Source organism: Profundibacterium mesophilum KAUST100406-0324 (assembly GCF_009835145.1).
Lineage (GTDB): Bacteria > Pseudomonadota > Alphaproteobacteria > Rhodobacterales > Rhodobacteraceae > Profundibacterium > Profundibacterium mesophilum.
Window position 1 is genome coordinate 55,381 of the sequence record NZ_APKE01000022.1, and the last position, 111,994, is coordinate 167,374.

Here is a 111,994-nt window from a genome sequence, read left to right on the forward strand (position 1 = left end):
AGATCAAAGGTCGCGTTGGTCGCGATGAAGTTGCCCATCCGTCCGCCATGCGAATTGTCATGGGGGGCACCCCAGTCGCCGGCCAGTTGCGCGTCGTCCTGAAGACGCCAGTCATCGAGGATCAGCACATGCTCGGCATCGATATCGAGCGGTTCGGGCTCGGTGACGATGAGCGCACCGTAGAGCCCGCGCCCCACCTGCTCCACCGATTGCGCATGGGCGTGATACCAGTAGGTTCCGGCATCCGGCAGGGCGAAGTCGTAATCGAAGCTCGCGCCGGGCGCGACGGCCTCCTGCGTCAGTCCCGGCACGCCGTCCATCGCGTTGTCGATGCGGATGCCGTGCCAATGGATGCTGGTCGGCTGATCGAGCCCGTTGCGCAGGCGGCGCGTGAGCCGCTCCCCTTGCGCGATGCGCATCTCCGGGCCGGGCGCCATCCCGTCATATCCCCAGATCCGCGTGGCGGGATAATCGGACGGCGCGAGCTGATGTTCGGCCGCCCGTGGCTCGATCACCTGCATCCCGCCGGCGCCGGCGGCCGCCTCAGCGAGGCGCGGCAACCACAGGCTCGCGGCGCTGCCGGCCAGCATTTGTCGTCGGTTCAGCTTCATCGAGATGTCTCCATGTCAAGAAGATAGGTCGCCATCGCCGCGCGGTCAGCATCGCTCAGGAACGCAGTTCCGTAATTCACCACTTCGCCCATGCTTGCGCCGAACACGTCACCGTCGGGCATGATACCCGTTTTCAGCGCATAGGCGAGGCTTCCGGCATCATACCCCTTCTCGCGCAGGGCGTCCGAGGTGATGGCCGGCGACGTACCGCCGCCCGGCAGGTTCCGGGCTCCCTCGTAGTTGAGCGCGGGAACGCGGGCGCCGGCAAAGTTGCGCCCGGTGTGACAGGCCGCGCAATGGGCCACCCCCTCGACCAGCCAGCGTCCCCGGTTCCAGACCGCGCTCCGGCCCTCGACGGGGGTCGTGGGCGGCGGGGCGAGGTAGGCGGCGCGCCAAATCTTCAGGCCCCAGCGCTGATCGAAGGGGAAGGCGAGCTCATGGGCCGGCGCGGCACCGGATGCGGCCGGCACCGTCTGGAAAGCGGCCCACAGGTCGGCGATGTCCTGATCGCTCAGCCGCGCGTAGAAGGGATAGGGAAAGGACGGGTAATAGGGCTGCCCGTTCGGCGAGATCCCCTGGCGCAGCGCGCGGGCGAAATCCTCGACGCTCCAGGCGCCGATCCCGGCCTGCGGATCGGTGGTGAGGTTGGGGGGATGGAAGATGCCGAAATCGGTCTTGAGCGGGGCACCCCCCGCGAGCGGCGCGCCGCCCCCTTCGACATCGGTATGGCAGGCGATGCATCCCCCCGCCCGCGCAAGGTAGGCACCCCGATCGGCGTCCCCCACGAGGGTGATGGGGGCCACGTCCCGACCGATCGGCCAGACAATGACGGCGGCAAGCCCCGCGGCGCCCAGCGCGGCGAGGCTCGACAAAACGACAGCGATCTTGCGCATGTGTCAGTCGCTCTTGGAACGGAAGCTGCTGTGGCAGGCCGCGCAGGTCTTGGCGATCTGTGCGAAGATCTCCCCCGCCGGCAGGTCCGCGAGCGCCGCCGCGTCGACGGGTGCCGCCCCGCCGCCCATCATGCCGGCCGCACCGCCGGACATGCCGCCGCCCATCATGCCGCCGGCGCCCATCATGTCCGATGCCGAACCGCCGCCGGAAGCGGATGCCGACCCGGTGCCGCGCGGCGCGGCCTGCTCGAGCGCGCCGGCAAGACGCGCGAGCTGTTCGGACAGGCGCTCGAACTCCTCCCAGTTCGTCCAGACGGCGTCGGTGGCGAGGGATTTCTCGCGGCTGCCATCCTCGGGGAAGAGGTCGGTCAACGCGGTGCCGGCGTGATTGCCGATGACCTGCGCGGCCGAGGCGACCGCCGCCGCGTCGTAATCCTGCTCTCCGCGCATCATCGGCGCGATGCGTGCCACGGCCTTTTTCATGGCGCTCATGCCCTGCATGCGCTCGAGGACGATGCCGGTCGCGCCGTTATGCGCGGTCGCGGCGACGGCGATTGTGCCCGCGAGGGCGGCGATGATGCCGATCTTGATGTTCATGTTGTATCCTTCGGAAAATCATTGGTCAGAGGGTGATCTTCGCGAAGGATCGTGGGGGCGGCGGATCGAAGCCGGTCTGCCGGGACAGCCGGCTGCAAGCCGAATGCGAAACCCGCTGGCCCACGGACCGTTGGGCGGCCGGCAGGACAGCGTGCTCCGGTGCGGGGAACGGGGCGCTGCATCCGTTGCCCACGGGCGAGCAGTCGTCGGGGGCGGCGCTGGGACCGGCATGATCATGCTCGCGCGCGGCCGAGGGCGCATGCGGCGCGGTGCCATGCGCCGTGGCCACGTCATGCGCGGCAAGGGCCGCCGCATCCGCCGAGCGCAGCCCGCCGGAGACCACGAGCGCGAGCACGGCGAGCATCAGCACGGGCGCGAGACACGCGCGGTATCGGCGCAGGAGCCGCATCACTCGATGCCGTTCTCTTCCTGCAGACGCCGCACGTAGGCGACGATATTGCCCACATCGCCATTGGTCAGCCCCTCGACCGGAGGCATGTTGCCGAATGTCCAGTGATGGGCCCGGACGCCGTTCTTCACGGCAAGCTGGAATGCCATGTCGCCGTGATGGCTCGGCTCGTAGATCTTGTGCACGAGCGGGGGGGCGACGCCGTTCTGTCCGGCCGCGTTCTGGCCATGGCAGGCCGCGCAGGCCGCGTTGAACGCGGTCTCTCCCAGGGCGGCGCGACCTTCGAAGGCGGCTGGGACCACGACCTCGACGATGGGTGCGCCGGCCTCCAGCGCATCGGTGTCGGGGGGCGTCATCGAATGGCCGGCCATTTCGCCGGGCGCGGGACCCTCCGGGCCGGATGCCCAGAGGGCAAGGCCGACCACCGCCGCGAGGGCAAAGGCAATCAGGATCACGTTTCTGGGCATCGGCATCCTTGTCGAGCTCGCGTGCATCTTGCGGTCGCCGGGATCATCCATCCCCGGCAAGGGTGGCCGAACGGGCCCGCACGGCGCCGGGACGCCCTAGCCCGATTGGCCCTTGGCCCCGGCGGGGATTGCTGCCTCGACCTGCCCGATGCACGTTCGGTTTCTTGGTTGGCGCCCCTTTGGCCATATTCCAGCGCGGGAGGGTCAAGCCGGTTCTCATCACGAGCGAGTGATAGCGGACGGCGGGGCGCCAAGATCAGATCATCGAGGGAACGACCATGTCGGGCGGGCGGTGCCCGTCGGCGAATGTCTTGATGTTGATGATCACCTTCTCGCCCATCTCGATCCGTCCCTCGACCGTGGCCGAGCCCATATGCGGCAGCAGCACCACGTTCGGCAGCTCGCGCAGCTGCGGATTGATCGCGGCGCCGTGCTCGAACACGTCGAGCCCCGCACCTGCCAGCTCGCCGGCCCGCAGGCCGCGCGTCAGGGCGTTCTCGTCAATCACCTCGCCGCGCGATGTGTTCACGATCACCGCCGTCGGTTTCATCAGCTTGAGCCGGCGCGCATTCACCAGATGGAAGGTCGAGGGCGTGTGGGGGCAGTTCACCGAAAGGATATCGACCCGCGCCATCATCTGGTCGAGGCTCTCCCAATAGGTCGCGCCCGCCTGCTCCTCGATCTCGGGGCGCAGACGCGTGCGGTTGTGATAATGCACCTGCATCCCGAAGACGGCCGCCCGGCGCGCCACTGCCTGCCCGATCCGCCCCATGCCGAGGATGCCGAGACGCCGCCCGGCAAGGCGCCCGCCCATGAAGGCCGTGGGCGCCCAGCCGGCCCAGCCCTCCGATTGCATCGCGGCAAGCCCCTCGGGGATGCGGCGGGTGACCGCGAGCAGCAGCGCGAGGGTCATGTCGGCGGTGTCGTCGGTGGACACGCCCGGCGTGTTCGACACGAGGATGCCGCGCTGGCGGGCGGTGTGAACGTCGATATTGTCCACGCCTGCGCCGTAGTTGGCGATCAGCTTGAGCCGGTCTCCGGCTCGGGCGAGGAGCGGCGCGTCGATCCGGTCGGTCACGGCGGGAACCAGGATGTCGGCGCTCTGCATGGCGCTGGCGAGTTCCTCGCGGCTCATCGGGCGATCATCCTCGCCATGGCGCAGCGACACGTCGAACAGCTCGCCCAGCCTCTTTTCCACCACTTCGGGCAGCCGTCGCGTGACGACAACACTCAACCGATCCGCAGCCATGCCCGCAGCCTCCAACTTTTCTTTGCACTTTTCGTGCCGCAAGGTGACAAGGAACGCGGCCCGCCGCAAGATGCGGCGCGTCCCCTCAACCATAAGTCCCGGCCCGCCCGAGGCCGGCACCGGGAGCCGGCAGGCAGAATGACACGATCGACCTCTCCGACCGCTGCCCTGATCGCGACCGCCACGATCTGCGCGATGCTGTCCGTCCTGCCCGCGGCGGCCCAGCAAGCTGCCGGGGGCGCGGCGCCGGCCGGAACGCCCCCCCCGGAGGACACGGATCGAACCGGGGACGCCGCGGATGGCGGGACGGCCGCCGCGCCGGCACCGCCCGAACGCGCATCCCGAGCGCCGCGCCTCGGGCCCGTGACGAACCTGCCGATGCCGCGCTTCGTCTCGCTCAAGGCACGCGAGGGCAACGTGCGGCGCGGTCCCTCGCTCAGTCACAGGATCGACTGGGTCTTCACCCGCAAGGACATGCCGTTGCAGATCACCGCGGAATACGGCCACTGGCGCCGCGTGCAGGATCGCGACGGTGTCGGCGGCTGGGTGCATTACTCTCTCCTCTCGGGCGTGCGCACCGTGCTGATCGAGGCCGATCAGGCGCCCATGCTCGACCGCCCGGAACCCGATGCCGCGATCACCGCGATCGCCGAACGCGGCGTGGTGGCGCGGTTGGAGGAATGCCTGCCCGACTGGTGCCGGCTCGAGGCGGGAGGCTATGACGGCTGGGTCCGGCGCGACGCCTTCTGGGGGATCGGAGCGAACGAGCTGCCGGAATGAGCGGCAGGCAAAACGACGCGCGGCCGCCCGCCGGGGGGGACATGCGCCCCGAAGACGCGCGCCGCGACAACCGCCGGGCGATCCTTGCCTCGGTCGCCGTCGCCCTCGTGCTGGTGGGGGCGAAACTCTGGGCCTTCGCGGCGACGGGCGCGCTTTCGGTCGCGGCCTCGCTTGCCGATTCGGCGCTCGACCTCATCGTTTCGCTGGGCGGGCTGACCGCGGTCATCTATGCCGCGCGGCCACCCGACGAGGATCATGCCTTCGGCCACGGATCGGTCGAGGATCTCGCGGCATTGGGCCAAAGCCTCTTCATCGCCGTTTCGGCGATCGTCATCGCCGCCAGCGGAATCGCGCACCTGGTCTCGGGCCGCGCGTCGCCCCTTTCGGCCGAGGGGCCGGGCATCGCGGTCATGAGCCTGTCGATCGTCCTGACGCTCGGCCTCGTGAGCTATCAGGGGCGGATCGCGAGGCGGACGCAGAACCGCGTCGTCTCGGCGGACCGGCTGCATTACATCGGGGATCTTCTGCCCAATATCGGCGCCGTGGCCGCGCTCGGGGCCTCAGCGGCATTCGGCATCGTGGCGATAGACGCGATCGTCGCGATCGCGGCGGCGCTCGTGCTGTTGACCGGGGCTTGGCGAATCGGGATCGGCGCATGGGACGCCCTGATGGACAAGGCGGCCGATCCGGAGACCGTCGCCGGAATCGAGCGGATCGCGTCCGAGGCACCCGGCGTGCACGGCTTTCATGACCTCAAGACCCGCCGCGCCGGCAGCCGGGTCTTCGTGAACCTTCATATCGAGCTGGACGGGGCACAGAGCCTGAGCGATGCCCACGAGGTCGGGGCCGAGCTGCACCGCGCGATCCTGCGGCATTATCCGCAATGCGAGGTAATCATCCACAAGGACCCTCTGCGTCCCGGGCGCCGGGCCGCAAGGCGGCAAGACCCTTCGGGCGGACGCGGGGAGGCGGGCGGACGGGAGCGCCCGTCCGCCCCGGGACCGATCAGTGAACGCTGACCGGTGCCATGTCGTTCTGCCGCGCCACGACGAAGGCGAGATTGCGGTCCGCGACGAGGGCGAGACGGTCGCCGACGGCGTTATGCACCGCGTAGAGCCGCTCGAGCCCTTCCGCCTGCTCCTGCATCTCTTGCGGGAGCTCGTCGACCGCGACGGGCCGCACATAGACGATGTTGTCGGCCGTTTCGGGGAGAATGTCGGTTTTCATATCCATGACGTGCTCTTTCTCTACTCGTTCGATATCCGGATCGTGCGTATCTGCCGATCAGGCTGTGTGCGCTCCAGATCGAGGTGAAGCAGACCGTTACGCAACTCGGCCCCTCCCACCTCAACACCGTCGGCAAGCACAAAGGTCCGCTGGAACTGACGGGCGGCGATGCCGCGGTGAAGAAACAGGCGCGTGTCCTCGGGCTCGGTCTGGCGGCCGCGCACGATAAGCTGCCGGTCCTCGACCGTGATCGACAGGTCGTCATCGGAGAAGCCGGCCACGGCGAGGGTGATGCGATAGGCCGTCTCGCTCGTCTGCTCTATGTTGTAGGGAGGGTATCCGCCCGTATCGGTCTTGGCCGTCCGTTCGACAAGGCGTTCGAGTTGCTCGAAGCCAAGCAGAAAGGGATGCGAGCCCAAAGCCATCTTCGTCATGGACACGTCCTTCATCAAGCGACTGTGTGTTCCGGCGGTCCCGTTGCGGCGACCGCCCCTGTCATCAATATGGGAAGCATGATGGACCCGCGCAAGAGCACGGGCTTGCCCGGCGCGGCGCTTTGCGGCATCTTCGGCGCAAATGAACGATCAATCGCCCCAGAAGCCCGGCTCCGCGAAGATGGACCATGACGACGTCCTGCGCGTCGAACTGGCCGTGCTCAAGTGTGAGCATCGCGATCTCGACGAAGCGGTCGCGGCACTGCATGGTGGACTGTCCGACGCGCTGACGCTGCAGCGACTCAAGCGGCGCAAGCTGCTCCTCAAGGACAAGATCGCCGCGATCGAGGACAGGCTCTTTCCCGACATCATCGCCTGAGCCGCATCGGGCGCACCGCTCCCTCAAGGGGTTGCCCGGCACGCGGGCGAAGCCGCGCGGATCCCCCGGCCCACGGGCCCCTCGGCGCGCCGATATCCCCGAAGGCCAAGCTCCGGCGGGCACGGTTGCGCCCCGCGATGCCGCCGCTATGATCGCCGGCGGCCGCCAAGGCCGGTCTTGTCACGGTTGCGGAGAAAGCGATGGGCGCGCGGGTCGGAATCATCATGGGTAGCCAGTCCGACTGGCCAACGATGCGCGAGGCCGCCGAGATCCTCGGCACGCTCGGCGTGACGCATGAGCGCCGGATCGTCTCCGCGCATCGCACGCCCGACAGGCTGTGGGATTACGGCCGCGGGGCCGTCGATGCCGGCCTGCAGGTGATCATCGCCGGCGCCGGCGGGGCCGCGCATCTGCCGGGAATGGTCGCCTCCAAGACACGCGTGCCGGTGATCGGCGTGCCGGTCCAGACACGGGCCCTCGGCGGGCTCGACAGCCTTTATTCCATCGTGCAGATGCCGCGCGGCTTTCCCGTCGGCACAATGGCGATCGGTGCGGCGGGCGCTTTCAACGCCGGTCTCATGGCGGCCGGCATCCTCGCGCTCAACGATCCCGAGCTCGCCGCCAGGCTCGAGGCGTGGCGCTCCGAGCTGTCGGCCTCGATCCCGCAGGAGCCGGTCGATGAGTGATCTTGAACGCCTGCGCCCCGGCGCGGTCATCGGCATCCTGGGCGGAGGGCAGCTGGGACGGATGCTCGCCATGGCGGCCGCGCGGCTCGGGCTCGAGGTGCATGTCTTCGAGCCGGGCGCGAACCCGCCAGCCGCCGCCATGGCCGCCACGACCGTGACGGCGCCCTACGAGGATGAGGAGGCCCTGCGCCGCTTTGCCGAAGGGGTCGATGTCGTCACCTATGAATTCGAGAACGTCCCCACATCGGCGCTCGATCTGATCGAGACGCTGCGTCCGATCCGGCCCGGGCGCGAGGCGCTCAGGATCAGCCAGGACCGCCTCACCGAGAAGGACTACCTCACCGGGCTCGGCCTGAACTGCGCGCCCTATGCCGCCGTCGACGACGCGGCCTCCCTGGACGCGGCCCTGGGGCGGATCGGTACGCCCGCCATCCTCAAGACGCGGCGCATGGGCTATGACGGCAAGGGACAGGCGCGGCTGGCGCATCGCGATGACGCGCCCGCCGCGCTCGAGGCCATGCAGGGCCAGGCGGCCGTGCTTGAAGGCTTCGTCGATTTCTCGGCCGAGATCTCGGTGATCGGTGCCCGCGGCGCCGACGGGCGCGTCGCCTGTTTCGATCCCGGGGAGAACGTCCATCGCGGCGGCATTCTGCACAGCACCACCCTGCCCGCCCGCATTCCACGGGCGGTCACCGCAGATGCGGTCCTGATCGCCGGGCGCATCCTCAACGCGCTCGATTACGTGGGCGTGCTCGGCGTCGAGCTTTTCGTCACGCCGGGGGGGCTCGTGGTCAACGAGATCGCGCCGCGGGTGCACAATTCGGGCCACTGGACGCAGGATGGCTGCGTCATCGACCAGTTCGAGCAGCATATCCGCGCGGTGGCCGGCTGGCCGCTCGGCGACGGCACCCGCCACAGCGATGTCGAGATGCTCAACCTGATCGGCGATGACGTCGAGGACGTGGCGCGGATCGTCGAGAACAGCCATTGCGCGCTGCATCTCTATGGCAAGGCCGAGAGCCGTCCGGGCCGCAAGATGGGGCATGTGAACCGCATTCTCGGCCCCGCCGGCGGCGCCCCGCGCGAGCCCGGCCGCTAATCCCGCGCGAACCGTCCTTCTCGCAGGAAGGCGACCACCTGTTCGATGACCAGCGGGCTCATCATCATGAATGTATGCGTCACCGGCAGCACGATGTGATCGTCCATGCCGGCCAGACGCGTCGAGGCCACCGAAACCTTCCCATCGTCCGGTCCGTCGATCACTGTCGAGTAAAGCGGATTGAAGGACTGGTTCCCGGCAATCACCCCGAGCTCGAATTGCGGCGCGCCGAGCTGTTCGGGCAGGCTGCCCGGCCCGGTGCCGAGCTGCTGTCCGGCCGGCCCGTTCAGCCAGCGGAACGGCTCCAGATCGCGGAACGTGTCGACCAGCTCGCTGCCATGGTTCGGCGGCCCCATCATCACGACCCGGCCCAGCCTCTCGACCGTGTTCCGCTCGAGCCAGACCCGCACCAGGATACCGCCGAGCGAATGGGTAACGAAATTGACGCGGGCATCGCCGCAGGCCGCGACCGCCTTGGGCAGGATGCGCTCGGCCAGCGCGCCGATCGGCGCCTCCGTCGAGCTGTAGTTGGCATTGACGGTGCCATAGCCCGCATCCTGCAGGGCTTCTGCCATGATCTCCATCGAGGTGGCGCTGCGGGCAAGGCCATGCAGGAGCACGACGCATTCCGCCGCCTCGACCGTCTTGGCAGGCTGCGCCGTGGCCGCAGCCCCGGAAGCCGCGAGGAGCAATCCGGCGGCGGCAAGAACGCGTATGAAGGGGCGCTGTCTCATGCGCGGAAACCTAGCGCGGCGCGGGGGATTTGGAAGGGCCGGGCCAGGTGCGGGAGCGGCTTTGCAAGGGCCCCCGCTCCCCTCAGCGGCGCGCGGGCTTGGCGGCGGCGGCATGCGGTGCGGACCGCGCTCCGACAAGGCCGATCGCGATTCCCCCGATGATCAGCGCGGCCGCCACCCAAAGACGCGCCGTCGGCGGCTCGCCCAGCAGGAGGGCGCCGCCCGCCACCGCGATCAGCGGCACGCTGAGCTGCGCGAGGGCCGCGCTCGATGCCGTGATCTGCGGCAGGAGCCTGTACCACAGCGCGTAGCCGAGGCCGGAGGTGACGATGCCCGAAAGCAGGGCGAGGACAATGCCGGTCGGCGTGGGGGTCAGCGCCCCGTCCTGCGGCGGCGCGAGCAGCAGCGCGCCGAGGGCGATCGGCGCGGCGAGGAGGAAGTTGCCGGCGGTCGCGCCGAGCGCGTCCCGGCTGCCCCGCCCACGCAGCGAGTAAAGCCCCCAGCCCAGCGCCGCGAGGGCCATCAATCCGCCATGCAGCAGTGAAGGCACCGCCACCCCCGTCGGCCAGAGCAGCCAGGCCAGCCCCGCAAGGGCCAGAAACGCCCCCGCCACGCGCGCCGGGGGGACACGCTCGCCGCCGATCACGGCACCCGCGAACATGGTGACCTGCACACCGCCGAAGAGGATGAGCGCTCCGATACCGGCATCGAGCGCAAGATAGGCGATCGAGAAACCCAGGACGTAGAGCGCGAGCGCCGCCGCGCCGATCGGACCGCCATGGGCGAGCGCGCCGGGATTGCGATCACGCAGCAGCACCAGGAGAGCGAGGATGGCCGCTCCCGAAACGAGGCGGATCGCGGCGAATTCGAACGCGCCGATCGCGCTTCCGGCAAGCGCCATGCGGTTCAGCACCGAATTGGCGGCGAAGGCGACCATGACGAGGGCCGTGAGAAGGGCGAGACGCAGCATCGGGCCTTCCTGCCAACAAACCGCGCCTGCCGCAATGGCCCGCTGCGGATCGGTGCATGGCCCCTGCCCGCCCGGCGCACGCGGCTTCGGGCCATGCCGGCGCAGGGGCACGGCTGGCCCCGGGGATGCGCAGCGCGGACCCCGGAATGCGAAAAGGGGGCGCCCCGAAGGACGCCCCCTGTCATGCGTGCAGCCGGCATTTGGCCGGTGCGGCCGATGATTACATCATGCCGCCCATGCCGCCCATGCCGCCCATGTCGGGCATGCCGCCGCCGGCGCCAGCGCCTTCCTTCTGCGGCTTGTCGGCGACCATCGCCTCGGTGGTGATCAGCAGGCCGGCGATCGAAGCCGCATCCTGCAGAGCCGTCCGGACGACCTTGGCCGGGTCGATCACGCCGAACTTGAACATGTCGCCATATTCTTCGGTCTGCGCGTTGAAGCCGAACTTGAGATCGTCGGATTCGCGGATTTTGCCCGCAACGACCGAGCCGTCGACGCCGGAGTTCTCGGCGATCTGGCGCAGCGGAGCCTCAAGGGCCTTGCGCACGATCGAGATGCCGACATTCTGGTCGCTGTTCGCGCCTTCCAGGCCGTCGAGCGCCTTGGCGCCCTGCACCAGGGCGACACCGCCGCCCACGACGATACCTTCCTGAACGGCCGCACGGGTCGCGTTCAGCGCGTCATCGACACGGTCCTTGCGCTCCTTCACTTCCACTTCGGTCATGCCGCCGACGCGGATGACGGCAACGCCGCCGGCCAGCTTGGCAACACGCTCCTGCAGCTTCTCGCGGTCGTAATCGGAGGTCGTCTCTTCGATCTGGTTGCGGATCTGGGCAACGCGCGCCTCGATCTCGCCCTTCTCGCCCGCGCCGTCGACGATGGTGGTCTCGTCCTTGGTGAGGGTGACCTTCTTGGCCGTGCCGAGCATATCCATGGTGACGTTCTCGAGCTTCATGCCGAGATCTTCGGAGATCACCTGGCCGCCGGTCAGGATCGCGATGTCCTGCAGCATGGCCTTGCGGCGATCACCGAAGCCCGGTGCCTTGACGGCCGCGATCTTCAGACCGCCGCGCAGCTTGTTCACGACGAGCGTGGCAAGGGCTTCGCCCTCGACATCCTCGGCGATGATCAGCAGCGGCTTCTGGCTCTGGATGACCGATTCCAGCAGCGGGACCATCGGCTGCAGCGAGGAGAGCTTCTTCTCGTGCAGCAGGATCATGCAGTCTTCCAGCTCGGCGACCATCTTGTCGGGGTTGGTCACGAAGTAGGGCGACAGGTAGCCGCGATCGAACTGCATGCCTTCGACGACATCGGTTTCGGTCTCGAGGCCCTTGTTCTCCTCGACGGTGATGACACCCTCGTTGCCGACCTTCTGCATCGCGTCGGCGATCTGGCGGCCGATCTCGGCCTCGCCATTGGCGGAGATGGTGCCGACCTGGGCAACTTCGTCGCTGTCGGAGACGGGACGGGCAGCGGCCTTGATGGCCTCGACGACTTTCGTGGTGGCCAGGTCGATGCCGCGCTTGAGGTCCATCGGGTTCATGCCGGCGGCAACCGACTTGAGGCCTTCCTTGATGATCGCCTGGGCGAGCACGGTGGCGGTGGTTGTGCCGTCGCCGGCCTCGTCATTGGTCCGGGAAGCGACTTCCTTGACCATCTGGGCGCCCATGTTCTCGAACTTGTCTTCCAGTTCGATTTCCTTGGCGACGGAGACACCGTCCTTCGTGATGCGCGGGGCACCGAAGGATTTGTCGATGACCACGTTGCGGCCCTTGGGGCCGAGAGTGACCTTCACCGCGTTCGCGAGGGTGTTGACACCCTTCAGCATCCGGTTGCGGGCATCGGTATCGAATTTGACGTCCTTGGCAGCCATGATGGCTCCTCCTTGAATGTCTGTAAATTTCTAGTCGAAGGATCGGACGATCAGGCGATGATGCCCAGGATGTCCGACTCTTTCATGATCAGCAGCTCTTCGCCGTCGAGGGTGATCTCGGTGCCCGACCACTTGCCGAACAGGACCTTGTCGCCCGTCTTGACGCCCATCTCGATCAGCTCGCCCGAATCCTTGCGCGCGCCCTCGCCAACGGCGACGATCTCGCCTTCGGCGGGCTTTTCCTTCGCGCTGTCGGGGATGATCAGACCGCCCTTGGTCTTCTCGTCGGATTCGACACGGCGGACCAGCACGCGGTCATGCAGCGGTTTGAAAGCCATCTGTGAACGCTCCTTCATAGAGTTGTTTGCATCTGTTGGCACTCTCCTGAGGTGAGTGCTAGCAGCCTTGATCTAGGAAAGAGCCTTCTGGCTGTCAAGCAGATCGCGCGGCGAAATTTCGGCGCTGTCGGTGTTGTGTAGGAACCCTATCGGGCCTTCGATCCGTTTCCCCGGGAGGCAAGAGGGGTGAGGTGATGACACAAGCCGAAGAGGAGCTTATGTGGCAGCTCGAGCATGACTACTGGTTATGCAGCATGGGCGGCAGACGGCAAAGCACCGATGCCAGCTCGATCGCGGTCTTCGGCGGCGCCGCGCATGCCGTGACGGGCGACGCGCTCGAGAGGGCCCATGCCCATGGCCCTGAATACGAACATGTCGAACTGACGCAACGCGCCTATGCCAGGCCGTCCGTCGGGGTCGCGGTCCTGGGCTATACGGTGGTTGCGCGCGACAGGGAAAACCGCCGGAAGAAAATGGTCTGCACCTCCGTCTGGCTGAGACGGAACGGCATCTGGACCCATATCCAGCATCAGCAATCCCTCCAGGACACCGCCTGAGCCCCTGCCCTTCGGCGCCATCCCTTCGGCCGCCCCGCTCCTCTTACTCGGGATCCGCGCCGGCGCCCATGCGGACGCTCCCTCCTCCCGCCCCGGCGGGGGGCGCGGCAGGGGTGGATGTTGAGGCAGCAACCAGGGTTGCGGCGGCGTCCTGCCCCGCTTCGGTGAGCGCGTAGACCCCCGTGGAGACACGCTCGAACCAACCGTAATGGTTGTCGGCCATCATCCGCGTGGCGCGCGCCACGCCCGTTCCGCGTGCCACGTCAGCGCCCCGGCACGGCCCATGCGCCGCCAGGTGGGCCGCGCAGAGGCCGGCATCCTGCCTGTAGGCGGTGACGAGCTTGCGCCCGCCGGTGCCGCCCGGGTTGGGATCGCCCCGCCTGGCACGGAACTCCGCCAGCAGGCGGGCCCGGCGCGCCGGCGCGCGGCGCGGGCGATAGGGCTCGGGATCGCACAGGATGGCGACCCCCCCCGCCGCGCTCACCGTCATCAGGCCAAGGCCCAGCCTCGAGCACAGCCCCGCATCGGCCGCATGCGCCTTCGTCCCGGCACGGCCCTGCCGGCGCGGCACGCACAGATAGACCAGATCGCTCAGCGCCTGGCGCGCGATGCCCTGCCGCAGCAGCGCGAGGGTGAAGCCGAGCTTCAGCTCGACGATCACCATCTGCGTGCCCGCCGCGTCGCATGCCACCACGTCCGCCGCGCCCACCTCCCCCTTCACCTCGTAGGAGAGGCCCTCGAAGTAGCGTTTGACGAAAGGATAGAGATCGGTTTCCCGGGCAAAGCTCATGCCCGAAGGCTACCTCGCCCGCATGCCGGCGGGAAAGCCAATTCGTCGCGGGTGACAAGCCGCCGCCCCATCCGTATAAGCGGCAAAAATCCGATTTAGCTGCGAGGAAGTTTGCAGATGACGACCTTTGTCTTCGGCCACAAGGCACCCGATACAGATTCCACCGGATCGCCCATCATCTGGGCCTGGTACATGACCGAGATCCAGGGCAAGTCCGCCGAGGCGCGGCTGCTTGGCACGCCCAATACCGAAGCCGCCTGGATGCTGGAGCGCTGGGGCCTCGAGCAGCCCGCGATCCTCGAGGATGTCGAGGATGGACAGCGCGTGGTCATCGTGGACACCAACAATCCCGCGGAGCTTCCCGCCAATATCAACAAGGCCGACATCCGGGCGATCATCGACCATCACCGCCTGGTAGGCGGGCTCGAGACGCGCGGCCCCGTCGGGATCACCATGCAGCCGCTCGCCTGCACCGCGACGATCATGCACAAGCTGATGGGCGATGACGCCTCCAAGATGCCCGAGGCGATCAAGGGCGCGATGCTGTGCTGCATCCTGAGCGACACGCTCGAGTTCCGCTCGCCGACGACGACCGACGAGGACCGCGACCTCGCGATCGCGCTGGCCAAGGATCTGGGCATCGAGATCCCGGCTCTGGCATCGGAGATGTTCGCCGCGAAGTCCGACGTGTCGCGCTTCTCCGAAGCCGAGCTCCTGCGGATGGACAGCAAGGAATTCGAGACCGGTGGGACCAGCTTCCGCGTCTCCGTGCTCGAGACGACCTCCCCGGAGACGGTGCTCAAGCGCAAGGACGCCCTGATCGAGGCGATGCCGCATGTCGCCTCCGAGGACGGCGTCGCGCAGGTCCTGCTCTTCATCGTCGACATCCTCAAGGAAGAGGCGACGCTTCTCGTGCCCAACGATACCGTGCGCAGCGTGGCCGAGAAGTCCTTCGCGACGGTCTGCAGCGGCGATACGGTCGTGCTGCCCGGCGTTGTCAGCCGCAAGAAGCAGATCATCCCGAACCTCACGGTCTGATCGCCCGCCCTTCCGCTCGCGAAGGGGTGAACGCTTTCTGGCGCGCGGTCCCGCCCGCGCGCCATTTTCATGTCGCCGCCCCGTCCCGGGCCGGCCATTCCCATCGCAGGAGCCGTTCGCAATGAACCGCATCATCGAGAGCCTGGGCGAGATCAGCCAAAATTACGACGCGCTCTTCTGCGATCTCTGGGGCTGCCTGCATGACGGGCGGCGCGCCTTTCCCGAGGCGGTCGAGGCCTTGCGCGCCTTTCGCGCGGATGGCGGGACGGTGGTGCTGCTGACCAATGCGCCCCGCCCCCGCGCCAGCGTCGAGACGCAGATCGCCCGTTTCGGCATCCCCGAGGATTGCTGGGACACCATCGCGACCTCCGGCGACAGCGCCCGCGCCGCGATGTTCCGCGGCGCCGTCGGGGCGCGCGTGTGGTTCATGGGACAGTCCTTCGACGAGCCGTTCTTCTCGCCGATGAAGATGATCGCCGATCCGGTCCCGGTCGAACGGGTCGCTCTGGAGGAGGCCGAGGGCATCGTCTGCACCGGACCCTTCGATCCGTTGCAGCCTCCCGAAGCGCTCTTGCCGCAGCTGCGCGCGGCGCAGGCGCGCGGCCTGCCGCTGCTCAACGCCAATCCCGACCTGATGGTCGATCGCGGCGAGGTGCGCGAGTGGTGCGGCGGTGCCGTGGCGGCGCTCTATGCGCAGATCGGCGGCACCGTCCTCTCCTTCGGCAAGCCGCATCCGCCCGTCTATGCCCTCGCCCGCGAGCGGCTCGGCGAGATCGGACGCGACATGGCGCAGGACCGGATCCTCGCCGTCGGCGACGGCATCGTGACCGACATTGCCGGCGCAGCGCAGGACGGGATCGATTCGCTCTTCGTGACCGGCGGCCTCGCCGCGGCCGAGACGCGGACGGGTCGGCAGCCCGACCCCGAGGCCCTGCGCGGCTTCCTCGATGAGCAGGGTGCGGCTCCCGAATATTCCATCGGAAAGCTGCGCTGAAAATTCCGACTGGATTTTTCGCGCTTGCAGCGTAATATGATTTCAAGCGCCGCGATGCGCTTGGATTTTTATTGCGTGAGGACTCCCGTGTTGGACAATATGCCCCGCGGCACAATCTGTATCGAGGATATCGAGATCGGGATGTCCCGCCACCTGTGGAAAGATGTCACCGATCGCGACATCGAGCTGTTCTCCGAGGTTTCGACCGATCGCAACCCGGTGCATCTCGACGAGACCTACGCGCAGGAAACGATCTTCGGGGGCCGGATCGCGCATGGGATGCTGACCGCCGGGCTGATCTCGGCGGTGATCGGCGAGCAGCTTCCCGGCCATGGCACCATCTACATGGGGCAGACACTGAAATTCCTCGGCCCCGTGCGCCCCGGCGACCGGGTCCGCGCCGAGGTCACGGTGACCGCGATCGACCTGCCCCGGCGCCGCGTGGAACTGGCCACCAAATGCGTCGTGGACGGCAAGGTCGTCCTGCAGGGCGAGGCGACGGTGCTGGCGCCATCCGCCAAGCTCGACTGAGCGGGCGCTCCGGGCACTTGCGCAAACCGCGCCCGGGGGCTATCCGCCCCGATATGCGTATAGTGAGGCATTATCGCGGGACGGCCCCAGAAGATCGCGGTGCAAGTGCCGCGATCGGCAATTTCGACGGCGTGCACCTGGGCCACCAGCATATCATCGACATCGCCCGGCGCGGCGCGCAGGAGCGGTCGGCGCCGCTGGGTGTTCTGACCTTCGAGCCGCATCCGCGCCAGTATTTCGCGCCCGTCGCCCCGCCCTTCCGCCTGATGAGCGCGCAGTCCCGCGCCAACAGGCTGGCGCGCCTCGGCGTCGAACGCCTCTATGAGCTTCCCTTCGACGCGGCGCTCGCGGCCCTGCCGCCCGAAGCTTTCGCGCGGGAGGTGATCCACGAGGGGCTGGGCCTGTCGCATATCGTCATCGGCGCCGATTTCCGCTTCGGCGCCGAGCGCGCGGGCGATGCCGCCGATCTGCGCCGGTTCGGCGAGCGGATGGGGTTCGATGTCAGCCTGGCCGATCTCGTCGGGGCGGCGGGAGGGGAGATTTCCTCCACCCGGATCAGGGAAGCGCTCAGCGCCGGCGATCCGGTCTCGGCGCGCCGGATGCTGGGCCATCACCACCGGATCGAGGGAGCGGTGATCGGCGGGGAGCGGCGCGGACGCGAGCTGGGCTATCCCACCGCGAACATGTCGCTCGAGGGGCTGCATCTGCCGGCCTTCGGGGTCTATGCCGTGCGGGTCCAGGTCCTGGACGGAGCGCATGCGGGGTCCCATGACGGCGTCGCCTCGCTGGGGGTGCGCCCGATGTTCGGCGAGAACACCGCCAATCTCGAGACCCACCTGTTCGATTTCTCCGGCGATCTCTACGGCGCGCAGCTTTCCGTCGCGCTCGTCGCCTATCTGCGGCCCGAGGAGCGGTTTGAGAGCCTTGATGCACTCATCGCGCAGATGGATGCCGACAGCCGCGAGGCGCGCCGCGCCCTTCAGAGCCAGCCATGAGCCGGCCGCGCAAGCCCGGCGGGCCGACCCGCGCGCTCGGCCACCCCAATGCCGCCCGGCGGGCCGCGGCCCCCGCCCTGCGGCCGCGGTTCTGGGAGACGGTGCCGCTTGCGCAGATGCGCCCGGCCGAATGGGAGGCGCTTTGCGACGGCTGTGGCAAATGCTGCCTCAACAAGCTCGAGGATGCCGATACCGGGCAGGTCGAGTTGACCCGCGTCGCCTGCCGCCTGCTCGACGATGCCACATGCCGCTGTGCCCATTACGAGACGCGCAAGCAGTTCGTGCCAGAATGCGTGGTCCTCACCCCCGGCAATATCGGCGACATCGCCTACTGGATGCCGCGCACCTGTGCCTACCGCCTGCTGCATGAAGGCGCGCCGCTGCCCGAATGGCACCCGCTGCGCACCGGCGATCCGCAGAGCGTCCACGCGGCCGGCGTCTCGGTCAGGGGCTGGACGGTGCCCGAGTTCGAGGTCGCGGAGGACGAATTCGAAGATTACATCATCGAGGAGCCGACCTGAGATGTATTACGCCTCCGACAATGCCGGGCCCGCCCACCCGAAGGTGATGCAGGCCCTGATGCGTGCCAACGAGGGGTATGCCCTGCCCTATGGCAAGGACGACGCGGCGGCGCGTGTCGCAGGCAGGCTGCGCGAGATTTTCGAGGCCCCGGACGCGGCAGTGCACCTCGTCGCCACCGGGACGGCGGCCAATTCACTCGCCCTCGCCTGCATGTGCCGCCCGTGGGAGACGGTCTTCTGCGCCGATCTCGCCCATGCCGAGGAGGACGAATGCGGGGCACCGGAATTCTTCACCGGCGGCGCCAAGCTGACGCTCGTCGAGACCGCTGAGGGGAAGATCACGCCCGAGAGCCTTGAGGTGGCGCTGGCCCGCCGGCCGCGCGGCAGCGTGCATGGCGTGCAGCCCGGCCCTCTCACCCTGACCAACCTGACCGAACGGGGCACGCTCTACACCCCCGGCGAGGTCGCCGCGCTGGCCGCCATGGCCCATGCCGGCGGCAGCGCCGTGCATCTCGACGGCGCGCGGATCGCCAATGCGCTGGTGGCTGCCGGCTGCAGTCCGGCGGAGATGACGTGGAAGGCGGGTGTCGACGCGGTGAGTTTCGGCGGCACCAAGAACGGTCTTCTGGGCGTCGAGGCGGTGATCCTTTTTGACCCCGATCTCTCCTGGGAGTTCGAGCTGCGGCGAAAGCGCGGCGCGCATCTCTTCTCCAAGCACCGCTTCCTTTCGGCGCAGATGGAGGCCTATCTTCACGAGGGGCTCTGGCTCGAGATGGCCGCCGCGGCCAATGCCGCCGCCGCCGAGCTCGCGCATGCGCTGCGCCGGGTTCCCGGTGTCGCGCTGCTGCACGAGCCCGCGGGCAACATGATCCATGCGCAGTGGCCGCGTGCCGCGCATCGGCGCCTGACCGAAGCCGGGGCGCGCTACTATCCCGCCGGCCCCCTCGAGGGCGACGGCGCGGCGCCCCTTGCCGCGCGGCTGGTCTGCGACTGGTCCTCGCGGGCCGCGGACCGCGAGGCGTTCATCGCCCTGCTCGCCGGCTGATCCGCCGGGCTCAGCGCTTCGAGGAAAGATACCAGTCGAGATCGGGCAAGCGGTCCTGGCCCCAGAAGCGCTGCCCGTCATCGGTGACGTAGAAGGGCGCGCCGAAGACGCCGGCCTTCACCGCCTCGTCGAGATTGCGCTCGTAGGTCTCGGCCCCGGCGAGCAGCCCGCTGCTTGCGAGATCGGGATCGAAGCCGGCGGCGGCGAGGCAGTCGCGGATCACCGATTCCTCGGCGATGTCCTGCTCCCCGGCCCAGCAGGCCCGCGTCAGCCCATGCACGAGCGCGCCCAGATCACCCCCGCCCGCCTGCTGCGCGGCGATGATCGCGTAGGAGGAGGGCGCCATGTTCGTCGGCCAATGCGCCGGACGCAGGTTCAGCGTCATGCCCAGCCGGGCGGCGCGCCGCTCCATGTCCTGAAGCCGGTAGTCCTGCCGGTTGGGATGCCGGTCCTTGGGCGGCGTGCCGCCGGTGCGCGCGAAAAGCTGCATGATGTCGAGCGGCTTGTAGGTGATCGTCGCGTCATGCGCCGCCGCGATCCGCTCGAGCTCGGTGCCTGCGAGGTACGTATACGGCGACAGTGTCGCAAAGTAGTAGTCGATCTGTGCCATATCCGTGTCTAGCCTTTCCATGAGGTTTGCGCGACGGTAGCGTCATGCTAAGCGAAGTCAACGTGTCCTTCCCAGGACATCTTGCAGCCCAAGGACCCCCGACAATGCCCTCCATGACCGAGCCGAAGCTGATCTCCGGCAATGCCAACCCGACACTTGCACGCAGCATCGCGCGCCGGATGACCATGCATCGGGGGATCAACACGAACCTCGTCGATGCCCGCGTGGAGCGGTTCAACGACCAGGAGATCTTCGTCGAGGTCTACGAGAACGTGCGCGGCGAGGACATGTTCGTCATCCAGCCGACCTCGAACCCGGCCAATGACAACCTGATGGAGCTGCTGATCATGGCCGATGCGTTGCGCCGCTCCTCGGCCGCGCGCGTGACGGCCGTGATCCCCTATTTCGGCTATGCGCGGCAGGACCGCCGCACCAAGGCCCGCACGCCGATCACCGCCAAGCTGGTGGCCAACATGATGGTCGAGGCCGGGATCGAGCGGGTGCTGACGCTCGATCTGCATGCCGCGCAGATCCAGGGCTTCTTCGATATCCCGGTCGACAATCTCTATGCCTCGCCGGTCTTCGCGCTCGACATCCGCCATGCCTTCGCCGGCCGGCTCGACGAGGTGATGGTGGTCTCGCCCGATGTCGGCGGCGTGGCGCGGGCCCGCGATCTGGCGCAGCGCATCGGGGTGCCGCTCTCGATCGTCGACAAGCGCCGCGAGAAGCCCGGCGAGATCGCGGAGATGACGGTCATCGGCGACGTGACGGACAAGGTCTGCATCATCGTGGACGATATCTGCGACACGGCCGGGACCTTGTGCAAGGCGGCGGAGACGCTGATGAATGCCGGTGCCAAGGAGGTTCACTCCTACATCACCCATGGCGTGCTCAGCGGCCCTGCCGTGGGCCGGATCACCAATTCGGTGATGAAGAGCCTCGTGATCAGCGACAGCATCGAGCCCACCGCGGCGGTCAGGGACGCGCCGAACATCCGCATCGTGCCCACCGCGCCGATGTTCGCGCAGGCGATCCTCAACATCTGGAACGGCACCTCCGTGTCGTCCCTCTTCGATGCCGAAACGCTCGGCCCGATCTATGAAGGCATGTATTCGAGCCAGTAGGGCCAGCGCCGCGGCTCGGGGTGGGTGAGCCTCCGGGCCGCCCTGCCCCGTCCTTTACGGCGTCCTTCACGGCGTCCTTCTCGGGCCGACTGGTTCGGATCGACCTGCACCGACCAACCCGCCCTGAGTGCCGGTGGCTGGATCAGCACTGGCGCGGCGGCAGGCCACCGACGAGGACCGCCCTGAAATCGTTGACATTGGTGCCCGTGGGACCCGTCACGAACAGATCGCCCGCGGCATCGAACGCGCTCCACGCCTCGTTGCGCGACAGGTCCTCGGCCGGATCGCGGTCCGCCGCGCGCATCCTCAGGACACTGCTGCCATCGGCGAAGGCGCCGGCATTGTCCTGCGATCCGTCGATGCCGTCGGTATCGGCGGCGAGCGCGGTGATCTGCGTCGATCCCGCGATCCCGTGCGCGAGCGCCAGGAGGAATTCGGTGTTGCGCCCCCCGCGCCCCCCTGACCCGCGCAGCGTTACCGTGGTCTCGCCCCCCGACAGCAGCAGGCAGGGCGCGGCGAAGGGCCGGCCGCGTGCGGCAATCTCGCGCGCGATGGCAGCATGGACATGGCCGACATCGCGCGCCTCGCCCTCGATACTGTCCGACAGGATATGCGCCGGCACCCCGTGCGCCTGCGCCAATGCCGCCGCCGCTTCGAGCGAATGGCGGGCCGACGCGATGACGCGGACCTCGTTGCGACTGAATTCGGGGGCGTCGGGCAAGGGCGATTCGGGGGGCGCCGCATCCAGATAGGCCTTGATGCGCGGCGGCAGGGTGATGCCATGGGCGGCGGCGGCAGCGAGCGCGGCGGCCCTGCGCCCAGGATCGGGCACCGTGGGACCCGAGGCGACCTGCGCCGGATCGTCTCCGGGAATGTCCGATACCACGAGGCTGACAACCCGTGCAGGGGCCGCCATGGCGGCAAGCCGTCCGCCCTTGATCCGGCTGACCTGCTTGCGCAGGGCGTTCATCACGCCGATCGGCGCACCGGAGGCCAGAAGGGTCTCGTTGAGGGCGATCTCGTCGGCAAGCGTCAATCCCTCGGCCGGGGCGGGCAGAAGCGCCGATCCCCCACCGCAGATCAGCGCCACCACGAGATCGTCCGGGCCCAAGCCCTGCACGGCCCGCTCCAGCGCGGCGCTCGCATCGAGCCCCGCCTGGTCCGGCACGGGATGCGCAGCCTCCATCACCGTTATCCGCTCGCAGGGCGCGGCGTAGCCATATCGGGTCACGACCACGCCGGTCAGCGGACCGGGCCAGAGGGATTCGAAGGCGGCGGCAAGCTGCGCGGCGCCTTTCCCGGCGCCGATCACCACGGTGCGGCCACGCGGCATCTGGGGCAGGGATTCCTGCAGGATGACCCGGGGATCGGCGGCCGCGACGGCCGCCGAGAAGAGATCCGCGAGAAACGCGCGCTCAGGCAGTTGGGTCATCGGCGCGCTCCGTGCGGCCCGCCGGATCCGGTGCGCATCGATACGGGGGGCATGCGCGCCGGGCTCCGATCAGAAGTCGAGAACGATCCGGCGGGTGATGCCGACGCGGATCCCGTATTGGTCACGCTCGCCCTGCTGGACGATGGGGCTGTTCTCGGCATCACCGGTGAAGCGGTCCCAGGTCACCGCGCCCTCGATGCCCCAGTTGTCGTCGAGCCGGTAGCTCGCGCCGACCTCGATCCCCGCGCTGACGACGCCGCCCTCGGGGTCGTAGGCACCGAAATTGCCGCCCGCCAGCATGTTGGCGGTCGATTCGGCCGGGCTCACACCGAAATACGTATCGACGTAATCATCCGAGCCGAGCAGGACGCGCGGTCCGACCGAGAGGGTCAGGTTGCTCGTGGGATGCATCTTGACGTCGGCGCCAAGCTCTCCGACGACGCTCTCATGCCCGATCACGCCGTAGCGCATGTCGGCGAAGGCATCGAAATTGTAGGAGCTGTAGCTCAGGCCGACACCCAGCTCGGCGGTGGCATCGACGGTGTCGAGGCCGGCCAGTTCGGGGCTCTCCTCGGCGGAGCGCTCGTCGATATAGCGGAACGAGCCGCGCAGACCGAAGCCATCACGGGCCATGTTGGGATCGATGGAGCCGAAGCTGCGGCCACCGGGCAGGCGCAGATAGCCGAAACCGAACGAGAAATCCGGACCGACCGTGTAATCGCCGGAACCGAAATATTCGGGCGCCGAGGCGACGCCGCCGCGCAGCGTGAAGATGAAGTCGGGTTCGGATGCCGGGGTCACGGTGACCTGCGGCGCGGCCTCGGCATAGATCGGGGCGCGATCCCCCGCGAGAGCGGCGCCGGGAAGGACCAGCAAGGACAGCGCGCCGGCAACGGTGGCGCGGACTTTTACGGATTTCGAGAGGGGCATGGCAGCTCCGGGGCACACATGTGTCAGGTTGCAATCTAAGTAACAGAACACGGGGTTGTTCCTACCCCTCGGCAAGAAAACGCCGGTTCTGTGGCAGAAAAGACGACTTTGCGCTTTTCGTGTGTTCGCCCTATATGAGCGGGCATGATTGCCGAATTCATCAAGCGCCTGACCGCGCCGGATCCCGCCCCTTTCGCCGATGCCGATGCACGCCTGGCGCTCGCCGCACTTCTGGTGCGCATCGCGCGCGCCGATGGCGTTTACGCCCCCGAGGAGCGGGGCCGCATCGACCGCGTCCTCGCGGCGCGCTATGGCCTTGCCTCCGGCGACGCGGCCGAGCTGCGCGCCCAGGCGGAAGGCGTCGAGGCAGAAGCGCCCGACACCGTGCGTTTCACACGCGCGATCAAGGATGCCGTCTCCTACGAGGAGCGCCTGCAGGTCATCGAGGCGCTGTGGGAGATCGTCCTCGCCGACGGCACCCGCGACGACGAGGAGGATGCGCTCCTGCGAATGCTCGCCCCGATGCTGGGCGTCAGCGACCGAGACAGCAATCTCGCCCGCCAGTCGGTGGAGAAGCGCCGCCAATGATCGCGGCACTGCCGATGTATGACCGCGAGCAAACCGCCGCGGCGCATGATGCGTTCTGGGAAGCGCTGCGCGAGGAGTTGCGGGCGGGCGGCGTCGCCGCGCCCGAGCGATTGTCGCGCGGCGGCGATCTGTGGTCCGCATGGCAAAGCCCCGACCTGCTTCTCGGACAGGTCTGCTCGCTACCCTACAGGATGCGCCTGCATGGTCACGTGATGCTTCTGGGAACGGCCGATTACGGGCTGCCGGATGCCCCGGCCGGCCATTACTACAGTTATTTCGTGGTGCGCGCCGGCGAGGATCGCGCGCTTGCGGCCCATGCCGGCCGGCGTTTCGCCTGCAATGAATGGATCTCGCATTCGGGCTGGGTCGCGGCGCAGATGGGCGCCGAACTGGCCGGATGCGCCTTCACCGCGGCCTACGAGACCGGCTCGCACTGGCAAAGCGCGCATGACGTGGCCGAGGGCGCGGCCGACATCGCGGCGATCGACGCGATCAGCTGGCGCATCATCGAGGAGCATGCGCCGCAGGTCAGCGCGCGGCTGCAGATCCTGGGGCGCACGCCCGCCTCGCCCGGCCAGGCCTTCATCTGCGCGCCGCGCATGGATGCGGCCGGCATGCGCGCGGCCCTCGGACGGGTCATCGCCTCGGGCGCCGGGGCGCCCCTCGGGATCGGGGGGCTGGTCGACATCGCGGCCCCCGCCTATTGCGAGCTGCCGATCCCGCAGGGGTTGGCCCGTGGCGCGCCGCGAAGGGCCGGCATGGGGGCGCAGACGCCTGAGGACGCCGGGTTGCGTCCCGCCGGGGCCGATTGACCGTTGCAATCGGGGTGAAACTTGCCCTTATTTGCAAAACCCCGATGAAGAGCGAGCCGAACTTGACCGATCAGCCCCCTCCCGTTCTGCGCATGCGTGATCTGCACAAGAGCTACGGCAGTCTCGAAGTCCTCAAGGGCGTCGATTTGATGGCGCGGCGCGGCACTGTCATCTCGCTGATCGGCTCTTCGGGCTCGGGCAAATCGACCTTGCTGCGCTGCGCCAACTTGCTGGAGAACAGCCAGCAGGGCGAGATCGCCTTCGAGGGCGAGCCCGTGCGCTGGCGCGGCGCGGGCCTGTCGCGGCGGCCTGCCGATGCCCGCCAGATCATCCGCATCCGCACCAACCTGTCGATGGTGTTCCAGCAGTTCAACCTCTGGGCGCACATGACCGTCCTTCAGAACGTGATGGAGGCGCCCGTCACCGTGCAGAAGCGCGACCGCGCCGAAGTCGAGCATAAGGCGCGCGCCTATCTCGACAAGGTGGGGATCGGCGACAAGGCCGATGCCTGGCCGGCGCAGCTTTCGGGCGGTCAGCAGCAGCGCGCCGCGATCGCGCGGGCACTGGCCATGGAGCCGCGCGCCCTCCTCTTCGACGAGCCGACCTCGGCGCTCGATCCGGAACTCGAGCAGGAGGTCGTCAAGGTCATCAAGGCCCTCGCCGAGGAAGGGCGCACGATGCTCATCGTCACCCACGACATGCGCATGGCCGCCGATACGAGCGATCATGTCATCTTCCTCCATCAGGGACGGATCGAGGAGGAGGGACCGCCGGACGCGCTGTTCGGCGACCCGAGGAGCACCCGCCTGCGGGGCTTCCTGAGTTCCACCATGGCGCATTGACCCCGCCCTGCCCCAGGCAAGGCCGGCGGGAGCCACGCGCCCCATCAAGAAATCAGCACGGGAGACAACAGATGAAGATTTACGCAATCGCCGCGGCCGCGATCGGCCTGAGCGCGGGAATGGCCCTTGCCGAGGCCCACACGCAGACCCTGCGCCTTGGAACCGAAGGCGCCTACCCTCCCTACAACTTCATCAACGACGCGGGCGAGGTCGACGGCTTCGAGCGCGAGCTTGGCGATGCACTTTGCGCGCAGGCCGAGCTGACCTGCGAATGGGTGACCAACGAGTGGGATTCGATCATCCCCAACCTCGTCTCCGGCAATTACGACACGATCCTTGCCGGCATGAGCATCACCGACGAGCGCGACGAGGTGATCGACTTCACGCAACCCTACTTCCCGCCCGACCCTTCGGTTTTCGTCGCCATGTCCGATGACCTCGACCTCTCCTCGGCGGTGATCGCGGCGCAGACCGGCACGATCCAGGCCAGCCATGTTGCCGAGATGGAGGGCGCGACCCTCGTCGAATTCGCGACGCCCGACGAGACCGTCGCCGCCGTGCGCAACGGCGAGGCCGACGCGGCCCTGGCCGACAAGGCGTTCCTGGCGCCGATCGCCGAGCAGGACGCGACGCTGATGATGATCGGCGAGGATGTCATGCTGGGCGACGGGATCGGGGTCGGCCTGCGCGAGAGCGACACCGAGCTGAAGGACAAGCTCGACGCCGCGATCGACGCGCTGAAGGCCGATGGCAGCCTCAACGAGATGATCAAGAAGTGGTTCGGCGAGGACGCCGCGACCTTCGAGATGTAAGCCCTTCGCGGGCGGGCCGGACGCGTTCGGCCCGCCCGCCCCTGCCAAGGACGCGCCATGTTCGCCGCCTGCACCGACCCTGACGCGCTCGACGGCCTTGCCTGGCTCGGCTGCTACCTGACCACGGGCAAGCACATGGCGTTCTACGCCTCCTTCGGAACGGTCCTGCTGCTGCTGGCCGTGACGGCGCCGGCGGCGCTTCTCTTCGGCTATGGCGGCGCGCTGGCGGCCCGATCGCCCGTGGCACCGCTGCGTTGGCTGGGCAAGACCTACACCGCCGTGGTGCGCGGCGTGCCCGACATCATCTTCTTCCTCTTCTTCGTGATCGCGCTCGACCAGGCCTTCGAATGGCTGCGTCACAAGGCGCTCTGCCCGGGTTGGGACCAGCCCATTCGGCAGGGCAACGATTTCCTCGTCTGCCCCGAGGCCAAGCTGCCGCTCTCCTCGGCGCCGCAATGGGTACACGAGAGCTACGGCTTCGCCCTCGCGGTGCTGACCTTCGCCATCGTCTTCGGCGCCTTCGCCGCAAACGTGATCGAGGGCGCGATGCGCGCCGTGCCGCGCGCCCAGCTCGAAACGGCGGAGGCCTACGGGATGACGCGCGCGCAGGTGACGCGCCGTGTCCTGGTGCCGCAGATGTGGACCTACGCCCTGCCCGGCCTCGGCAACCTGTGGATGATCCTCATCAAGGCGACGCCGCTCCTTTTCCTGCTCGGGGTCGAGGATATCGTCTACTGGGCGCGCGAGCTTGGCGGCTCCAAGACCGACATCTACGCCTATCCCCACCCCGATTGGCGGCTTTGGTATTTCCTCGGTCTCCTGGTCTTCTACCTCGCGCTTACCCGCCTCTCCGAGATCTTCCTCGCGCGGCTCTCGATCCGTGTCGGACGCGGCTTGGACGGTCAGGGCACGCGGGACCTGGAGGTGCAGGGATGAGCTGCGTCCAGACCATCCAGGATTATGCCCTGCGCTCGATGGGGATCGGGGAGCGCCTCCTGCCGCGTTCCGATTTCACCCTGTGCGAGCAGATCGTCCTGATCGGCTCGGGCCTGCTGTGGAACATCTATTTCGGCGTCCTGGCCCTGCTGATCGGCTTCGTCCTCGCTACCGCGTTGGCGCTCGCGAAGGCGTCCCCGCGCCGCTTGCTGCGCAAGCCCGCCGAATGGTTCGTCTTCGTCTTCCGCGGCTCGCCCCTCTTCATCCAGTTCTTCCTGGCCTACCAGGCTTTCGTGCTCCTGCCGCGCAGCGGGATCGAGATCGAGCTCGGGATCACCACGATCACCGCGCAGACCGGCTGGCTCACCAAGGCATGGGCCGGGGCGCTGATCGTCCTGATCCTCAACACGTCGGCCTATTCCGCCGAGATCTTCCACGGCGCCCTGCGCAGCGTGCCGCGCCGCGACATGGAGGCCGCCGACGCCTACGGGCTCACCGGATGGAGCCGGTTCCGCAAGATCACCTGGCCGACGATGCTGCGCCTGGCCTGGCCGTCCTACACCAACGAGGCGATCTTCCTCTTCCACGCGACGACGCTGGTCTTCTTTTCGAGTTTTCCCGCCTGGCAGCAGCGCGGAGACGCGCTCTACTATGCCAACTACTTCGCCGACAAGACCTTCAACCCTTTCGTCCCCTACCCGATCGTCGCGGTCTATTTCATCGCGCTGAGCCTTTGCGTGATCGGCCTCTTCGGCGCGGTGAACCGGCGTCTTAACAGGCATCTGCCGGGGCAGGACAGGCCGCGCCTGCGCCTGCGCCTCAACCTGATCCGCTGAGGCCCGGCCGCCTCGGCCGCGTCTCAGCCACGTCTCAGGACGGCGCCGGGATTCATGATCCCGCGCGGATCGAGCGCGGTCTTGATCGCCCGCATCGCCGCGAGCGCGGCCGGGTCGCCATGCCGCTCGAGCACCTCGACCTTGGCCCGCCCGATCCCGTGTTCGGCACTGAACGAGCCGCCGAGGGAGACCACCAGCGCATCTATGGATTTGCGCAGCATCGGGGCGGCCGGCATGTAGGCGTCCCGCGTCTCGCCTTCCGGGGGGAAAATGTTGTAATGCAGGTTCCCGTCCCCAAGATGCCCGAAGGCGTTGATCCGGAACGGACCCTCCTTGGCGACCATCACGCCGGCCTCCCCGAGGAAGGCGCCGATGCAGGACAGGGGGAGCGAGATGTCATTCGACAGGATCGCGCCGATGCGCCGGTTGGCCTCCGGGATGCTCTCGCGCAGCTTCCACAGCTCCGCCCGCTGGCCGGTGTTCTGCGCGATCACGCCATCATCGGTCAGGCCGGCGCCGCTGCCTGCCAGGAAGAGGTTCTCCAGCAAGGCCTGCGGATCGCCCGCCTCGTTCTCAAGGGCGATGTCGATCAGCACGCACCAGTCGGGAATCTCGCCGAAGGGTTGCCGCACCGGCAGGCCGGCCTGCCCGAGGAACCTCATCCCCTCCCCCGAGATCAGTTCAAAGGCCGAGACGCCGCCGCGGTTCTGCGCCATGGCCAGAAGCTCCAGCGCCGCTTCCGGCCCGGGCACGACCATCAAGGCGGCGCCGTGGCGCGCGGGACGCGGAAAGAGCCGCAGCGCCGCCGCCGTGATGATCCCGAGCGTGCCCTCCGCGCCGATGAGCAGGTTGCGCAGATCGTATCCGGTGTTGTTCTTTCGCAGCCGGTGCAGCCCGTTATAGATCGATCCGTCCGGCAGCACCGCCTCGATCCCCAGGCACAGATCGCGCGCGTTGCCGTAACGCAGGACATTGACCCCGCCGGCATTCGTCGACAGCAGCCCGCCGATCCGGGCGGAGCCCTCCGAGGCGAGCGAAAGCGGAAAGAGACGGTCATGCTCGGCCGCGGCGGCATGGACATCCGCCAGGATCACCCCGCCCTCGGCGATCAGCACATTCTCCGAGCGGTGCACGGCGCGGAGCCGGTTCATGCGCTCCAGGCTCAGAAGGATGGGCCGCGGCGCGCAATTGGTCAGCTGTCCGCCCACAAGGCCGGTCCCGCCGCCATAAGGCTGCACCGCGAGGCCGTGGGCGGAGGCGAAGCGGATCGCGCGCGCCACCTCGTCGACATTGCTCGGACGCACCAAGGCGGCAGCACGCCCCTTCCACAGACCGCGCGGCTCGCGCAGGTAGCCCTCCTCCACCTTGAGCGTGACGGCGCCGGGCAATCTCTGGCCGAGCGTCTCGGCCAGTTCGGGTGTCAGGTCGTTGGGCATCTGTCCCTTCCTGGCGCGAGGGGTGGGAATGAGCGGGCGATCCCCTGCCCGTGGCGGGGCATGGGCGCCGGTGAGCCGCCCGCGTCGAGGAGTGCGCGTGGCGGGGGCGGCCCTCGTCTGGAAAGCAGGGTCATGTCCGGAACTCCGCAGTCTCGTGGCGGTCAGGCGCCCGGGGCCCTGCCGCGTCTGTCCATGCGAAGGTTGGCATAAAGGACATGATTGCGCCAGCGCCCGTCGATCTGCAGGTAGCTTTGCGCGACGCCCTCGTACTTGAATCCCGAATGCTCCAGAACCGCGCGCGAGGCGTTGTTCTCGGCAAGGCAGGCCGCCTCGAGACGCGATAGCCCCATGAGCTTGAAGGCGTGATGCACGAGCGCGGTGATCGCCTCGCCCATGTAGCCCTGGCGCGCGAAAGGCGCGCCGACCCAGTAACCCAGCGTCCCCGCCTGCGCCGGGCCGCGGCGCAGGTTGTCGAGGGTGATCGCCCCGATCAGCATCTCGTCCTCGCGCCGGATCAGGAAGAGCGGCAGCGCGGTGTCGTTCGCGATCGAGCGCTGCGCCCAGTAGACCCGGTTCGTGAAGCTCTTGCGCGTCAGGTGATCGTCCGACCAGGTCGGCTCCCAGGGCGCGAGGAAATCGCGGCTGTCGCGGCGCAGCTCCGACCAGGCCCGGAAATCCCCGTGGCGCGGTGGCCTCAGGGTCATTCTTTCCGTTTCGATCCGCACCTTAGACCGGGCGAGAATCATCAGGCGGCGAGCCTGTCCGTGAGCTCCTGCAGGCCCGGAGCGCCATCGGCGGGACCGTAGATCGCAAGCGCCGCCTTTCCGGCACCGGCCATCCGCTCCGCCATCTCCCGCACATCGCCCGTCGTCACGCCATCGATCTTGGCGATGGTCTCGTCGAGATCGGGGATCCGGCCCCAGATCGACAGAAGCCGCGCCAGGCGCTCGGCCCGGTTCGACGGGCTCTCGAGCCCCATCAGGAGCCCGGCCTTCATCTGGGCGCGGGCCCGCGCGACCTCGGCGGGAGAGATGTCGCCCGCCGCGCGGCGCATCTCGTCGATGGTCAGATGCGCAAGCTCGCCGATCTGCGGGCCCGAAGTCCCGGCATAGATCGTCATCATCCCGCTATCGGCATAGGCGCCCGCCTGGGCAAAGATCGAATAGCACAGGCCCCGCTTTTCGCGGGCCTCCTGAAAGAGGCGCGAGGACATGCCGCCGCCGAGGGCCGAGGCGTAGATCTGTGCGGCATAGAAATCGGGCGCGCAATAGTCGGGGCTTTCGATGGCGAGCGCGAAATGGACCTGTTCGAGGTCGCGCCGCTCGTGCCGTTCGCCGCCAAGGAAACGCGCCGGATCGTAGGAATGCGCCGGGCGGCCCGGACGGTCGCCGAAATGCTTCTCGGCCATGCGCACGATGGCATCGTGATCGACGGCGCCGGCGGCGGAGAGGATCATCTCGGACGGCCCGTAGCGCTCCGCGACGAAGGCCGACAGGTCGGCGCGTCCGAACGCACTGACACGTTCCGAGGGGCCGAGGATCGACCGGCCGAGGGGCTGGTCGGGATAGGCGACCTCCTGCAGCCAGTCGAAGACGATGTCGTCCGGCGTGTCGAGAACCTGTCCGATCTCCTGCAGGATCACGCCGCGCTCGGTCTCGATCTCGGATTGCTCGAAGACGGGGTTGAGCACGATGTCGGAGATCACGTCGAGTGCCAGCGGCACGTCGGTCTCGAGCACGCGCGCGTAATAGGCGGTGGTCTCGCGGCTGGTATAGGCGTTGATGTAGCCGCCCACATCCTCGATGGCCTCGGCGATCTGCAACGCGCTGCGTCGCTCGGTGCCCTTGAAGGCCATGTGCTCGAGGAAATGGGCGATGCCGTTCTGCTCGATGCGCTCGTGGCGCGCGCCGGCATTGATCCAGACGCCGATGCTCGCCGATTTCAGCCCGGGCATGGTCTCCGTCACGATCCGGAGCCCGTTCGACAGGGTATGGGTTTGCACGGTCACTTTGCGATCCGCTCCTCGATCAGGGATTCGATGGCGCCGAGATCATTGGCGATCGCGGTCAGCCGTTCGGGCCTGTCATAAAGATCGGCCATGCGCTTTGGAAGGGGCGGGCGCGCGCCCGTCGCCGCCGCGACCGCGTCGGGGAACTTGGCGGGATGGGCCGTGGCGAGGGTGATCATCGGCGTCGCCCCCAAGTGCTCGCGCGCGACCTTGGCGCCAACGGCGCTGTGCGGGCAGAGAGTCTCGCCGGTCTCGGCATGGATGGCGCGGATCGTCGCGCCGGTCTCCTCCTCGGAGGCGCGGCCGGAGCCGTAGATCTCGCGCAGCGCCTCCAGTGCGCCCTGGCTGACCGGGAAGCCGCCATCGCGCGACAACTCCTCCATCAGCCGCGAGATCGCCGCGCCGTCGCGGTCATAGGCCATGAAGAGCGCCCGCTCGAAATTCGAGCTGACCTCGATATCCATCGACGGGCTGATGGTGGAGCTGACGCCCTGCTTCTCGTGCCGGCCGCTTTGCAGCGTCCGGTGCAGGATGTCGTTGCGATTCGTGGCAACCACGAGACGCTCGATCGGAAGCCCCATGGAGCGCGCGATGTAGCCGGCGAAGATATCGCCGAAATTGCCCGTAGGCACAGTGAAGCTGACGGGGCGATGCGGGGCGCCGAGTGCCACGGCGGAGGTGAAGAAATAGACGACCTGCGCCAGCACGCGCGCCCAGTTGATCGAGTTCACCGCCGTCAGGCCGACCCTGTCGCGGAAGTCGAAATCGTTGAACATCGCCTTCACCGCCGCCTGGCAGTCGTCGAAATCTCCGTCGAGGGCAAGCGCGTGGACATTCGCCTCGTCGGGGGTCGTCATCTGGCGGCGCTGCACCTCGGAGACCCGGCCTTGCGGGAACAGGATGAAGCATTCGACATTGTCGAGCCCGCGAAAGGCCTCGATCGCGGCCGATCCGGTATCGCCGGAGGTGGCCCCGACGATGGTGATCCGCTCGCCCCGGCGCTTCATCGCGTCCTGGAAGAGCTGCCCGATCAGCTGCATCGCGAAGTCCTTGAAGGCCAGTGTCGGGCCGTGAAAGAGCTCCGCGAGGAAATGGTTCGGCCCGAGCTGCGTGAGGGGCGCGCGCGCGGCATGCTCGAAGCCGCCATAGGCGCGCTCAATCATCTCGCCGAGCCGGGTGTCGGTCATCTGCGCATCCATGAAGGGGCGCATGACGCGGAAGGCCACCTCCTCGTAGCTGAGCCCCGCCAGCGCGGCGATCTCGGCCTTGGGCATTTGGGGGATGCTCTGCGGCACGTAGAGACCGCCATCGCGGGCAAGGCCGGTCAGCATCGCTTCTTCGAAGCTCAGAACGGGCGCGCGGCCGCGTGTCGATACATATTTCATGAAGACCTCAGATTGCTCGTCGGTGGATACGCCACAGCAGCAGCCCTGTCATCCCCGCCCAGATGGCGGCGAGTGAGAACCATGTCAGCGCGTAACTCAGATGATCGTTGGGAATGCCGGCGGTGGTCACCGGCAACGGCACGGTGCCGGGATCCGTTCCCTCGAAACTACGCGCGATGACCAGCACCGGCTCGGCGCCGAGGGCGGCGGCCATCCGGGGAACATCGCGGGCGAACCAGATATTGTCGTCGATCTGCGGCTCCGGGGTGAAGCCGTCGATTTCCTGCGGCCAATGCAGGTTGCCGGTGATCGTGACGGGCCCGCGCGGACGCGGCGTGTCCTTCGAGGCGGTGGCGGTCCAGCCCAGATCAGCCAGGAGCGTGCGGCCGTCGGAACCCAGCAGCGGTGCGATGATGCGGTAGCCCGCGCCGAGTTCGCGGGTGGAGACGAGGACATGCAGCTCTCGCGCGCCGAGCGTGCCGCTCACCTCGACCGGAAGGTAGCGGTCGCGCGCCGGGTCGGGGCTTTGCGGCACCGCTTGCGGCCGCTCGCCGATCCGCGTCTCGATCTGGGTGAGGATCTCCTGTTTCCAGGCCATTCTCTTGACCTGCCAGACGCCCAGGGACAGCAGCAATGCACAGCCGACAAGACCGAGAAGGATCGCCAGGAACGTTCGCATCTTTCCCCTCCACGGCAGACGGGGCGCAGCTTGGCACTGCGCCCCGTTGGAGTTCTATCGTGATGGGCGCCGGGTGCAAGTGCCCCCGGCGGGCCGGCTCAGGAGCCCCAGATATAGATGGAGGCGAAGAGGAACAGCCAGACCACGTCCACGAAGTGCCAGTACCAGGCCGCCGCCTCGAAGCCGATATGCTTCTCGGGGGTGAAGTGGCCCGCGCGCAGGCGCAGGTAGCACACGAAGAGGAAGATCGTGCCGATGATCACGTGCACGCCGTGAAAGCCCGTCGCCATGAAGAAGTTGGCACCATAGATGTTGCCCGAGAAGCCGAAGGCCGCGTGGCTGTATTCATAGGCCTGGAAGAAGGTGAAGATCACACCGAGCGCGATGGCGATGATCAGGCCCCAGGCCATGTCCTTGCGGTTGTTCTCATGCGCGAGGGCATGGTGCGCCCAGGTCGCGGCGGCGCCGGAGCACAGCAGGATCAGCGTGTTGATCAGGGGCAGATGCCAGGGGTCGAACACCTCGATCGAAGGGGGCGGCCACTGCCCTTCGGAGAAGGTCGCCATCGGGTACATGGCGTGCTTGAAGAAGCTCCAGAACCAGGCCGCGAAGAACATGACCTCGGACATGATGAACATGATGAAGCCGTAACGCAGGCCAATGCGCACGACCGGCGTGTGATCCCCGACATTGCTCTCGGCGATCACCTCGGACCACCACGCGAACATCACGTAAAGGACCAGCGCGAGGCCAATGAAGAACATGTAGGGAGCGGAACCCTTCATCCAGAGCACCGCGCCAAGGAGCATCACGAACGCTCCGACGGATCCGAGGAAGGGCCACAGTGACGGTGGCAGGATGTGGTAGTCGTGGTTTTTCTCATGCGCCATGGGCGGTCATCCCTCGTTTGGGCGGTGGTTGGCGTCCAGCCGCGCCTGCTCTTCCGGCAGGTCGGTTTCATAGAACGTGTAGGACAGGGTGATGTGTTTGACGTGTTTGGCGTCGCGGTGGCGGGTCAGCGCGGGATCGACGTAGAAGGTCACGGGCATCTGCACCCGCTCGCCGGGCTGGAGCACCTGCTCGGTGAAGCAGAAGCAGTCGATCTTGGTGAAGAAGCCGCCCGCGTCGAAGGGGGCGACATTGTAGCTCGCCGTGCCGGCAACCGGACGGTCGGTGGGGTTGTAGGCCTCGTAGAAGGCGATGCCGGTCTCGCCGATGCGGATGTCGATCTCGCGCTCGACGGGCTTGAACTCCCACGGCATGTCCTTGGCGAGGGACGCGTCGAAGCGCACGGTGATCGTTTCCTCGAGCACCTCGTCTGAGCCGGCCTCCGCGACGCTGGTCTCGCCGCCGAAGCCGGTGACCTTGCAAAACCAGTCGTAGAGCGGCACCGAGGCCCAGGCCAGCGCGCCCATGACCACGACGACCGACACCGCCTGGAGCGCCGTCTTCGTCTTGGGCTCAAGGCTCATTTCGCGGACTCCACCTGGATCATCTCCGGACGCAGCACGTGGTCGAAGCCCTGGACGGCACCGAGCTGCTGCACCTTGACCACGGTCAGCGCGAAGACGACGCCGACGAAGGCGACGAGGACGAGACCGAGCCCCAGATTGCGCGAGAAGCGGCGGGTGTGGATTTCATGTTCGGCGCGAATGGCCATCAGATCACCTCCGCGGCGCGCAGCGCGGCATCGCCGAGCAGGGCACCGAAATGCAGGAACAGGTAAAGCAGGGAAAACTTGAAGAACGCCTTCTCGGCGGCATAACCATCGGCCTCGGCCGCGGCTTCCTCGCGCCGCCAGATCATGTAGGCGCCGCGCAGGAACCACAGGTTCATCACCACCGCGACGCTCAGGTAAAGCGGCCCGCCGATCTGCGTCAGCCCCAGCCATATCGCGAGCGGCGCAAGAAGCACCGTGTAGGCCAGGATATGTGCGCGTGTCACGCGGCGGCCGTGGGTGACGGTCAGCATCGGCACCCCGGCATCGCGGTAGTCCGATTTCATGAAGAGCGCCAGCGCCCAGAAATGCGGCGGCGTCCAGAAGAAGATGAGCGCGAACATCAGCACCGATTCGGTGGAGATGCCGCCCGTTGCCACGGCCCAGCCGATCATCGGGGGGAAGGCGCCCGCGGCACCGCCGATGACGATGTTCTGCGGCGTCGAGCGCTTGAGCCACATCGTGTAGACCACGGCGTAGAAGAAGATGGTGAAGGCCAGAAGCGCTCCTGCCAGCATGCCGCCGGCAAGTCCCAGCATCACGACCGCAAAGCCCGACAGCGCTAGACCGACCGCCAGCGCCTCGTCCGGGCGCACCCGGCCGGAGGGGATGGGACGGCGCGCGGTGCGCTTCATCACGGCGTCTATATCCGCGTCCCACCACATGTTGAGCGCGCCGGAGGCCCCGCCCCCCACCGCAATGAAGAGGACCGAGACGAAGGCGATGACGGGATGCACGGGCACGGGGGCGACCAGCAGGCCGACAAGGGCCGTGAACACTACCAGCGACATGACACGCGGCTTGAGCAGCGCCACGTAATCGCCGAATTCCGCTTCCGGCTCGCCCTGATACGCACTGATGTCGGTCATGCCATCGTTCCACCGTTCCATGGGGTCCGGCATGCCGGACCGTGTCAAACTCGGGCTCGCCGGGCGCGTCCCGGCGAAAATGCCCGGCGCGCCGCTTGGCGCGCCCGGCTTGCACATTTCCGTCCGGCGCGGCCTTCGCGCCGTGCCAGTCCGATCAGCGGACCGCCGCGACCGCGGTGCCCGATGCCTCGCGCGGCTTGCCGGCATAGGTCTCGATCGCACCGTCGAGCCAAGCCTCGTAGACCTCCGGGCTCACGGCCTTCACGGTGATCGGCATATAGGCATGGTCCTTGCCGCACAGCTCGGAGCACTGACCGAAATAGATGCCTTCGCGCTCGACCGTGAACCACAGCTCGGCGAGTCGGCCGGGAATGCCGTCCTGCTTCACGCCGAAGGCCGGGATGGTCCAGGAATGGATCACGTCGGCACCGGTGACCTGCACGACCACGGTGGCGCCGACGGGCACGACCATCGCGGTGTCGGTCGCAAGGCGGTACTCGTCCTGGCTGTAGCCATTCTCCTCGAGTTCATCACGCGCGAGCATGAAGCTGTCGAAGGCGAATTCGTGGTCGGGATACTCGTAGCCCCAGTACCACTGGTAACCGGTCGCCTTGATGGTCACGTCCGCCTCGGGGATTTCCTGCTGGTTGAACAGGATCGGCAGGCTGAAGGCACCGATGAACATCAAGATCACGATCGGCACGACGGTCCAGGTGATCTCGATCGGGGTGTTATGCGTGAAGGTCTTGGGGTTCGGGTTCGAGCGGTGGTTGTAGCGCACCACGACGATTCCCAGCAGGGCGATGACAAAGAGCGTGATGACGGTGATGATCACCAGCAGCATCCCGTCGAGCCATTGCAGATCGGCGGCGACACTGGTCACCGCGGGCTGGAAATCGATGCCGCCGGGAATCGGCTTGCCCACGATCTCGAGACCTTCGGTTGCGTCCTGCGCCGAGGCGGTGCCGGCCAGTCCGGCGAGAAGACCCGTGGTGAATATCGTCTTGCGCATCATGCATGTCCTGTTCGGCTGCAGGCGGCATGCCGCCCTGTCGAGGCAGTATAGTCAGGCGGAGGCGCCTGCCAAAGGCCCGTTGTGTCTGTGCCGTTTGAAACCATATTAGGCTGGTGGGAACAAGAAGAAGCATTGCGGCATTCGGCCGCTTGCCCCCCCGCGGCCACACATTAGCCGGCGCATCGCGCGCGCCGCGCGCAGACAGGAGCCACCATGTCAGACGCCCCATTCCGCCCCTTCGAGACCGCCTTCGACAAGGAAGCGGCCCTTGCCACGTTGCGCGCGGCCACCGATGGCGCGGATGACGGGGAGCTGTTTCTCGAACGCCGCCGCTCGGAGGTGATTTCCTTCGACGACGGCCGCATCAAGACCGCCAGCTACGACGCCTCGGAGGGGTTCGGCCTGCGCGCGGTGCGCGGCGAGACCGCCGGATACGCCCATTCGACCGAATTGAGCGAGGCGGCCCTGCGCCGGGCTTCCGAGACGGTGCGCCTCGCGGTGGGCGATGGCGGCGGCACGCTCGCCCTCGCGCCGCGCCACACGAATGTGCGCCTCTACGGCGATCTCGACCCGATGGCCGATGCCGCCTTCCCGGTCAAGCTCGACACGTTGCGCGAGATCGACGCCTTCGTCCGGGCCCTCGATCCGCGCGTCGTGCAGGTGACCGCGACCCTCGCCGCCTCCATCCAGGAGATCGAGATCCTGCGCCCCGAGGGCCATGCCATGCGCGACACCCGCCCCATGACACGGCTCAATATCGGGGTGATCGTCGAGGAGAACGGACGCCGGGAAAGCGGCGGCATGGGCGGCGGCGGCCGCCACGGCCTGGCCTCCCTGATGAGCGCCGAGCACTGGCAGGCCACGGCGCGCGAGGCGCTGCGCATCGCCCTGGTCAACCTGGCCGCCGAGCCCGCGCCGGCCGGCGTGATGGATGTCGTCCTCGGCGCGGGCTGGCCGGGCATCCTGCTGCACGAGGCGGTGGGGCACGGGCTCGAGGGCGATTTCAACCGCAAGAAGACCAGCGCCTTTGCCGGGCTGATGGGCCAGCGCATCGCCGCCCCCGGCGTCACCGTGCTCGATGACGGGACGATACCCGACCGGCGCGGCTCGATCAGCATCGACGACGAGGGCACGCCCTCCGCGCGCAACGTCCTGATCGAGGACGGTATCCTGGTGGGATACATGCAGGACCGGCAGAACGCGCGCCTGATGGGGGTCGAGCCCACGGGCAATGGGCGCCGCGAGAGCTTCGCCCATACCCCGATGCCGCGGATGACCAACACCTACATGCTGGGGGGCGACAGCGACCCCGCCGACATCGTCGCGGGCCTCGAGGACGGGATCTACGCGGTCGGCTTCGGCGGCGGGCAGGTGGACATCACCAATGGCAAGTTCGTCTTTTCCTGCACCGAGGCCTACAGGGTGAAGGGCGGCCGCATCGGCGCCCCGGTGAAGGGCGCGACGCTGATCGGCGACGGGGCGACCGCCCTGCAGAAGATCAGGGCAATCGGCAACGACATGGCGCTTGATCCGGGTATCGGGAATTGCGGAAAGCAGGGACAATGGGTGCCGGTGGGCGTGGGGCAGCCGACCCTTCTGATCGGCGGGCTTACGGTCGGCGGCTCGGCCGCCTGAGGCACGGGGCGGCTCCGCTCCGGAGCCTTCGCGGAAGGGGCAGCGAAAACGGCCGCCCTGCAGGCACCGCGGTGACTGCCCCCCCGCGCGGGGCGAACCCGCCTCGGGTGCCGCGCCCGCGTGGCCGAGAGGCGCGCTCGCGGCCCAGGGGGCGAGCACCGCTCCCCCCGTCAAACGCCCGCGAGGCAGCCTTTCGGCTGCGGAGTATAACCGCCGATGACGCGGAATCGCCGCCATGCGCGAAGGATGCGGTGCGGGGACCGCCGTGACCATTCACTTTTTTTTAACCGTGATCGCGCCATCTTTGAATTGCAAGACGGCGGAGGCAGGATGACCGAAAGACGATCCCGTTCTCTCCCCCTCCTCACCCCACCTCTTAAAGAGGGAGATTGGCTGGACTGGCTCCGCCTCTTGCGCTCTCGCCGTGTCGGTCCCGTCACCTTCCGCCGCCTGATCGAGGCGCATGGCAGCGCTGGCGCCGCGCTCGACGCCCTGCCCGCGATCGCCGCCGAGGCCGGGGATTCCGATTACGTCCCCTGTACCCGCGCCGCGGCGCAGCGTGAGCTTGATGTCGGGCAGGCCGCCGGCGCCGTGCCGCTCGCGCTCGGCGGCGAGGATTACCCCGCCGCTCTCGAGGATTTGAACGATCCGCCGCCTCTGCTCTGGGCCATCGGGCAGCGCGCGCTTCTGTCGCGGCCCGCCGTCGCGCTGGTTGGCGCGCGCAACGCCTCGTCCCTGGGGCTGCGGATGGCCCGCGATCTCGCACGCGATCTGAGCCGGGAGGGACAGGTCGTGGTCTCCGGTCTCGCACGCGGCGTCGATGCCGCCGCCCATCGCGAGGCCCTCGATCACGGAACGATCGCGGTGATGGGGGGCGGCGTCGACATCCCCTATCCCGCCGAAACCTCCGAGATCTTCGAGCGGATCGGCGATCTGGGATTGCGGCTTTCCGAGCAACCCATGGGCATGGTGCCGCGGGCGCGTCACTTTCCCAGGCGCAACCGCCTGATCTCGGGTCTTGCACGGGCCGTCATCGTGGTCGAGGCCGCCGCACGGTCGGGCAGCATGATCACCGCGCGCGACGCGCTGGATCAGGGGCGCGAGGTTCTCGCCGTGCCCGGCCATCCGCTCGATGCACGCGCCGCCGGGTGCAACATCCTGATCCGGGAGGGGGCCGTCCTGCTGCGCGGGACGCGCGATCTACACGAGGCGCTGGCGCTGCCCGAGCCTGCGCCGCGGCGCAAGCGGGCCGCATCGGGGGCTTTGGCCGCGCGCGCCCGCGACGCGGCCGGCGCACCAGAGAACGGCGGGGCGGATCGGCCGGCCGCTCCCCCCAGCCCGGCTGCAAGGGCTCCTGCGAGGGCTCCGGCGAGACGGGGGCCGCTCACATCGACGCCCGCCCCCGCCCGCTCTCCCGGCCCGGGGCCTTCGGGTCACGCCGATCCGCCCTGCGAAGGCGCGGGGGACCTGGCGGGGCCCGGCGAGCGCAGGAGCGTGCGCGGCGACACGCCCGAGATGGCGGCGCGCATCCTGTGCCACCTCGGTCCCAGCCCGACGCAGGAGGACCAGCTGATCCGCGATCTCGGCGTCACGGCGGCGGCGCTCGCCCCCGCGATCCTCGACCTCGAGATCGCCGGCCTCGTCGAGCGGCAGCCCGGCGGGCAACTGGTGCGGCTCGAATAGCGGCCCGTCCATCCCGGTGCATCCCACCCCGGGCCGCCCTGCCCCGAATGCGCGGGTCCGGCCGGACCCGGCCTTGCCGTCTCCGCGCCCTCGCGACCGTTGCGCATCGCCCCCTGCCGCAGGAGCCGCGAGACAGCTGGAGGCCGGCCGGAGACCGGGCGGGGCCGGGCGGCGATCCGATCGCCTGATTGACAACCCGCGTCCGGTCACCACATCTAGCGCCGCTTGCACTCGCAATGAGTCGAAAGGAAGTTCATGCCGGTCGTCGTCGTCGAATCGCCAGCCAAGGCCAAGACAATCAACAAGTATCTGGGTGACAATTACACTGTTCTGGCATCCTACGGGCATGTGCGCGATCTTCCTCCGAAGGATGGCTCGGTCGATACCGACCACGATTTCGAGATGAAATGGGAAGTCGCCGCCGACAGTCGCAAACACGTCAAGGCAATCGTCGATGCGCTGAAAGACGACAATGCCCTGATCCTCGCCACCGACCCCGACCGCGAGGGCGAGGCGATCAGCTGGCATCTCGAGGAGACGCTGCGCGGTCGCAAGGCGATCAAGAAGGACACCCCCGTCAGCCGCGTCGTCTTCAACGCCATCACCAAGAGCGCCGTGACGGAGGCGATGAAGAACCCCCGCCAGGTGGATGCCCCGCTCGTCGAGGCCTACCTGGCGCGCCGAGCGCTCGACTACCTCGTCGGCTTCAACCTCTCGCCGGTGCTGTGGCGCAAGCTGCCGGGCGCGAAGTCGGCCGGGCGGGTGCAATCGGTCTGCCTGCGTCTCATCGTCGAGCGCGAGATGGAGATCGAGGCATTCCGTGCCCGCGAATACTGGAGCGTGAAGGCCGTCCTCGCCACGCCCCGCGGCCAGGAATACGAAGCGCGCCTGACCATGCTCGCCGGCGAGAAGCTCGACAAGTTCAGCCTCACCGACGCGACCGCCGCCGAGATGGCGGTGCAGGCGGTCGAGAGCCGCGATCTTGCGGTGGCCTCCGTCGAGGCCAAGCCCGCCAGCCGCAACCCCTCCGCGCCGTTCATGACCTCGACCCTCCAGCAGGAGGCGAGCCGCAAGTTCGGCATGGGTGCCCGCGCCACGATGAGCACCGCGCAGCGCCTCTACGAGGCGGGGCACATCACCTACATGCGGACCGACGGGATCGACATGGCCCCCGAAGCGGTCCATGCCGCGCGCGACGCGATCAAGGACCGTTACGGCGACAAATACGTCCCCTCCAGCCCGCGGATGTACAAGAACAAGGCCAAGAACGCCCAGGAAGCGCATGAATGCATCCGCCCCACCGACATGGCGCAGGATGCCGCGAGCCTGAAGATCAGCGATGCCGATCAGCGCAAGCTCTACGACCTGATCTGGAAGCGCACCCTGGCCAGCCAGATGGAAGCCGCGCGCATGGAGCGCACGACCGTCACGCTCGCCAGCGCAGACAGGCAGGTCGAGCTGCGCGCCAGTGGGCAGGTGGTGCTCTTCGACGGCTTCCTGAAGGTCTACGAGGAAGGGCGCGACGAGCCGGCGGCCGAGGATGACGATCGCCGCCTTCCCCAGATCTCCGAGGGCGAGCCGGCAGAGAAGCGCGGCGTGACCCCCGAGCAGCATTTCACCCAGCCCCCGCCCCGCTACACCGAGGCGACGCTGGTCAAGCGGATGGAGGAGCTCGGCATCGGCCGGCCCTCGACCTATGCCAGCATCGTGACCACGATCCAGGATCGTGAATATGTCCGCAAGGACAAGGGGCGGCTGATCCCGGAGGACAAGGGACGGCTGGTGACGGCCTTCCTGTCGAATTATTTCCGGCGCTACGTGGAATACGACTTCACCGCCGATCTGGAAAACCAGCTCGATCACGTGAGCGCGGGGGAAACCGACTGGAAGGAGCTTCTCGCACGGTTCTGGCGCGATTTCTCGGCCGCGATCGCCGAAACCTCGGAATTGCGCATCACCGAGGTGCTCGAGAAGATCAACGAGGTGCTCGAGCCGCATCTCTTCCCCCCGAAGGAGGACGGCACCGACCCCAGGCTCTGCCCCAATTGCGAGGCGGGGCGCCTGTCGATGCGGACCGCCCGCTCCGGCGGCGCCTTCATCGGCTGCTCGAACTATCCCGAATGCCGTTTCACCAGGCCCTTCGGCCCGCCCCTCGAGGGCGACGCGGCCCCCGCGATCCCGCCGGAGGGCAAGATGCTGGGCGAGGACCAGGGCGATCCGATCTGGCTGCATGACGGGCGCTTCGGCCCCTATGTGCAGCGCGGCGTTGTGACCGAAGAGGTCAAGAAGCCGCCGCGCCAGTCGGTGCCGCGCGACTGGCCGCTCGAGACGGTCGATCTGGAGAAGGCCCTGATGCTGCTGAACCTGCCGCGCGAGGTGGGCACCCATCCCGAGGACGGCGTCAAGGTCTGGGCCACGATCGGGCGCTACGGCCCTTATCTCAAGCACAATGACGAACCTGCGGCGCGCGGCGGATCGACGGCGCCGCTACCCGAGCTCGACGATGTGTTCACCATCGGGATGAACCGGGCGGTCGAACTGCTCGCGCAGAAGGCGTCGAGCCGTGGCGGACGCGGACAGGCCGCCAAACCGCTGCGCGAGCTTGGCGAGCACCCGGCAGAGGGGGGCGCGATCAACGTGATGGAAGGGCGCTACGGGCCTTACGTCAAGTGGGAGAAGGTCAACGCGACCCTGCCCAAGGGCACCGAGCCCGAGGCGGTGACGATGGAGATGGCGGTCGAGCTGATTGCCGAGAAGGCCGCCAAGAAGGGCACCCGCAAGAAGGCCGCGCCAAAGAAGGCGGCAGCCAAGAAGCCGGCGGCCAAGAAACCCGCCGCGAAGAAAGCTGCGCCCAAGAAGGCGGCGGCCACGAAATCATCGGCCAAGAAGGCCGCCGGCGGGGCGGAGACATCAGAGCCGGCGGAGGGGAAGACCGCTCAGAAGAAGACTGCCGCCAGGAAGGCTCCCGCGAAAAAGACCGCGGCGAAGAAGGCGGATGGCGCCTCGGGCGATCCGCAGGACTGATCGGGGCGCCGCGCCGGAGCCCGCGCGCCGGGCATGGCGCGGTCCACGAAAGGGAGCCGTGAGACGCGGGCCGGCAAAGCGGGGGCGGGCGGAATTGACTTCGCCCGCCCCGCTCGCCACAACAAGGCGCAAGTTGTCCCTGTCGCCCGGAGAGAGTTCATGAAGAAAGTGTACGCGAATGCTGGCGAAGCCCTCGAGGGGCTTCTCTTCGACGGAATGTCCATCGCGGCGGGCGGCTTCGGCCTGTGCGGCATTCCCGAGCTTCTCCTCGAGGCGATCCGGGAAGCCGGCACGAAGGACCTGACATTCGCCTCGAACAACGCGGGCGTCGACGATTTCGGCATCGGCATCCTGCTGCAGACCCGGCAGGTGAAGAAGATGATCTCCTCTTATGTCGGGGAGAATGCCGAGTTCATGCGCCAGTATCTCTCGGGCGAGCTCGAGCTCGAGTTCAACCCGCAAGGCACCCTGGCCGAGCGGATGCGCGCCGGCGGCTCCGGCATTCCCGGCTTCTATACCAAGACCGGCGTGGGCACGCAGATCGCCGAGGGCAAGGAGCACAAGGAGTTCGACGGCGAGACCTATATCCTCGAGCGCGGCATCGTGGCCGATCTGTCGATCATCAAGGCATGGAAGGCCGATGACACCGGCAACCTGATTTTCCGCAAGACCGCGCGCAACTTCAATCCGCCCGCCGCGATGTGCGGCAAGGTCTGCGTGGCGGAGGTCGAGGAAATCGTCCCGCGCGGCAGCATCGATCCCGACCTGATCCACCTGCCCGGGATCTACGTTCACCGCCTGATCCAGGGCACACATGAGAAGCGGATCGAGAAACGCACGGTCCAGGCGGCCTGAGATCCGCCCCGCCTGGCCGGGGTTGTTCGCGCTACGGCGTGGCCGGCTCCGGGCCTTGAAACGCGGGGCTGCCGGGCACCGGACTGCGCACGAACCGCAGATAGCGCCCGAGATACGGAGTGCGGCGAAATCGCCGTCCTCGCCGGCGTTGCTGCAACGCGCCATTGCCGACGCACCATGTACGACCTAGATCAGACCGCATGCCGGGCGGAGGCTCCCGCCTTGGCAGTCGCACGTGACGTTTTGAGGCAAGCCCATGGACGATCAGAAGACTCCGACCGGACCGGCCCTGCTCGAGGAAGATGCCCTCCGGACGATAGCCCTCTCCTCGGTCGCCATGGTTCTGACCAATCCGCATTACGAGGACAATCCGATCGTCTACGTGAACCGCGCCTTTGAAAAGGTGACGGGCTACGCACGCGACAGCGCCATCGGACGCAACTGCCGCTTCCTGCAATGCGAGGACACCGACCCAGAGAAGATCGATCAACTGCGCGAGGCCATCGCGCAGGAGCGGGAAATCACGGTCGAGCTGCTCAACGCCCGCTCCGACGGAAGCCGCTTCGTGTCGCAGCTGCGCATCAGCCCGGTCTATGGCGATGACGGTGCGCTGACCCATTTCCTCGGCATCCAGACCGTCATCGACGAGGCTCCCCAAGGCAACGGCGGCAGCGCCGACGAGGCGATGACCGAATTGCAGCACAGGGTGAAGAATCACCTTTCGATGATCGTCAGCCTGATCCGTATCCAGTCCCGCCAGAGCAGCGCCAAGCTGGAATACGAGAACCTGTCGCGGCGCGTGGAAAGCCTGCAGATGCTCTATGAGGAGCTGGTGCGTCCGAAGGCCGGCAGCAACCGCGAATCCGTCGATATCGGCTCCTACCTGACGCGTGTGGCGAACGCGATCGCCCATCTCGACGGCCGGGCGGGGATCCTGGTCAACATCAACGTGGTCTCCATCGACATGTCCATCGACCCGGCCACGCGCATTGGCCTGATCATCTCCGAGGTGCTGACCAACGCCTTGCAACATGCCTTCCACGGGCGCGAGCGCGGTGTGGTCGAGCTGCGCGTGAGCCGGCTCACCGATGGCGGAATGCGCGCCACGATCAGCGATGACGGGATCGGCTTTGCGGATGGCGTCACCTGGCCCAATACCGACAGCCTGGGAGGGCGGATCGTGCAGGGGCTGATCGACGGTCTCGACGGATCGCTCGATGCCTCCTGCGGCGCCGGCGGGACGACCGTCACGCTCGAGGTGCCGGGACGGGCCTTCGCCTGAGCGCGCGCCCGGCCTGGCCGGGGCTTTCGGTGCCGCCGATCTGCGGCTAAGACGGGGCGGACAGGTAAATCATCAAAGGATGCAGACATGCCCTGGGACCGCAATCAGATGGCCGAGCGTGCCGCGCAGGAGCTCGAAGACGGAATGTATGTCAATCTGGGCATCGGCATCCCGACGCTGGTTGCCAACTATGTCGGCGACAAGGACATCACACTGCAATCCGAGAACGGCATGCTCGGCATGGGGCCCTTCCCGACCGATGATGCCGTCGATCCCGACCTGATCAATGCCGGCAAGCAGACGATCACCGAACTTCCGCGCACCAGCTATTTCGACAGTGCCACGAGCTTCGGGATGATCCGCGGTGGCAAGATCGCCTGCGCGATCCTCGGGGCGATGGAGGTCGCGCAGAACGGCGATCTGGCGAACTGGATGATCCCCGGCAAGCTGGTCAAGGGCATGGGCGGTGCGATGGACCTCGTGGCCGGCGTGAAGCGCGTCGTCGTGGTGATGGATCACACCAACAAGGCGGGCGAATCGAAGCTGCTGCGCGAATGTACCCTGCCGCTGACGGGCGCGGGGGTGGTCGACAGGATCATCACCAATCTCGGGGTGCTCGATGTCGTCGAGGGCGGCCTGCGGATCGTCGAGACCGCGGACGGCGTCACCGAGGACGAGATCCGGGCCGCCACGGAGGCGCATATCGTCTGATGGCGCGCCGGGCGTCCGGCCGAACCGGGCGCCCGGCCGTCAGCCGAACCACTCCGCCCAGAGGCCGGCGGAGTAGAACATCAGCGACAGCGTGATCAGCAGGAGACCTATGCCCCGCCGGTCACGCAGCGCAAAGACGATCGGGTCGTAATCCATCCGCCCGCGGGCCCCCAGCGCGATCATCCGGATCAGCCACAAGGCGATCGGCGGCAAGGCCAGCCACAGCATCCAGCGCGTCGGGTAGAGCGCGGCGGCATGTTCGGTGGTGATGTAGAGCGCGAAGATCACAAGCGCCCCGACCGTCCCGAGCCCGGCCATGTTGAGCAGATCCTCCTGGTCGGCCTTGCCGTACCCGCGCCCCGGCAGCCGCCCCTGATCCTTCGCCCGCGCAAGTTCGGTCAGTCGCTTGACGCAGCCCAGCGTCAGGAAGACCGGGAAGATGAAGATCAGCATGTAGATCGACGCCTCCACCCCGCCGGCGGCCGCCCCCGCGAAGACCCGCAGCGTGTAGAGCGCGGCAAGGGTGAAGACATCGATCCAGCGCATCCTCTTGAGCCTGAGCGAATAGCCCAGGGACAGTCCGACATAGATCATCAGAACGGCGACGAATTCGCCGCCGAGCACCGCCCCCAGCCCCAGCGCGAGCGCCACCAGAAGCGCAAAGCCCGCCATCCCGCTCCAAAGTGGCAGGGCGCCGGCCGCGAAGGGGCGCCGGCGCTTGGTCTCGTGCAGGCGGTCGGCCTCGAGGTCCAGAAGATCGTTGATGATGTAGATCGACGAGGCGGCGGCGGAGAACGCGACGATCCCGAGCAGGATCTGTATCAGGGTTGGCAGATCGAAGGCATGCGCGGCGATGGGCGCGAGGAAAAGCAGGACGTTCTTCACCCATTGATGCGGCCGCAGGGCACGCAGCATCGCCCGCCGCGGCAGCTCGGCGAAGGCGCGGGGCGCGGCGAGCAGCTCGTAGCCCCCTGCCCCGAAATGTGCATCGAGCGCGGCCCGTCGCTCCATGCGCGGCATGGCCAGCAATTCAAGGCCCAGCGTTTCGGCGAGCGGCGCGGCGAGATCCGGGCGCTCGGACATGAGAAGAACCCGCCGCCCCCGGGCGAGGGCCTCGTCGATCCGCGCCTCGGTCGCCGCGGCAAGCGGCAGCAGATCGTGGCGCAGCCCGGCGGCGGCCATGAGCGCCGCGCCATCGCGCCGCCGCACCGCATCGAGAAGCGCCAGCGGCTCCCGGCCCAGCGCCGCCCAGAGCGTCTCGAGCTGCAGCCCGGTGCGCATCAAGGCCGGCAGCGCGACGACGAGCGGCGGTTCAGCCATTGCTCGCGCGGCCCCGCCCCATCAGGACGCAGCCATCGGTAATCAGCCGGGGCGGCGTCAGGCACAGGCCGCGCGCCACGTTCCAGGCCGTCAGCACCTTGGGCACGTAGGACCGGGTTTCGGCGAAGGGCGGCACCCCGGCATGGGAGCGCACCGCCCCCTCGCCGGCATTGTAGCCGGCAAGGGCCAGGACGGGATCATTGTCGAAATGGCTCATCAGCCAGTCAAGATAGGTGACGCCGCCACGGATGTTCTCCGGCGGATGCAGGCTGTCGCGCACCCCGAACCGCGCGGCGGTGTCGGGCATCAGCTGCATCAGCCCGGCGGCGCCGGCCCGGCTGCGCGCATCGGCACGGCCACCCGATTCGACCGCGATCACGGCCAGGACCAGTGCCGGGGAAACACGCGTGCCGATCGTCGCAAGGAGGATCTCGCGCCCATGGATGGCGGCGATCTTGCGCAGGGCGTCGAGACGCGGCTCCGGCAGGCGCTGCCCGGCGGGCGCATTGCGCAGCACCGCGAGCGCAGCGTCCACCCCGCCGAGGCCGGCGCCCGCGGGCGGCACCTCGCGCCAGAACCAATCGAGCGCGCCCCGGGCGGCCGGAACCGCCGCCGCGCGCGCGCTTTCGATCGCGGCGGGTGGTGGTGGCTGGGTGATCTGCACCGTGATGCGCCGCTTCGTGCCGGGCGCCGGCGGCTTGAGGCGCTTGAAGGTGAAATCGGCGAAGGGTGGCGGCACGACCTCGCGGCGGGCCGTGCGGTCCTCCTGCGTCTCGGCGAGGGCCTGGGGCGCGGCAAGGCCGCTGAACGCCGCCGCGCAGATGAGCGCGCAGAGGCCCCGCGCCAATGCCCGCGCCCGCCCGGTCCCGCCCTCTCGGCTTTCGGTCTCGGCCGCCCGGCCGGCTGCATGTCCCATGGGGTCGAGTTTGTCCCAAGCCCGCTGCGCGATCCAGCGCCGGACCGCGCCTTTGCGCGGCGGGGCGCGCGGCTGGTGCAGCGCGGCAACGCCGGTGCGGCGATATCTGCCATCCCTTCCCCGAGGCGGGCGCGCCGCGGGGGCCGGCCCGGGCGGTCCCCGGCAGGCGAGCGCCCGGGCCCTGCCGCTCCCCTCCACGCGCCGCGGCCGGGCCGGCAGGGAATCGGTCTGCGGGGCGCGGCGGGAAGGCACCGGCGGAATGCGGCCCATGCGCACCCCCGGCACAGGCGTCTTTGCGCCCGGACATGCCCGTTTTGCCCCGATGATTGTCCAGACATGCGAAAATGGCCCGCTACGGGTCCAAAACATGCCCCATTTGCCGGGCTTATTGGCTCCTGCCGAAACGGACTGTGTTCTGGATCGGTCAATCCGAGAGACACTGAACCAGAGGTAAAAAAAACCATGAAGCTCTTCAAGATCACCAACCGTTTCGCCCGCGACGAAGACGGCGCAGTCACCGTCGACTGGGTTGTGCTGACCGCTGCCATCGTGGGCCTCGGCATCGCCGTTCTCACCTCGGTCACCAGCGGCACGCAGGCCGTGACGGAGAAGATTTCCGGCAAGCTGACCTCGACCACGGTAACCAAGGCATTCTGATCGCCGGAAAGAGACCGGCCATCCGCTAGGGGGTAGCATCAAGGGGTGCTGCCCCCTTTTCATGCGTGCCGTCCCGCGGCGGGCGCTCCACCTGCCTGCATCCACGCGGTTCCCTCATGCGGTTCGGCCTAGAAATAGACCTTTGCCGCCGCACTCTTGGCCAGATTGCGTGCTTGTCTGGCTTTCGTGAGGCCCCGGACCCCGCGCGGGCCTGAAGACAGGCCGGATCACCGGCTCTCTCCTCGAAAGGACATGACGATGAAACTTCTCAAACTCGCTTCGAAATTTCACCGCGACGAAGACGGCGCCGTCACCGTCGACTGGGTCGTGCTGACCGCCGCCATCGTCGGCCTCGGCATCGCGGTGCTGACCTCGGTCACCACCGGCACGCAGGCCGTGACGGAGAAAATCTCGACCCAGCTGTCGGGAACGGCCGTGACCACCAGCTTCTGAATCCGGCGCAAATCGTCCTGTTCCGCCCTGACCGGGCGGGCCGGGGCACCGGCGCCGCAGAAGCGGCGACCTTCACGGACACGGACTGCGCATGGCCCGAAACGGCCCCCGTCCGCAGCCCCCTCCCCGCGGCGACGCCCGCCACGACAGACCCGCCGCACCCGGAACGAGGGGCGCCCGGTCCACCCGAAGAGGACAGCACATGAGGATGATTTTCGGATTGGTTCTGATGCTCGGCATCGGCCTTGCAGGTTTCGCCGTCTACATGGCGAAGGGCTACATCACGGAACGCGAGGCGATCCTTGCCGGCGAGCGCGCCAACCAGGCACAGATCGTCCCGACCCGCGATGTCTTCGTGACCAACCGCGCCCTGCGCTACGGCGAGCCGCTCACCAAGGAAGATGTCATCTGGGTCGCCTTCCCCGAAGCCGCGATCCCGGAGGGCGCCTTCCTCGAGCCCGCCGATCTTTTCCCGCAGGACGGGCTCACGCCGCGCGCCGTGCTGCGCACGATGGAGAAGGGCGAGGTCGTGCTTGCGGTCAAGGTCACCGAGCCGGGCGAGGATGCCGGCGTCTCCTCACGCCTGTCGCGTGGCATGCGCGCCTTCGCCATCCGCGTCGATGTCTCGACCGGCGTGTCGGGCTTCCTGCGTCCCGGCGACCGCGTCGATGTCTATTGGAGCGGCACCGTCCCCGATGCCGATGGCAGCCGCCAGGAAGTCACCAAGCTCATCGAGGCGGGCGTCAAGCTGGTCGCGATCGACCAGTCCGCCGACGGGGATCGCTCCTCGCCCACGGTGGCGCGCACCGTGACGGTCGAGGCATCGCCCCGCCAGGTCGCGGCCCTCGCACAGGCCCAGAGCACGGGCGGATTGTCGCTCAGCCTCGTCGGCTCCGAGGATGACAGCATCGCCGAGGCCATCGAGATCGACCAAAGACAGCTTCTCGGCCTCGCCCCTCCCGAGCCCGAACAGAGGGTTGTCCAGGCCGAGGCGCCCCGCGTATGCACGATCCGCACCCGCCGCGGCGGCGACATGGTCGAGATCGCGATCCCCTGCAGCCAGTAGTGACCGCCGGCACGTCGACGCGACCCGGCCCCGACGGCCCGCAGCCCTTGCGCCGCGGGCCGTTAACCTTTTTCGCAGCTGTTGCGGCCGAACTACACAGGTCCCCCCCGCACCGCGGCCCCTGATTGCAATGGAATCCGAACTCCCGCATGCTTCCGCCAGAGCAGGGCAGCAAGACCCGTCAACGCCGTGGTTCAGAGAGGCAGGATCACATGCCATTCCAGCGCTTCATGAAGGCGGCCCTCCTTGGGGCCGCGATCGGCCTGAGCATCGCGGCGCCGGGTCACTCCGAGACGTTGCGGGTCATGACCGGCTCCACCTCCAGCAATCTGAACGTGCCGATGAACCGCGCGGTGGTGGTCGAATCGGACCGTCCCTTCGCCGAGCTCAGCATCGCCAACCCCGCCATCGCCGACATCTCGACCCTGTCGGACCGGACCATCTACGTGCTTGGCAAGGCGCCCGGGCGCACCACGCTGACGCTGCTCAACGCCGAAGGGCGCCTGATTACGAATGTCGAGGTCCAGGTGACGCCCGACATCGCGGAGTTCAAGGAACGCCTGCGCCAGATCCTTCCCGGCGAGCCGGTCGAGGTGCGCACCGCCAATGACGGCATCGTGCTGTCAGGCACCGTCAGCAGCATCGTCGCGCTCGACCGCGCCCTCGATCTCGCGCAGCGCTACGCCCCCGACCGGGTCTCGAACCTGATGGATGTGGGCGGCACGCAGCAGGTCATGCTGAAGGTGCGTTTCGCCGAGATGCAGCGCTCGGTGCGCAAGACCCTGTCGAGCTCGATCGCGGTGGGTGGCAGCACCTTCGGCGGCGATGTCGGCGTGCAGGGCGGTACGAACACGTTGTCGGGCAGCAATGCCGGCAGCATCCTGAGCGGCGAGGGATTCAGCTCGGGGCGCGAATCGAACGGTGCCGTGGCGCTGGGCTTCGGCGCCGGCAGCCTGCAATTCGCGGTGCTGCTGGAAGCGCTCGAGAGCAAGGGCGTCGTGCGCACCCTCGCCGAGCCGAACCTGACCGCGCTTTCCGGACAGGAGGCGAGCTTTCTGGCGGGCGGCGAATATCCCATCCCCGTGGCCGGCGGCGACGGCGAGGTCACGGTCCAGTACAAGCCCTTCGGCGTCGAACTGAACTTCACGCCGCGCGTGGTTGCCGACGACCTGATCAACATCCAGCTCAAGGCCGCCGTCTCCGGCCTCGACAACACCGTGACCTTCCAGCAGAACGGCTTCACGGTAAACAGTTTCCGCCGGCGCGAGACCTCGACCACCGTCGAGATGAAGGACGGCGAGAGCTTCGCCATTGCCGGCCTTCTCGAGGATGACTTCCAGGATCTCGCCGGCCAGGTGCCCTGGCTGGGCGATGTGCCGATCCTCGGGGCACTTTTTCGCAGCGCCGAATACGAACGGCGCCAGAGCGAGCTGGTCATCATCATCACCCCCCATCTCGTCACCCCGGTGCGCGGCGAGGCCCTCGCCTTGCCCACCGACCGCGTGACATTGCCGACCGAGCGCGACCTGTTCCTCAACGGCCGCCTGACCGGGGGGCGCACGCAGGGCGGCGCCGCCGGCGAGGTGGCCAAGCAGGATTTCAGCGGCTCCTACGGCTACGTGATGGATTGAGGAGGCCAAGCCCGATGACCATTCGCTCCCGGCCGCTGCGCGCCGCCCTCGCGATCGCCTCAGCCGCAATCCTCGGGGCCTGCGCGCCGGGCACCGGCCCGCGCAGCTTCGACCAGGTCGCCGGCGGCGCGCTCGACCGGTCGGGCTTCGGCAACGCCACCTTGATCAACACCCAGGTCCAGAGCGGCGCGCTCGGGCAGGTCGAGGGGCTCAACAACCGCTTCTCGGCAGAGGTCGATTCGGTCGTGACCTTCGCCTTCGACAGCGCCGTGCTCGATGCGTCCGCACGCGCGGTGCTCAACCGCCAGGCAAGCTGGATCAGGCAATTCCCGGAAGTGCGTTTCAGGGTCTTCGGCCACACGGACCTGGTTGGCAGCGACGCCTACAACAAGGCGCTCGGCCTGCGCCGCGCGCAGGCGGTGGTGGCCCATCTCGCCACCCGCGGCATCAGCCCCGCACGGCTGGAGGCGCTGGTCTCCTTCGGCGAGACGCAGCCGCTCATCGTCACGCAGGGGCGCGCCCGGGCCAACCGCCGGACCGTCACCGAGGTCTCGGGCTTCGTCGGGCAGGGCGACCGGGTGCTGAACGGCAAATACGCCGAGGTGATCTTCCGCGAATATGTCCAGAGCGCGATCCCCGTCCCGCAAGGCGGCAGCGCGCCCGGCGCGACCCTCGCGGCCCCCGCGGGCGGCTGAACCGCGGGCGCGGCACCCTTGCCAGCCAGGGCTTCGCGCCTTCGCGCAGGCCCGCGAGCCCGGCTCCCAGAAACGATCGTTGCAAATTGCCCGCAATGTCTCGCTTCACCGGATAATTTGGCGGTTTCAGCCTCAATCTGGTCAAGTTTGAGGGGCAAAACACCGGCTCAGAACAGCGTTGCGCCTTGCTGGTAGAATGACCGGCCCGCCGACTTTCCGCGACAGCGCAGACGCCTTGCCGACAACGAAGGAAGTTTGGGATCATGACGAGCGTTCTTGCACTCCAAGCCGAGCCCGAGACGATACGTGCCTGCACGATCTGCCGCGACGTCCAGAATTTCGACCTCCTCATCGAGGACATGGAAACCGAACTCGGCGAGGCCTGGGGTGATCTGAGCTATGCCGATGCGCGCGTCTTCCTGACCCAGCCGGAGGCGGCCGACCTGGAATTCGTCGCCGTTGCGATGGACGAGGATGACGAGGACAACATCTCCGAGATCGCCGAGCTGATCCGCACCGCGATCTCGCACTCGATCAAGGTCATCGTGATCGCCGAGGAAGTCAGCCCGATGGTGCTGCACCAGCTTCTCAAGCTCGGCGCGAGCGAATTTGTCCCCTACCCTTTGCCGGAAGGCGCGCTGCACGATGCGGTCGCACGCCTCGCGAAGGCCGCCGAGGAAGCCCCCGGGCCCGAGACATCCGCCGCCAAACCCACCGCGCTCAAGCCGACAGGCGACCGCGAGGGGGTGGTATTGCCGGTGCAGGGGCTGGCGGGGGGTGTCGGGGCCACGACATTCGCCGTCAACCTCGCATGGGAGCTCGCGACATCCCCCAAGACCGAGGCGCCCCGTGTCTGCCTGATCGATCTCGACCTGCAGGCCGGCGCGGTGAGCACCTATCTCGACCTGCCGAGGCGCGAGGCGATCTTCGAGCTGCTCTCGGACACCGAATCGATGGACAGCGAGAGCTTCATGCAGGCGCTGCTGAGCTATAATGACAAGCTGCACGTGCTCACCGCCCCGGCGGAGATGCTGCCGCTCGACTTGATCACCCCCGAGGATATCGAACGTCTGCTGACCATCGCGCGGGCCAATTTCGACTATGTCGTCATCGACATGCCCTCGACGGTCGTCCAATGGACCGAATCGGTCCTGAGCGCGGCGCGGGTCTATTTCTCGCTGATCGAGCTCGACATGCGGTCCGCGCAGAATGCCCTCAGGCTGCTGCGGGCTCTCAAGGCCGAGGATCTCCCCGTCGAGAAGCTGCGCTTCATGCTCAATCGCGGACCGAAATTCGCTGACCTGACCGGCAAGGCGCGGGTCAAGCGCCTCGCCGAGACGCTCGACATCGCCATCGACGTGCAGCTTCCCGACGGGGGCCGCCAGGTGACGCAGGGCAATGACCAGGGCACGCCCCTTGCCGAGAGCGCGCGCAAGAACCCGCTGCGGCGCGAGATCCAGAAGATCGCCCTCTCCGCGCATGAGCTCAACCGCGCCGTCGCCAGCGCCTGAAGGAGACCGGCCCATGTTCTCGCGCTACAAGAAGACCGGGGCCGCCGCGCCCGCCCCCGCGCCGGCCGCCCTGGCCAGCGGGACCGTCCAGCCCGCCGCCAGCCTTCCGGCCGCCGTTCCCGCGCCGCAGTCACTGCCGCCGAAAGCCATTCCGGACCGCCACGCGGCCAAGGTGACGGCCCGTCCCGTGGCGGTCGACAAGGACCGCAAGCGGCGCGAGCGGCTCAGCGAGATCAAGGTGCAACTGCACAAGGAATTGCTCGAGAACCTCAATCTCTCCGCGCTCGAAAGCGCGGCGGAGGCGGATCTCAAGGCCGAGATCGTCTCCATCGCCAGCGAGGCGCTCGACGAGATGGGCGTGGTGCTCAACCGCGAGGAGCGCCAGACGCTCAACCAGGATCTCTATGACGAGGTGAAAGGGCTCGGGCCCCTCGAGACCCTGCTCAAGGATGACAGCGTCAACGACATCCTCGTGAACGGCCCGCAGCAGATCTTCGTCGAGCGCGATGGCAAGCTGCAGCTGACCGACATCACCTTCAAGGACGAGCGTCACCTTCTGCGGATCATCGACAAGATCGTCTCCGCCGTCGGCCGCCGCGTCGACGAGAGCAACCCTTACGTCGATGCCCGCCTCGCCGACGGCTCGCGCTTCAACGCCATGGTGCCGCCGATCGCGGTGGATGGAAGCCTCGTGTCGATCCGCAAGTTCAAGAAGGAGAAGCTCGGGATCAAGGATCTCGTGCGCTTCGGTGCATTCTCGCAGGAGATGGCGCTCTATCTGGAGGCCGCGGTCAGCACCCGGCTCAACATCATCGTCTCGGGGGGAACCGGCTCGGGCAAGACCACGACCCTGAACGCCCTCTCCTCCTTCATCGACGATGCCGAGCGGATCCTGACCATCGAGGATACGGCCGAGCTGCAACTCCAGCAGACCCATGTGGGCCGGATGGAGAGCCGCCCGGCCAATGTCGAGGGCAAGGGCGCCGTCAGCCAGCGCGACTGCCTCAAGAACGCGCTGAGGATGCGCCCCGACCGGATCATCGTCGGCGAGACGCGCGGCGAGGAGGTTATCGACATGCTCCAGGCGATGAATACCGGCCATGACGGCTCGATGACCACCATCCACGCCAACAGCGCGCGCGACGGGATCAGCCGCCTTGAGAACATGATCGCGATGGCCGGGATCGAGATGCCGCTCAAGGCCGTGCGCAGCCAGATCTCCAGCGCCGTGAACCTGATCGTGCAGGCCAGCCGCCTGCAAGATGGCAGCCGCCGGATGACCTCGATCACCGAGGTCACCGGGATGGAGGGCGATGTGATCTCCATGCAGGAGCTCTTCCGCTTCCAGCGTGTCGGCCTGACGCCCGAGAACAAGATCATCGGCCATTTCACCGCGACCGGCGTGCGTTCGCATTTCTCCGACCGGTTCCGCATGTGGGGCTACGACCTGCCCGCCGAACTCTACGAACCCGCGAAGGGGTAGACCATGCTTAGCGCAGAGCCGCTCATCTACGGATTGATCTTCGTCGCCGTGATCGTTCTGGTGGAAGGCATCTATCTTACGGTCTTTGGCCGTTCGATCAGCCTCAACAGCCGCGTCAACCGCCGGCTCGAGATGCTCGAGAAGGGCAAGGGCCGCGAACAGGTGCTCGACCAGCTCCGCAAGGAGATGAGCCAGCACATGAAATCGCAGAGCATCCCGCTCTACTCGATGCTGGCCGTCAAGGCGCAGAAGGCCAATATTGCCTTCACCCCGGTGCAACTGATCGTCGTGATGGTCATCCTGTCGACGGTCGCCTATCTCGGCCTGACGATCCAGACCGCCGCCTCGGCGCCGATCCGCATCGTCGTCGCTGCCGCGATGGGCGTGGGCGGGGTCTATGTCTGGATCAATGGCAAGGCCAAGAAGCGCATGGGCCTGATCGAGGAGCAGCTCCCCGACGCGGTCGAGCTGATGGTGCGCAGTTTGCGCGTGGGCCATCCCTTCTCGAGCGCCATCAACATCGTCGCCAAGGAGGTTCCCGACCCGCTCGGCAGCGAGATGGGCGTGATCGCGGACGAGGCGGCCTATGGGCGCGAATCGGGCGAGGCGCTCAAGGCGATGGCCGAGCGGCTCGACATGCAGGACCTGCGCTTTCTCGCTGTGGCCGTGACGATCCAGCAGCAATCGGGCGGCAACCTCGCCGAGGTGCTCGACGGGCTGGCCAAGGTGATCCGCTCGCGCTTCAAGCTCTTTCGCCGCGTCAAGGCGATCACCGCCGAGGCGAAATGGTCCGGCATGTTCCTGTCGGTCTTCCCGCTGGGCGCGCTGGTGATGATCAACGTGATCTCGCCCAACTACTACGACGCGGTGAAGGAGACCTCCTACTTCATTCCGGCCTGCCTCGTCGTGGCCGCCTTTCTCGTCATCAACATCGTGGTCATGAAATCCCTCGTGAACATCAAGGTCTGAGGATCGACACATGGACCGGATCAATCTTCTGCTCACGGGCCTCCTGGGACCGCTCGGCCCGCTGATCGCGGTGGGCGGGCTGGGAGTGCTGCTGATCCTGCTGACCCTGCCCTTTCTCTTCAGGCGCCGGCCGGACCCGCTCGACAAGCTGCGCAGCGGCACACGCGCCGCCGCCTCCTCCACCGAAGGGCCGGCCCTGCGGATCGGGGGCAAGCACGACAAGCTGGAGAAATATTCGACCTTCCTCGAGCCGCAGAACGCGGAGGAATATTCCGCCAGCCGCCTCAAGCTCCTGCAGGCCGGCTACCGCTCCAAGAACGCGGTGCGCATCTTCCATTTCATGCAATTCGCGCTCGGCGTCGGGTTCCTCGCCCTCGGCGCGCTCTATGCCGTGGTCAAGTCCGCCACTTCGGACCCGTCGACCCAAGCCACGATCCTGACCATCCTGATCCCCGGCGTGGTGGGCTACATGGCCCCCAAGTACTGGGTGACGAAACGCCTGCAGACGCGGCAGGAGGAGATCACCAACGGCTTTCCCGACAGTCTCGACATGATGCTGGTCTGCGTCGAGGCCGGCCAGTCGCTCGACCAGTCGATCGTCCGCGTCGCGCGCGAGATCCGCTCGGGCTTCCCCGCCCTCGCCGACGAGTACGAGATGGTCGGCAACGAGATCAAGGCGGGCAAGGAGAAGGTCGCCGTTCTGCGCGACATGTCCGAACGGTGCGGCGTTCCCGATGTGGCAAGCTTCGTCACCGTGCTGATCCAGTCCTCGACCTTCGGCACGTCGATCGCCGAGGCGCTGCGGGTCTATGCCTCCGAAATGCGTGACAAACGCGTCATGCGCGCCGAGGAGAAGGCGAACACCTTGCCGACCAAGATGACTCTTGCGACAATGATGCTCACCGTTCCGCCTCTTCTGATCATCCTGCTCGGACCCTCGATCTACAATATCGTCGAGACATTGGGCAGCTTCTCCATGTAGGTCATGCCGTTCATCCTCCTGCCCCTGTTGCTGCTGCTGGCCGCCTGCGCCGGGACGCAAGGCACCGCGCGTGGTCCCTACGCGCCCGCCGGCGTGCCGCGCGGCGAGACGAGCGTCGACGGGCTGATCGTCGGGCACAGGCTGATGGCGGCGGGCGAGGCGGAACTGGCGCTCAAGGCCTACCTGCTGGCCGCCTCGGAGCACGGCACGACCGTCGATGTGCTCTCGGCGCTGGGATCGGCCAATCTCGCGCTGGGCCGGCTGGGCCAGGCCGAGACGCTGCTGCGCCGCGCGGTGCGCAGCGATGCCGCCTTCGCCCCCGCCTGGAACAATCTCGGCGTGGTGCTGATGGAGCGCGGCGAGATCGCCGAGGCGGCACGCGTCTTTCGCACCGCCGTCGCCCTCGATAGTGGCCAAAGTGACGAGATACGCGGAAATCTCTCCCTCGCCCTCGAAAAGAGCGCGACCCCCGACTACCCTGACGCGGACAACGCGAATTTCGCGCTGGTCCGGCGCGGCACGGGAAGCTACCTGATCCTGCCCCGCGGCTGAGACGCCGGCCGGCAACTGCGATGCAAAAGGATGCATGCCATGCGCCACCCCCTTATCGCGGCCTGCGCCGGCGCGATGCTGCTGCTCGTCTCGGGCTGCGGCGCGCGCGACAACTCGGCCGAGGCGCGGCGGGCGATCGAGGACGTCAACGTCATCGATGAGACCAACCTCAACGACATCATGCTCACCGTGGCCGATCCCACGGAGGCCGTGAACTACTTCAAGCGCGCCTCGGCCGCCGCGCCGGACCGGCTCGACCTGCAGCGCGGGCTCGCCGCCTCGCTGGTCCGGGCCAAGGCGATCACCGAGGCGACCGGCGCCTGGCAAAGCGTCGCCGCCCATCCGCAGGCCACGCCCTCCGACAAGGTGCAATATGCCGACGCTCTGATCCGCGCGGGCCGCTGGAACGAGGCCGAGGCGCAGCTCAACGCGATCCCCCCCACCTACGAGACCTTCGAGCGCTACAAGCTCGAGGCGATGGTCGCCGACAGCAACAAGCGCTGGGCCAAGGCCGACAGCTTCTACGAGATCGCCGCCAGCCTGACCACGCAGCCGGCCGGGGTGATGAACAACTGGGGCTATTCCAAGCTCAGCCGCGGGGATTTCGACGCCGCCGAGCGCCTCTTCGCCGAGGCGATCGGGCATGACCGCGATCTCTTCACCGCCAAGAACAACCTCGTGCTGGCCCGCGGCGCCCAGCGCAAATACGACCTGCCCGTCGTGCCGATGAGCCAGACCGAGCAGGCGCAGCTCATGCATACGCTCGCCCTCGCCGCGATCAAGCAGGGCGACGTGGCGATCGGCAAGGGCCTTTTGCGCAGCGCCGTGGACACGCATCCGCAGCATTTCGAGGCCGCCGCGCGGAGCCTGGCCGCGCTCGAAGCGAACGTGGCGCGCTAGGAATGGAGCTCTCACCGGGCGCGGCGCTGGCCTTCGCACTTCCCGCCCTGCCGATCTGCATCTGGGTGGCGTGGTCGGACATGGCGCGGATGAAGATCCCCAATGCCGCGGTGATCGCCCTTGCGGCGAGTTTCGCCCTGATCGGCCCCTTCGTTCTCCCCCTGGAGGACTGGGCCTGGCGCTGGACGCATCTGGCCGCCGTGCTGCTGGCCGGTTTCTGCCTCAACCTGGCGGGGGCGCTCGGCGCGGGGGACGCGAAATTCGCGGCCGCCGCCGCGCCCTTCGTCGCGCCGCAGGACATCCCGGCGGTGATGGTTCTCTTCGCCGCCGTGCTCCTCACCGCCTTCGCCACCCACCGCGCGGCACGCGCCGTTCCCGCGATCCGGGCCCGCAGCCCCCATTGGGAGAGCTGGAAGCGCAAGGATTTCCCGATGGGGCTCGCGCTGGGCGGAACGCTTGCCTTCTACCTGCTGCGCGCGGCGATGCCCGGCATGTTCGGCGGAACGATCTCGTAGAGCGTATAGAGCTCGGTCTGCCGCACCGGCACGAGCCCATGTCCCTCCTCGGCCATCAGACGCACGATCTCGTCACGGCTGCCCGGATCGATCGGGCAGAGCGGCACCAGGAAATGCGTCGCGTTCTGCACACCGGGCAGCCCGCCATAGCGCCAGGGCGCACCGCCTGGCAGCGGGGCGATGCGCTCGGAGAACATCCAGAGGCTTTCGAGAAGGTCGGCGACCACGACCCGGCTTCCATCGGGCAACGCGGCAGTGTCGAGATCGCGGGCGACCATGTCGAACCATCCCGCAAGCCCGCCCTCCAGGCTGCAGGATGGAAGCGCGGTGCCCCCGATCGATGGCGGCGGCGAGCGGTCGGCGCGGGCGCGCAGCGCCGCGAGCTGTGCGATACCCTGCTCGCCGGCATGCAGCAGGTTGACCCGGCTCGCGCGCTCGGTCTCCATCAAGAGATCGCCGTGCCGCCCGCCGCGCGGCAGAAGCGGCACGTAATCCGCGCGGTCCTCGGCCAGATGCCGCACCGGGCTGAGCGCGAGATTGACCAGGTAGGGCGCTCCCAGGCCCGCAAGCACCAGGGCGGCCACGAGCACGCCAGTCCGCGCGGCGTCTCCCCCTTTCGCCGCGCCACCTCCCGCCGGCAGCAGCCCGAGCAGAAGCAGGCCCACGGGGGCGAACCAGAGCGGATCGTTCCCGAAATTCTGGAAGGTGATGTAGACCAGCCCACCCAGCATCAGCAAAAGACCGAGCCCCTCGACCGCGCGCCCGCCGCGGCGCAGGCAGATCACCGCCGCCAGCATCGCCACATGCCCCACGAGATAGGCCGGACCCGTCAGCACCTGCGCCAGCGACAGGCCCGGATAGGCGCGGGTCTGCGATCGGGCCGTGTCGAGGAGATCGCCGAAATAGCCCGGCCAGAACCCGGCGCCCACGCCCAGCGTGAAAACCCCCAGGCAAGCGATGGCGAGGCCCGCGGCGATGGCCATCACCCCGAAATCGCGCCGCAGCGCCAGGAGGACAAGCACGGCGGGCAGCAGCCCCACCACATAGGTGACCTTGATCAGCGCCAGCGCGGCCAGCGGCAAGCCGATACCTGCCCCGTCCCCGAGCGCGTTGCGGCGGATCGGCGGCACCAGCGCCGTGCCCAGGGCAATGAAGCCCAGCGCCCAGGCCCAGCGGTTGTAATGCATGGAGATCGACAGCCCCGGATCGGTGCCCCCATGCACGAGAGACAGGATCAACACCGCCGGCAGGGCGGCGAATGCCGCGGCGCCAAGCCCCCCGAAGCGCCGTGCCCCGATGCCGGCCGCAAGGGGCACGCACAAAAGCGCCAGCGCGATCTGCGCGATCACGAAGGCCTTGCCGATGCCAAGCCCAACCGACATCGCCAGCGCGATGGGCCAGATCGCCAGGGGGCCGATCGGGGTCATGAAATCGGCGTGTGGCCGCTCGCCGCGCTCCATCCTGAGAGCCAGTTCGACGAGATGGATGACATCGCCTTCGTAGCGGTTCACCCGCAGACCATCCGCCAGAAGGGCAAGCCCGCCCAGAATGACGAGCACCGCCAGACCGGCACCCGTCGCCTTTGCACGACTTGCCATCATCACACCCCGCTTCGCGCCAAATCTTGGCCACAATACGGGATCACTTTCGCCCCTGAACAGTGAAGCACCGATGAACCGGGGCAAAAACCTCTCGCGCGGCGCTGCCGCCACGCAAGCGGGCAGGCAGGCAGACGCGTTTCAGGCAGCGCGCGGCAGAGCGAGTGACAGGCATGACCATGCAAGGCAACGCGGCCAGGCAGCAGCCGCTTCCCAAGACCCTCCCCACGGACCGGCGCATGCAGGGCCAGACCGCGGGCGTGGTCGCGCCACCCATCCCCAAGACCCTCGCGGCGATGAAACTGCCGCCCGTCATGATGCGCGACATCGTTCTCAAGACGATGTTCCGCATGAATGTCGAGCATGTCTCCGAGCTTGCCGCGACGATCTGCCTGCCGATGCAGATCACGCAGGAGCTGGTCGATGCAGCCCGGCAGCAGGGCCTGATCGAGGCGACGGGCACCTTGCATGCGACATCGGCCTCGGAGATGGGCTACAGGCTGAGCGAGACGGGAAAGGCCCGCGCGCTCGATGCCCTCTCGCAGTCGGAATATTACGGCGCGATGCCCGTGCCCCTCTCGGTCTACCGCGAGCAGGTCGCGCGCCAGTCGATCCGCAACATCCGCATATCCCGCAGCCAGCTGACCGGCGCGATGGGGCATCTGGTCCTGCCGGACGACCTTCTGGACAATCTCGGCCCCGCCGTCGGCGCCGGCCGGTCGATCCTGATGTACGGCCCCCCGGGCAACGGCAAATCATCCATCTCCAACGGCATCCGCGATGCGATCGGCGACCGCATCTACGTGCCGCGCGCGATCGAGTATTCGGGCCAGGTGATCACCGTCTACGACCCGATCGTGCACACTGCCGCGACCGGCGCCGACAGCGATCCGTCGGCCCTGCGCCGTCGCACCCGCTTCGACACGCGCTACGTCCATTGCGAGCGGCCGACGGTCGTGACCGGCGGCGAGCTGACGCTCGACATGCTCGACCTGGTCTACAACCCCACCGCCAAGACCTACCAGGCGCCGTTGCAGCTCAAGGCGACGGGCGGCATCTTCATCGTCGACGACCTCGGCCGGCAGGCCGACCCGCCGCAGGCTCTGATCAACCGCTGGATCGTGCCGCTCGAGGAATCGCGCGACATCCTTGCCCTGCAATCGGGCGAGAAGTTCACCGTGCCCTTCGACACGCTGGTGATCTTCTCGACGAACTTTCACCCCAACAAGATCTTCGACCAGGCGGCCCTGCGCCGTATCTTCTTCAAGATCAAGATCGACGGCCCGAACCAGAAAGACTTCCTCCGGATCTTCTCGCTCGTCGCGCAGAAGCGCAAGATGCCCCTCGACGAGGCCTCCCTCGTGCACCTGATGAAGCAGAAATACCCGCAGATCGACAACATCTACGCCAATTATCAACCGATCTTCCTGATCGACCAGATGATCTCCATCTGCGAATTCGAGGGAAAGCCCTATCACATGACACCCGAGCTCATCGACCGGGCCTGGGCAAACATGTTCGTCGCGGAGGAGGACATCGTCCGCTGACAGGCGCCTCGCGCCATTCGGCTCCGGCACCTGCATCTTCATCTTCGCGGCAAATACCTCCGCCGGAGGCATCCCCTCCGGCCGCTGGCGCCGTCTTCCGGGCGGGCGCCGCCGCATGCGGCAAGGCGGCACGGGAAATCGGTGACCGCATGCCCTATCTGAGGGGGATGAGTGCGCTTCCTCCTCCCTTCGACACCTGGTTCGCCGAACGCGGCTGGCATCTGCATCCGCATCAGGCGGAGATGATGGACCGCGCCGAAGCGCCCGCGCTTCTGCTGATCGCGCCGACGGGTGGCGGCAAGACGCTCGCGGGCTTCCTGCCGAGCCTGCTGGAGCTGCGATCGGGCGAACATGAGGGCCTGCACACTCTCTATGTCTCGCCGCTCAAGGCGCTGGCCAGCGACATCAAGCGCAACCTCACCGGCCCGGTGGAGCAGATGGGCTTGCCGATCAGGATCGAGGACCGCACGGGCGATACCAGCTCGGCCCGGCGCCGGCGCCAGAGGGCCGATCCACCCCATATCCTGCTGACCACGCCCGAAAGCCTCGCCCTGATGCTCAGCTACGAGGATGCGCCGCGGCTTTTCGCCGGGCTCAAGCGCATCATCGTCGACGAGATCCACGCCCTTGCCGAATCCAAGCGCGGCGATCAGCTCGTTCTCGCCCTGTCCCGGCTCCAGGCGATCGTGCCGGGGCTGCGGCGGGTCGGCCTGTCGGCCACCGTCGAGGATCCGGGCGCGATCGCGGGCTTCCTCGCGCGCAATCCCGATCCCTGCGAGATCGTCCATGCCGATCCCGGCCCGGACCCGGATATCTCGATCCTGCAAACCGCGGTCTCCCCTCCCTGGGCCGGCGCCGGCGGCAGCTACGCGATCGCGGACGTGCTCGAGCAGGTGCGCGCTCACAAGACGACGCTGATCTTCCACAACACCCGCGCGCAGGCGGAGATCTTCTTTCACAACCTGTGGCTCGCCAACGAGGACGCCTTGCCGATCGGCATCCATCATGGCTCCCTGTCGCGAGAGCAGCGCTCCCGGGTCGAGCAGGCGATGGTTCGCGGCGAGCTTCGCGCGATCGTGGCCACCGGCAGTCTCGATCTCGGCATCGACTGGGGCAATGTCGACCTGGTCATCCAGGTGGGCGCGCCGAAACATGTCAAACGTCTGGTGCAGCGGATCGGGCGGGCCAACCACCGCTACAACGCGCCGTCGAAGGCGCTTTTGATCCCTGCGAACCGGTTCGAGCTCGTGGAATGCGTCGCCGCGCTCGAGGCGGTGCTCGAACGCGATCTCGACGGGGCCCCGCGCGGCGACGGCCCGCGCGACGTCCTGTGCCAGCATATCGCCATCCGCGCCTGCGCCGGCCCCTTCGAAGCCGCGGAGCTCCTGGCCGAGATCCGCACTGCCGGCGGCTACGAGAACACCACGCGGGCGATGTTCGACGACTGCCTCGATTTCGTGGCCACGGGGGGATATGCCCTGAAGGCCTATGACCGCTGGCAGCGCCTTCTGGAGCGCGATGGCAAATGGCAGCTGCGTGATCCGCGCGCCGCGCAGCGCATCAGGATGAACATCGGCACGATCATCGATTCCGAAATGCTGAAGGTCCGCCTGAAGGGCCGTGGCGGCGCGCCCTTGGGCGAGGTGGAGGAAGGCTTCGCCGCCACGCTCAACAAGGACGACACCTTCCTGATCGGCGGCAAGGTGGTGCGCTACGAGGGCCTGCGCGAGATGATCGTCGAGGTCAGCCCCCGCCCCAATCGGCAACCCAGAATCGCCACCTATGCCGGTATGAAATTCGGCATGACGACGCAATTGGCAAGCCGGGTCTCGCGCCTGCTGAACCAGCCCGACTGGCCCGACCTGCCAGAGCATGCGCGACGCTGGCTGCGGCTGCAGCGCGCCCGCTCCCTCATGCCAAGCGACGAACGTCTCCTGATCGAGAGTTTTCCGCATGATCAGCGGGCGCATACCTGCATCTACGGTTTCGCGGGACGCAACGCGATGCAGACGCTGGGACTGCTGCTTACCGCGCGGATGGAACGGCTTGGCCTGCACCCGCTGGGATTCGTGGCCACCGATTACGCGGTCCTGATCACCGGGCTCGACCCGGTGGAGGATCCGGGGCCGCTGCTCGAGATCGGTGATCTGCGCGAGGGGTTCGAGACCTGGCTTGCCGGCAACGCGGTGATGAAGCGGACCTTCAAGTCGAGCGCGCTCATCGCGGGACTGGTCGACAGGGTTCACCAGGGGCAAAGGCGCAGCGGCAAGCAGGCGACCTTCTCCGCCGACATCCTCTACGACACGCTGCGCCGCTACGATCCGGAGCATCTTCTCCTGCGGATCACGCGGGAGGAAGCGTTCAAGGGACTGGTCGACTTTTCGCGGATCGAGGAGATGCTGGCACGCACGGCGGGACGCATCGACCACGTCGTCCTCGACAGGGTCTCGCCGATGGCCGCGCCGCTCTTTCTCGAACGCGGCAGGGTGCCGGTCGAAGGCGCCGGCGCGGAGCGTCTCCTGGCCGAGGAGGCACAGCGCCTGATGGCGGCGGCGGTGCTGGAGACGGCCGGTCTCGAGCCGGGTGCCGGCACCGCCGAGGAGATCGGGGCGAAACCCTGACCGTTCAGCCTACCCCGGCCTGGCGCACCGCCAACCGGGCCGCCCACATGAGCGCGAAGGCCGCCCCGAGGAAGGGCGCGAAGGCGATCTCGCCCTGCCGCATCCTCGGCCGGATCAGCGCCGCGACAAGCGCGCCGATGGAGGCGAGCGCGACGAGCGCCGGCAGCGCCTGCCATCCCAGCCAGGCCCCCGCCGCGCCCAGAAGCTTGGCATCCCCCAGCCCGAGCCCCTCGATCCCCCTGAGCCGCCAGAACGCCCAGCCGATCGCGGCGAAGACCGCCCATCCCAGCACCGCGCCGGCAAGGTGATCGGACAGGGACGCCCCCGTCAGCAGCGCCAGGATCAGTCCCGCCGCCAGCAGTGGCAGGCTCAGCGCGTCGGGGACCCTGCGGCTGCGCAGATCGATGCGCGCGATCGCCACGAGCACCGCGGCAAGCGGCAATCCGGCGAGCAATTCGAGGGTGAAGGCAGACAGCGGTATCATCACGTATGCTTACTCTCTGCGCCGCTATGCAGAAAGATCCAACGGGCATGGTTCCGCTAGGTCATTTCAGGTGAAAGACAATGCTATACGCATGACATAATAATCAATACAAGGTGTTCGGAAGGCTCTATCGCTGGATGCGAAATTAGCGTGAAACTTTCCCGTGTACGTAACGTGACTACGCAATTGGACGCCGCGTCATCCGCACTCGGCGTTTCAGGACGTTCAGAGGAGGGACGAGAATGATTTATAGGAAGACGATGGTGTTCGGCACCACGATGGCACTGGCCCTGTCGGCCACCGCCATGTCAGGCTGGGCGTCCTCGCACCGCGAAGCGCCTGCCATCACCAAGACCCCGAAGGTGGATGGAACCGACTTTTACATGTTCCGCAGCTATCAGGAGGGCCGTTCCGACTACGTCACCCTGATCGCGAACTACCAGCCGCTGCAGGAGCCCTATGGCGGCCCGAACTACTTCACCATGGACCCCGACGCGGTCTACGAGATCCACATCGACAACGATGGGGACGCGCGCGAGGACATTACCTTCCAGTTCCGCTTCGACAATGATCTGATCATGAACGGCGAGGGTTTCAAGCTTCCCGTCGGTCCCGATGGCGACAAGAAGGACATCGCGATCCCGCTGCGCCAGTTCGCGCCGATCTTCAAGAACGACATCGGCGGCCTCAACGAGCGCGAGACCTACCAGGTGACGCGTATCACCGGCGATCGCCGCTCGGGCGCGGGTGCCCCGCTCAAGCGTGCCGGCACGTCGAACCTCGTCTTCGAAAAGCCGGTCGACAATATCGGCCAGAAGACCCTTCCCGACTACGCGGCCTATGCCAATGCCCGCGTCTATGACGTCGACATCCCCGGCTGCAACATGACCGGCCGCGTCTTCGCCGGTCAGCGTGCCGAGGCCTTCGCCGTCAATCTTGGCGAGATCTTCGACCTCGTGAACCTCGCGCCGATCGAAGGCGACAGCGCTCCGGGCGCCGATGATGACGGCGGCTTCAACGGCGGCATCACCCAGGATCGCAGCAATGACGACCTGGTCGGAACCCACAACGTGACCTCGCTCGCGCTCGAAGTTCCGATCTCCTGCCTGACCAACGGCACCGATGCCGTCATCGGCGCCTGGACCACGGCCAGCGTTCCGCAGGCCGAGCTGCAGGATCCCTCGCCCAGCTATGAGCAGGATTCGGTCTTCGGCGGCGCCTATGTCCAGCAATCGCGCCTTTCCGCGCCGCTGGTCAACGAAGTCGTTGTCGGCCTGAAGGACAAGAACCTCTTCAACGCCGCTCAGCCGACCATCGATAGCGCTCTTATCGACTACGTCACCAACCCGACCCTTCCCGAACTGATCGAGATCCTCTTCGGCGGCAAGTTCGGCCTGCCCCAGACGCTGGCCCCGAACAACTTCCCCCGCAATGACCTTGTCGCTGCGTTCCTGACCGGCTTCGACGGGTTCAACAAACCGTCCGGCGACAGCTTCCAGCCCAGCGAGATGATGCGCCTGAACACCGCGGTTCCCGCCACTCCCCGCAACCAGCAGTCGAATCTCGGCGTTCTGGGCGAGGATATCGCCGGCTTCCCGAACGGCCGCCGTCCCGGTGACGACGTCGTCGACATCGCGCTGCGCGTCGTGATGGGCCGCCTGTGCTACCCCGTGCCGCTGGGCGCGGAGCTGACCGGCAATCCCGGCATCGAGGATACCGATGACGACAACATCAACCTCGGTTTCTGCAAGCCCGAAGACGCCCCCGTCGGCATGGCCAACTTCACCGATGGTGCCCCGATCAGCGCCGCTCAGCTGGGCAACTTCTTCCCCTACCTGAACACGCCGATCCCCGGCTCCTACTCGAACTAAGGAGGACTGCATGAAACTGCGTGTGACCACAGCCTTGCTGATGGGAACGGGGCTTCTGCTCGCAGCCTGCGACAGCTCCGATACCGTCGACGGCTCACAGACCGATGTTGACCGGGCCGCCAACTCCTTCGGAAGCGCCTTCTCGACCGCTTTCCGTGCGGGGACCAATGACGGGCCGTCCGCCGTCTCGGGCGGCGACCTGACGCTGACCCCGAATGCCGATCCCGTCGATTTCTGATCGGTGATCCCTTGATGCGGGCCGTCATGGCCCGCCCGGCGCCGCCCTCCCCTTGCCGGGGGGGGGCGGCGTTTTCATGTCCGGAATGTCATTGCGAAAGAAGCGCGCGGGCGGCGGCCGGCTCCGGCAGCGCCGCCACATCCAGCGCCGCCGCGCGCCGGGCCGTGACGATCACGTCTCCGGGCGCGGGCTCAGTGATGCGATGCAGATCGCTCTGCCGGCTGCGGCGCAGCCCGTCGAGTTCGGCCGTCACGGTCACCCTGTAATCCTGCGAGGTCCAGCCGGCGAGCGCCGGACGCACCACCCCCACATTGGCCAGATCGTCGTCGCGCAGCGCGCCGCGCCGCTCCCTGATCCGGATCAGGCGTTCCGCGGCGGGCGGGTTCGAGATCAGCAGGGTCAGCAACCCGGCCCCGACCGTGTTGAGGTTGACGAGGCCCTCGCCGCCCAAGGCGACGAGATAGGGCTCGAGCCGCGCGATCTCGTCCGCCCCAAGCCCCGCGGCGGACAGCGCGCCGATATCCGCGATCCCGTTCCTTGCCCGCACCAGCTCGGTGATGGAAGCGCTCTGCTCCGGACTCAGGCCCGCCAGAGCCGCTAGACGCCCGAAGAAGGCGATATCGGCAAAGTTGCGTCCCGCGAGGCGGTTGATGTCATAGCGCGACTGCAGATCCTCGATCTCCAGCGCGAAACGCGCGCCCCCGGCAAGCACGGTCTCGCTCTGCGCGATGCCGGCCCAGGGCTCGCCGCGATGATCGGCTTCGGGAGCCGTGCGCATGTCGCGCCTGAGCGCGGTGATCGCCGAAAGCTCGCCGCCGCTCAGCAGCGCATCCACCTGCGCCGCCGACGCCCTCAGCCGCACCCCCTCGATCGCGAAATCCTGCGTCGAGATCATCAGGTAGACGACGGATGCCGCAAGCGTCAGGATCACCAGGACATTGACGAGGACGATCCCCTGCTCGCCCTCCCGTGGCCGGGACGTCATCGCGGCGGGCTCTGAACGGGCAGCAGAAGGCGGCTCACCTGCACCGTGCCCCCCGCGCCCAGCGCGACGCTGAGCACGGCCTGCGCGGCACGCGGGGACGCCGGCCGCTCGGCCTGCGCCGTCTCGGGCGGCCAGAGCGGCACCCATTGCTCCCCCGCATCGCCCGGCGCCATGAAGCGCCACTCCCACCCGGCCACGCCGCCCAGCACCTCCTGCTCCGGCGCCGTGTCGGGCTCCGAGGCTCCGGGCACCGAAAGGCCGCGCCGCAGCGTGCCGCCCTCGCCGGCGGTCCAGACCGTCGCCCCGGCCTCCGAGGACAGCGTCAGGGTGGCGCCATCCCATGACAGGCTGCCGGGCCGCGCCGTCTCCACATCGCTTGCCAGAAGCCGCAGCGCGGTGTCGATCCGGGCGAGGCGTTCCATCCGGCCTTCGGTGCGCTCCTGGGCATCGAGGATCGTCCTGAGCATCGTGAAACCGGCCAGCCCGATCATCGAGAAAAGCGCCAGCGCCACCAGCATTTCGATCAGCGTGACGCCGGATTGCCCGTCGCGGCGCATCTGGGACCCGGGCGCCGGTCGGCGTTTCATCCGGCGGCGCCGCCGATCAGCGTCAAGGCTCCCTGCTCGACCTGCAGAACCGCGAGCGCCCGCTGGCAGGTGCCGTCGGATGCGAAGCTGTAGGGGCCGAGGATGCCGTTGAACCCCTCCGGCCGGGTCAGCCCGGCGGCATCCTGCGCACCGACGCGCCCGAGATAGCGGGCCATCTCCACCGCGTCGAAGGCAAGACCTGCCAGAATGCCGGGGCTTTCGTCGAACGCCTCGCGGTAGGCTTCGGCGAAGGGATCGAAACGCAAGGGGTCGGGCGCGGCATACCAAGCCCCGCGCAGCGCGGCGTTGGATTGCGCGTCGATGGAGGCCCATTGCGCGGAGCCCAGAAGCTGCACCCCGCTGCCGCCCAGGGCACTGGCCAGCGCAGGCAGTTCCGGACCGGCGGCCGGCAGGTAGACCGCGTCCGGCAAAGTCCCCCCCGAGGCCGCGCGCACCTGTGCCAGGAGGGCCGGACCCGCGATCCCGCCAGCGGCGATCACCGGCGATCCGAGCGTGATCCCCGTGCGCCGCGCCACCTCTGCAGCCGCGCGTGCCGCCTGCGTGCCCAGCGCGCCCGGCGGGGCGACCACGGTGATGCGCCGCTTGCCGCGCGCCGCCGCGTAGCCCAGCACCGCGCTGGCCGATTGCGCGGGCGTGACGCCGTAGATGAACAGGCCGCCCCCCGCGAGCGAGGCATCGTTCGAGAAGCTGACCACGGGCACGTCCCGCCCGACGGCCTGGGCGACGGCGGCGGCCTGCGCGCCAAAAAGCGGGCCGAGCAGCATGCGCGCCCCTCCCGCCACCGCTGCGCGCGCCGCGAGAACCGCGCTGTCGATCGCGGTGCCGCTGTCGGCGAAGGTGAATTCGGGATCATTCTGCGGATCGGGCGCGGCAAGCCTTGCGGCTCGGGACAGATTGCGGCCAAGCTGCGCCTGCCCACCGCTCAGCGGTAGCAAGAGCGCGGTGCGCCCGTCCCTTCGCGTCGGAAGGGCCGGCTCCGCGTCCCGTCCAAGTCCGCCGCATCCAGACAGCAGGAGAGTTGCCGATGCCCCCAAGGAGCGCAACAGCAGATGCCGGCGCGAAAACGCCTCCGGTCCCGCCGGCCCGGCGAAAGGCGCGGCCCGCGCGCCGGCTCGTTTGGGTGTTCGTGCTGACATGCTTCGCTCTTTTCGTCTTCGCGATCGCCCTGCTCGCCACCGCTCCGGCGCGAAGCCTAGCACGTGCGGTTTCGCTTCCGCCACAACTAGCCGGCCTGTCCGGCGGGCTGTGGCAGGGACGCGCGCATCTCGAGGGGGGGCTGGCGCTCGACTGGACGCTCGTTCCGGCCGAGTTGCTGCGCGGCCGGCTGGCCGCCGACCTCGTCCTCAGCGGACCGGCGAGCCTGGCGCGCGGAAGGCTCGCCGCAGGCGCGAACGGCGCGGTGCGGCTCACGGGCCTCGACGGACGCCTCGGCCCCGATGCGCTCGCGCTGGCGGGCAGCGGCGCCGATCTGTCCTGCGTTCTGACGACCGGACTGCACGGCGTGCGGATCACGCACGGGCCCGGCGGCGCCTCCGCCGGGGGCCGGATCAGCGTGACCGATGGCACCTGCAACCGTCCGGGCGCCACGACCATGCAGGTTCCGGCGGGCACGGTCACCCTTGGCACGTCCGGGGCGCGCGCCACGGCCAGCTTCGCTGCGGACACGGCGCCCGATACGCCGCTCGCCGGGCTCGCACTCGGCGCCGAGCGCATTGATCTGCGGGTCGAGCCCGAAGGCGCGGCGCTGGTACCCGGCCTGCCGCGCGGGGGGCCGATCGAATTGCAATACCCCCTATAGCGCCCATGCCCGGGCGCCCGGTCAGCCCACGAGGTTGTTGAGATTGACGATGGGAAGCAGGATCGCCAGTACCAGGAGCATCACGATCCCCCCCATCACCAGCAGCACCAGCGGCTCCACGAGCGCGACCACCGCCGCGACCCAGGCGTCGATCTCGCGCGACTGATCGGCCGCGGCCCGTGTCAGGCTGGCCCCGAGGGTTCCGCTGCGCTCGCCGCTCGCGACCATGGCGATCATCATCGGCGGGAAGACTCCCGCATCGCTCAGCGCCACCGACAGGCCCGTTCCCTCGCGCACCCGCGCCGAGGCCGCGGCGATACGCTCCTTGATATAGCTGTTTCCCACCGTGCCCTCCGCGGCCGCCAAGGCGTCGGTGAGGGCGACGCCGCTGACTGTGAGGGTGGCGAGGGTGCTGGCAAATTGCGCCGCGCAAGCGCCCTGTGCCAGGCGCGCCGCGCGGCGGGACGCGCGAGCGCGGCGCGCGCCGCGAAGGCGGCAAGCACACCCACCCCCAGCGCGGGTATTCCGTAGCTTTGCAACGCGCCGCTGGCCGCGATGAGGCCGCAAGGGAGGCCCCGCGCGAGGTGAAGACGCGCACGATGTCGGGAACGACGAAAGTCAACAGGGCCACGATCACGCCGAGAGAGACCAGCGCCAGCAGCGCGGGATAGAGCAGGGCAAGCTGGACCGTCTGGCGATTCTTGGCGCGGTTCTCGACGTGATCGGCGAGGTGGTCCATCACCTCCCCCAGCCGCCCCGAAGCCTCGCCCGCCCGCACCGTGGCCGCGTAATAGCCCGCGAAGACCGCCGGGTAATCACCGAGCGCATGCCCCAAGGAGCGGCCTTCGATGACGGCGGCACGCAGGTTGAGCAGCATCGCGGCCACGCGGGGCGCATCGGCTTGCCGCGCGCAGGTCTGAAGCGCGTCCTCGATCCTGACGCCGCCCCCGAGCAGGGTCGCGAGCTGCCGGGTCACGAGGGCGAGGGCGCGCTGCGATATGCCGCTCCTGAGGCGCGGCGCGGGCCGTGCGGCAGTGGCGGTGGCCGCGCCGCCGCCGCGGGCCGCCCGCGTCGGCTCCACCGAAATCGGCAGGAGCTGCTCGGCGCGCAACTGCTGGCGGGCCGCCGCGGCGCTCGCCGCCTCGATCACGCCCTTGCGCGTGCGCCCGGACGCATCCGCCGCGCGATAGGCGAAGGCGGCCACGGGCTCAGGCCTCCGCCGCGCCGGATGCCGGGCCGCTCTCGTCGCGCACCACCCGGACCACTTCCTCGACGGTGGTCACGCCCTCGGCGATCTTGCCGATCCCGTCCATCAGGATGCCCGGGCTGGTGCGCCTGGCGATTCGCGTCAACTCCGCCTCCGGAACCCCCTCGCTGATCGCGCGCTCGATCTCCGCATTGCCCTCGATCACCTCGTAGAGCGCCTGGCGCCCTGCAAAGCCCCGCCCGTGACAGGCGGGGCAGCCGACGGGGCGGAAGATCGGCGCGCCCCCGGGAAGATGCCCCCAGAGCAGCTCCGACTGCGCGGCGCTCGCATGATCCGGCACGCGGCATTCGGGGCAAAGGCGCCTGACAAGACGTTGCGCCACGAGGCCGCGCACCATCGGCGCGAGCAGGAAACGCTCCACCCCCATATCCGTCATCCGCGCGACCGCCCCGGCGGCGGTGTTGGTGTGCAGCGTCGAGAGGACGAGATGGCCGGTCATCGCGCTTTCGACGGCGATCTGCGCCGTCTCGCGGTCGCGGATCTCACCGATCATGATGATGTCGGGATCCTGGCGCAGGATAGCCCGCAGGCCCCGCGCGAAGGTGAGCTCGGTCTTCGCGGAGACCTGCATCTGCCCGACCCCGTCCATCGAATACTCGATCGGGTCCTCGACGGTCATGATGTTGGTGGCCCTGTCGTTGAGCCGGTCGAGCGCGGCATAGAGCGAGGTCGTCTTGCCCGAGCCGGTCGGACCGGTCACGAGCAGAAGGCCGTCGGGCCGCGCCAGGATGCGCTCGAAGGCGGCCCTGTCGGGCGCGCTCATGCCCAGGTGCTCGATCCCGAGGCGGGTCTGCCCGCGATCGAGAAGCCGCAGCACGACCCGCTCGCCATATTGCGAGGGGATCGTCGAGACGCGCACGTCGAGATCGAAGCCGCCGATGCGCAGCGAGACCCGGCCATCCTGCGGCAGGCGCTTCTCGGCGATGTCGAGCTTGCCCATCACCTTGATCCGGCTCACCAGCAGGGGCGCGAGCGCCCTCTTGGGCTCGATCACCTCGCGCAGCTCGCCATCGACGCGGAAGCGCACGACGAGCCGGCTCTCCTCGGTCTCGATATGGATGTCGGACGCCTTCTCGCGCACCGCCTCGAGCAGCAGCGCGTTGATCAGGCGCACCACCGGGGCGTCGTCGCGCTGATCGAGCAGGTCATCCACGGAAGCGGCGCTGTCGGCAAGGCTCGCCAGGTCGCTGTCGGCCTCGGAGGCGACGCGCGCGGCCTCGGAGGCGCTGTCGCGATAGGTGCGGTTCAGCTCGGCCTCGAAGGCCTCGCGCGTGACCGTCTCGAAGGTGAGCACATGCGCCGCGACGCGTTGCGCCTCCAGGAGCGCGGCCTGCGGCGCCTGTTCGAGATGCCGGCAGACGGGCGTTCCGTCCTCCCGCTCGGCGAGCACGATGCCCCGCCGCTTGGCAAAGCCGTAGGACAGGCGCGGCAGGCTCATCGCACGCCCTCCAGCGTGATCCTGGCGGAGACGCTGCCCGGCTCGAGCCGCCGGTCGATCTCGGCGGCCGTGACCTTCAACCCGTCCTCTGCCTCGAGCGCGGCAAGCCAGTCGACCAGCGGCGCAAACCGCGCCTCCGCCAGCAGCACCGTCACGCCGGCGGCCTGCGGCTCGAGCCGTGTCAGCGTCAGGCCCGCGGCCTCGGCGCTGCGCGTCACGCGGCTCGCCGCGGGCTCGAGGGGGGGCGGCGGGGCGGGTCGGGCGGGACGCGCGGCGGCATCGCGCGCGGCGGCCGTCAGCTCGAGATAGGCCGCGATCTCGCCCCGGTGGACGGCGGCGCGCTCCTGCAGCGGCAGCCAGACCATCTGCACGGCCGCAAAGAGCGCGAGCGCCGCCGCGCCGGCGGCCAGAAGGAGCCGCTCGCGCGCGGTCAGGCGGGACAGCGCGCCCATCACGAGCCGCCGCCATGCGTGATGCGGAACTCGGCCTGCGCCGCACCGTCCGAGGCCGTCGCCGCGCCGCTCGCGACATCCAGCCCCGCCGCGCCCAGCGCCTGTTCGAGCGCCTGCAACGCCTCGAGCCCGCCTGCCTCCACGAGAACGGTAAGCCGCTCCTCGGGGCCCGAGAAGGCGAGCCGGCGGAACGAAGGTGGCGGGGTCTCGTCCAGAAGGGCATCGGCGGTTCGCGACAGCAGCGGCAGGAAGGTCCCGCGCGCCGGGGCCTGCGGCGCGGGTTGCAGCCGCGCCAGAACCGGCCCGGTCTGCGGCCCGACGGCGATCCCCGGAAGCACCGCCTCGACGGCTCGCTGCGCACGTTGGCGCTCGTCTTGCGCCAGGCGGCCAAGGGCGGACACGTCGAGTGCCAGCAAAAGCAGGGCCGCGCTCAATCCCGCGGCGCCCGCCCACGCGGCGATCCGGGCGGTCGCGCCCCAGTCGGAGACCCCTTCGGCGAAGGCGCCTTGCGCCAGATCGAAGCCAAGATCGGCCTCATCGGGCGGCGGCGGCGTCGAAGAGGCATCCCGTGCCGGAACGGCCCCCGGGAGGGCTTCGCCCAAGCTGGTGATCGCCGGCCGGCCCGCCCGCTCCCAGAAGGGTTCGAGCATGTCGGTGCGCAGGGCAAAGCCGGTGCCGTCGGAGACACGGACCACGCAGCGCGCGCCGCTGCGCCAGACGGCCCAGGCCGGCCCGCCCGTCTCGGCGGCGGCAGGGCGCGGGATCGCGAGCATCTCCGGCAGGACCGGCCCGGTGCCCCCCGATCGCTGGGCGGCGACCATCGTCTCGCGCTCGATCGCCGCGGCCAGCACGCGGGTGCTTGTGGGCGGCGGGTCCGCCGGGCCCAGCGCCACATGAAGCCGGTCGAGCGGCGCGGCCAGTTCTTCTTCCAGCGCGAAAGGCAGCGCGGCGCGGCGCCGTGCCGCCCCACGCACCGGCAGATCGACGGAAAAGAGGCCCACGCATTCGGCGGGCACCACCCTTGGGCGGCCAAGGCCCTCGGCCTCCGCCGCATGTTCGAGGCGCATGACGAGCGGCCCCGCCGCCGCGGCCACCGGCGTGCGCGCGAAGGCGACGACCGAGCCGCCCTCCCCTTGCGAGGCGCCGCCGGGCTCGCTCACGGCTCCGGTGACGCGCGGCGCGCTGGCCTGCAGCGGCTCCGCGCCCCCGTCCGGCGGGTTCACGTTTGATGGAGCGGCATCGGGTTTCAACAAATCACCTTTGATAAGGGCTTCCGGTCATCTATGACACTTAATCACGGATAGAGCAGGTAAATAGTTTCATGATCAAGGCCCCCTCCAGACCCGTCGCGGCACGTTCCGATAGGCGTGCCGGTGCCCCGCGGCGCCGTGCCGATGCCGGCGTGACGCTGATCGAGATGATGGTGGTCCTGGTGATCATCGCCGTGGTCGCGGCCTTGATCGTTCCGAACGTGATCGGGCGGCCCGACGAGGCACGTGCCACGGTCGCGCGCACCGATATCCGCACCATCGCATCGGCGCTCGAGCTCTACCGTCTCGACAATCGCACCTACCCGACCACCGCGCAGGGTCTCGAGGCGCTGGCCGAACGGCCCACGAGCCCTCCCGAGCCGCCGAACTGGGTCTCTGGCGGCTATCTGCAACAGGTTCCGCTCGACCCCTGGGGCGCGCCCTATGCGTATCGCTCGCCGGGCGAGAGCGGCGGCGGCTTCGATCTGGTCTCGCTCGGCGCCGACGGCGCGCCCGGCGGCGAGGGCAGCGCATCGGACATCATCCATGGCGCGGCGAGTGCCAGCCAGTAGCCATCCCCTCCGGCCGGCCCCGCGGCAGGGCGATGCCGGCGTCACCCTCGTCGAGATCCTGGTGGTCATCGCCATCATCGGCGTGCTCGCCGGCGCCTTGTCGCTCACCATCGGCGGCGGCCTCGGAGCACCGCGCGCAGGCGACGAGGCTCGGCAACTCGCCGCGCGCCTCAACCGGGCGGGCGAGCTTGCCATGATCACCGGGGTTCCGGCGCTCCTGGTATGGGACGCGCAGAGCTACCGATTCGCGGCGCAAGGCCCCGAGGGGTGGGAGCTTCATCCCGAGCCCCTGCTGGCCGAGCGCCGCGCCCTGCCGGGCGGCCTTGCGCTGCGCAGCACCGGCGAGACCCAAAGCCCCTACGCGATCTTGCCGGACGCGCGCCCCGCGCCGGGCGGCCCGCTCACCCTCGAACTTGCGCGCCCCGGCACGAACGGCTGGCATGTGCGGCACGACGGCTTCGGCGCCCATGCGGCCGCCGGGGCCGCTGCGCCATGAGCGGGCGGGCCACCGATGCCGGCTTCACCCTCATCGAGGCGCTCGTCGCGATGGCGGTCCTCGCGACCTCCGCCATGACGCTGCTGGCTGCCGTCGAGACGCATATCGGGCGGATCGGCGCGCTCGAGCAGCGCAGCGCCGCACGCTGGGTGGCGCAAAATACCCTGGCGGCCGTGCAACTCGGGCTGCCGGCGCCCCGTGTCTCCGACATGCTTGGCGAGGAATGGACCATCGAGACCGAACGACGCCCCACCGAGGATCCCGATCTCGAACAGGTCACCGTGACCGTCGGCCGGCCGCGCGAGGATGCGCGCGGCGGGGTCGCGGGTCTGGTGACGCTGCTCGGCTTCGCCGATACCGGGGGCACGCGATGATCGGGCTTCACGGCGCATTGCGCGCGGCCATCCTGCTGGGAGCCGTGGGCGGGGTCGCGGCCTTCGCCGCGCCCGTCGCCTGGCACATGCTGGGGGAAAGCCGCATCTCCCCCGCCGCGCCGCGCCAGGCCCCCGCGCCCGGCGGCGCGGCGGCGCCTCCGCCCGTCGATATTGCGCCGATCCTCGCCCTCGCCCCCTTCGGCGCCCTGCCGCCGCCCGCCGAGGAAACCGCCCAGGCCCCTGCCGCGGCGCTCGACCTGACGCTCAGGGGCATCGTGCAGGCCGCCGATCCCGCCCGCTCGATCGCGGTGATCTCGGGACCGGACAGCACCCTGTCCTACCGCCCCGGCGAGCCGGTGCCGGGCGGTGCCCTTCTCGCCCGGATCGAGACCGATCACGTCGTGCTGAGCGAGGATGGCCGCGAGCGGCGTCTTGCCTTCCGCGAGGAAACGCTCGGCGCCGAGGAGGTTCCCGACACGGCCGAGACCCCCGATGCGCCCAGCGGCTTCGACCGGCTGCGCGCTCTCGCCGATGCCCAGGCCGCCCAGGAGCCCGACGCCGCCGGGAGCGGGCCGCAGACGGTCGATGACTACATCAGCCTGTGGCGCAAACGCATCCAGACAAACCCCCAGCAGGTCCTCGATACGATCGGGCTGATTGCCTCGGACGAAGGATATGTTATCGCACAGAAGCATGACAGCGGGGTCAGGCTCGCGGGGCTGCGTCCGGGCGACCTCGTGGCGCGGGTCAATGGAGAGCAGGTGGGAAACGTGGCAAACGATACCGAACTCTTCGACAGGCTCTCGGCCGCCGACGTGGTACGGCTCGAGGTCGAGCGCGGCGATGAGACGATCACCATGAGTTTTCCGCTGAAATGAAACGCAACATCCCCCTCCCGCATGCCGCATGCCGCGCCGCCACGCCCGCAGCGGCGGACCCACGGCGCGCACGGCGCCTTCTGGCCGCCCTCGGCGTGCCGCTCGCCGCGCTGATGCTGCCGCTGCCCGCCCTGGCGCAGGAAGCGGCGGATGAAAGCTCCCGCGGCGAGGTGACGGTGCGCCTTCCCGAAAGCGCGGCCGAGCAGACCTTCACCATCAACCTGCGCGACACCGAGATCACCCTTTTCGCCGAGCAGGTCTCGCAGATCACCGAGCGCACCCTGATCCTCGATCCGCAGCTTTCGGGAGAGATCACCGTGGTCGCGGCCAAGCCGCTCGATCGCGACGGCGTCTGGGCGCTGTTCCAGTCGGCGCTGAGGGTGCGCGGCTTCGTGGCGGTGCAAAGCGGCGAGATCTGGCAGGTAATCCCGGAGCCGCAGGCGAAATCGAGCGCGCCGACCGGACCGCTGGCGCTGTCGGGCGCGCAGGACACGGTGACGCGGGTGCTGTCGCTGGACCGGCTCGCCGCGCCCGAGGCGGTACGCGTCCTGCGCCCCCTGATTGCCGAATCGGGCTATATCGAGGCCCTCGCCGATCCCAATTCCATCGTCGTCACCGACACCGCCGAGAATGTCGAACGGATCATCGAGATCGCCCGCGCCTTCGACACGCAGGAGCAGCAACGCGCCCAGGTGATTACCTTCCGCTACGCCGACGCCGCCTCCGTGGGGCAGGCCATCGTCCAGGTCCTGGGCGAGACCTCCGGCACGCGGCTCTCCGTCGATCCGGGCTCCAACACCCTGCTGGCGCGCGGCTCGGCCGAGGACATCGCCGAGGTGCGCCGCATTGCCGGCGCGCTCGACATCGCACCGCGACCGGCGCGTGTCGTGGATATCGGAACGCGGGTGATCCGCCTGCAATATGCCGATGCCGAGGTGCTCGCCGAGATCGCCCGCGCGACGCTGACCGGGCGCGGCGAGCTGACCAACCCCGTGGCCCAATCGGTCGAGACGCAAGCCGATGACGGAACCGTCCCGCTGGGCGGCGCACCGGCCCCGGCGCCGGCCGGGGCGCAGGACGTCTCGATCCAGGCCTCGACCGAGCAGAACGCGATCGTGGTGCGCGGCACCGCCCGGCAGATCGAGGAAGCCTCGGCGCTCATCGCCTCGCTCGACCAGCGCCGCGCGCAGGTTCTCATCGAGGCGGCCATCGTCGAAGTCTCTGGCGAGGTGGCCGACCGGCTCGGGGTGCAGTTCGGCTTCGGCGACGCCGCCCCCCCGGGCGGGATCGCCGCCACGTCTTTCTCGAATGCCGGCGTGTCGCTGCAATCGATCCTGCTGGCCCTCGGCCAGTCGAGCGCGAACGTGCTGACGGGGGGGCTGTCGCTCGGGGTATCGCAGGGCGGCGATTTCGGCGCACTGGTGCAGGCCCTTTCGCAGTCCAACAAGGCCAAGCTGCTCTCCACCCCCTCGATCACCACGATGGACAATCAGCCCGCCACCATCGTCGTCGGTCAGAACGTGCCCTTCCGCACCGGCAGCTTCGCCACCGACGGGAACACCGTCGCGCCCTTTACAACCATCGAGCGGCGCGATGTCGGGATCACCATGAACGTGCTGCCGCGGGTGACGGCAGGCGGCGTTGTCCGGCTCGAAATCGAGCAGGAGATCTCCTCGCTGGTGAACGCCAATGTCGAGGGCGCGGCCGATCTCGTGACCAACACGCGGGTCATCAACACCACCGTGCTGGCCGACAATCACGGCACCATCGTTCTTGGCGGCCTGATCACCGACAACGAGCTGAGCAGCGAGAACAAGGTGCCACTCTTGGGCGATGTGCCCGTGGTGGGAAATCTGTTCAAATCGCAGACGGCGAACGGGACGCGGCGCACGCTTTTCGTGTTCCTGCGGCCCACGATCCTGCTGAGCCCGGAGGATGTGCGCGCCGCCTCGCGCGCGAAGCTGGAGCGGCTGCGCGGCGCCGAGACGAACATTCCCGGCGAAAGCCTTCTTGGCAAGCGCGCGGTGAAGCGCCTGCCGCTGGAGATCAACGGGCTCTACTGAGCCGCATCGCGCAAGGCCTCCGGCCCCAGGGAGGCGTAATAGGCCGCCAGCGCTTCGATCTCCTCATCCTCGAGGAATTCGGCAGCCGCGCGCATCAGGTTCGCGCGCGGGCCGCCCCCGCGCAGCTCCGCGCGCCAGGCTTCGAGCTGTGCCGCGATATAGGCGCGTCCCTGGCCGGCGATCTCCGGCCCGCCCGGGCTGCGCCGATCCGCCTTCGGTCCATGACAGGCGGCACAGGCGGGCACGTCCCGGCTGCCGCTCTCGGCGAATGCGAGGGCCCTTCCCGCCTCGATCAGGGGATCGAGCGTCTCGACGGGCCTGGTGTTCGGCAGGGTGTTGACGAAACGGGGCATGTCGGCGCCGGGGGCCTCCGAGCTGCCCGGGGCGCGGGGGGGCGGCGGGCGCCGCGCCGGCGTCTCCCCCGCTGGCGGGAGCGCGGCGAAATAGGCGGTCACGTCCTCGAGATGGCGCGAGGGGATCTCGCTCACGGCCTGTGCCATGTAGCCGCTCTGCCTGGTGCCATCGATATAGGACTGCATCGCGGCGCGCACGTATTGCGAGCCGAGAATGTCGAGGCGCGGGATCTCGTCGCTGACGCTGCGCCCGTCGGTGCCGTGGCAGCCCGCGCAATAGGCGATGCTGTCCGCCGCGGCGATATCCGGCATGTCGATCCGCGGCATCGCCGTCAGCGCGAGATAATCATCGGCGCTCATGGACGGGACCGCCTTGAGGAAGGCCACCATCGCCCAGACCTCGTCTTTGCGCTCGGACGGCCAATAGGGCATGCCGCTCATCTTCACCCCCTCCATGACGATCCAGTGGAACTCGTTCGCGCTCCACTCCTCGACCGCCTCGGTGATATGCGGGGGCGCCGGCACCATCGACAGCGAGGTCGCGCTGCGCGCCTCGCCCGGGCGCGCGTGACAGACCTTGCAGGCCGCGTCGTAATGGCGCGCGCCGAGCAAGACCATATCGGCGGTGAGCGGCGGGACGGGCTCGCTCTCGTGGGCATAGAGATCGACCGAGTTGCGGAAGGTCGTGTTGAGGACCCAGCTGAGCCCCGGCACGTGGCCGAGCCGCGCCGAGACGTTGTACAGGCCCAGACCGACGACGGCGGCGGCGCCGATCAGGCCGACAAGGGCGAGGACGAGGAGGGTCTTGGCGACGATGCGCATCAGCTGGGCTCCGCTGCGTTGCGTTCGGTGAGTGCGAGGCCGGTGAGCCACAGCCCCCCGATCAGATAGACCGGCGTGCCGATGCCCAGCATGATCAATCCACCGAGCTGCTGATCGGCCAGCGTGCCGTGAAGGCCGCCATAGATGTCGGCGCGCGACAGGACCATCAGCGCGCCCAGCAGGGTCATGTGCATCGAGGTGAGCAGCAGGGCCCCGGCACCGATGAGAGGATGCGCGGCATGAAGCGCCCCGGCCCAGACCAGCAGGCCGGCGATGAGAAAGCTTGCCTGCTCGGCCGCGAACCAGGCGGGATGGGAGGCCGCGAGCCTGTGCAGCGCCGGCAGGTGCCAGCCCCAGACCGCGATGAACTCGATCACCGCCCCGGCAAGCGCCGGCGGCACGGCGCGGCGCCATCCGGCCGGGAGGGCCGCGGCGATGGCCAGGGCGATGCCGGTGACGATGAGGCTGTGACGCAGCATGTGCGCGGCGAAGCCGTGGCCCACAAGCCAATCCGCACCGCCGCCCCACACGAAGGCGAGCCCCGCGAGGGCGGCACCGGCGAGAAGGGCGCGCGAGACGGTCATGTGCAGCTTCCGATCACGAGGACCGGAATCGCGGTGTAGAGCGTGCCGATGAACGAGACCCCGCAGAGCAGCGTCGCGGCATGGCCGAGGAACTCGTGCCGGTTTTCCGCGTCGCCGAAGGCGTGGGTGGCCCGGCCGGTCTGGGTATAGTTCCATTGCCGCCATGCCGAGAGCCCGAAGAGGAGGATCACCACGAGCGCCACGATCGTCCCCGCCCCGATGATCAGCCGCAGAAGGGTGATATCGTCCTGCGGCGCGGCGAGCTTGGCGCACCACACCGCCGTGAGCGAATAGCTCGCGGCGAAATGCACGGCCCAGGTGACGGGACCGAGCGTCAGCTTCCACAGGCTGGCGCGTTCCTCGGCGAATTCCTGGCGCTCCACATTCTCGCGTCTGGTCATCACAGCACCCTCGGAAGGGCGGCCACCACGGCAGCGGTGACGAGGACGGTCAGGATCACGAAATGCCAGAAAAGCGTGACGTTCCACAAAGGCGCGTCATAGCGCGGCGTCACCTTGCCGAAAATCACCGCGGCCAGGCAGTAGAGCTGCATGATCACCCCGGCCCCGACATGCGCCGAGGTCCACACGACGAGCCCCCACATCACCGCCGGGTAGACATGCGATGTCGGCTCGAGCCCCGGCAGCCAGACCGACAGGATCATCGCGCCGATCCCCGCCAGCGCCAGCAGCGGCGCCGCCACGAGGCAGGCCGTGGCCAGGTCCCCGCGCCCGTTCATGTTGAGCTGCCGCGATCCGAGCATCGCGCCCCAGCTCGCGGTAAGCAGCGCGGCGGCCGCCGCCATCACGATCCAGTTGGCATGGATGCTTCCCTCGGGCGGGAAATCCGGCGAGGCGGTCCAGTAGAAGAAGACCCCGAAGATGAGACTGGCGAAAGCGGTCGCATCACCGAGCATGGTGATGAATACCCCCCACCAGCCGGCCGCGCCGGGCCCCGAGATGTAGATCGGCAGCTTCAGACCGAGCCCCGCATCCTTCTTGGTTTTCTCGGGAATTATCGCCGTCGAGGTCCACAGCCAGTAGCAGATGCACAGGATCGCAAGCACGCCCGAGATGATCGCCGGGACATAGATGTGGAAGGTCGGCAGGATGAAGGCGCCCCCGGTGAAGGCGGCGGCCCAGAGCGTCACCCAGGCGGGTCCGGTCACGCGCATCACTTGCAGCGGCTTGGCGTCGATCACGGAGGTGACGAGGGTCTCGCGCAGGCCTTCCTCTGCATCGGGGAGGTAATAGCGCCCCTCGTCCATCCGCTCGACGATCCCCTTCTGCTGCCACAGGGGGTAGCGCGTCGTGACATAGGGGATCGACCGCGAGCCCCAGCCGTGATCGGTGGTCTCGGCGCTCCATTCGAGCGTGCCGCCGTTCCACGGGTTGCGCGGCGCCTTCGGCTGGCGCCCCTTGGGCCGCAGGAGATCGTAGGCGAAGACCGCGAAGCCGGCCGCTGCGATGAACGCGCCGATCGTCGAGATCATGTTCAGCCAGTCCCAGCCGACATCGCCGGGATAGGTGAAGACGCGGCGCGGCATCCCCTTCAGCCCTGTCAGGTGCATCGGCAGGAACGTGATGTTGAACCCGGTGAAGAGCAGCCAGAAGGCCCAGCGCCCGAGCCGCACCGACATCGTCTTCTTGGTCATGAAGGGATAGAAATAGTAGATCCCGGCGATGAGCGGAAAGACCATCCCGCCGAACAGCGTGTAATGCAGGTGGGCCACGATGAAGTAGCTGTCATGCACCTGCCAGTCGAAGGGCGCGATGGCGATCATGACGCCTGTCAGCCCGCCCGCCGTGAAGATGGCGAGCGCGCCGGCGATCCACAGCATCGGCAGGCTCATCTTCACCCGGCCGACCATGAGCGTCGCCACGAAGGCGAAAAGCTGGATGCCGGTCGGGATTACCACCGCTTCGGAGGCGGCCGAGAAGAACCCCAGACTGAGCGCGGGCAAGCCGGTCGTGAACATGTGGTGGACCCAGAGCCCGAAACTCAGGAAGCCCGTCCCCACCGCCGAAAGCACGATCCACGAATAGCCCACGATGGGACGCTGCGCGGCGGTCGGCACGACCATGGCCGCGATGGCGATCGAGGGCAGGAAAATGATGTAGACCTCCGGATGCCCGAAGATCCAGAAGAGGTGCTGCCACAGCATCGGATCGCCGCCGCGGGTGGGATCGAAGAACGGCCAGTCGAAGCTGCGCTCCATCTCGAAGAGGAAATCGCCGGCGATCAGGGGCGGGAAGGCGAAGAGGATCATCCCGCCCACGACCAGCACGTACCACGCATAGAGCGGCATGACATTGACGCGCATCCCGGGGGGCCGGCATTTCAGCGTTCCGACGATGAGTTCGACCGCCGCCGCGATGCTCGCCACCTCGATGAAGGACAGGCCGAGCAGCCAGACATCCGAGCCGATCCCCTCCGATTGCGTGGCCAGGGGCGGGTACATGAACCAGCCCGAATCGGGCGCCGCGCCGAACAGGATCGACCCCATCACGAAGATCCCGCCGATCAGGAAGGCCCAGTACCCATAGGCCGACAGGCGCGGGAAAGGCATGTCCCGCGCGCCGAGGAAACCCGGCAGCAAAAGGATCGAGATCGCCTCGAACATCGGCACGGCGAAGAGGAACATCATCGCCGAGCCATGCATCGTGAAGAGCTGGTTGTAGAGATCGGCGGAGACGAAGTCGTTCTCGGGCACGGCCAGCTGCACCCGCATGATCAGCGACATGATCCCGGCGAGGATCATGAAGCCGAAGGCGGTCAGCGAATACCACTTGCCCACTTCGGAGTTGTTCACCGCACTGATGTAGCGCCAGCCCTTGGGCATGGCCCAGGCCTTCTTGAGCCGCTCGCCCTGCGCCTTGCGCAGCTCCGGGTCGATCGGCTCGGCCAGCATCTCCTCGGTGGGGGGATAGGGTCCCTCGGGGTCGGTATGGCGGTCGATCCGGTGCGTGCGGGTCTTGCTCATTTCAGCTCCATCAGCCAGCCGGCGAGCGTGTCGAGCTCCTCGTCGCTCAGATGGTCATAGGCCGGCATCTTCACGCCGGGCTTGTATGTCTCGGGATTGCGCACCCATTTGGCGAGGGCCTCGCGGTTCATCGGCAGGGCCGCCGCGGCAAGGCTTTCGCGGGTGGCAAGATGGGTCAGGTCGGGACCGACGGCGCCGTTGGCCTGCGTCCCGCGCAGCGCGTGACAGGCGCCGCAGCCCTCGCCGAAGAAAATCTCCGCGCCGGGGGCTTGCGGATCGGCCTGGATGGGCGCGGCCTCCGCCTCGAGCCAGGCATCGAAGGCATCCGGCTCCATCACCACCGCCTTGAAGGCCATGAGCGCATGGGACTCGCCGCAGAACTCGGCGCATTGCCCCCTGTAGATGCCCGGCGTCACCGGCTCCAGCGTCAGCACCGTGGTGCGGCCGGGAAACATGTCCATCTTGCCGCCGAGCTTGGGGATCCAGAAGGAATGGATCACCCGCTCCGAGGTCAGCTCGAAGGTGGTCCGGCTTCCGGTGGGCAGGCGGATCTCATTGGCCGAAACGACCGGCGCGCCGGCGAGCGGCTGGTACTCGGTGCGCCACCACCATTTCTCGCCGGTGACCTTGACCACGAGTCCGTCACCTTCGGCGCGCTGATCCGGCATGATCGAAAGCCCGTAGACGAGCAGCGCGGTGACCACCACCAGCGGCAGCCCGATCCCCCCGCCGATGATCACCCCGTTGGCAAGGCGGCGCGAGATGGACGTGGTATGAACGCGGGTGACATAGAAGAAGAGACCGTTCACCGCGACCCACAGGATCGCCGCCCCGACCAGCATCACGATGAAAAGGGTCTCGAGCTGGATCGCGTCGGCGCCGGTGGCACCGAACGCCGATTGCGGTCCCTCGCATGCCGAAAGGCCGAAAGCGGCAAACACCGCTCCGGCCACGACTGCAGTGGGCTTTCTTGCGAAAATCTCTATCCCCTCCCGCCGGTGCGGCATCCTCTCGTTCGCGAATTGGGGATGCCTTCGCGTGGGAACAACCGGAGGGGCCGACCGGTTCCCGCCGGCCCGAAGCATTTCGGCGGCGTCGCGGCCAAGGGGCACCGCCTTCAGCACTCAGGCGCGCATCGATGCCCCGCCGACATCCGCCGCCCCCAAGTTCCATGCAACCCTCGCGCCTTTCGTGACGTTGCCAACCGCACGGTAAGGAAAGGCCATCTCATGTTCGATTGGATCACACAGCTCGTTGAACAGAGCGGCTATCTCGGCGTCATGCTCCTGATGTTCGCCGAGAACGTCTTTCCGCCCATCCCCTCCGAGCTGATCATGCCCCTTGCCGGTTTCTCGGCGGCGCGCGGAGACATGAACATCATCCTGGCCATCATCGCCGGGTCGATCGGCTCGCTCGCCGGCGCAATCATGTGGTTCTATGTCGGGGTCTGGGTCGGCAAGGACCGGCTCAAGAGCTGGGCGGGCAAGCATGGCCGGCTTCTGACCATGACCCCCGGCGATGTCGAGAAGGCCGATGCCTGGTTCGACCGCCACGGCAACAAGGCCGTCTTCGCCGGACGGCTGGTACCGGCGGTGCGCACCCTGATCTCGGTGCCCGCCGGCCTCTCGGGGATGTCCCTCACCCGCCTCGTGATCTATTCCGCCGCCGGAACGCTGATCTGGACCAGCATCCTCGCCGGGGCGGGATACCTGCTGCAGGGGCAATACGAGCAGGTTCAGGGCTGGCTGAACCCGGTTTCGAACGCGGTGATCGGCATCATTGTCCTGTGGTATCTCTACCGCGTCGTGACCTTCCGCAAACGCGTCGACCGCGAGACACGCAAGGGTCTCTGAGCGCCCTGCCCTTCATCTTCGCTCAAATACCTGCCGCCCCCCGAAATGTTCCGGCGGGCGCCCTGGACCGCGAGGCCGGTGCCGTCAGACCGCCGATCAATGCGCCGCGGCCCAGTTCTCGCCCGTTCCCGCCTCGACCGTGAGCGGGACCGACAAGCGGACCACCGGATCGGCGGCCCCCTCCATCACCGTGCGGGCCGCTGCGATCAACGGCGCCTCCGCGCCCTTCGACACTTCGAACAGCAATTCGTCATGCACCTGCAGAAGCATCCGTGCCGGCATCCCCTCGATCGCGGCTGGCATGCGGATCATGGCGCGGCGGATGACATCGGCCGCCGTTCCCTGGATCGGGGCGTTGATGGCCGCACGCCTGGCGAAACCGGCCTGCGGCCCCTTCGCCCCGATCTCGGGCGTGTTGATCCGGCGGCCGAAGAGGGTCTCGACATGGCCGTTTTCCTTGGCGAAGCGCACGGTCTCGTCCATGTAGTCGCGGATCCCCGGGAACCGCTCGAAATACCGGTCGATGAACCCCTGCGCCTCGGCACGCGGAATGCGCAGGTTGCGCGCCAGGCCGAAGCCCGAGATGCCATAGATCACCCCGAAATTGATCGCCTTCGCCTGTCGCCGGATCTCGGGGGTCATCTCCTCGAGGGGCACGTCGAACATTTCCGAAGCCGTCAGCGAATGAATGTCGATCCCTTCGGCGAAGGCGGTCTTGAGCTCGGGAATATCGGCGACATGGGCGAGGATGCGCAGCTCGATCTGGCTGTAGTCGAGCGCGACGAGGCAATGTCCCTCCTCGGCCACGAACGCCTCGCGGATACGGCGCCCCTCCTCCGAGCGGATCGGGATGTTCTGCAGGTTGGGATCGGTGGAGGCAAGGCGCCCCGTCACCGCCCCGGCGATCGAGTAGCTGGTATGCACCCGGCCTGTCTCAGGATGGATATGCTCCTGCAATGCGTCGGTATAGGTCGATTTCAGCTTCGAGAGCTGCCGCCAGTCGAGCACCTTGCCGGGAAGCTCGTGCTCGGTCGCGAGATCCTCAAGGATGTCGGCGCCGGTGCCATAGGCGCCGGTCTTGCCCTTCTTGCCCCCCGGCAACCCCAGCCTGTCGAAGAGGATCTCGCCGAGCTGCTTGGGGCTGGAGACCTTGAAATCCTCGCCGGCGAGGGTCCTGATCTCCTCCTCGAGCCCGGCCATCTTCTGCGCGAAGGCCCCCGACATGCGGCTGAGCGTCCCGCGATCCACCTTCACCCCCGCAAGCTCCATCTCGCGCAGGACCGGCACCAGGGGCCGCTCCAGCGTCTCGTAGACACGGGTGACGCGGTGGCGGTGCAATTGCGGCTTGAAGGCATGCCACAGGCGCAGGGTGATGTCGGCATCCTCGGCCGCATACCGGACCGCATCCTCGATCGGAACCCGGTCGAAGGTGATCGCCGACTTGCCGCTGCCCAGAAGGGGTTTGATCGGAATGGGCACATGGCCGAGATACCGCTCGCTCAGCACATCCATCCCGTGCCCGTGCAGCCCGCCATGCATCGCGTAGGACATGAGCATCGTGTCGTCGATCGGCGCCACGTCGATGCCATGTCTCGCGAGGATCTTGGCATCGTATTTCATGTTCTGGCCGATCTTGAGGATCGCCGGATCCTCCAGCATGGGCCGCAGCAGCGCCAGCGCCTCGTCGAAATCGATCTGCCCCTCGGCGAGATCGTCACTGTTGAACAGATCGCCGCTCTGAACGCCGCGATGGCGCAGGGGGATGTAGCATGCCTCGCCGGGCAGGACCGCGAGCGAGATGCCGACAAGATCGGCGCGCATCTCGCTCAGCGACGTCGTCTCGGTATCCACGGCGACATGGCCCACCGCGCGCGCCCTGCCGATCCAGCGCTCCAGCGCCGCCACGTCGCCGACCCGCTCGTAGGTCTCGGGGAAGGGCACCGTTTCGGCCGCCTGCCCCTGCGCCGCCGCGGGGGCGGGAGCGGCGGAAGCCTCGGGCGCGTCGGCCCCGAGCATGTCGGCCACCCGCCTGGTGATCGTGCGCAGCTCCATCCGCGACAGGAAGCCCAGGAGCTCGTCGGCGACCGGGGCCCTCACGTCCAGCGTGTCGAGATCGTACCCGAGATCCATTTCGCAATCGAGCTGGACAAGCCGCTTTGACAGGCGGATCTGCTCGGCATGCTCGATCAGGGTCTGCCGGCGCTTGGGCTGCTTGATCTCGCCCGCACGCTCCAGGAGCGCGTCGAGCGAGCCATACTCGTTGATCAGAAGCGCCGCCGTCTTGATCCCGATCCCGGGCGCGCCCGGCACGTTATCCACCGAATCCCCGGCAAGCGCCTGCACGTCGACCACCCGCTCGGGTCCCACGCCGAACTTAGCCTCGACCCCTTCGCGGTCGATCGTGGTGTTCTTCATCGCGTCGAACATCACCACGCCGTCGCCGACAAGCTGCATGAGATCCTTGTCCGAGCTGATGATCGTCACCCGGCCGCCGGCATCGCGCGCGCGGCAGGCCAGCGTGGCGATGATGTCATCGGCCTCGAATCCCTCCTGCTCGAGGCAGGCGATGTTGAAGGCGCGCGTCGCCTCGCGCGTCAGCGGAATCTGGGGGCGCAGATCCTCGGGCATGGCATCGCGATTGGCCTTGTAAAGATCGTACATGTCGTTGCGGAACGTGTGGCTGCCCTTGTCGAAGACCACCGCCGCATGGGTCGGCGCGTCGGGGCCGCGATTGTCCTCGATCATCTTCCACAGCATGTTGACGAAGCCCGACACGGCCCCGATCGGCAATCCGTCGGATTTGCGCGTCAGGGGCGGCAGCGCATGATAGGCCCGGAAGATGAAGGCCGATCCGTCGACCAGATGCAGGTGATGGCCCTTGCCGAATGTCATGGGATCGTCTCCGTTCTCAGTGGGATCGCGGACGCGCGGCATCCGCCGGGGCTATGCGCCGTGGCAATCGCACGGACAAGCCCCCGTCGCGTCCGGGGCATGGTTGGCAAGGGGGCACTGCCGCGGCCGCGCTGGATCAGGCCTCGTCGGAATGCCCGACGCTCTTGTCGAAATGCGCGCCATGGGCCGGGTCTGGCGCTCCCTCCAGCACGAAGCGCTTGTCGCAATAACCGCATTCCACCCAGCCGCGCGCCTCTGGTATCTGAAGCCAGACGCGCGGATGGCCCAGGGCTCCCTCGCCCCCGTCGCAGGCGACGCGGGTCTGGCTGACGGTTTCGGTTTCTGGCGCGCCGGGCACGCCGGTGGGCGGCAGATCGCCTTCGAGGTCGACGGGCTTCTCGGACATGCGATTGTTCCTTCAACTTGTCCCGCGGCGAGGCAGGCTCTAGGTCGGTGCGGATGATAGCGATCCGCAACCTGCGGACAAGGTGCGAATGGGACCGGAACATGGGCGATGAGGCAATCAGGATCGAGGGGCTGCGCAAGGTCTACGCGGCCAGGCGCGGCGAAAGCGCCAAGGAGGCGTTGAGCGGCATCGACCTGGAGATTCCGCAAGGCTCGATCTTCGGGCTGCTCGGCCCGAACGGCGCCGGCAAGTCCACGCTGATCAACATCCTCGCCGGGCTCGTGGTCAAGACCGAGGGGCAGGTCACCATCTGGGGCTTCGATCAGGACATCAACCCGCGCCAGTCGCGCGCCGCGATCGGGGTGATGCCGCAGGAGCTGAACATGGACCCGTTCTTCACGCCGCGCGGTGCGCTCGACGTGCAGGCAGGGCTCTACGGTGTGCCCAAGAGCGAGCGCCGCACCGACGAGATCCTCGAGATGATCGGCCTCACGGACAAGGCAGAGGCCTATGCGCGGACCCTTTCGGGGGGCATGCAGCGGCGCCTGCTGCTCGGCAAGGCGCTGGTGCACCGCCCGCAGATCCTCGTGCTCGACGAGCCGACCGCCGGGGTGGATATCGAACTGCGCCAGATGCTGTGGAAGAACGTGCGCCAACTCAACGCCGATGGCATGACCATCATCCTGACCACGCATTACCTCGAGGAAGCCGAGGAAATGTGCGACGAGATCGCGATCATCGACAGCGGCCGCGTCCTCGTGCGTGACAAGACGCGCAACCTCGTGAACCGCATGGACAGCAAGACGCTGGTGATCGAGCCGGCGAGCGCCGTGCCGCAATCGTTGCCCCTGCCCGATGGGGTGAGCATGGAGCAGCGCGCGGGCGGCCTCCTGGCCTTCACCTATGCGCGTTCGGCGACCTCGCCCGACGCGATCCTCGCGGCCCTGCGCGATGCCGGTGTCGGGATCAGCGATGTCAGCATCGAGCAGCCCAATCTCGAGGACGTGTTCCTGCAGATGACCCGCGCCGCGCGCTGAGGCACGGGCCTGACGCTGTTCTTGTCCGGCTCCGGTCCCCTGCGCCCCTGACCGGCCTCGCCTCCGTTCGGGTGCCGATACCCGCTCGCCGCGGCCGGTTTACCGGCCCGTTCCGCGCCCTCTCGCGCATTCGCGGCCCCGCGCCCTTCGGAACCCGATTGGTACCGGCGGGTTTGCCCGCCATCAGGTCAAGGAGAGCGAACACATGGAACAGGTCGATGCGGATGTCGGGAATATCTTCGACAAGATCGACGCTTGGGTCGATGGCTTCTTCCGCCTCCTGCCGAATATCGGCATCGCGCTCGTGCTCCTGGTGCTCTCCTGGTTCCTTGCCCTGTGGCTCGGCCGCGTCGTCACGCGCTCCGGCGCGCGGCGCGACCGGGAGAATCTCGGCGAGGTGGGAGGCTCGCTCTTGCGCTGGACGGTGTTCATCGTCGGCCTGATGCTGGCGGTGACGATCGTCGCGCCCTCGGTCACGCCGGCCGATCTCTTTGCCGGGCTCGGCATCGGCTCGGTCGCGATCGGCTTCGCATTCAAGGACATCCTGCAGAACCTGCTGGCGGGCATCCTGATCCTGCTGCGCCAACCATTCGAGGTGGGCGATCAGATCGTCTCGGGCGGGCATGAAGGCACCGTGGAGCGGATCGAGACCCGCGCCACCCTGATCAGGACCTATGACGGGCGCCGCGTGGTGATCCCCAATTCCGACATCTACACCGATGCCGTCATCGTCAACACCGCCTTCGACAAGCGCCGCTCGCAATATGACATCCTGATCGGCTGCTCGGACGATCTCGAGGCGGCCTGCAAGCTGATCGTCGAGACGGCCTCGGGCTGCGAGGGCGTGCTTGCCGATCCCGCGCCCGAGGCGATCCCGTGGGGCATGGATGCCGACGGCAATACCGTGCGCCTGCGCTGGTGGACCGCGCCCGCACGCGGCGACGTGGTCCAGACCTGGGGGCGCGTCATCCGAACCGTCTACAACGCGCTCAACGACGGCGGCGTCGATCTGCCCTATCCGACGCGGATGGTCCTTTTTCATGACCAGACCGAAGCGACCGATGGTGACCGGAGCGCCCAGCGCGAAGGCTGGCCGTCCTCGGGCCGCGATCCGGAAGCGCGCCGCATTGCCGATGCGATCGCGGGCGGCCGCGCGTCACGCCGAAAGGGCGAGGAGGGCAGTGACGACAGCGACGGTGCGCGCAACAGCAGCGGTGGCAGTGACGGGGATCGCGAGACCGCGCCGGCGCGCGGCGAGGCCAGCTAGGCCATCCGGCCCGGCCGCGCCCCGCGCCGCCGCGGCAGGCCCGTCACTCGGCGACGGCCAGCATCCTGCCAAGACGGCGCCCGCCGAGAATATGGAGATGGTAATGCGGGACTTCCTGGATCCCGTCCTTGCCGGCATTCGTGATCGTGCGGTAACCGCTCCCCTCAGCGCCCGGCGAGAGGTTCTTCTGCTTGCAGATCTCGGCCACCAGCCGTGCGAAGTCGACGATCTCCTCGGCGGAGGCATGCGCGAAGAAGTCGTCCTGATCGAGATACGGCTTGCGCGGGATGACCAGCACGTGGACCGGCGCCTGCGGAGCGATATCGTTGAAGGCGAGCGTGTGCTCGCTTTCCATGACGGTGTCGTTCGGGATCTCGCCGCGCAGGATCTTGGCGAAGATGTTCTGATCGTCATAGGCTGGGTGCAAGGGAAGTCTCCTCAATCGTCGAAAAGGGTGCCTTCGGCGAGGATGGCCCGGCAATCGGAGAGCGGCAATCCCAGAAAGGCGGCGAGGGCGGTAGCATTCTCGGCCCCGCTCGCGGCCTCGCGCAGCACGCTGATCGAGCGGAACTGCGCATCCCTTATCGCATCGCTCTCGCCGAACATCTTCCGCCGCAGCGCCCCGATCAGATCGAGAAGATCGCCCCCCTCCTGCGTGCCGCCGGCAAGGCCGATCCGCCGCGCATGACCCAGCAGGTCGTCATCGCCGAAACTGCACTCGATCTCGAGCATCCTGACGGAGGAGCGGTCCGCATCGAAGTCGCGCAGCAGCTCGATATTGGCCGGATCGAGACAGATCACCATGCGGTCGCTGCCGAACCGCTCGAACAGCATACGCAGGAGCGCGCGGCGATGGCGGGTGCGCTTGGCCATGCCGTTCTCGATTCCGCCGAGATCGGGCAGCGCGGCATGTTCCTCGTCGAAGACGAAGCCGACGCTCGGAATGCCGGCCTGCCGGTCGATGCGCTCGCGCAGGCGCTGTGCGACATGCCATTTCCGGCAGATCACGATCAGCAGTTCGCGCTCGCGCCCGAGGCTCGATTCGGTCTCCCAGAAGCGCGGGGCGAACCGCTGACCGATCCGCCCCTGCCCCGTCATGAACCGGTAGAGCTGCCGCCCGTGGCCGGACAGCGCCACCACCTCGTCCCGCGCCGCGTAGAGTGCGGCGAGACGCCGTTTAAGCACCCCTGCCTCGGCACTGATCTTGCGGGCGAAGAGAAAATCCTGTCCGCGCAGGAATTCGTAATGATCGTCGTAGAAAGTTGCCGGCATCCCGTATTCGGAAAAGGCGAGGAAGGTCGGGGCGCGGTTGCTGATCTGCGTGCGCGGCACGAGATGGCGCACGAGGGTCTGGAAGAAGATCTCGTCGGGGATCCAGGTGGTGCGGAAGAAGCGCATCACGTCGGGGCGCCGAGCGCAGAAATCGAGCAGCGCCTCGGCGGTCGTGCGGCGCAGGCACCACCACTGGCTGCCGATCATCATCGTCAGATCGAGCGGGACCGCCCGCTTCAGGCCCAGCGCCTTCTGCAGGTCGATCGACCGGTAGAAGAACCACTTGCGGCGGCGCTCGTTGAAGTAGTGGCGGTAGATGAGACGCTCGTCGCGAAAGCCCGTCTTGATCCATCCGCTCTCGAAATAGTCGAAGCTCTCGATGTGATCGACATCGGCGGCATCGAGAGCGCGGTGGATTGTATGGGCGGGCTTGATCGGCATGCAGTCGCCGGAAATCAGGTAGAGATGCGTGCATCTGGGAAACCGCGCCAGCGCCGTGTGCATCGCCGTCAGGCTCGCGGCGACGAGACTCCAGTCGCCCCAGCCGCAGCGCCGCGGCTTGACCAGCACGACATTCGGCGCCCGGCCCAGCGCCGCGCGCAGCTTCCTCATCTCGGCGCGGGGGGCGCAGGCGTCATAATGAAGAGCGACGGAATCGCCCGACGAGACGAGATCGCGCACCTGCGCGATAACCGCATCGGGGTCCTTGTGCGCCAGAAGGATATAGGCGATCTGTGCCATGGATGCGCCGCCCGATTTGCCTCTGCGCTGTCTTGCCCTTGGCCGTTCTTACCGCGAACAGCCATTGTATTGACAGGAGAGTTTTGCTTTTTTCAACGCTGACCCCGCGGCATCCGCGGGACTGCCTATGGGAGGGCCGCGGCCGATGGGGTTTCCTGGAACCTGGATGACCGAGAGCGAAAGCGTTCTTTACAGGGTGGTTCCGAAATGCGCCTGCTCGACCATCGGCCAAATCCTGCATTACAGCGATCACGGACGCTTCTACGACGGCGATATCCACGATGCGTCGGAGGGCCTGCACAAATGGGGCCAGCCGGCGAGCCGCCCCCTGATCGAGCGGGCGGTCAAGGGTCACGAGACCTATGCCTTCAGCTGCGTGCGCAATCCCTATGCGAGGGTGCTGAGCTCCTTTTTCGACAAGATCTGCGGCATTCAACGCAACGGACGGCGGTATCGCGGCAAGCTGGTGCCGCTCCTCGTGCAGCGATACGGCGTGGACGTGGGGGGCGAGGACGGAACCGCCCCGTTCGATCAGATCGCCAGTTTCAGGCGCTTCTTGCTTTTCGTCAGGGACACGATCCGCTGGCGCAAGCCGATGGATCCCGACATCCACTGGTCGTCGATGTCGGGGCATCTGTCGACCTTCATCCATAATGGCGGCCGGTATGACCGGATCTTCTGGTCCGAAAGCTTCACGGGGGGCATGGCCTCGGTTCTGGATGCGATCGACACGCCGCACCGGGTCGATCTGTCCCGGATCCCCCGCTTCAACGAATCCGAAGGGCATGGCCCGCCCCGCGCGCATCCGGTGGAAGATTTCTTCGACGATCTGTCGATGCATCTGATGTGGGAAATCTATCATCTCGATTTCCAGCTCTTCGGCTATGATTTCACGCGCCCATCGCAACTCGCCCCGGTGCGCGGGATCGACCTCGCCGAGGTGCATGCGCGGCTGGGCGAGTAGCGGCACCCCCGCAGGTCGCCTTCGGCTGAACAGCGCCCCCCGGCTCGAAGGCGCCCGGCTGCAGCGGAACCGGGGCATGTTTGCGGATCGGCGAGATTGCCGCCGGCCTCGCCGCGCACCTCTGTTGCCGTGTTGATACAGTAGGTGCGGCTTTCCAGGCATGACCGGGCAAGGTCCGAAAATAGTCTCAAACTTTTTGAGAATGATCCTCATCGGGCAGAAAGCCTCAGGCTCAAGCAAGACCGACACAGATCGAGGACGGACATGAAAATCTATGAATACATGGCGAAGCGCAATTGGCCGCACAGCTATTCAGGCAAGATCCTTCTTGTCAGCTTCATCGGTGTGCACGTGCCCATGTTCGGTGCCGTTGCCTATGCCCTTCTGGCCGATGCCACCCCCTTCACCGAACAGCTCGACGTCCTTGCCGCGATGCTGGTCGCGACATTGGTCGGCACCGGCGGCACGATGTTCGTGATGAACGCCCTGCTGGCGCCCGTGGTCGCCGCGACGCAAGCCGCCGATGGCTACTTGCGCGAAGGCCGCACGCCCCGCCTGCCGACCACCTACACCGACAGCGCCGGCGTGTTGATGAGCAGCGTGCAGGAATGCATCACCCGCCTCGACAGCTCGCTCACCACATCCGAACTCGCACGCAAGCAGATCGCCCATGAGCACAGCTCGAAATTCCAGATCCTGGCGGGCATGAAGCACGATTTCCGCACGCCGCTCACCCGCATCCTGGGCTTTGCCGAGCTGATGAAATCCGAGGCCATCGGCCCGGTCGGCGACGACAGCTATCGCCGGTTCGCCGCGACCATCGGGGATTCGGGACGCGAGCTGCTGCAGACGCTGCAATCCGTGCTCGACCTGTCGGATGCGCAGGCCCGCAGCCAGCTTGCCGAGGATAGCGAGGTGTTCGACCTTGCCGACATGGCGCAGGAGGCGATCTCTCTCGAACACCTGCACGCCCAGAAACGCGGCGTGTCGATCGAGCTGATCGCGCCGCCGGTGCTCGAGGTCTGCACCATTCCCAGCGCGGCCAAGAACATCCTGTCGGCGCTGCTGCAGGCCGCCATCGACCGGAACGTGCGCGGTGCGCAGGTCAGGATGGAGCTGGACGGCGAACGCGGCCTGGCCTGCATCTCGGTGCTGGCCGTGGGCGGACAACTCACCCTCGAGGATGTCCCCTCCGAATTGCAGCATTTCTGCGACAATCTGCCGAGCGGCACCGGGTCCAGGTCGAGCCGTCCCGAGACCTCGACGCCGATGACCCTGCGGATGTCGCTCCTTGAGACGCTGACGCGGGCCATCGGCGCCGAGTTCACGCTTGGCCAGGACGCGCGCGGCTGGGAGATGCAGGTCCTGATCCGGCCGCAACCGCTGATCGTGCCGCTCGCGGCCGAATAGGCGCGCGGCCGGGCCGCGCCGCGATCCGCGCGGCGGCCCTCGGCTTTCGCGCCCCGGACAGGCCCCGGGGCGCATTTCCTTCAGATCGACAGTTCCTCGGCGATCAGAGCGTTGAGATCTGTTTCGGCCCGGGCGCCGACATGGCCGATCACCTCGCTCGCCGCGATGCAGCCGATCCGCGCCGCGCGCTGCGGCGGATGCCCCTCGCATATCGCCCACAGGAACGCACCGGCGAAGAGATCGCCCGCCCCGGTCGCATCCACGACCTTCACCGGGCGTGCCGGGGCATGCTGCCTCTGGCCGCCATGCATCACATGCGCGCCCTGCGGGCCATCGGTGCAGACGAGGGTTTCGACCTGCCCGGCCATCGCCTCGAGCGCCGCGCCGAAATCCTTGGTCAGCTCCATCGCCAAAAGCTCGGCCCTGTTGCAAAACAGCAGATCGACATGCTCGGCGATCATCGCGCGGAACGCCTCGCGGTGACGCTCGACGCAGAAGGGATCGCTGAGCGTGAGGGACACGCGCCCGCCCGCGCCGCGCGCCGCCGCGATCGCCTTGGCGAAGGCCGCATGGCTTTCAGGGCCGTCGAAACGGTAGCCCTCAAGATAGATCCACTCTGCCTCGCGCATCTGCGCCTCGTCGATATCGGCCTCCGAGAGGAACTCCGTCACGCCCAGATAGGTGTTCATCGACCGCTCGCCGTCGGGCGTGACCAAGACGATGCAGCGTCCCGTCTCGGCCTCGTGATCGCGGGGGGCGCGCGCGGTTTCGTAATCGGCGCCCTGGGCGCGCAGGTCATGCGCGAAGATCGCGCCGAGCTGGTCGTCCTTGACCTTGCCGACATAGGCGCAGCGTCCGCCTAGGTGGGCGATGCCGGCGATCGTGTTGGCCGCCGAGCCGCCGCTCATCTCCTTGGCCGGTCCGATCCGGTCGTAAAGCGCGACCGCCCGTTCCATGTCGATGAGCTGCATGATGCCCTTGTCGATGCCGTTGGCCGCGAGAAAGGCTTCGTCGCAGGTGGCCAGCACGTCGACCATCGCGTTGCCGATACCGACAACCTGATACTTCTTCATTCCGTCTTGTCCTCGTATGCGCAGAGATCCCGGATCAGGCAGGCTCCGCATTTCGGCTTGCGCGCGACACACACATAGCGCCCGTGCAGGATCAGCCAGTGATGCGCGTGGCGCTGGTAGGGCGCCGGCACGTTGTCCTCGACCGCCCGCTCGACCGCGGCCACGTCCTTACCGGGCGCGATCCCGGTGCGGTTGCCGACGCGGAAGATATGCGTGTCGACCGCTTGCGAGGGATGGCCCCACCACATGTTCAGAACGACATTGGCGGTCTTGCGGCCCACCCCGGGCAACGATTGCAGGGCCGCGCGGCTTGACGGCACCTCGCCGCCATAATCCTCTTCGAGAATCCGGCTCAGCTTGATGACGTTGCGGGCCTTGTTGCGGTAAAGGCCGATCGACTTGATATGGGCGGTCAGCGCCTCCTCGCCCAGATCGAGCATCTTGCGCGGGGTATCGGCGATCTCGAAAAGACCCGCGGTGGCGCGGTTGACCCCCGCATCGGTCGCCTGCGCGCTGAGCGCCACCGCCACGAGGAGGGTATAGGCGTTCACGTGATGGAGCTCGCCCTTGGGCTCTGGCTCGGCCGCCTCGAACCTAGAGAAGATCTCGGCGATCGCGGAATAGGGCAAGGCGCGTGTCATCGCGCCGGTATGCCCCGGCGGCGATGATCGCGCAAGAACCGGGTCGCGCCGGCGCTCCTTGCCGCGCTAGCCTGCCGTGATGAGGGGAGTGCATGGCATGACGCAGCAAGGCGAGGAAGACGGCTATTACTGGAAGATCGTGCGCCGCGCGATCGCCAGCCTCGACGCGGCGAGCGAAGCCGGCGCGCCCCCCGTCCCGCTCGAGCAGATCGCGGCGGAGATGAATTTCAGTGCCGCGCATTTCCAGAGGCTCTTCAGCCGCTGGGCCGGCATCTCGCCCATGCGGTATCAGCAATACCTGCGCCTCGGCCATGCGCGCCGCCTGCTCGAGGAGCGTTTCACGGCGCTGGGCACCGCCGATGCGGTCGGCCTGTCGGGAAGCGGGCGGCTGCACGACCTCTTCGTCACCTGGGAGGCGATGAGCCCCGGCGCGGCCGCCCGGCGGGGGGCGGGTCTGACCTTGCGGACCGGCTGGGCAGAGGGCCCCTTCGGACGGATGCTGGGCACTGCCAGCCCGCGCGGGTTGTGCGGGTTGGCCTTTACCGAGGAGATCGGCGATGAGACGGCCCTCGCGCAGATGCGGGCCCGCTGGCCGGAGGCGCGATACAGCCACGATGACGCGGGCGTGGGCGCGCTCGTCGCCGCGGCGCTGGGCGGGCATGGCGGCGCCCGCCTCCACGTGATCGGCGCGCCGTTCCAGATCAAGGTCTGGGAGGCGCTGATGGCGATTCCCTCGGGCCATGTGAGCACCTATGGCGAGATTGCCGGCGCGATCGGCAGCCCGCGGGCGGTGCGCGCCGTGGGAACCGCCGTGGGGCGCAACCCGGTCGGATACCTCATTCCCTGTCACAGGGCCCTGCGCGCCTCCGGTGCGCTCGGAGGCTATCATTGGGGACTCCCGGTCAAGCGGGCGATGCTCGCACATGAATCGGCCCTCACGTCTCTGTGAAGGCGGGTGGCATTATTTCGCTCACTTTTCCGAGGGGACCCTGCGGCTTTCGTGCAGCCGCTCTATATAGCGGGGTGGAGATATGCATAATTGACGAGCGAGGATACCATGATCGCACTCAAGACCCCCATGCTGGTCGGCACCGCCGGCCTTCTTGTCCTGACCGCCTGCACCGATCCGATGACCGGCGAGCGCAACCGCACGCGCACCGGCGCGCTGACCGGCGCGGCCGTTGGCGCCGTCATCGGCGGCACCAAGGAAAGCGGCAATGACCGGCTGAAGAACGCGGCCATCGGCGCGGCGATCGGCGCGGCCGGCGGCGCGGCCATCGGCAACATTCTCGACCAGCAGGCCGCTGAGCTGCGCGACGACTTCTCGAACGGCTCCATCGACGTGGTCAATACCGGCTCCGAGCTGATCGTGCGCATGCCGCAGGACATCCTGTTCGCCACCGACAGCGCCAGCGTCTCCGCCGGCCTGCAGGGCGACCTGCGCGTTCTGGCCTCCAACCTGAACCGCTACCCGAACTCCGCCGTCGAGGTTCAGGGCCACACCGACAACACCGGTTCGGCCGCCTATAACCAGGACCTGTCGCAGCGCCGCGCCCAGTCGGTCACGCAGATCCTCGCCGCGAACGGCGTTTCGCAAGGACGCCTGCGCGCCGTCGGTTACGGTGAGAACCAGCCCATCGCCTCGAACCTGTCGGCCGAGGGCCGCGCGCAGAACCGCCGCGTGCAGATCGTCATCCGCCCGACGAACTGATCGGCCGCGCGCCGCCTGCGCGCAGGATGCGACACAAGGGACGGCCGGCTCCATCGGGGCCGGCCGTCGCCGTTCGGGGGAGGCCGAACGCATCCCGGCCGGGCCACGGACGACCCGAGGGCATGGGCTTTGCGATTGCCCCCGCGGGGCGCAGCGCCTAGATTGTCCCGCGCAGCCCAATCCGAGCCACCGCCTCCATGCCCTTCGAGAAAGTCCATCCCGAAAAGCTCGCCCGATCAGTCGTGCGGCAGATCGAGCTGCTTGTCCTGCGCGGCATCTTGCGGCCGGGCGAGCGCCTGCCGCCCGAACGCGACCTGTCGGAGAGGCTCGGGGTCTCCCGCCCGTCCCTGCGCGAGGCGATTGCGGAGCTGTCGCGTGGCGGCCTGCTCGTGAGCCGGGCGGGCGACGGGCTTTACGTGGCCGACGTGCTCGGCTCTGCCTTCTCTCCCGCCCTCGTGCGCCTGTTCGCCGAGCATGACGAGGCCAAGTCCGACTACCTGTCCTTCCGCCGCGACATGGAGGCGCTTGCCGCCGAGCGGGCCGCCCGGCTCGCATCGGCCACCGATCTGCAGGTCGTCGACGCGATCTTCACGAAAATGGAGACCGCGCATGCGCGCCGCGACAGCGATGGCGAGGCCCGGCTCGATGCCGAGTTTCACATGGCGATCATCGAGGCGAGCCACAATGTCGTCATGCTGCACATGATGCGATCGATGTTCGAGCTGCTGCGCGCCGGTGTCTTCTACAACCGGCAGATGATGTTCCAGCAGATGACGCGGCGCGAGACCCTTCTTGGCCAGCACCGGGCGATCAACATGGCGTTGCAGGACCGGGATCCGCAGGCCGCCGGTGCAGCCGTTCGCGCACATCTCGATTTCGTCGAGAACGCCCTGCGCGATCAGCAAAGGGCCGAGCGCAACGAAGCCATTGCGCGCCAGAGATTCCATCACGAGCAGGAACGCTAGACAGGCTGCCCCTCCATCGGTGATGTGGAAACAGTTTGGCGAGCAGAGGCGAACCGGCCCGGAAATGGAGACAGTATCGCCGTGCGGATGCCTCAGTTCGGGCCATGTATTCCGGCAGCCTGCCGTCATGTGCAATACTGGCGGCTCATCCGGACCGGCACGATGTCGAAGGCGGCCCCGCGCGCCGGCCAATACCGGCGCATGGCGGGTGCGGGGGGCGAGTGATATGGGCGGCGAGCACGGTGCGAGCGATCGAGAACGCACCGCGCGAGGCAATTGGTGGAAGAGCGAATGAACAGCAGGATCTTCCCGAACGAAACGGGCCCGTTCATCGGCGGGCGCCTTCCCCCCGGCGGATCGGGCGGCGGCGATCCCGACGCCGTGGACCTGCGCGGCCTGCTGCGCACTTTCTGGAAGCGGCGCTGGTCGATCCTCGGCGTGATGCTCGCCCTGGGCGCGTTGACCTGGTTCGCCGTGTCGCAGATGACCCCCGTCTATACCGCGCAGGCCAAGCTGATCCTCGATCCGCGCAACCCGGACATCATCACCCAGGACAAGGTCGTGGCCGATCTCGACCTGACCTCGCAGATCGTCAACGGCGAGATCGCCGTCCTGCGCTCGAACCTTCTGATCGAGGATGCCATCCGCACCATCGGCGCCGAGGCGCTCGCACCGATCGATCCCGCGCTCGCGCCCCCCTCGCTGAGAGAGCGGCTCGCCGAGCGATTGAACATCCTGCTCGGCCGCCCCGCCGAGGACAGCCCCCTACCCGCCGCCGATCTCGATGACCCCGCGCGGACGGAACGCCTGGTGCGGGCCGTTCGTCGCAACCTGTCGGTCTTCAGCGACGGCGATTCCTATGTCATCGTGGTGCGCGTCGAGGCGGGCGATCCGCAGGTCGCGGCCCTGCTCGCGAACACACTTGCCGAGCGTTACATCACCCTTCAGCTCGATACCCGGCGCGATGCCGTCGGGCAGGCGACGGACTGGCTGGAGGAACGCCTGACCGATCTGCGTGCCCAGGTCGAGGAGGCCGAGGCGGCCGTCGCCAATTTCAGCGCGGACAGCCTGCTCAAGGATGGCGGCACGCTCGAGAATGCCAGCCAGCAGCTCGCGAGCCTCAACGGTCAGCTCATCACCGCCCGCTCGGCGCGTGTCGAGGCCGAGGCGCGTCTCGACCAGCTCGAGAAGGTCATCGCCGAGGAGGGCAAAGAGCAGGCCGCGCGGATCGTCACCACCCCGGCGATCGAGGCCCTGCGCGCGCAGGCGCTCGATTTGCGGCAGAAGGATGCGGTCTGGGCACAAAGCTATGACCCCGACCATCCGCGCCGGACCGAGATCGCGAAGGAACTGGTCCAGATCGAGAGCGACATCACGCGCGAGCTCGACAAGGTGATCGAGACGCGCCGCTCCGAGCTCGAGATCGCGCGGCTGCGCGAGCAGAGCCTCGAGGGCAGCATCGGTACGACCGAGGACCGCGTGATGTCAATCACCCGCAATTCGCTCGGCCTGCGGCAACTCGAGCGCGAGGCGGCCGCCGCGCGGCAGACCTACGAATCGCTGCTGACGCGGGTGACCGAGACACGCACGCAAAAACAGCTCCAGCAGCCCGATGCCAAGATGATCGAGCGTGCCACCGTTCCGGGGGCTCCCTCCGCCCCGCGCCCCAAGCTGATGGCCGTCCTCGCCGCCGCCGTCGGGGGCAGCCTGATGGCCGGCCTCGTCTTCTTCAACGAGATGACCGCCACCACCTTCCGCAGCGCGCGGGAGATCGAGACGGAAACCGGCCTGCCGGTGCTCGCCCTTATCCCCGCAGAACGCTGGCGCGATATGAAACGCGGCATCAAGGCGTTGCGCGCGGCGCCCTACACGGTCTATGGCGAGCGGATCAGGCAATTGCGCACCGCGCTCCTGATGCGCGGCGGGCGCGACCTCGTGCGCAGCGTCCTCGTTCTCTCCTCCGCGCCCGGAGAGGGCAAGACGACCACCACCGTGGCCCTCGCGGAGATGGCCGCCATGGCCGGGAAATCGGTGATCGTGATCGATTGCGACCTGCGCCGCTCGACCCTGCAAAAAGCGTTCGGCTGGAGCATGGAGAACGATTTCGCCGATTTCATCAAGGGTGACACCACCTTGTCGGACGCGATCTTCGTTCCGCCCGATCTGGGCTTCGACGTGCTGGCCGCCAAGGGTCCGCGCCCCGACGCCGCCGAGGAGCTTTCGGTGACATGGCTGCAGCCGGTGATCGAGGAGCTGAAGCGGGTCTATGACGTGGTGCTGATCGATGCACCCGCGCTTCTGGCGGTTTCCGACGCGATGATCCTGGCGCAGGTCGTCGATACCCGCGTCTATCTCGTGGCCTGGAACGCCACGCCGCGCGCGGCTGTCTCCGAAGGCCTGGCGCGTCTTGCGGAGATGCGCCTGCCCATCGACGGGATCATCCTCAACAAGTTCGATCAGGGGCGCAGCAGTGACCCCAACGCCAAGGGCTACACCTATGAAAGCTGAAACGCGCGGGGCCTTGAACGCGCCGCGGGGGGATCTGCGTCCCAGCTCCGGGCTGCGGGTCGCGATCATCCATTACTGGCTGGTGGGCATGCGCGGCGGCGAGCAGGTGCTCGAGGCGCTGTGCCGGATGTTCCCGCAGGCCGACATCTATACCCATGCCTATCTTCCCGCCAAGGTCAGCCCCGCGATCCGGCGCCACAAGATCACCACCACCTCGGTCGGGCGCCTGCCCTTCGCACCGAAGCTCTATACGCGCTACCTGCCGCTTATGCCGCGCGCGCTCGAAGAGATCGACCTGGCCGGCTATGACCTGGTGATCTCCTCCGAGGCAGGTCCGGCCAAGGGGGTGATCGCGCCGCCCGACGCGGTTCACCTTTGCTATTGCCACTCACCCATGCGCTACCTGTGGGACCAGTATCACACCTACCGCAACGGCGCCGGGCTCCTGACCCGCACGCTGATGCCGCCCCTCGCGGCGAAACTGCGCAGCTGGGACGTGGTGAGCGCGGCCCGCGTCGATGCCTTCGCCGCCAACTCGCACCATGTCGCGGCGCGCATCCGCAAATACTGGCGCCGCGAATCGACGGTCGTGCACCCGCCGGTCGCACTCGATCAGTTTGCCCCTGTCGCGCCGGAAGCACGGGGGGATTTCTACCTCTGGGCCGGAGAGCTCGCGCCTTACAAGCGGCCCGACATCGCGATCGAGGCATTCAACCGCCTGCAACGGCCCCTCGTGGTGATCGGCGGACCGGGCAGGACCGTGCGGGCGCTGTCGGCCAAGGCCGGCGACACCATCCGCTTCCTCGGCCATGCCCCTTATGACGTGCTCAAGCAGCATCTCGCGGCCTGCCGGGCGCTGATCTTTCCCGGAGAGGAGGATTTCGGCATCGTTCCCGTCGAGGCGATGGCATCGGGCCGGCCGGTCATAGCCTATGGGCGTGGCGGCGCGCTCGATACGGTCCGAGACGGCGAAACGGGCCTTCTGTTCCGCGACCAGAGCGTCGAGGGCCTCGTCGACGCGGTCACGCGGTTCGAGGCCGAGGGGCTCGAGGATCTCGATCCGATGGCGCTTCGCGATCACGCCCGCCAGTTCGACGAGGCCAGTTTCGTAACCGGCCTGGCGGACATGCTCGCCGCCGAGGGCATCGCGTTCGAGCCGGCCCCGGGAGCCCCGGCGGCGTGAAGAAATTCCTCTCCGCGCCGTTCCTGCTTGGCGTCGGCACGCGGATCGGCAGCCAGATCATCGCCTTCGTGCTGGTGATGATCGCCTCGCGCTACCTGGGCCTCACCGCGTTCGGCACCTACGCCCTGGCATGGGCCGCGGCGGTGGTGGCCAACACGTTCGTCTTCACCGGCCTCTACCAGGCGGTCCTGCGCAGCGACGACGCGGACCGCGAGATGGATCAGCTTTTCTACCTGATGCTCGGCGTCGGGCTGGTCGGCAGCACGATCATCGCCGGGGCGGGCCTCCTTGCCCCCGGCGCGGTCGGCGCCGCGCTTCTCGCGATTGCCCCCATCCCCACGTTGCAGAGCCTGCCTGCGTGGAACGAGGCGCGCCTCGTGCAATCCGGGCGCGTCAGGTCGGCGAGCGCCTACACGCTTGCCGCCGAGGCCTCTGCGCTCGGTGTCGCACTCGTGGGGTTCCGCCACGGGATGGGTATCGGCAGCCTGATCGCCGCGCGCTACGGCGCGGTGCTGGTGGCGGCGGTGCTTACCACGGCCCTGTCGCCGCGCCTGCCGCGCCTCAGGCGCGTCCCCGGCACCGCGCGCCGCAGCCTGCGCACCGCCTTGCCGCTCTGGGCGACGGCATCGGTCGGGATGTTCTCCAATTACGGCGCCGACCTGATGCTCGGGATCTTTCTCAATCCTGCCGCCGTCGGCGCCTACAGGGGCGGGGCGCGCATCGCGATGACCGCCTCCGACGTGGTGGTACAACCGCTGATGATGCTGACCTGGGCACGGTTCTCGCGGCTCGAACGCAATGGAGAGCTGTCGCGGCTGGGCGCGGCCTGGCACGAGACGATCTCCTTTTCGGTGGCCCTCATCTGGCCCGTCATGGCCTCCGTCGCGCTCCTGTCGCGCGACCTCGTCCTCACTCTCTTCAACGAAACCTGGCTGGCAGCGGCGGGGGTGGTCTCGATCCTTGCCATCGCACGCAGCTTCCAGAGCTTTTCGGTCCTTCTCGAGCCGACGATGATCTGTAGCGGTCGGCCCGGGGTTCAGCTCCGTATCAGGGCGATCGGGGCGGCGATCCTCCTAGTCGCGCTGCTGGTCCTGGGGCGGCACGGGGGCGAGATGGCCGCGATCGCGCAGCTTCTGACCGGGCTCTGCGTCGCTTTGCTGGCCTTGCACGCGATGCTGGGTCAACTTGGTCTCGGCCCGCACGCGGCGCTGGCCGCGATGCGCCCGGGGGCTGGCCTCACCCTTGCCTGCATCGCCGTGATCATAGCCACGCGGGAGCTGCGCGCGGATTGGCCGGGGCCCCAAGGGCTCGGCCTGACGGTCGCCTTGCTGGCGCTCGTCTGGGTGGGCATCATGGCGCTGTTCCTGCGGAAGGGCATTCTCGTCCTGCCCGCGGCCTGAGCCGGTCACACCCGGCGCGCGTCGAACACCACAAGCCCGTCCAGCGCGTCGACATGGTGGATGCCGATATGGCCGGGGGCGAAATCCGGGGTCAGGTGCCGAACCCGGTGCTCGCGATACTCGGTCGGTGTCAGCGCCTCGATCCGCATGATGTTGAGGCCATATCCATAGGTGCCATGGGTGTTGTCCTGCGCGCAGCGATACAGATGGCCATCGCGGGCGAAGATCCGCCCGCCTCCCCGGGCGCGGTCGGAGCCGACCACCACGGGATTGAGCGGATGGGGAACAGGATTGCCCAGATCGGGACCATCGACCATGAAAAGATGGAGCTCGCTTCCGAAATCGCCGTGCCGGTCATTCGCCAGGTTGGTAAAGAGCCACCATTGTCCCTCATGCTCGACAAGACCGCTATCCACCGCGCCGGTCCCGTCGAGCGCGGTGGCGAAAAGCGTCCACCGATCGGGAAAGGACAGGGCGCGGTGCACCTCGACGCGGCCCGTCTGATGCGTCTCGGGCATCATGTAGATCTCGCCCCCATGGGCAAAGACCATCGGATAGGACAGATGGTGCGGCGCCGTCATCGCCGGGCCGATCTCGATGAAGGCGTCATCCTCGATCCGGCCGACACCGATATGCCCGCGCCGCGTTCCGTAGTCGTAATCCTCGAAGAAGAGATACGTCTCGCCCGCATGCGCAAAGAGGAAGGGGTCGGCCCAGTACCGGTTTCCCGGGATTGCGATTTCCCGCGCCCGGGCGGGGTCGAAATCCAAGGGATCGCCTTGCGCCAGGCGCAGCGTGAAGGCGCCGGGGCGCCGGCCGAGCCGGGCTTTGGCACGCTGCTCGACGCGTCGCAGAAGCTCTCTGCCGACACGGAACGGGTAGCCCATGCGGGACTTGTCCCCGTGCGTCTGCAGTGGGGACGGCGGCAAAGGCGCGGGCGGCGTATCGTGGAGTGCAAGATGGCGCAGCGCGTTCACGATGATCTGCACCGATTTCTCACGGAGCAGATCATCGTTCCGACTGGCGAGAAACTTCACGTCGAAGCGGGCATGCGCGATCGTCTCGCAGGTGCAATCGGCGCGGCCGGGGGCGCATGTGTGCATTTGCAGGCGGACGGGTGACATGATCTGCCCGGTTACCGACGGACGGTGCCCCGAGCCCGTGCCATGCAGATCGAGTTGCCACAGGCCGAAACGCGACAGGGCGGCGAGAGATGGCGTAACCGCGACACCGCTCAGATCAACGAGAACGTCGCATGGCTCCGGCGATCGGCGGGGAATGTCGTGCAGACGCGGATCGAGCGGCGGGGCCGCGGCTTTCAGACCCATGATCCGCCGCTCGGCGGCCAGGATCGCGCGGGTGACCCGACGCGGCGACGCAGCCGGTGTGCCTTGCGCGATGTAGAGCAGATCGAAGCGTGGATCCTCGACGAGCAGGTTCAGCAGCCGTATGGCACCCGGATCGGGCCGCTCGGGATCGGAGAGGATTGCCCCGATCCGCAGGCCATGCGCCCTCAAATCCGGACCGAGCGTCGATGCTGCCGCAAAGGGTCGCGGCATCGAGGATGGGGCATGAGCTTGATCGTGCTGAACATACCCGGACTAAAGGTTCTGCATCGAACCATTGTCAAGCGAGGGGCATGCACTGGTCACGCAGTGCGTCCCATCCGGGTCAGGCGAGCTGATCGTTGACGGTTTGCGTCAATGCGGTGAGCGAGAACGGCTTGGGAAGGAAGACCGAATTGGGGATCTCGGCCTGGTGCGCGGAGAAGCTCTCCTCGGCATAGCCGGACACGAAGACCACGCCGATACCCGGGCGCGTCTTGAGTGCTTCGCGCACCCAGCTGGGACCATCGAGGCCGGGCATGATGACATCGGTGACGAACAGGTCGACCTCGATGCTTCGATCTTCCAGAACCCCGAGAGCCGCCTCGCCATCCTCGGCCTCGATCACGGTATAGCCGCGCATCCGCAGGGCACGCGATGCGAAGGCCCGCACCGGCGCCTCGTCCTCCACGAGCAGGACGACGCCCTCCTTGCGCACGGCGGGCGGGCGCGGCGGCCGGGTCGCGGGCGCCCTGGGCTGCGGCGAGGCGCCGCTGCGGCTATGGGCAGGGAAATAGAGTTTGAACTCAGTTCCCTCGCCAGGCGTGCTGTCGGCGAAGATGTAACCGCCCGTCTGCTTGACGATGCCATAGGCCGTCGACAGTCCCAGCCCCGTCCCCTCGCCGGTCCGCTTCGTGGTGAAGAAGGGCTCGAAGACCTTCGGCAGCTTGTCGGGGGTGATGCCGGTGCCCTCGTCCCTCACCCTGACGATGACGTATTCCCCGGCAGGCACCGTGACACGGTCGCGCTGCAAGGGACGTATCAGCAGCTGGCACTGCGTCGAGATCTTGATGTCGCCGCCCGATGGCATCGCATCGCGGGCATTGACCACGAGATTCATGATCACCTGCTCGAGCTGCCGCTTGTCTGCGCGCACCATCTTCAGCTCGGGATCGTGATCGAAGGCCAGATTGACCCGCTCGCCCACCAACCGATTGAGCAGATGGGTCAGGTCCGACAGTGTATCGCGCAGATCGAGCGGTTCGGGACGCAGGTTCTGCTTGCGCGAGAAGGCGAGGAGCTGTCCGACGAGGCTGGCCGCGCGGTTGGCGTTCTGGTTGATCTGCTCGAGATCGGCGAATTCGGGATCGCTCTCGTCGTGTCGCAGCAGCAGAAGATCGCAATGTCCGCTGATGGCGGTCAGCAGGTTGTTGAAGTCATGCGCGACCCCGCCAGCCAGCTGCCCGATCGCCTGCATCTTCTGGCTTTGCACGAACTGTGCCTCGAGCGTCTTGAGCTCTGTCGCGTCATGCAGCACCGCGACGAGCCGTTTGCCGTCCTCCGCATCGATGCGTCCCAGCGTGATCTGCAGGAACAGCTCGCTCGGGGCCAGGCTGGCGCGCACCACTTCCGGGCGATGCAGGCCGCGCCCGGCGAACGCGTCGCCGAGCCATTCGGACACGGGCCTACCGAGGCCCTCGACGAGGTCGGCGAAATCATGAGGCGTGCCCTCGTCGATCTCCAGCAACTGCCGGGCGAGCCTGTTGGCCTGACAGACCTGCCCCCCCTCGACCATCTGCAGGATCGGTACGGGAAGGGCGTCGAAGGCGTCCTCGCCCTTCTGCTGGCGTCCGGTCGCCGGAACCGCGATCAACTCACGTAGGCCGCCCGGAAGCCCGGCCTCGATAAGATCGACGCCGCCGCAGTTGCGCAGGTTTCGCACCGGAAGATCGACGGTTGTCTCGGCGATCTGCAGATCGTCCAAGGTGCGCGCCGTCCTGCCCAGCAGCGAGCGCATCGCCGCGTTCATCCCGTCGATCCGCTCGCCCGGGCCGACAAGCGCGCGGGGGAGAGGCGAGCGATCCTGCGCCAGGCGGTCGTTCATCTCGAAGGACCACAAGAAGCGGGCCCCGTCGAGCGCCAGGATGCACAGGTCGACCTCGACGCTGCCGTTGCGCATGTGCTCGCGCGCGCGCCCGAACTTGGCAGCCTGCGCGAAGAGGCGCGCGAGATTTATCTCGGGCACGGCCACGAAAGGTTGCAGGACGCGGATCACGCCCTGTCCGTCGAGCACGCCGAACTGCGACCGGGCGGCGGCGTTCTGATAACCGATCTCCCCGTGCGGCCCGGTGACGAATTGCGGAACCGGCGAGGCGCCCGCGATCGTCTCGAGCAGTTCCGAAAGGGTCTTGTCACGCTGCCGGCGCCTGAAGGTAAAGCTGCCGATCCCGATCGCCGTGAGGCCGATAACGGCGGCAACAGAAAACAGGGCCGCCCTGAGAAGGGGAGCGTCGATCATCCCGCCGATCGCGAGCAGGAAGATCGCCGCGGAGGCGAACAACCCGCTTTGTGCCGTGGAGGGTGAAATCACCGGACTTGTTTCACAACGGGAAAGCGCCACCTGACATCCTCGTCTGGTAAATTCGAGATTTACCCTACTCATCCACAAGCTAACGCAGTTTTAAGTTCGAACGGCGAGTTTAATTCATCTTGGATCGATTGACGGAGCGTCCGACACTCAGCACTTGGTCAGAATGGCCAGGAAAAAGCCGTCACCACCATCGAGCGGGTCGAAACGCACCTGTTTTCCAAGTGTCCACCCGCCATTGCGTTCGAGAAAGGTGTCTATGCGATCTTCATTTTCGGATCGCAGCATCGAGCAGGTCGCATAGGCGAGGCGCCCCCCGGATGCGACATGTGCCGCAGCGTCATGCAAAACCTCGTCCTGCATGGCCTCCAGCGCGCGCAGCCGCGATTCGGTCAATGTCCACTTGGCCTCGGGGGCACGGCGCCACGACCCCGATCCCGAGCAGGGGGCATCGGCGAGAACGAGATCGAACCTGCCTTGCCCACCGATCGAACGCGGATCGTGCAGCGTCACTTCGACACCCGCGCGAGCCGCCCGTTCTGGCAGGTCGGCCATCCGCGCGGGCGCGATGTCATGCGCATGGAGCGCCCCGCCGGTCCGGGGCGCCATCGCGAGGGTCTTGCCACCGCCCCCGGCGCAGTAATCGAGGATGCGGCGCGCATTCTCGACCGGAAGCAGGTCCGTGACCGCCTGGCTCGCCGCGTCCTGCAACTCGACCAGACCTTCGGCAAAGCTCTGCCCCTGTCGCAGGCGCCGCGCATTCGCCGTCAGCTCCAGCGCGGTCGGCGACAGTGCGGATGGCCGGCTTTCGATCCCTTCCTCGGCCAGACGGCGCGCCGCCTCGCGCGGATCGCCGCGCAGCGTGTTGACCCTGACGAAAACCGGCGCGCGCTCCTGGAGGCATTTCATGACCGGCTCGAAGCGATGTTCGAGTGATGTCTCGAGCGAGGGCGCGAGCCATTCGGGACAATCGAGCGCAACCAGCCGATCGGCGGGCATGCCGGGATCGAGCGCCTCGGCGGCATCGAGCGGCGCGGGTGCATGCCCCTGCCCGGTGAAGAGCGACGCGGGGTCCGTTCCAGTGCCGCGCAAAAGGCCAATCATGCGTCCGCGGCCCGTCGGGGCCCCGCCCCTGGCCGCCGCCGAGCACCAGCGGCGAAGCGCGGCGAAGACATGGTCGCGCACCGCGGCACGGTCCTTGGAGCCGGCGAAGCGCGCGCCCCGCGCCCAGTTCGTGAGCGCCTTCTCCGCCGGCTGTCCCGCGCCGATCACATCGAGGATGTCGATGGCTGCCTGAACTCTGGCGCCTGGGGTCATGGATGCCTTCCTTCCTCGGATCGCCCGTGCGGGATCTGCCCACCGGGACGAAAAAGGGCAGCCCGGTTGCCG

Annotated in this window: 109 protein-coding genes and 1 pseudogene (1 of these 110 cut by a window edge); 58 read left to right on the forward strand and 52 right to left on the reverse strand. The window is 68.0% G+C overall.

Translation table 11 applies throughout. The features are described 5' to 3' along the window. The 6 genes from PMES_RS09140 to PMES_RS09165 all read right to left on the reverse strand — a co-directional run. Positions 1-611, reverse strand: the 5' portion of a protein-coding gene (locus PMES_RS09140) for a multicopper oxidase family protein (protein ID WP_159965409.1). 778 nt of this gene lie to the left of the window's left edge; only the first 611 of its 1,389 coding nucleotides appear in the window; its start codon is at positions 609-611; the stop codon falls past the left edge of the window. Beyond that, on the reverse strand, positions 608-1,504 hold the full coding sequence (locus tag PMES_RS09145) for a c-type cytochrome (protein WP_159965410.1): 897 nt from the start codon (positions 1,502-1,504) through the stop codon (positions 608-610). Before PMES_RS09145 ends, PMES_RS09140 begins: the two co-directional genes overlap by 4 nt. A gap of 3 nt (positions 1,505-1,507) precedes the next feature. Continuing rightward, positions 1,508-2,101 carry a c-type cytochrome gene (locus PMES_RS09150; RefSeq protein WP_159965411.1) on the reverse strand — a complete coding sequence of 198 codons (594 nt, stop codon included), beginning with the start codon at positions 2,099-2,101 and terminating at the stop codon, positions 1,508-1,510. 25 nt (positions 2,102-2,126) lie between these two features. Next, positions 2,127-2,513 carry a hypothetical protein gene (locus PMES_RS09155; RefSeq protein ID WP_159965412.1) on the reverse strand — a complete coding sequence of 129 codons (387 nt, stop codon included), beginning with the start codon at positions 2,511-2,513 and terminating at the stop codon, positions 2,127-2,129. Then, positions 2,510-2,977 carry a c-type cytochrome gene (locus PMES_RS09160; protein ID WP_201288982.1) on the reverse strand — a complete coding sequence of 156 codons (468 nt, stop codon included), beginning with the start codon at positions 2,975-2,977 and terminating at the stop codon, positions 2,510-2,512. The genes PMES_RS09155 and PMES_RS09160 overlap by 4 nt, the downstream gene beginning before the upstream one ends. Positions 2,978-3,233: 256 nt before the next feature. Beyond that, positions 3,234-4,226 (reverse strand): 2-hydroxyacid dehydrogenase, encoded by a 993-nt coding sequence (locus PMES_RS09165; RefSeq protein ID WP_159965413.1) that lies wholly within the window; start codon positions 4,224-4,226, stop codon positions 3,234-3,236. 195 nt (positions 4,227-4,421) lie between these two features. Between PMES_RS09165 and PMES_RS09170 the strand changes: the two genes are divergently transcribed. Both PMES_RS09170 and PMES_RS09175 read left to right on the forward strand, forming a co-directional pair. Next, positions 4,422-5,006 (forward strand): SH3 domain-containing protein, encoded by a 585-nt coding sequence (locus PMES_RS09170; RefSeq protein ID WP_159965516.1) that lies wholly within the window; start codon positions 4,422-4,424, stop codon positions 5,004-5,006. Then, positions 5,003-6,025, forward strand: coding sequence for a cation diffusion facilitator family transporter (locus tag PMES_RS09175; RefSeq protein ID WP_438943236.1), 1,023 nt, complete (start codon positions 5,003-5,005; stop codon positions 6,023-6,025). Before PMES_RS09170 ends, PMES_RS09175 begins: the two co-directional genes overlap by 4 nt. Here the strand turns inward: PMES_RS09175 and PMES_RS09180 are convergent. Together PMES_RS09180 and PMES_RS09185 are read right to left on the reverse strand one after the other, a co-directional pair. After that, positions 6,012-6,239, reverse strand: a complete 228-nt coding sequence (locus PMES_RS09180) for a DUF1150 family protein (protein ID WP_159965414.1) — start codon at positions 6,237-6,239, stop codon at positions 6,012-6,014. The two genes, PMES_RS09175 and PMES_RS09180, sit on opposite strands and share 14 nt — an antisense overlap. Before the next feature lie 14 nt (positions 6,240-6,253). Continuing rightward, positions 6,254-6,667, reverse strand: a complete 414-nt coding sequence (locus tag PMES_RS09185) for an Hsp20 family protein (RefSeq protein ID WP_159965415.1) — start codon at positions 6,665-6,667, stop codon at positions 6,254-6,256. 142 nt (positions 6,668-6,809) lie between these two features. Between PMES_RS09185 and PMES_RS09190 the strand changes: the two genes are divergently transcribed. From PMES_RS09190 to PMES_RS09200, 3 genes are all read left to right on the forward strand, one after another. Further along, positions 6,810-7,046: a YdcH family protein gene (locus PMES_RS09190; protein ID WP_236549756.1), complete on the forward strand. Its 237-nt coding sequence runs from the start codon at positions 6,810-6,812 to the stop codon at positions 7,044-7,046. A 200-nt stretch (positions 7,047-7,246) separates the two neighbouring features. Then, positions 7,247-7,732 carry a 5-(carboxyamino)imidazole ribonucleotide mutase gene (purE, locus tag PMES_RS09195; protein WP_159965416.1) on the forward strand — a complete coding sequence of 162 codons (486 nt, stop codon included), beginning with the start codon at positions 7,247-7,249 and terminating at the stop codon, positions 7,730-7,732. Next, positions 7,725-8,831 carry a 5-(carboxyamino)imidazole ribonucleotide synthase gene (locus PMES_RS09200; RefSeq protein WP_159965417.1) on the forward strand — a complete coding sequence of 369 codons (1,107 nt, stop codon included), beginning with the start codon at positions 7,725-7,727 and terminating at the stop codon, positions 8,829-8,831. Before purE ends, PMES_RS09200 begins: the two co-directional genes overlap by 8 nt. Here PMES_RS09200 and PMES_RS09205 read toward each other — a convergent pair. The 4 genes from PMES_RS09205 to groES all read right to left on the reverse strand — a co-directional run bounded on the left by PMES_RS09205 (position 8,828) and on the right by groES (position 12,746). Further along, on the reverse strand, positions 8,828-9,565 hold the full coding sequence (locus PMES_RS09205) for an alpha/beta fold hydrolase (protein WP_159965418.1): 738 nt from the start codon (positions 9,563-9,565) through the stop codon (positions 8,828-8,830). The two genes, PMES_RS09200 and PMES_RS09205, sit on opposite strands and share 4 nt — an antisense overlap. A gap of 82 nt (positions 9,566-9,647) precedes the next feature. Further along, a complete protein-coding gene (locus tag PMES_RS09210) occupies positions 9,648-10,535 on the reverse strand; it encodes a DMT family transporter (protein WP_159965419.1) in 888 nt (295 codons plus the stop codon). A gap of 220 nt (positions 10,536-10,755) precedes the next feature. After that, positions 10,756-12,408 (reverse strand): chaperonin GroEL, encoded by a 1,653-nt coding sequence (groL, locus tag PMES_RS09215; protein ID WP_159965420.1) that lies wholly within the window; start codon positions 12,406-12,408, stop codon positions 10,756-10,758. A 50-nt stretch (positions 12,409-12,458) separates the two neighbouring features. Then, positions 12,459-12,746 (reverse strand): co-chaperone GroES, encoded by a 288-nt coding sequence (gene groES, locus PMES_RS09220; protein WP_159965421.1) that lies wholly within the window; start codon positions 12,744-12,746, stop codon positions 12,459-12,461. A gap of 194 nt (positions 12,747-12,940) precedes the next feature. Between groES and PMES_RS09225 the strand changes: the two genes are divergently transcribed. Continuing rightward, positions 12,941-13,303 (forward strand): hypothetical protein, encoded by a 363-nt coding sequence (locus PMES_RS09225; RefSeq protein WP_159965422.1) that lies wholly within the window; start codon positions 12,941-12,943, stop codon positions 13,301-13,303. Between the two features lie 43 nt (positions 13,304-13,346). Here PMES_RS09225 and PMES_RS09230 read toward each other — a convergent pair whose 3' ends face one another. Further along, positions 13,347-14,093, reverse strand: a complete 747-nt coding sequence (locus PMES_RS09230) for a DUF2161 family putative PD-(D/E)XK-type phosphodiesterase (RefSeq protein ID WP_159965423.1) — start codon at positions 14,091-14,093, stop codon at positions 13,347-13,349. Between the two features lie 117 nt (positions 14,094-14,210). On the opposite strand from PMES_RS09230, the gene PMES_RS09235 reads away from it, so the two are divergent. From PMES_RS09235 to PMES_RS09260, 6 genes are all read left to right on the forward strand, one after another. Then, positions 14,211-15,131: a manganese-dependent inorganic pyrophosphatase gene (locus tag PMES_RS09235; protein ID WP_159965424.1), complete on the forward strand. Its 921-nt coding sequence runs from the start codon at positions 14,211-14,213 to the stop codon at positions 15,129-15,131. Between the two features lie 121 nt (positions 15,132-15,252). Beyond that, positions 15,253-16,125, forward strand: a complete 873-nt coding sequence (locus tag PMES_RS09240) for a TIGR01459 family HAD-type hydrolase (RefSeq protein WP_159965425.1) — start codon at positions 15,253-15,255, stop codon at positions 16,123-16,125. 87 nt (positions 16,126-16,212) lie between these two features. Then, the gene (locus PMES_RS09245) at positions 16,213-16,656 is read left to right on the forward strand and encodes a MaoC family dehydratase (RefSeq protein WP_159965426.1); all 444 of its coding nucleotides are present in this window, start codon (positions 16,213-16,215) and stop codon (positions 16,654-16,656) included. Positions 16,657-16,709: 53 nt separating this feature from the next. Beyond that, a complete protein-coding gene (locus PMES_RS09250; RefSeq protein WP_159965427.1) occupies positions 16,710-17,651 on the forward strand; it encodes a bifunctional riboflavin kinase/FAD synthetase in 942 nt (313 codons plus the stop codon). Next, complete coding sequence (locus tag PMES_RS09255; RefSeq protein ID WP_159965428.1) at positions 17,648-18,172, forward strand: YcgN family cysteine cluster protein; 525 nt, start codon at positions 17,648-17,650, stop codon at positions 18,170-18,172. The genes PMES_RS09250 and PMES_RS09255 overlap by 4 nt, the downstream gene beginning before the upstream one ends. A 1-nt stretch (position 18,173) precedes the next feature. Next, the gene (locus PMES_RS09260) at positions 18,174-19,217 is read left to right on the forward strand and encodes a threonine aldolase family protein (RefSeq protein ID WP_159965429.1); all 1,044 of its coding nucleotides are present in this window, start codon (positions 18,174-18,176) and stop codon (positions 19,215-19,217) included. A 10-nt stretch (positions 19,218-19,227) separates the two neighbouring features. Here the strand turns inward: PMES_RS09260 and PMES_RS09265 are convergent, their stop codons facing one another. After that, positions 19,228-19,827: a 2-hydroxychromene-2-carboxylate isomerase gene (locus tag PMES_RS09265; RefSeq protein ID WP_159965430.1), complete on the reverse strand. Its 600-nt coding sequence runs from the start codon at positions 19,825-19,827 to the stop codon at positions 19,228-19,230. Positions 19,828-19,931: 104 nt separating this feature from the next. Here PMES_RS09265 and PMES_RS09270 point away from each other — a divergent pair, with 104 nt between their 5' ends. Further along, positions 19,932-20,951: a ribose-phosphate pyrophosphokinase gene (locus PMES_RS09270; RefSeq protein WP_159965431.1), complete on the forward strand. Its 1,020-nt coding sequence runs from the start codon at positions 19,932-19,934 to the stop codon at positions 20,949-20,951. Positions 20,952-21,093: 142 nt separating this feature from the next. Here the strand turns inward: PMES_RS09270 and PMES_RS09275 are convergent, their stop codons facing one another. Both PMES_RS09275 and PMES_RS09280 read right to left on the reverse strand, forming a co-directional pair. After that, positions 21,094-22,383: a glycerate kinase type-2 family protein gene (locus tag PMES_RS09275; protein WP_159965432.1), complete on the reverse strand. Its 1,290-nt coding sequence runs from the start codon at positions 22,381-22,383 to the stop codon at positions 21,094-21,096. Positions 22,384-22,452: 69 nt separating this feature from the next. Next, positions 22,453-23,313 (reverse strand): MipA/OmpV family protein, encoded by an 861-nt coding sequence (locus tag PMES_RS09280; protein ID WP_159965433.1) that lies wholly within the window; start codon positions 23,311-23,313, stop codon positions 22,453-22,455. Positions 23,314-23,457: 144 nt separating this feature from the next. Between PMES_RS09280 and PMES_RS09285 the strand changes: the two genes are divergently transcribed. The 6 genes from PMES_RS09285 to PMES_RS09310 all read left to right on the forward strand — a co-directional run bounded on the left by PMES_RS09285 (position 23,458) and on the right by PMES_RS09310 (position 28,139). Continuing rightward, positions 23,458-23,901 carry a tellurite resistance TerB family protein gene (locus tag PMES_RS09285; protein ID WP_159965434.1) on the forward strand — a complete coding sequence of 148 codons (444 nt, stop codon included), beginning with the start codon at positions 23,458-23,460 and terminating at the stop codon, positions 23,899-23,901. Continuing rightward, positions 23,898-24,713, forward strand: coding sequence for a PhnD/SsuA/transferrin family substrate-binding protein (locus tag PMES_RS09290; RefSeq protein ID WP_159965435.1), 816 nt, complete (start codon positions 23,898-23,900; stop codon positions 24,711-24,713). The genes PMES_RS09285 and PMES_RS09290 overlap by 4 nt, the downstream gene beginning before the upstream one ends. A gap of 92 nt (positions 24,714-24,805) precedes the next feature. Further along, positions 24,806-25,555 (forward strand): ABC transporter ATP-binding protein, encoded by a 750-nt coding sequence (locus PMES_RS09295; protein WP_236549767.1) that lies wholly within the window; start codon positions 24,806-24,808, stop codon positions 25,553-25,555. Between the two features lie 71 nt (positions 25,556-25,626). Beyond that, positions 25,627-26,367 carry a transporter substrate-binding domain-containing protein gene (locus PMES_RS09300; protein ID WP_159965437.1) on the forward strand — a complete coding sequence of 247 codons (741 nt, stop codon included), beginning with the start codon at positions 25,627-25,629 and terminating at the stop codon, positions 26,365-26,367. Positions 26,368-26,424: 57 nt separating this feature from the next. After that, complete coding sequence (locus tag PMES_RS09305; protein WP_159965438.1) at positions 26,425-27,303, forward strand: ABC transporter permease; 879 nt, start codon at positions 26,425-26,427, stop codon at positions 27,301-27,303. Further along, a complete protein-coding gene (locus PMES_RS09310) occupies positions 27,300-28,139 on the forward strand; it encodes an ABC transporter permease (protein WP_159965439.1) in 840 nt (279 codons plus the stop codon). The genes PMES_RS09305 and PMES_RS09310 overlap by 4 nt, the downstream gene beginning before the upstream one ends. Before the next feature lie 23 nt (positions 28,140-28,162). On the opposite strand, the gene PMES_RS09315 is transcribed toward PMES_RS09310, so the two are convergent. From PMES_RS09315 to coxB, 10 genes are all read right to left on the reverse strand, one after another. Further along, positions 28,163-29,575 carry an FAD-binding oxidoreductase gene (locus PMES_RS09315; protein ID WP_159965440.1) on the reverse strand — a complete coding sequence of 471 codons (1,413 nt, stop codon included), beginning with the start codon at positions 29,573-29,575 and terminating at the stop codon, positions 28,163-28,165. A gap of 161 nt (positions 29,576-29,736) precedes the next feature. Continuing rightward, positions 29,737-30,321, reverse strand: a complete 585-nt coding sequence (locus PMES_RS09320) for a GNAT family N-acetyltransferase (protein ID WP_159965441.1) — start codon at positions 30,319-30,321, stop codon at positions 29,737-29,739. Then, entirely contained in the window at positions 30,321-31,583 is a 1,263-nt protein-coding gene (locus PMES_RS09325; RefSeq protein ID WP_159965442.1) for a M16 family metallopeptidase, read from the reverse strand. Before PMES_RS09325 ends, PMES_RS09320 begins: the two co-directional genes overlap by 1 nt. Continuing rightward, complete coding sequence (gene thrC, locus PMES_RS09330) at positions 31,580-32,968, reverse strand: threonine synthase (RefSeq protein ID WP_159965443.1); 1,389 nt, start codon at positions 32,966-32,968, stop codon at positions 31,580-31,582. The genes PMES_RS09325 and thrC overlap by 4 nt, the downstream gene beginning before the upstream one ends. A gap of 7 nt (positions 32,969-32,975) precedes the next feature. Further along, positions 32,976-33,647, reverse strand: a complete 672-nt coding sequence (locus PMES_RS09335; protein ID WP_159965444.1) for an SURF1 family protein — start codon at positions 33,645-33,647, stop codon at positions 32,976-32,978. A 98-nt stretch (positions 33,648-33,745) separates the two neighbouring features. Continuing rightward, positions 33,746-34,537 carry a cytochrome c oxidase subunit 3 gene (locus tag PMES_RS09340; protein ID WP_159965445.1) on the reverse strand — a complete coding sequence of 264 codons (792 nt, stop codon included), beginning with the start codon at positions 34,535-34,537 and terminating at the stop codon, positions 33,746-33,748. Between the two features lie 6 nt (positions 34,538-34,543). After that, positions 34,544-35,119 carry a cytochrome c oxidase assembly protein gene (locus PMES_RS09345; RefSeq protein ID WP_159965446.1) on the reverse strand — a complete coding sequence of 192 codons (576 nt, stop codon included), beginning with the start codon at positions 35,117-35,119 and terminating at the stop codon, positions 34,544-34,546. Then, the gene (locus PMES_RS09350; protein WP_159965447.1) at positions 35,116-35,307 is read right to left on the reverse strand and encodes a cytochrome c oxidase system small membrane protein; all 192 of its coding nucleotides are present in this window, start codon (positions 35,305-35,307) and stop codon (positions 35,116-35,118) included. Before PMES_RS09350 ends, PMES_RS09345 begins: the two co-directional genes overlap by 4 nt. Next, positions 35,307-36,233 carry a heme o synthase gene (gene cyoE, locus PMES_RS09355; protein ID WP_159965448.1) on the reverse strand — a complete coding sequence of 309 codons (927 nt, stop codon included), beginning with the start codon at positions 36,231-36,233 and terminating at the stop codon, positions 35,307-35,309. Before cyoE ends, PMES_RS09350 begins: the two co-directional genes overlap by 1 nt. 154 nt (positions 36,234-36,387) lie before the next feature. Further along, positions 36,388-37,245, reverse strand: coding sequence for a cytochrome c oxidase subunit II (gene coxB / locus PMES_RS09360; RefSeq protein ID WP_159965449.1), 858 nt, complete (start codon positions 37,243-37,245; stop codon positions 36,388-36,390). Positions 37,246-37,461: 216 nt separating this feature from the next. On the opposite strand from coxB, the gene tldD reads away from it, so the two are divergent. From tldD to PMES_RS09390, 6 genes are all read left to right on the forward strand, one after another. Next, on the forward strand, positions 37,462-38,883 hold the full coding sequence (gene tldD, locus PMES_RS09365; RefSeq protein ID WP_159965450.1) for a metalloprotease TldD: 1,422 nt from the start codon (positions 37,462-37,464) through the stop codon (positions 38,881-38,883). A gap of 330 nt (positions 38,884-39,213) precedes the next feature. Beyond that, positions 39,214-40,566 (forward strand): DNA-processing protein DprA, encoded by a 1,353-nt coding sequence (gene dprA / locus PMES_RS09370; protein ID WP_159965451.1) that lies wholly within the window; start codon positions 39,214-39,216, stop codon positions 40,564-40,566. Positions 40,567-40,821: 255 nt separating this feature from the next. Next, positions 40,822-43,590 (forward strand): type I DNA topoisomerase, encoded by a 2,769-nt coding sequence (gene topA / locus PMES_RS09375; protein WP_159965452.1) that lies wholly within the window; start codon positions 40,822-40,824, stop codon positions 43,588-43,590. 159 nt (positions 43,591-43,749) lie between these two features. Continuing rightward, positions 43,750-44,445 (forward strand): CoA transferase subunit A, encoded by a 696-nt coding sequence (locus PMES_RS09380; protein ID WP_159965453.1) that lies wholly within the window; start codon positions 43,750-43,752, stop codon positions 44,443-44,445. A gap of 256 nt (positions 44,446-44,701) precedes the next feature. Next, positions 44,702-45,727, forward strand: a complete 1,026-nt coding sequence (locus PMES_RS09385) for a PAS domain-containing protein (protein WP_159965454.1) — start codon at positions 44,702-44,704, stop codon at positions 45,725-45,727. An 87-nt stretch (positions 45,728-45,814) separates the two neighbouring features. Continuing rightward, positions 45,815-46,438, forward strand: a complete 624-nt coding sequence (locus tag PMES_RS09390) for a 3-oxoacid CoA-transferase subunit B (RefSeq protein ID WP_159965455.1) — start codon at positions 45,815-45,817, stop codon at positions 46,436-46,438. Between the two features lie 39 nt (positions 46,439-46,477). Here PMES_RS09390 and PMES_RS09395 read toward each other — a convergent pair whose 3' ends face one another. After that, the gene (locus PMES_RS09395; protein WP_159965456.1) at positions 46,478-47,758 is read right to left on the reverse strand and encodes a UbiA family prenyltransferase; all 1,281 of its coding nucleotides are present in this window, start codon (positions 47,756-47,758) and stop codon (positions 46,478-46,480) included. After that, entirely contained in the window at positions 47,751-48,674 is a 924-nt protein-coding gene (locus PMES_RS09400) for a lytic transglycosylase domain-containing protein (protein ID WP_159965457.1), read from the reverse strand. The genes PMES_RS09395 and PMES_RS09400 overlap by 8 nt, the downstream gene beginning before the upstream one ends. Before the next feature lie 462 nt (positions 48,675-49,136). Between PMES_RS09400 and PMES_RS09405 the strand changes: the two genes are divergently transcribed. The 12 genes from PMES_RS09405 to PMES_RS09460 all read left to right on the forward strand — a co-directional run bounded on the left by PMES_RS09405 (position 49,137) and on the right by PMES_RS09460 (position 60,088). Next, entirely contained in the window at positions 49,137-49,331 is a 195-nt protein-coding gene (locus PMES_RS09405; protein ID WP_159965458.1) for a Flp family type IVb pilin, read from the forward strand. Between the two features lie 258 nt (positions 49,332-49,589). After that, a complete protein-coding gene (locus tag PMES_RS09410) occupies positions 49,590-49,784 on the forward strand; it encodes a Flp family type IVb pilin (RefSeq protein WP_159965459.1) in 195 nt (64 codons plus the stop codon). 202 nt (positions 49,785-49,986) lie between these two features. Then, positions 49,987-50,850: a Flp pilus assembly protein CpaB gene (gene cpaB, locus PMES_RS09415; protein WP_159965460.1), complete on the forward strand. Its 864-nt coding sequence runs from the start codon at positions 49,987-49,989 to the stop codon at positions 50,848-50,850. A 212-nt stretch (positions 50,851-51,062) separates the two neighbouring features. Next, complete coding sequence (locus tag PMES_RS09420; RefSeq protein WP_159965461.1) at positions 51,063-52,481, forward strand: type II and III secretion system protein family protein; 1,419 nt, start codon at positions 51,063-51,065, stop codon at positions 52,479-52,481. Positions 52,482-52,495: 14 nt separating this feature from the next. After that, the gene (locus PMES_RS09425; RefSeq protein ID WP_159965462.1) at positions 52,496-53,176 is read left to right on the forward strand and encodes an OmpA family protein; all 681 of its coding nucleotides are present in this window, start codon (positions 52,496-52,498) and stop codon (positions 53,174-53,176) included. Positions 53,177-53,439: 263 nt separating this feature from the next. Further along, positions 53,440-54,687: a CpaE/TadZ family protein gene (locus PMES_RS09430; protein WP_159965463.1), complete on the forward strand. Its 1,248-nt coding sequence runs from the start codon at positions 53,440-53,442 to the stop codon at positions 54,685-54,687. A gap of 13 nt (positions 54,688-54,700) precedes the next feature. Beyond that, positions 54,701-56,170, forward strand: coding sequence for a TadA family conjugal transfer-associated ATPase (locus PMES_RS09435; protein ID WP_159965464.1), 1,470 nt, complete (start codon positions 54,701-54,703; stop codon positions 56,168-56,170). Between the two features lie 3 nt (positions 56,171-56,173). Next, positions 56,174-57,139: a type II secretion system F family protein gene (locus tag PMES_RS09440; RefSeq protein WP_159965465.1), complete on the forward strand. Its 966-nt coding sequence runs from the start codon at positions 56,174-56,176 to the stop codon at positions 57,137-57,139. Between the two features lie 10 nt (positions 57,140-57,149). After that, entirely contained in the window at positions 57,150-58,121 is a 972-nt protein-coding gene (locus tag PMES_RS09445) for a type II secretion system F family protein (RefSeq protein WP_159965466.1), read from the forward strand. 3 nt (positions 58,122-58,124) lie between these two features. Beyond that, complete coding sequence (locus tag PMES_RS09450) at positions 58,125-58,673, forward strand: tetratricopeptide repeat protein (protein WP_159965467.1); 549 nt, start codon at positions 58,125-58,127, stop codon at positions 58,671-58,673. Between the two features lie 39 nt (positions 58,674-58,712). After that, the gene (locus PMES_RS09455; protein WP_159965468.1) at positions 58,713-59,573 is read left to right on the forward strand and encodes a tetratricopeptide repeat protein; all 861 of its coding nucleotides are present in this window, start codon (positions 58,713-58,715) and stop codon (positions 59,571-59,573) included. A 2-nt stretch (positions 59,574-59,575) separates the two neighbouring features. After that, complete coding sequence (locus PMES_RS09460) at positions 59,576-60,088, forward strand: prepilin peptidase (protein ID WP_159965469.1); 513 nt, start codon at positions 59,576-59,578, stop codon at positions 60,086-60,088. Here the strand turns inward: PMES_RS09460 and PMES_RS09465 are convergent. Further along, entirely contained in the window at positions 60,037-61,686 is a 1,650-nt protein-coding gene (locus tag PMES_RS09465; RefSeq protein WP_159965470.1) for a hypothetical protein, read from the reverse strand. The genes PMES_RS09460 and PMES_RS09465 overlap by 52 nt on opposite strands. Before the next feature lie 239 nt (positions 61,687-61,925). Here PMES_RS09465 and PMES_RS09470 point away from each other — a divergent pair, with 239 nt between their 5' ends. Together PMES_RS09470 and PMES_RS09475 are read left to right on the forward strand one after the other, a co-directional pair. After that, positions 61,926-63,233 carry a DUF8689 domain-containing protein gene (locus tag PMES_RS09470; protein WP_159965519.1) on the forward strand — a complete coding sequence of 436 codons (1,308 nt, stop codon included), beginning with the start codon at positions 61,926-61,928 and terminating at the stop codon, positions 63,231-63,233. A 167-nt stretch (positions 63,234-63,400) separates the two neighbouring features. Further along, positions 63,401-65,854 carry a ligase-associated DNA damage response DEXH box helicase gene (locus PMES_RS09475; protein ID WP_159965520.1) on the forward strand — a complete coding sequence of 818 codons (2,454 nt, stop codon included), beginning with the start codon at positions 63,401-63,403 and terminating at the stop codon, positions 65,852-65,854. Positions 65,855-65,858: 4 nt separating this feature from the next. Here PMES_RS09475 and PMES_RS09480 read toward each other — a convergent pair whose 3' ends face one another. Next, a complete protein-coding gene (locus tag PMES_RS09480; protein ID WP_159965471.1) occupies positions 65,859-66,338 on the reverse strand; it encodes a prepilin peptidase in 480 nt (159 codons plus the stop codon). Positions 66,339-66,580: 242 nt separating this feature from the next. Here PMES_RS09480 and PMES_RS09485 point away from each other — a divergent pair, with 242 nt between their 5' ends. Next, entirely contained in the window at positions 66,581-68,209 is a 1,629-nt protein-coding gene (locus PMES_RS09485) for a DUF4331 domain-containing protein (RefSeq protein WP_201288983.1), read from the forward strand. A 10-nt stretch (positions 68,210-68,219) separates the two neighbouring features. Then, positions 68,220-68,447, forward strand: coding sequence for a hypothetical protein (locus PMES_RS09490; protein ID WP_159965472.1), 228 nt, complete (start codon positions 68,220-68,222; stop codon positions 68,445-68,447). 88 nt (positions 68,448-68,535) lie between these two features. Here PMES_RS09490 and PMES_RS09495 read toward each other — a convergent pair whose 3' ends face one another. Genes PMES_RS09495 through PMES_RS09505 form a run of 3 tightly spaced genes read right to left on the reverse strand, consistent with a single transcriptional unit; the run spans position 68,536 to position 71,176 of the window. Next, on the reverse strand, positions 68,536-69,432 hold the full coding sequence (locus PMES_RS09495; protein ID WP_159965473.1) for a type II secretion system minor pseudopilin: 897 nt from the start codon (positions 69,430-69,432) through the stop codon (positions 68,536-68,538). Beyond that, positions 69,429-70,019: a prepilin-type N-terminal cleavage/methylation domain-containing protein gene (locus PMES_RS09500; protein ID WP_159965474.1), complete on the reverse strand. Its 591-nt coding sequence runs from the start codon at positions 70,017-70,019 to the stop codon at positions 69,429-69,431. The genes PMES_RS09495 and PMES_RS09500 overlap by 4 nt, the downstream gene beginning before the upstream one ends. Further along, complete coding sequence (locus PMES_RS09505; RefSeq protein WP_159965475.1) at positions 70,016-71,176, reverse strand: penicillin-binding protein activator; 1,161 nt, start codon at positions 71,174-71,176, stop codon at positions 70,016-70,018. The genes PMES_RS09500 and PMES_RS09505 overlap by 4 nt, the downstream gene beginning before the upstream one ends. On the opposite strand from PMES_RS09505, the gene gspN reads away from it, so the two are divergent. Next, entirely contained in the window at positions 71,161-71,838 is a 678-nt protein-coding gene (gene gspN, locus PMES_RS09510; RefSeq protein ID WP_159965476.1) for a type II secretion system protein N, read from the forward strand. The two genes, PMES_RS09505 and gspN, sit on opposite strands and share 16 nt — an antisense overlap. A gap of 21 nt (positions 71,839-71,859) precedes the next feature. Here the strand turns inward: gspN and PMES_RS16925 are convergent, their stop codons facing one another. From PMES_RS16925 to gspL, 5 genes and pseudogenes are all read right to left on the reverse strand, one after another. Further along, positions 71,860-72,405, reverse strand: a complete 546-nt coding sequence (locus PMES_RS16925; RefSeq protein WP_201288984.1) for a type II secretion system F family protein — start codon at positions 72,403-72,405, stop codon at positions 71,860-71,862. Between the two features lie 97 nt (positions 72,406-72,502). Continuing rightward, positions 72,503-73,042, reverse strand: a pseudogene (locus tag PMES_RS16930) (type II secretion system F family protein); the annotation flags it as partial. 4 nt (positions 73,043-73,046) lie between these two features. Then, on the reverse strand, positions 73,047-74,543 hold the full coding sequence (locus tag PMES_RS09520; RefSeq protein WP_159965477.1) for a GspE/PulE family protein: 1,497 nt from the start codon (positions 74,541-74,543) through the stop codon (positions 73,047-73,049). Continuing rightward, the gene (locus PMES_RS09525; protein WP_159965478.1) at positions 74,540-74,995 is read right to left on the reverse strand and encodes a type II secretion system protein M; all 456 of its coding nucleotides are present in this window, start codon (positions 74,993-74,995) and stop codon (positions 74,540-74,542) included. The genes PMES_RS09520 and PMES_RS09525 overlap by 4 nt, the downstream gene beginning before the upstream one ends. After that, positions 74,995-76,245: a type II secretion system protein GspL gene (gspL, locus tag PMES_RS09530; protein WP_159965479.1), complete on the reverse strand. Its 1,251-nt coding sequence runs from the start codon at positions 76,243-76,245 to the stop codon at positions 74,995-74,997. The genes PMES_RS09525 and gspL overlap by 1 nt, the downstream gene beginning before the upstream one ends. Before the next feature lie 71 nt (positions 76,246-76,316). Between gspL and gspG the strand changes: the two genes are divergently transcribed. The 5 genes from gspG to gspD are packed head-to-tail and all read left to right on the forward strand — an operon-like array spanning position 76,317 to position 80,628. Further along, positions 76,317-76,817: a type II secretion system major pseudopilin GspG gene (gene gspG / locus PMES_RS09535; RefSeq protein ID WP_159965480.1), complete on the forward strand. Its 501-nt coding sequence runs from the start codon at positions 76,317-76,319 to the stop codon at positions 76,815-76,817. Next, entirely contained in the window at positions 76,804-77,313 is a 510-nt protein-coding gene (locus PMES_RS09540) for a prepilin-type N-terminal cleavage/methylation domain-containing protein (protein WP_159965481.1), read from the forward strand. Before gspG ends, PMES_RS09540 begins: the two co-directional genes overlap by 14 nt. After that, entirely contained in the window at positions 77,310-77,687 is a 378-nt protein-coding gene (gene gspI, locus PMES_RS09545; RefSeq protein WP_159965482.1) for a type II secretion system minor pseudopilin GspI, read from the forward strand. The genes PMES_RS09540 and gspI overlap by 4 nt, the downstream gene beginning before the upstream one ends. Continuing rightward, a complete protein-coding gene (locus tag PMES_RS09550) occupies positions 77,684-78,565 on the forward strand; it encodes a type II secretion system protein N (protein ID WP_159965483.1) in 882 nt (293 codons plus the stop codon). The genes gspI and PMES_RS09550 overlap by 4 nt, the downstream gene beginning before the upstream one ends. Then, the gene (gene gspD / locus PMES_RS09555) at positions 78,562-80,628 is read left to right on the forward strand and encodes a type II secretion system secretin GspD (protein WP_236549759.1); all 2,067 of its coding nucleotides are present in this window, start codon (positions 78,562-78,564) and stop codon (positions 80,626-80,628) included. Before PMES_RS09550 ends, gspD begins: the two co-directional genes overlap by 4 nt. On the opposite strand, the gene PMES_RS09560 is transcribed toward gspD, so the two are convergent. Genes PMES_RS09560 through PMES_RS09580 form a run of 5 tightly spaced genes read right to left on the reverse strand, consistent with a single transcriptional unit; the run spans position 80,622 to position 86,323 of the window. After that, on the reverse strand, positions 80,622-81,803 hold the full coding sequence (locus PMES_RS09560) for a c-type cytochrome (protein WP_159965484.1): 1,182 nt from the start codon (positions 81,801-81,803) through the stop codon (positions 80,622-80,624). The two genes, gspD and PMES_RS09560, sit on opposite strands and share 7 nt — an antisense overlap. Next, positions 81,803-82,387, reverse strand: a complete 585-nt coding sequence (locus PMES_RS09565; protein WP_159965485.1) for a cytochrome c oxidase assembly protein — start codon at positions 82,385-82,387, stop codon at positions 81,803-81,805. The genes PMES_RS09560 and PMES_RS09565 overlap by 1 nt, the downstream gene beginning before the upstream one ends. Continuing rightward, entirely contained in the window at positions 82,384-82,788 is a 405-nt protein-coding gene (locus PMES_RS09570) for a tetratricopeptide repeat protein (protein ID WP_236549760.1), read from the reverse strand. Before PMES_RS09570 ends, PMES_RS09565 begins: the two co-directional genes overlap by 4 nt. Then, entirely contained in the window at positions 82,788-85,370 is a 2,583-nt protein-coding gene (ctaD, locus tag PMES_RS09575) for a cytochrome c oxidase subunit I (protein WP_159965487.1), read from the reverse strand. Before ctaD ends, PMES_RS09570 begins: the two co-directional genes overlap by 1 nt. Beyond that, positions 85,367-86,323: a cytochrome c oxidase subunit II gene (locus PMES_RS09580; protein ID WP_236549761.1), complete on the reverse strand. Its 957-nt coding sequence runs from the start codon at positions 86,321-86,323 to the stop codon at positions 85,367-85,369. The genes ctaD and PMES_RS09580 overlap by 4 nt, the downstream gene beginning before the upstream one ends. 276 nt (positions 86,324-86,599) lie before the next feature. Between PMES_RS09580 and PMES_RS09585 the strand changes: the two genes are divergently transcribed. Next, the gene (locus PMES_RS09585) at positions 86,600-87,223 is read left to right on the forward strand and encodes a DedA family protein (protein ID WP_159965489.1); all 624 of its coding nucleotides are present in this window, start codon (positions 86,600-86,602) and stop codon (positions 87,221-87,223) included. A 96-nt stretch (positions 87,224-87,319) separates the two neighbouring features. Here the strand turns inward: PMES_RS09585 and polA are convergent, their stop codons facing one another. Together polA and PMES_RS09595 are read right to left on the reverse strand one after the other, a co-directional pair. Next, positions 87,320-90,115, reverse strand: a complete 2,796-nt coding sequence (gene polA, locus PMES_RS09590; RefSeq protein WP_159965490.1) for a DNA polymerase I — start codon at positions 90,113-90,115, stop codon at positions 87,320-87,322. Between the two features lie 136 nt (positions 90,116-90,251). Next, complete coding sequence (locus PMES_RS09595) at positions 90,252-90,473, reverse strand: zinc-finger domain-containing protein (RefSeq protein ID WP_236549769.1); 222 nt, start codon at positions 90,471-90,473, stop codon at positions 90,252-90,254. Between the two features lie 149 nt (positions 90,474-90,622). Between PMES_RS09595 and PMES_RS09600 the strand changes: the two genes are divergently transcribed. After that, positions 90,623-91,558 (forward strand): ABC transporter ATP-binding protein, encoded by a 936-nt coding sequence (locus PMES_RS09600; RefSeq protein ID WP_159965492.1) that lies wholly within the window; start codon positions 90,623-90,625, stop codon positions 91,556-91,558. Between the two features lie 205 nt (positions 91,559-91,763). Next, the gene (locus PMES_RS09605) at positions 91,764-92,825 is read left to right on the forward strand and encodes a mechanosensitive ion channel family protein (RefSeq protein ID WP_159965493.1); all 1,062 of its coding nucleotides are present in this window, start codon (positions 91,764-91,766) and stop codon (positions 92,823-92,825) included. A 43-nt stretch (positions 92,826-92,868) separates the two neighbouring features. On the opposite strand, the gene PMES_RS09610 is transcribed toward PMES_RS09605, so the two are convergent. Further along, entirely contained in the window at positions 92,869-93,252 is a 384-nt protein-coding gene (locus PMES_RS09610; protein ID WP_159965494.1) for an HIT domain-containing protein, read from the reverse strand. An 11-nt stretch (positions 93,253-93,263) separates the two neighbouring features. Further along, positions 93,264-94,838, reverse strand: a complete 1,575-nt coding sequence (locus tag PMES_RS09615) for a DUF5928 domain-containing protein (protein WP_159965495.1) — start codon at positions 94,836-94,838, stop codon at positions 93,264-93,266. Between the two features lie 145 nt (positions 94,839-94,983). Between PMES_RS09615 and PMES_RS09620 the strand changes: the two genes are divergently transcribed. Beyond that, complete coding sequence (locus PMES_RS09620) at positions 94,984-95,802, forward strand: sulfotransferase family protein (protein ID WP_159965496.1); 819 nt, start codon at positions 94,984-94,986, stop codon at positions 95,800-95,802. Positions 95,803-96,066: 264 nt separating this feature from the next. Further along, positions 96,067-97,212 carry a sensor histidine kinase gene (locus tag PMES_RS09625; protein ID WP_159965497.1) on the forward strand — a complete coding sequence of 382 codons (1,146 nt, stop codon included), beginning with the start codon at positions 96,067-96,069 and terminating at the stop codon, positions 97,210-97,212. A gap of 80 nt (positions 97,213-97,292) precedes the next feature. On the opposite strand, the gene PMES_RS09630 is transcribed toward PMES_RS09625, so the two are convergent. Together PMES_RS09630 and nth are read right to left on the reverse strand one after the other, a co-directional pair. Continuing rightward, positions 97,293-98,285, reverse strand: a complete 993-nt coding sequence (locus PMES_RS09630; protein WP_159965498.1) for an adenosine kinase — start codon at positions 98,283-98,285, stop codon at positions 97,293-97,295. Further along, positions 98,282-98,926, reverse strand: a complete 645-nt coding sequence (gene nth, locus PMES_RS09635) for an endonuclease III (protein ID WP_159965499.1) — start codon at positions 98,924-98,926, stop codon at positions 98,282-98,284. The genes PMES_RS09630 and nth overlap by 4 nt, the downstream gene beginning before the upstream one ends. Positions 98,927-99,023: 97 nt before the next feature. Here nth and PMES_RS09640 point away from each other — a divergent pair, with 97 nt between their 5' ends. The 6 genes from PMES_RS09640 to PMES_RS09665 all read left to right on the forward strand — a co-directional run bounded on the left by PMES_RS09640 (position 99,024) and on the right by PMES_RS09665 (position 106,693). Then, entirely contained in the window at positions 99,024-99,875 is an 852-nt protein-coding gene (locus tag PMES_RS09640; protein ID WP_159965500.1) for a methylated-DNA--[protein]-cysteine S-methyltransferase, read from the forward strand. A gap of 108 nt (positions 99,876-99,983) precedes the next feature. Further along, positions 99,984-100,637 (forward strand): YiaD family glycine zipper/OmpA-like lipoprotein, encoded by a 654-nt coding sequence (locus PMES_RS09645; protein WP_159965501.1) that lies wholly within the window; start codon positions 99,984-99,986, stop codon positions 100,635-100,637. Positions 100,638-100,834: 197 nt separating this feature from the next. Then, entirely contained in the window at positions 100,835-101,602 is a 768-nt protein-coding gene (locus tag PMES_RS09650) for a FadR/GntR family transcriptional regulator (protein WP_159965502.1), read from the forward strand. 291 nt (positions 101,603-101,893) lie between these two features. After that, positions 101,894-104,110 carry a GumC family protein gene (locus PMES_RS09655; protein ID WP_159965503.1) on the forward strand — a complete coding sequence of 739 codons (2,217 nt, stop codon included), beginning with the start codon at positions 101,894-101,896 and terminating at the stop codon, positions 104,108-104,110. Continuing rightward, positions 104,100-105,293 (forward strand): glycosyltransferase, encoded by a 1,194-nt coding sequence (locus PMES_RS09660; protein WP_201288985.1) that lies wholly within the window; start codon positions 104,100-104,102, stop codon positions 105,291-105,293. The genes PMES_RS09655 and PMES_RS09660 overlap by 11 nt, the downstream gene beginning before the upstream one ends. Further along, positions 105,290-106,693, forward strand: coding sequence for an oligosaccharide flippase family protein (locus PMES_RS09665; protein ID WP_236549762.1), 1,404 nt, complete (start codon positions 105,290-105,292; stop codon positions 106,691-106,693). Before PMES_RS09660 ends, PMES_RS09665 begins: the two co-directional genes overlap by 4 nt. A gap of 5 nt (positions 106,694-106,698) precedes the next feature. On the opposite strand, the gene PMES_RS09670 is transcribed toward PMES_RS09665, so the two are convergent. The 3 genes from PMES_RS09670 to PMES_RS09680 all read right to left on the reverse strand — a co-directional run bounded on the left by PMES_RS09670 (position 106,699) and on the right by PMES_RS09680 (position 111,922). Further along, the gene (locus PMES_RS09670; RefSeq protein ID WP_159965504.1) at positions 106,699-108,252 is read right to left on the reverse strand and encodes a glucosamine inositolphosphorylceramide transferase family protein; all 1,554 of its coding nucleotides are present in this window, start codon (positions 108,250-108,252) and stop codon (positions 106,699-106,701) included. A gap of 112 nt (positions 108,253-108,364) precedes the next feature. Then, complete coding sequence (locus tag PMES_RS09675) at positions 108,365-110,608, reverse strand: hybrid sensor histidine kinase/response regulator (protein ID WP_236549763.1); 2,244 nt, start codon at positions 110,606-110,608, stop codon at positions 108,365-108,367. A gap of 147 nt (positions 110,609-110,755) precedes the next feature. Next, positions 110,756-111,922: an RsmB/NOP family class I SAM-dependent RNA methyltransferase gene (locus PMES_RS09680; RefSeq protein ID WP_159965505.1), complete on the reverse strand. Its 1,167-nt coding sequence runs from the start codon at positions 111,920-111,922 to the stop codon at positions 110,756-110,758. Between the last annotated feature and the right edge of the window lie 72 nt (positions 111,923-111,994).

Excerpts from the sequence above, each read along its gene's own strand:
- PMES_RS09145 (WP_159965410.1), bottom strand. The coding sequence starts at position 1,504 with ATGCGCAAGATCGCTGTCGTTTTGTCGAGCCTCGCCGCGCTGGGCGCC.
- PMES_RS09150 (WP_159965411.1), bottom strand. The coding sequence starts at position 2,101 with ATGAACATCAAGATCGGCATCATCGCCGCCCTCGCGGGCACAATCGCC.
- PMES_RS09160 (WP_201288982.1), bottom strand. The coding sequence starts at position 2,977 with ATGCCCAGAAACGTGATCCTGATTGCCTTTGCCCTCGCGGCGGTGGTC.
- PMES_RS09165 (WP_159965413.1), bottom strand. The coding sequence starts at position 4,226 with ATGGCTGCGGATCGGTTGAGTGTTGTCGTCACGCGACGGCTGCCCGAA.
- PMES_RS09170 (WP_159965516.1), top strand. The coding sequence starts at position 4,422 with ATGCTGTCCGTCCTGCCCGCGGCGGCCCAGCAAGCTGCCGGGGGCGCG.
- PMES_RS09175 (WP_438943236.1), top strand. The coding sequence starts at position 5,003 with ATGAGCGGCAGGCAAAACGACGCGCGGCCGCCCGCCGGGGGGGACATG.
- PMES_RS09180 (WP_159965414.1), bottom strand. The coding sequence starts at position 6,239 with ATGGATATGAAAACCGACATTCTCCCCGAAACGGCCGACAACATCGTC.
- PMES_RS09185 (WP_159965415.1), bottom strand. The coding sequence starts at position 6,667 with ATGACGAAGATGGCTTTGGGCTCGCATCCCTTTCTGCTTGGCTTCGAG.
- PMES_RS09190 (WP_236549756.1), top strand. The coding sequence starts at position 6,810 with ATGAACGATCAATCGCCCCAGAAGCCCGGCTCCGCGAAGATGGACCAT.
- purE (WP_159965416.1), top strand. The coding sequence starts at position 7,247 with ATGGGCGCGCGGGTCGGAATCATCATGGGTAGCCAGTCCGACTGGCCA.
- PMES_RS09200 (WP_159965417.1), top strand. The coding sequence starts at position 7,725 with ATGAGTGATCTTGAACGCCTGCGCCCCGGCGCGGTCATCGGCATCCTG.
- PMES_RS09205 (WP_159965418.1), bottom strand. The coding sequence starts at position 9,565 with ATGAGACAGCGCCCCTTCATACGCGTTCTTGCCGCCGCCGGATTGCTC.
- PMES_RS09210 (WP_159965419.1), bottom strand. The coding sequence starts at position 10,535 with ATGCTGCGTCTCGCCCTTCTCACGGCCCTCGTCATGGTCGCCTTCGCC.
- groL (WP_159965420.1), bottom strand. The coding sequence starts at position 12,408 with ATGGCTGCCAAGGACGTCAAATTCGATACCGATGCCCGCAACCGGATG.
- groES (WP_159965421.1), bottom strand. The coding sequence starts at position 12,746 with ATGGCTTTCAAACCGCTGCATGACCGCGTGCTGGTCCGCCGTGTCGAA.
- PMES_RS09225 (WP_159965422.1), top strand. The coding sequence starts at position 12,941 with ATGACACAAGCCGAAGAGGAGCTTATGTGGCAGCTCGAGCATGACTAC.
- PMES_RS09230 (WP_159965423.1), bottom strand. The coding sequence starts at position 14,093 with ATGAGCTTTGCCCGGGAAACCGATCTCTATCCTTTCGTCAAACGCTAC.
- PMES_RS09235 (WP_159965424.1), top strand. The coding sequence starts at position 14,211 with ATGACGACCTTTGTCTTCGGCCACAAGGCACCCGATACAGATTCCACC.
- PMES_RS09240 (WP_159965425.1), top strand. The coding sequence starts at position 15,253 with ATGAACCGCATCATCGAGAGCCTGGGCGAGATCAGCCAAAATTACGAC.
- PMES_RS09250 (WP_159965427.1), top strand. The coding sequence starts at position 16,710 with ATGCGTATAGTGAGGCATTATCGCGGGACGGCCCCAGAAGATCGCGGT.
- PMES_RS09255 (WP_159965428.1), top strand. The coding sequence starts at position 17,648 with ATGAGCCGGCCGCGCAAGCCCGGCGGGCCGACCCGCGCGCTCGGCCAC.
- PMES_RS09260 (WP_159965429.1), top strand. The coding sequence starts at position 18,174 with ATGTATTACGCCTCCGACAATGCCGGGCCCGCCCACCCGAAGGTGATG.
- PMES_RS09265 (WP_159965430.1), bottom strand. The coding sequence starts at position 19,827 with ATGGCACAGATCGACTACTACTTTGCGACACTGTCGCCGTATACGTAC.
- PMES_RS09270 (WP_159965431.1), top strand. The coding sequence starts at position 19,932 with ATGCCCTCCATGACCGAGCCGAAGCTGATCTCCGGCAATGCCAACCCG.
- PMES_RS09275 (WP_159965432.1), bottom strand. The coding sequence starts at position 22,383 with ATGACCCAACTGCCTGAGCGCGCGTTTCTCGCGGATCTCTTCTCGGCG.
- PMES_RS09280 (WP_159965433.1), bottom strand. The coding sequence starts at position 23,313 with ATGCCCCTCTCGAAATCCGTAAAAGTCCGCGCCACCGTTGCCGGCGCG.
- PMES_RS09285 (WP_159965434.1), top strand. The coding sequence starts at position 23,458 with ATGATTGCCGAATTCATCAAGCGCCTGACCGCGCCGGATCCCGCCCCT.
- PMES_RS09290 (WP_159965435.1), top strand. The coding sequence starts at position 23,898 with ATGATCGCGGCACTGCCGATGTATGACCGCGAGCAAACCGCCGCGGCG.
- PMES_RS09295 (WP_236549767.1), top strand. The coding sequence starts at position 24,806 with ATGCGTGATCTGCACAAGAGCTACGGCAGTCTCGAAGTCCTCAAGGGC.
- PMES_RS09300 (WP_159965437.1), top strand. The coding sequence starts at position 25,627 with ATGAAGATTTACGCAATCGCCGCGGCCGCGATCGGCCTGAGCGCGGGA.
- PMES_RS09305 (WP_159965438.1), top strand. The coding sequence starts at position 26,425 with ATGTTCGCCGCCTGCACCGACCCTGACGCGCTCGACGGCCTTGCCTGG.
- PMES_RS09310 (WP_159965439.1), top strand. The coding sequence starts at position 27,300 with ATGAGCTGCGTCCAGACCATCCAGGATTATGCCCTGCGCTCGATGGGG.
- PMES_RS09315 (WP_159965440.1), bottom strand. The coding sequence starts at position 29,575 with ATGCCCAACGACCTGACACCCGAACTGGCCGAGACGCTCGGCCAGAGA.
- PMES_RS09320 (WP_159965441.1), bottom strand. The coding sequence starts at position 30,321 with ATGATTCTCGCCCGGTCTAAGGTGCGGATCGAAACGGAAAGAATGACC.
- thrC (WP_159965443.1), bottom strand. The coding sequence starts at position 32,968 with ATGAAATATGTATCGACACGCGGCCGCGCGCCCGTTCTGAGCTTCGAA.
- PMES_RS09335 (WP_159965444.1), bottom strand. The coding sequence starts at position 33,647 with ATGCGAACGTTCCTGGCGATCCTTCTCGGTCTTGTCGGCTGTGCATTG.
- PMES_RS09340 (WP_159965445.1), bottom strand. The coding sequence starts at position 34,537 with ATGGCGCATGAGAAAAACCACGACTACCACATCCTGCCACCGTCACTG.
- PMES_RS09345 (WP_159965446.1), bottom strand. The coding sequence starts at position 35,119 with ATGAGCCTTGAGCCCAAGACGAAGACGGCGCTCCAGGCGGTGTCGGTC.
- PMES_RS09350 (WP_159965447.1), bottom strand. The coding sequence starts at position 35,307 with ATGGCCATTCGCGCCGAACATGAAATCCACACCCGCCGCTTCTCGCGC.
- cyoE (WP_159965448.1), bottom strand. The coding sequence starts at position 36,233 with ATGACCGACATCAGTGCGTATCAGGGCGAGCCGGAAGCGGAATTCGGC.
- coxB (WP_159965449.1), bottom strand. The coding sequence starts at position 37,245 with ATGCGCAAGACGATATTCACCACGGGTCTTCTCGCCGGACTGGCCGGC.
- tldD (WP_159965450.1), top strand. The coding sequence starts at position 37,462 with ATGTCAGACGCCCCATTCCGCCCCTTCGAGACCGCCTTCGACAAGGAA.
- dprA (WP_159965451.1), top strand. The coding sequence starts at position 39,214 with ATGACCGAAAGACGATCCCGTTCTCTCCCCCTCCTCACCCCACCTCTT.
- topA (WP_159965452.1), top strand. The coding sequence starts at position 40,822 with ATGCCGGTCGTCGTCGTCGAATCGCCAGCCAAGGCCAAGACAATCAAC.
- PMES_RS09380 (WP_159965453.1), top strand. The coding sequence starts at position 43,750 with ATGAAGAAAGTGTACGCGAATGCTGGCGAAGCCCTCGAGGGGCTTCTC.
- PMES_RS09385 (WP_159965454.1), top strand. The coding sequence starts at position 44,702 with ATGGACGATCAGAAGACTCCGACCGGACCGGCCCTGCTCGAGGAAGAT.
- PMES_RS09390 (WP_159965455.1), top strand. The coding sequence starts at position 45,815 with ATGCCCTGGGACCGCAATCAGATGGCCGAGCGTGCCGCGCAGGAGCTC.
- PMES_RS09395 (WP_159965456.1), bottom strand. The coding sequence starts at position 47,758 with ATGGCTGAACCGCCGCTCGTCGTCGCGCTGCCGGCCTTGATGCGCACC.
- PMES_RS09400 (WP_159965457.1), bottom strand. The coding sequence starts at position 48,674 with ATGGGACATGCAGCCGGCCGGGCGGCCGAGACCGAAAGCCGAGAGGGC.
- PMES_RS09405 (WP_159965458.1), top strand. The coding sequence starts at position 49,137 with ATGAAGCTCTTCAAGATCACCAACCGTTTCGCCCGCGACGAAGACGGC.
- PMES_RS09410 (WP_159965459.1), top strand. The coding sequence starts at position 49,590 with ATGAAACTTCTCAAACTCGCTTCGAAATTTCACCGCGACGAAGACGGC.
- cpaB (WP_159965460.1), top strand. The coding sequence starts at position 49,987 with ATGAGGATGATTTTCGGATTGGTTCTGATGCTCGGCATCGGCCTTGCA.
- PMES_RS09420 (WP_159965461.1), top strand. The coding sequence starts at position 51,063 with ATGCCATTCCAGCGCTTCATGAAGGCGGCCCTCCTTGGGGCCGCGATC.
- PMES_RS09425 (WP_159965462.1), top strand. The coding sequence starts at position 52,496 with ATGACCATTCGCTCCCGGCCGCTGCGCGCCGCCCTCGCGATCGCCTCA.
- PMES_RS09430 (WP_159965463.1), top strand. The coding sequence starts at position 53,440 with ATGACGAGCGTTCTTGCACTCCAAGCCGAGCCCGAGACGATACGTGCC.
- PMES_RS09435 (WP_159965464.1), top strand. The coding sequence starts at position 54,701 with ATGTTCTCGCGCTACAAGAAGACCGGGGCCGCCGCGCCCGCCCCCGCG.
- PMES_RS09440 (WP_159965465.1), top strand. The coding sequence starts at position 56,174 with ATGCTTAGCGCAGAGCCGCTCATCTACGGATTGATCTTCGTCGCCGTG.
- PMES_RS09445 (WP_159965466.1), top strand. The coding sequence starts at position 57,150 with ATGGACCGGATCAATCTTCTGCTCACGGGCCTCCTGGGACCGCTCGGC.
- PMES_RS09450 (WP_159965467.1), top strand. The coding sequence starts at position 58,125 with ATGCCGTTCATCCTCCTGCCCCTGTTGCTGCTGCTGGCCGCCTGCGCC.
- PMES_RS09455 (WP_159965468.1), top strand. The coding sequence starts at position 58,713 with ATGCGCCACCCCCTTATCGCGGCCTGCGCCGGCGCGATGCTGCTGCTC.
- PMES_RS09460 (WP_159965469.1), top strand. The coding sequence starts at position 59,576 with ATGGAGCTCTCACCGGGCGCGGCGCTGGCCTTCGCACTTCCCGCCCTG.
- PMES_RS09465 (WP_159965470.1), bottom strand. The coding sequence starts at position 61,686 with ATGGCAAGTCGTGCAAAGGCGACGGGTGCCGGTCTGGCGGTGCTCGTC.
- PMES_RS09470 (WP_159965519.1), top strand. The coding sequence starts at position 61,926 with ATGCAGGGCCAGACCGCGGGCGTGGTCGCGCCACCCATCCCCAAGACC.
- PMES_RS09475 (WP_159965520.1), top strand. The coding sequence starts at position 63,401 with ATGAGTGCGCTTCCTCCTCCCTTCGACACCTGGTTCGCCGAACGCGGC.
- PMES_RS09480 (WP_159965471.1), bottom strand. The coding sequence starts at position 66,338 with ATGATACCGCTGTCTGCCTTCACCCTCGAATTGCTCGCCGGATTGCCG.
- PMES_RS09485 (WP_201288983.1), top strand. The coding sequence starts at position 66,581 with ATGATTTATAGGAAGACGATGGTGTTCGGCACCACGATGGCACTGGCC.
- PMES_RS09490 (WP_159965472.1), top strand. The coding sequence starts at position 68,220 with ATGAAACTGCGTGTGACCACAGCCTTGCTGATGGGAACGGGGCTTCTG.
- PMES_RS09495 (WP_159965473.1), bottom strand. The coding sequence starts at position 69,432 with ATGACGTCCCGGCCACGGGAGGGCGAGCAGGGGATCGTCCTCGTCAAT.
- PMES_RS09500 (WP_159965474.1), bottom strand. The coding sequence starts at position 70,019 with ATGAAACGCCGACCGGCGCCCGGGTCCCAGATGCGCCGCGACGGGCAA.
- PMES_RS09505 (WP_159965475.1), bottom strand. The coding sequence starts at position 71,176 with ATGTCAGCACGAACACCCAAACGAGCCGGCGCGCGGGCCGCGCCTTTC.
- PMES_RS09520 (WP_159965477.1), bottom strand. The coding sequence starts at position 74,543 with ATGAGCCTGCCGCGCCTGTCCTACGGCTTTGCCAAGCGGCGGGGCATC.
- PMES_RS09525 (WP_159965478.1), bottom strand. The coding sequence starts at position 74,995 with ATGGGCGCGCTGTCCCGCCTGACCGCGCGCGAGCGGCTCCTTCTGGCC.
- gspG (WP_159965480.1), top strand. The coding sequence starts at position 76,317 with ATGATCAAGGCCCCCTCCAGACCCGTCGCGGCACGTTCCGATAGGCGT.
- gspI (WP_159965482.1), top strand. The coding sequence starts at position 77,310 with ATGAGCGGGCGGGCCACCGATGCCGGCTTCACCCTCATCGAGGCGCTC.
- PMES_RS09550 (WP_159965483.1), top strand. The coding sequence starts at position 77,684 with ATGATCGGGCTTCACGGCGCATTGCGCGCGGCCATCCTGCTGGGAGCC.
- gspD (WP_236549759.1), top strand. The coding sequence starts at position 78,562 with ATGAAACGCAACATCCCCCTCCCGCATGCCGCATGCCGCGCCGCCACG.
- PMES_RS09560 (WP_159965484.1), bottom strand. The coding sequence starts at position 81,803 with ATGCGCATCGTCGCCAAGACCCTCCTCGTCCTCGCCCTTGTCGGCCTG.
- PMES_RS09565 (WP_159965485.1), bottom strand. The coding sequence starts at position 82,387 with ATGACCGTCTCGCGCGCCCTTCTCGCCGGTGCCGCCCTCGCGGGGCTC.
- PMES_RS09570 (WP_236549760.1), bottom strand. The coding sequence starts at position 82,788 with ATGACCAGACGCGAGAATGTGGAGCGCCAGGAATTCGCCGAGGAACGC.
- ctaD (WP_159965487.1), bottom strand. The coding sequence starts at position 85,370 with ATGAGCAAGACCCGCACGCACCGGATCGACCGCCATACCGACCCCGAG.
- PMES_RS09585 (WP_159965489.1), top strand. The coding sequence starts at position 86,600 with ATGTTCGATTGGATCACACAGCTCGTTGAACAGAGCGGCTATCTCGGC.
- polA (WP_159965490.1), bottom strand. The coding sequence starts at position 90,115 with ATGACATTCGGCAAGGGCCATCACCTGCATCTGGTCGACGGATCGGCC.
- PMES_RS09600 (WP_159965492.1), top strand. The coding sequence starts at position 90,623 with ATGGGCGATGAGGCAATCAGGATCGAGGGGCTGCGCAAGGTCTACGCG.
- PMES_RS09605 (WP_159965493.1), top strand. The coding sequence starts at position 91,764 with ATGGAACAGGTCGATGCGGATGTCGGGAATATCTTCGACAAGATCGAC.
- PMES_RS09615 (WP_159965495.1), bottom strand. The coding sequence starts at position 94,838 with ATGGCACAGATCGCCTATATCCTTCTGGCGCACAAGGACCCCGATGCG.
- PMES_RS09620 (WP_159965496.1), top strand. The coding sequence starts at position 94,984 with ATGGGGTTTCCTGGAACCTGGATGACCGAGAGCGAAAGCGTTCTTTAC.
- PMES_RS09625 (WP_159965497.1), top strand. The coding sequence starts at position 96,067 with ATGAAAATCTATGAATACATGGCGAAGCGCAATTGGCCGCACAGCTAT.
- PMES_RS09630 (WP_159965498.1), bottom strand. The coding sequence starts at position 98,285 with ATGAAGAAGTATCAGGTTGTCGGTATCGGCAACGCGATGGTCGACGTG.
- nth (WP_159965499.1), bottom strand. The coding sequence starts at position 98,926 with ATGACACGCGCCTTGCCCTATTCCGCGATCGCCGAGATCTTCTCTAGG.
- PMES_RS09640 (WP_159965500.1), top strand. The coding sequence starts at position 99,024 with ATGACGCAGCAAGGCGAGGAAGACGGCTATTACTGGAAGATCGTGCGC.
- PMES_RS09645 (WP_159965501.1), top strand. The coding sequence starts at position 99,984 with ATGATCGCACTCAAGACCCCCATGCTGGTCGGCACCGCCGGCCTTCTT.
- PMES_RS09650 (WP_159965502.1), top strand. The coding sequence starts at position 100,835 with ATGCCCTTCGAGAAAGTCCATCCCGAAAAGCTCGCCCGATCAGTCGTG.
- PMES_RS09655 (WP_159965503.1), top strand. The coding sequence starts at position 101,894 with ATGAACAGCAGGATCTTCCCGAACGAAACGGGCCCGTTCATCGGCGGG.
- PMES_RS09660 (WP_201288985.1), top strand. The coding sequence starts at position 104,100 with ATGAAAGCTGAAACGCGCGGGGCCTTGAACGCGCCGCGGGGGGATCTG.
- PMES_RS09670 (WP_159965504.1), bottom strand. The coding sequence starts at position 108,252 with ATGCCGCGACCCTTTGCGGCAGCATCGACGCTCGGTCCGGATTTGAGG.
- PMES_RS09680 (WP_159965505.1), bottom strand. The coding sequence starts at position 111,922 with ATGACCCCAGGCGCCAGAGTTCAGGCAGCCATCGACATCCTCGATGTG.